This is a genomic window from Butyrivibrio sp. MC2021 (genome assembly GCF_000621605.1).
Classification (GTDB): Bacteria; Bacillota; Clostridia; order Lachnospirales; family Lachnospiraceae; genus Butyrivibrio.
Window position 1 is genome coordinate 115,343 of record NZ_JHXX01000003.1, and the last position, 115,343, is coordinate 230,685.

Annotated in this window: 82 protein-coding genes (2 of these 82 running past the window's edge); 13 read left to right on the forward strand and 69 right to left on the reverse strand. The window is 42.7% G+C overall.

From position 1 onward, the window contains the following. The 21 genes from T359_RS0108580 to T359_RS0108725 all read right to left on the reverse strand — a co-directional run. Positions 1-4,775: the 5' portion of a putative Ig domain-containing protein gene (locus T359_RS0108580; RefSeq protein WP_081795510.1), read on the reverse strand. 5,002 nt of this gene lie to the left of the window's left edge; only the first 4,775 of its 9,777 coding nucleotides appear in the window; it begins with the start codon at positions 4,773-4,775; its stop codon lies beyond the left edge, outside the window. 763 nt (positions 4,776-5,538) lie between these two features. Beyond that, the gene (locus T359_RS21505) at positions 5,539-6,147 is read right to left on the reverse strand and encodes a hypothetical protein (protein ID WP_051545163.1); all 609 of its coding nucleotides are present in this window, start codon (positions 6,145-6,147) and stop codon (positions 5,539-5,541) included. 206 nt (positions 6,148-6,353) lie between these two features. Further along, positions 6,354-6,713, reverse strand: a complete 360-nt coding sequence (locus T359_RS0108590; protein ID WP_026517118.1) for a hypothetical protein — start codon at positions 6,711-6,713, stop codon at positions 6,354-6,356. 182 nt (positions 6,714-6,895) lie between these two features. Further along, a complete protein-coding gene (locus tag T359_RS23185) occupies positions 6,896-7,027 on the reverse strand; it encodes a hypothetical protein (RefSeq protein ID WP_256374481.1) in 132 nt (43 codons plus the stop codon). 514 nt (positions 7,028-7,541) lie between these two features. Continuing rightward, on the reverse strand, positions 7,542-7,784 hold the full coding sequence (locus T359_RS0108600) for an antitoxin (protein WP_197027076.1): 243 nt from the start codon (positions 7,782-7,784) through the stop codon (positions 7,542-7,544). Then, entirely contained in the window at positions 7,781-8,122 is a 342-nt protein-coding gene (locus T359_RS0108605; protein WP_242839069.1) for a BrnT family toxin, read from the reverse strand. The genes T359_RS0108600 and T359_RS0108605 overlap by 4 nt, the downstream gene beginning before the upstream one ends. 351 nt (positions 8,123-8,473) lie before the next feature. Next, positions 8,474-8,749 (reverse strand): helix-turn-helix domain-containing protein, encoded by a 276-nt coding sequence (locus T359_RS0108610; protein WP_026517121.1) that lies wholly within the window; start codon positions 8,747-8,749, stop codon positions 8,474-8,476. Between the two features lie 1,547 nt (positions 8,750-10,296). Beyond that, a complete protein-coding gene (locus T359_RS0108620) occupies positions 10,297-20,310 on the reverse strand; it encodes a putative Ig domain-containing protein (protein ID WP_026517123.1) in 10,014 nt (3,337 codons plus the stop codon). A 1,177-nt stretch (positions 20,311-21,487) separates the two neighbouring features. Then, entirely contained in the window at positions 21,488-22,294 is an 807-nt protein-coding gene (locus tag T359_RS19835; RefSeq protein WP_051545165.1) for an Rpn family recombination-promoting nuclease/putative transposase, read from the reverse strand. Between the two features lie 1,111 nt (positions 22,295-23,405). After that, positions 23,406-24,299, reverse strand: a complete 894-nt coding sequence (locus tag T359_RS0108635; protein WP_026517125.1) for an Rpn family recombination-promoting nuclease/putative transposase — start codon at positions 24,297-24,299, stop codon at positions 23,406-23,408. A gap of 2,686 nt (positions 24,300-26,985) precedes the next feature. Then, entirely contained in the window at positions 26,986-28,185 is a 1,200-nt protein-coding gene (locus T359_RS0108670; protein ID WP_155840057.1) for a hypothetical protein, read from the reverse strand. A 224-nt stretch (positions 28,186-28,409) separates the two neighbouring features. After that, entirely contained in the window at positions 28,410-28,787 is a 378-nt protein-coding gene (locus T359_RS0108675) for a leucine-rich repeat protein (protein WP_197027077.1), read from the reverse strand. Between the two features lie 209 nt (positions 28,788-28,996). Next, the gene (locus tag T359_RS23440) at positions 28,997-29,431 is read right to left on the reverse strand and encodes a leucine-rich repeat domain-containing protein (protein ID WP_081795511.1); all 435 of its coding nucleotides are present in this window, start codon (positions 29,429-29,431) and stop codon (positions 28,997-28,999) included. Between the two features lie 515 nt (positions 29,432-29,946). Further along, positions 29,947-30,228: a helix-turn-helix domain-containing protein gene (locus T359_RS0108690; protein WP_026517130.1), complete on the reverse strand. Its 282-nt coding sequence runs from the start codon at positions 30,226-30,228 to the stop codon at positions 29,947-29,949. Positions 30,229-30,233: 5 nt separating this feature from the next. Next, positions 30,234-30,614 (reverse strand): type II toxin-antitoxin system RelE/ParE family toxin, encoded by a 381-nt coding sequence (locus T359_RS0108695; protein ID WP_035784077.1) that lies wholly within the window; start codon positions 30,612-30,614, stop codon positions 30,234-30,236. A 376-nt stretch (positions 30,615-30,990) separates the two neighbouring features. Further along, positions 30,991-31,215 (reverse strand): hypothetical protein, encoded by a 225-nt coding sequence (locus tag T359_RS0108700; RefSeq protein ID WP_035784079.1) that lies wholly within the window; start codon positions 31,213-31,215, stop codon positions 30,991-30,993. 592 nt (positions 31,216-31,807) lie between these two features. After that, entirely contained in the window at positions 31,808-32,959 is a 1,152-nt protein-coding gene (locus T359_RS19845; RefSeq protein ID WP_051545167.1) for an AAA family ATPase, read from the reverse strand. After that, positions 32,941-33,975: a glycosyltransferase family 2 protein gene (locus T359_RS19850; protein WP_081795512.1), complete on the reverse strand. Its 1,035-nt coding sequence runs from the start codon at positions 33,973-33,975 to the stop codon at positions 32,941-32,943. Before T359_RS19850 ends, T359_RS19845 begins: the two co-directional genes overlap by 19 nt. A 21-nt stretch (positions 33,976-33,996) precedes the next feature. Next, the gene (locus tag T359_RS0108715; RefSeq protein ID WP_155840059.1) at positions 33,997-35,193 is read right to left on the reverse strand and encodes a glycosyltransferase family protein; all 1,197 of its coding nucleotides are present in this window, start codon (positions 35,191-35,193) and stop codon (positions 33,997-33,999) included. A 436-nt stretch (positions 35,194-35,629) separates the two neighbouring features. Next, positions 35,630-36,652: a GT-D fold domain-containing glycosyltransferase gene (locus T359_RS19855; RefSeq protein ID WP_026517134.1), complete on the reverse strand. Its 1,023-nt coding sequence runs from the start codon at positions 36,650-36,652 to the stop codon at positions 35,630-35,632. An 11-nt stretch (positions 36,653-36,663) separates the two neighbouring features. Beyond that, on the reverse strand, positions 36,664-37,644 hold the full coding sequence (locus T359_RS0108725) for a DUF6492 family protein (RefSeq protein ID WP_026517135.1): 981 nt from the start codon (positions 37,642-37,644) through the stop codon (positions 36,664-36,666). A 165-nt stretch (positions 37,645-37,809) separates the two neighbouring features. Between T359_RS0108725 and T359_RS19860 the strand changes: the two genes are divergently transcribed. Both T359_RS19860 and T359_RS0108735 read left to right on the forward strand, forming a co-directional pair. Then, on the forward strand, positions 37,810-39,195 hold the full coding sequence (locus T359_RS19860) for a polysaccharide pyruvyl transferase family protein (RefSeq protein ID WP_051545174.1): 1,386 nt from the start codon (positions 37,810-37,812) through the stop codon (positions 39,193-39,195). Next, the gene (locus T359_RS0108735; RefSeq protein WP_026517136.1) at positions 39,192-40,265 is read left to right on the forward strand and encodes a glycosyltransferase domain-containing protein; all 1,074 of its coding nucleotides are present in this window, start codon (positions 39,192-39,194) and stop codon (positions 40,263-40,265) included. Before T359_RS19860 ends, T359_RS0108735 begins: the two co-directional genes overlap by 4 nt. Here T359_RS0108735 and T359_RS0108740 read toward each other — a convergent pair. From T359_RS0108740 to T359_RS0108800, 13 genes are read right to left on the reverse strand one after another with little or no spacing between them, the layout of a single operon-like run. Then, positions 40,262-41,326 (reverse strand): glycosyltransferase, encoded by a 1,065-nt coding sequence (locus T359_RS0108740; protein WP_026517137.1) that lies wholly within the window; start codon positions 41,324-41,326, stop codon positions 40,262-40,264. The genes T359_RS0108735 and T359_RS0108740 overlap by 4 nt on opposite strands. Before the next feature lie 37 nt (positions 41,327-41,363). After that, entirely contained in the window at positions 41,364-42,815 is a 1,452-nt protein-coding gene (locus T359_RS0108745) for a hypothetical protein (protein ID WP_026517138.1), read from the reverse strand. 17 nt (positions 42,816-42,832) lie between these two features. Continuing rightward, complete coding sequence (locus tag T359_RS0108750) at positions 42,833-43,987, reverse strand: CgeB family protein (protein WP_155840062.1); 1,155 nt, start codon at positions 43,985-43,987, stop codon at positions 42,833-42,835. A 4-nt stretch (positions 43,988-43,991) separates the two neighbouring features. Continuing rightward, entirely contained in the window at positions 43,992-45,176 is a 1,185-nt protein-coding gene (locus tag T359_RS0108755) for an N-acylneuraminate cytidylyltransferase (RefSeq protein ID WP_026517140.1), read from the reverse strand. Next, complete coding sequence (locus T359_RS0108760; protein WP_026517141.1) at positions 45,176-46,060, reverse strand: N-acetylneuraminate synthase family protein; 885 nt, start codon at positions 46,058-46,060, stop codon at positions 45,176-45,178. Before T359_RS0108760 ends, T359_RS0108755 begins: the two co-directional genes overlap by 1 nt. A 21-nt stretch (positions 46,061-46,081) precedes the next feature. Beyond that, the gene (locus T359_RS0108765; RefSeq protein WP_026517142.1) at positions 46,082-47,728 is read right to left on the reverse strand and encodes a motility associated factor glycosyltransferase family protein; all 1,647 of its coding nucleotides are present in this window, start codon (positions 47,726-47,728) and stop codon (positions 46,082-46,084) included. Continuing rightward, positions 47,725-48,951 (reverse strand): DUF362 domain-containing protein, encoded by a 1,227-nt coding sequence (locus T359_RS0108770; RefSeq protein ID WP_026517143.1) that lies wholly within the window; start codon positions 48,949-48,951, stop codon positions 47,725-47,727. Before T359_RS0108770 ends, T359_RS0108765 begins: the two co-directional genes overlap by 4 nt. Positions 48,952-48,966: 15 nt before the next feature. Further along, entirely contained in the window at positions 48,967-50,148 is a 1,182-nt protein-coding gene (locus T359_RS0108775; RefSeq protein WP_026517144.1) for a radical SAM protein, read from the reverse strand. A 14-nt stretch (positions 50,149-50,162) separates the two neighbouring features. Next, positions 50,163-51,197: an asparagine synthase-related protein gene (locus T359_RS0108780; RefSeq protein WP_026517145.1), complete on the reverse strand. Its 1,035-nt coding sequence runs from the start codon at positions 51,195-51,197 to the stop codon at positions 50,163-50,165. Then, positions 51,194-51,661, reverse strand: a complete 468-nt coding sequence (locus T359_RS0108785) for an adenylyltransferase/cytidyltransferase family protein (RefSeq protein WP_026517146.1) — start codon at positions 51,659-51,661, stop codon at positions 51,194-51,196. The genes T359_RS0108780 and T359_RS0108785 overlap by 4 nt, the downstream gene beginning before the upstream one ends. A 17-nt stretch (positions 51,662-51,678) precedes the next feature. Then, positions 51,679-53,127 carry a CDP-glycerol glycerophosphotransferase family protein gene (locus T359_RS0108790; protein ID WP_026517147.1) on the reverse strand — a complete coding sequence of 483 codons (1,449 nt, stop codon included), beginning with the start codon at positions 53,125-53,127 and terminating at the stop codon, positions 51,679-51,681. Between the two features lie 28 nt (positions 53,128-53,155). Beyond that, the gene (locus T359_RS0108795) at positions 53,156-54,364 is read right to left on the reverse strand and encodes a CgeB family protein (protein ID WP_026517148.1); all 1,209 of its coding nucleotides are present in this window, start codon (positions 54,362-54,364) and stop codon (positions 53,156-53,158) included. Positions 54,365-54,376: 12 nt separating this feature from the next. After that, the gene (locus T359_RS0108800) at positions 54,377-55,558 is read right to left on the reverse strand and encodes a CgeB family protein (RefSeq protein ID WP_026517149.1); all 1,182 of its coding nucleotides are present in this window, start codon (positions 55,556-55,558) and stop codon (positions 54,377-54,379) included. A gap of 127 nt (positions 55,559-55,685) precedes the next feature. Between T359_RS0108800 and T359_RS0108805 the strand changes: the two genes are divergently transcribed. Genes T359_RS0108805 through T359_RS0108815 form a run of 3 tightly spaced genes read left to right on the forward strand, consistent with a single transcriptional unit; the run spans position 55,686 to position 58,901 of the window. After that, a complete protein-coding gene (locus T359_RS0108805) occupies positions 55,686-56,864 on the forward strand; it encodes a CgeB family protein (protein ID WP_026517150.1) in 1,179 nt (392 codons plus the stop codon). A gap of 4 nt (positions 56,865-56,868) precedes the next feature. After that, on the forward strand, positions 56,869-57,903 hold the full coding sequence (locus tag T359_RS0108810; RefSeq protein WP_026517151.1) for a glycosyltransferase family 2 protein: 1,035 nt from the start codon (positions 56,869-56,871) through the stop codon (positions 57,901-57,903). Between the two features lie 14 nt (positions 57,904-57,917). After that, complete coding sequence (locus T359_RS0108815) at positions 57,918-58,901, forward strand: hypothetical protein (RefSeq protein WP_026517152.1); 984 nt, start codon at positions 57,918-57,920, stop codon at positions 58,899-58,901. A 21-nt stretch (positions 58,902-58,922) separates the two neighbouring features. Here the strand turns inward: T359_RS0108815 and T359_RS0108820 are convergent, their stop codons facing one another. From T359_RS0108820 to T359_RS0108835, 4 genes are all read right to left on the reverse strand, one after another. Further along, on the reverse strand, positions 58,923-60,746 hold the full coding sequence (locus tag T359_RS0108820) for a glycosyltransferase (protein ID WP_026517153.1): 1,824 nt from the start codon (positions 60,744-60,746) through the stop codon (positions 58,923-58,925). A gap of 155 nt (positions 60,747-60,901) precedes the next feature. Then, the gene (gene ltrA, locus T359_RS0108825; protein WP_026517154.1) at positions 60,902-62,296 is read right to left on the reverse strand and encodes a group II intron reverse transcriptase/maturase; all 1,395 of its coding nucleotides are present in this window, start codon (positions 62,294-62,296) and stop codon (positions 60,902-60,904) included. 561 nt (positions 62,297-62,857) lie between these two features. Next, positions 62,858-63,682, reverse strand: coding sequence for a flagellin N-terminal helical domain-containing protein (locus T359_RS0108830; protein WP_026517155.1), 825 nt, complete (start codon positions 63,680-63,682; stop codon positions 62,858-62,860). A 231-nt stretch (positions 63,683-63,913) separates the two neighbouring features. Further along, a complete protein-coding gene (locus T359_RS0108835; protein WP_026517156.1) occupies positions 63,914-64,789 on the reverse strand; it encodes a flagellin N-terminal helical domain-containing protein in 876 nt (291 codons plus the stop codon). Between the two features lie 344 nt (positions 64,790-65,133). Between T359_RS0108835 and T359_RS0108840 the strand changes: the two genes are divergently transcribed. Both T359_RS0108840 and T359_RS0108845 read left to right on the forward strand, forming a co-directional pair. Continuing rightward, positions 65,134-66,288: a radical SAM protein gene (locus T359_RS0108840; RefSeq protein ID WP_026517157.1), complete on the forward strand. Its 1,155-nt coding sequence runs from the start codon at positions 65,134-65,136 to the stop codon at positions 66,286-66,288. Positions 66,289-66,408: 120 nt separating this feature from the next. Continuing rightward, positions 66,409-67,512, forward strand: a complete 1,104-nt coding sequence (locus tag T359_RS0108845) for a glycosyltransferase family protein (protein WP_197027078.1) — start codon at positions 66,409-66,411, stop codon at positions 67,510-67,512. Between the two features lie 10 nt (positions 67,513-67,522). Here T359_RS0108845 and T359_RS0108850 read toward each other — a convergent pair whose 3' ends face one another. The 22 genes from T359_RS0108850 to asnB all read right to left on the reverse strand — a co-directional run bounded on the left by T359_RS0108850 (position 67,523) and on the right by asnB (position 101,166). Then, the gene (locus T359_RS0108850) at positions 67,523-68,410 is read right to left on the reverse strand and encodes a LicD family protein (protein ID WP_026517159.1); all 888 of its coding nucleotides are present in this window, start codon (positions 68,408-68,410) and stop codon (positions 67,523-67,525) included. Between the two features lie 20 nt (positions 68,411-68,430). Continuing rightward, positions 68,431-72,267 (reverse strand): HAD-IIIC family phosphatase, encoded by a 3,837-nt coding sequence (locus T359_RS21510; protein WP_197027079.1) that lies wholly within the window; start codon positions 72,265-72,267, stop codon positions 68,431-68,433. 147 nt (positions 72,268-72,414) lie between these two features. Beyond that, on the reverse strand, positions 72,415-72,894 hold the full coding sequence (locus tag T359_RS0108860) for a hypothetical protein (RefSeq protein ID WP_026517160.1): 480 nt from the start codon (positions 72,892-72,894) through the stop codon (positions 72,415-72,417). 12 nt (positions 72,895-72,906) lie between these two features. Next, entirely contained in the window at positions 72,907-73,308 is a 402-nt protein-coding gene (gene fliS, locus T359_RS0108865) for a flagellar export chaperone FliS (protein WP_026517161.1), read from the reverse strand. 49 nt (positions 73,309-73,357) lie between these two features. After that, positions 73,358-74,848: a flagellar filament capping protein FliD gene (gene fliD, locus T359_RS0108870; protein ID WP_026517162.1), complete on the reverse strand. Its 1,491-nt coding sequence runs from the start codon at positions 74,846-74,848 to the stop codon at positions 73,358-73,360. A 68-nt stretch (positions 74,849-74,916) separates the two neighbouring features. Then, positions 74,917-75,393, reverse strand: a complete 477-nt coding sequence (locus tag T359_RS22155) for a flagellar protein FlaG (protein WP_026517163.1) — start codon at positions 75,391-75,393, stop codon at positions 74,917-74,919. A 145-nt stretch (positions 75,394-75,538) separates the two neighbouring features. Further along, positions 75,539-76,723: a CgeB family protein gene (locus tag T359_RS0108880; protein WP_026517164.1), complete on the reverse strand. Its 1,185-nt coding sequence runs from the start codon at positions 76,721-76,723 to the stop codon at positions 75,539-75,541. Positions 76,724-76,798: 75 nt separating this feature from the next. Next, positions 76,799-77,014, reverse strand: a complete 216-nt coding sequence (gene csrA / locus T359_RS0108885; protein WP_026517165.1) for a carbon storage regulator CsrA — start codon at positions 77,012-77,014, stop codon at positions 76,799-76,801. A gap of 43 nt (positions 77,015-77,057) precedes the next feature. After that, positions 77,058-77,513, reverse strand: a complete 456-nt coding sequence (gene fliW, locus T359_RS0108890) for a flagellar assembly protein FliW (protein ID WP_026517166.1) — start codon at positions 77,511-77,513, stop codon at positions 77,058-77,060. A 274-nt stretch (positions 77,514-77,787) separates the two neighbouring features. Next, a complete protein-coding gene (locus T359_RS21520) occupies positions 77,788-79,896 on the reverse strand; it encodes a flagellin N-terminal helical domain-containing protein (RefSeq protein WP_051545178.1) in 2,109 nt (702 codons plus the stop codon). A gap of 205 nt (positions 79,897-80,101) precedes the next feature. Continuing rightward, positions 80,102-83,389 (reverse strand): leucine-rich repeat domain-containing protein, encoded by a 3,288-nt coding sequence (locus T359_RS0108900; protein ID WP_026517167.1) that lies wholly within the window; start codon positions 83,387-83,389, stop codon positions 80,102-80,104. Positions 83,390-83,513: 124 nt separating this feature from the next. Next, positions 83,514-85,361 carry a flagellar hook-associated protein FlgK gene (gene flgK, locus T359_RS0108905; RefSeq protein ID WP_026517168.1) on the reverse strand — a complete coding sequence of 616 codons (1,848 nt, stop codon included), beginning with the start codon at positions 85,359-85,361 and terminating at the stop codon, positions 83,514-83,516. A gap of 12 nt (positions 85,362-85,373) precedes the next feature. Then, the gene (gene flgK, locus T359_RS0108910; RefSeq protein WP_026517169.1) at positions 85,374-87,047 is read right to left on the reverse strand and encodes a flagellar hook-associated protein FlgK; all 1,674 of its coding nucleotides are present in this window, start codon (positions 87,045-87,047) and stop codon (positions 85,374-85,376) included. A gap of 294 nt (positions 87,048-87,341) precedes the next feature. Then, a complete protein-coding gene (locus T359_RS0108915) occupies positions 87,342-87,860 on the reverse strand; it encodes a flagellar protein FlgN (protein ID WP_242839070.1) in 519 nt (172 codons plus the stop codon). A gap of 46 nt (positions 87,861-87,906) precedes the next feature. Then, the gene (flgM, locus tag T359_RS0108920; protein ID WP_026517171.1) at positions 87,907-88,182 is read right to left on the reverse strand and encodes a flagellar biosynthesis anti-sigma factor FlgM; all 276 of its coding nucleotides are present in this window, start codon (positions 88,180-88,182) and stop codon (positions 87,907-87,909) included. Positions 88,183-88,458: 276 nt separating this feature from the next. Continuing rightward, complete coding sequence (locus tag T359_RS0108925) at positions 88,459-88,677, reverse strand: hypothetical protein (protein WP_026517172.1); 219 nt, start codon at positions 88,675-88,677, stop codon at positions 88,459-88,461. Beyond that, positions 88,656-89,078 carry a hypothetical protein gene (locus tag T359_RS0108930; protein ID WP_026517173.1) on the reverse strand — a complete coding sequence of 141 codons (423 nt, stop codon included), beginning with the start codon at positions 89,076-89,078 and terminating at the stop codon, positions 88,656-88,658. The genes T359_RS0108925 and T359_RS0108930 overlap by 22 nt, the downstream gene beginning before the upstream one ends. Before the next feature lie 322 nt (positions 89,079-89,400). Then, positions 89,401-91,179: an ammonium transporter gene (locus T359_RS0108935; RefSeq protein ID WP_026517174.1), complete on the reverse strand. Its 1,779-nt coding sequence runs from the start codon at positions 91,177-91,179 to the stop codon at positions 89,401-89,403. 85 nt (positions 91,180-91,264) lie between these two features. Continuing rightward, on the reverse strand, positions 91,265-92,731 hold the full coding sequence (locus tag T359_RS0108940; RefSeq protein WP_026517175.1) for a glutamate synthase subunit beta: 1,467 nt from the start codon (positions 92,729-92,731) through the stop codon (positions 91,265-91,267). A 2-nt stretch (positions 92,732-92,733) separates the two neighbouring features. Next, positions 92,734-97,251, reverse strand: coding sequence for a glutamate synthase large subunit (gene gltB, locus T359_RS0108945; protein WP_026517176.1), 4,518 nt, complete (start codon positions 97,249-97,251; stop codon positions 92,734-92,736). 24 nt (positions 97,252-97,275) lie between these two features. Then, entirely contained in the window at positions 97,276-99,366 is a 2,091-nt protein-coding gene (locus T359_RS0108950; protein WP_026517177.1) for a glutamine synthetase III family protein, read from the reverse strand. A 93-nt stretch (positions 99,367-99,459) separates the two neighbouring features. After that, the gene (gene asnB / locus T359_RS19875) at positions 99,460-101,166 is read right to left on the reverse strand and encodes an asparagine synthase B (RefSeq protein WP_051545180.1); all 1,707 of its coding nucleotides are present in this window, start codon (positions 101,164-101,166) and stop codon (positions 99,460-99,462) included. A gap of 373 nt (positions 101,167-101,539) precedes the next feature. Here asnB and T359_RS0108960 point away from each other — a divergent pair, with 373 nt between their 5' ends. The 4 genes from T359_RS0108960 (at position 101,540) to T359_RS0108975 (ending at position 106,354) form a co-directional block, all read left to right on the forward strand. Continuing rightward, positions 101,540-102,865 (forward strand): MFS transporter, encoded by a 1,326-nt coding sequence (locus T359_RS0108960; RefSeq protein ID WP_026517178.1) that lies wholly within the window; start codon positions 101,540-101,542, stop codon positions 102,863-102,865. A 961-nt stretch (positions 102,866-103,826) separates the two neighbouring features. Continuing rightward, positions 103,827-104,300 carry a DUF2798 domain-containing protein gene (locus T359_RS0108965; protein WP_026517179.1) on the forward strand — a complete coding sequence of 158 codons (474 nt, stop codon included), beginning with the start codon at positions 103,827-103,829 and terminating at the stop codon, positions 104,298-104,300. Between the two features lie 167 nt (positions 104,301-104,467). After that, positions 104,468-105,775, forward strand: coding sequence for a type I glutamate--ammonia ligase (gene glnA / locus T359_RS0108970; protein ID WP_026517180.1), 1,308 nt, complete (start codon positions 104,468-104,470; stop codon positions 105,773-105,775). Positions 105,776-105,808: 33 nt separating this feature from the next. Further along, positions 105,809-106,354: an ANTAR domain-containing response regulator gene (locus T359_RS0108975; RefSeq protein ID WP_026517181.1), complete on the forward strand. Its 546-nt coding sequence runs from the start codon at positions 105,809-105,811 to the stop codon at positions 106,352-106,354. Between the two features lie 83 nt (positions 106,355-106,437). Here T359_RS0108975 and T359_RS21525 read toward each other — a convergent pair whose 3' ends face one another. The 5 genes from T359_RS21525 to T359_RS0109005 all read right to left on the reverse strand — a co-directional run bounded on the left by T359_RS21525 (position 106,438) and on the right by T359_RS0109005 (position 110,166). Further along, positions 106,438-107,508 (reverse strand): hypothetical protein, encoded by a 1,071-nt coding sequence (locus tag T359_RS21525; RefSeq protein ID WP_155840064.1) that lies wholly within the window; start codon positions 107,506-107,508, stop codon positions 106,438-106,440. A 272-nt stretch (positions 107,509-107,780) separates the two neighbouring features. After that, positions 107,781-108,392 carry a thymidine kinase gene (locus tag T359_RS0108990; RefSeq protein WP_026517183.1) on the reverse strand — a complete coding sequence of 204 codons (612 nt, stop codon included), beginning with the start codon at positions 108,390-108,392 and terminating at the stop codon, positions 107,781-107,783. A 38-nt stretch (positions 108,393-108,430) separates the two neighbouring features. Further along, entirely contained in the window at positions 108,431-109,228 is a 798-nt protein-coding gene (locus T359_RS0108995; protein WP_026517184.1) for a mechanosensitive ion channel family protein, read from the reverse strand. A gap of 6 nt (positions 109,229-109,234) precedes the next feature. Further along, on the reverse strand, positions 109,235-109,450 hold the full coding sequence (locus tag T359_RS19885; RefSeq protein ID WP_035784090.1) for a hypothetical protein: 216 nt from the start codon (positions 109,448-109,450) through the stop codon (positions 109,235-109,237). A gap of 254 nt (positions 109,451-109,704) precedes the next feature. Continuing rightward, positions 109,705-110,166, reverse strand: coding sequence for an Hsp20/alpha crystallin family protein (locus T359_RS0109005; protein ID WP_026517185.1), 462 nt, complete (start codon positions 110,164-110,166; stop codon positions 109,705-109,707). Between the two features lie 314 nt (positions 110,167-110,480). Here T359_RS0109005 and T359_RS0109010 point away from each other — a divergent pair, with 314 nt between their 5' ends. Next, positions 110,481-110,738: a hypothetical protein gene (locus T359_RS0109010; RefSeq protein WP_026517186.1), complete on the forward strand. Its 258-nt coding sequence runs from the start codon at positions 110,481-110,483 to the stop codon at positions 110,736-110,738. 219 nt (positions 110,739-110,957) lie between these two features. Here T359_RS0109010 and T359_RS0109015 read toward each other — a convergent pair whose 3' ends face one another. Next, positions 110,958-111,995, reverse strand: a complete 1,038-nt coding sequence (locus T359_RS0109015; protein ID WP_026517187.1) for a M42 family metallopeptidase — start codon at positions 111,993-111,995, stop codon at positions 110,958-110,960. A 109-nt stretch (positions 111,996-112,104) separates the two neighbouring features. Between T359_RS0109015 and T359_RS22455 the strand changes: the two genes are divergently transcribed. Next, entirely contained in the window at positions 112,105-112,269 is a 165-nt protein-coding gene (locus T359_RS22455) for a hypothetical protein (protein WP_155840066.1), read from the forward strand. Positions 112,270-112,340: 71 nt separating this feature from the next. Here the strand turns inward: T359_RS22455 and T359_RS19890 are convergent, their stop codons facing one another. The 3 genes from T359_RS19890 to T359_RS0109035 all read right to left on the reverse strand — a co-directional run. Beyond that, positions 112,341-114,560 carry an AAA family ATPase gene (locus tag T359_RS19890; RefSeq protein WP_035784092.1) on the reverse strand — a complete coding sequence of 740 codons (2,220 nt, stop codon included), beginning with the start codon at positions 114,558-114,560 and terminating at the stop codon, positions 112,341-112,343. A 1-nt stretch (position 114,561) separates the two neighbouring features. Then, on the reverse strand, positions 114,562-114,861 hold the full coding sequence (locus T359_RS0109030) for an ATP-dependent Clp protease adaptor ClpS (RefSeq protein WP_026517188.1): 300 nt from the start codon (positions 114,859-114,861) through the stop codon (positions 114,562-114,564). Between the two features lie 160 nt (positions 114,862-115,021). After that, on the reverse strand, positions 115,022-115,343 hold the final stretch of the coding sequence (locus T359_RS0109035; protein ID WP_026517189.1) for a sugar ABC transporter substrate-binding protein. 1,463 nt of this gene lie beyond the right edge of the window; 322 of the gene's 1,785 nt are visible here — the last part of the coding sequence; its start codon lies off the right edge, out of view; it ends in the stop codon at positions 115,022-115,024.

Sequence of the window (115,343 nt, forward strand, 5' to 3'; positions counted from 1 at the left end):
GTCTTTGCTGAAACGATGTCGAATGTTACTGTGTCAGCAGTCTGTTCAGGAACCATCTTTGTAGCAGCTGCAGCTTCAATTGTCCAGCTATTTGCTGTACTAAGATCAATTACTTTCTTAATAGGATCTGAACTTAAAGCATCGCCATAAGCTATTGCCTCAACCTTAGCTGAAAGATTAACAGTATATGTACCTGCAGCCTTGATCTGACCAAAGATCTCGTTCTTCAGTCCACCGGTATTGGAATCTGAAGGAGTTGCACCTATTACATCGCCTTCAACTGCAAGTCCAAGTCCGGTATCATCACTCAAGTATGCCATACCGTCATTTGCTTCGCCCTTTGTTCCCTTAGTTACATAGAACTTGGTCTTCTCTGTAGTTCCTTCTGTAACCTTGGTTCCTACTTCACTCCACTTAATCTTCTGATCAGCGGCGCCACCGGTTGCAGAAATAATGATATTCTTACTTGTCTTGGAAGTATCTTTATATGTTGTTTGAGGATCAGCAACAGTGTAATACTTCTTTCCAATGTTGGTATTTACATCGTCAGGCTGAGTAATAACAAGCTTGTCAGTTACCACCATAATTGCATAGAATGCAATTTCATTAGCATTGTCTGCTGAAACAATGATTTTAACCTTATAAATACCTGCTGTAGGCTGTCCCTTTGATACGATACGGAACTTCTGGATTGTGCCCTTCTCAAGCTTTGTCCAGGATTCTGTATCAACACCAATATAATTTGAGCTGCCTGCATAAGGATTTGCAGGGCTCTTTCTGATTGCTGCTGCATCAGTTCTGTTGTCTTCTGCATCAGTAACAGTAATTGTTACGTTCTCTGCATCTTTCTTTCCAGCACCTGTTGCTGCTGCAATTGTAAACACCTGTTTCTCGCCTACTGTATCACCAACTACCATACCAGGAAGAAGGATGTTTATCTTATCTGTAGCCTCAATCTGTGTTTCTGCATCACTTGCTCCAACCTTAAGGTTAGTATTAACAACAAGTTCTGCAGCACCGTCTACAATAATATCATGTGTAAGTACACCGGTTACCTTAGCATCATTGCTCTTAGTTGCAGTAACTGTAACAGTATACTTACCTGCTTTTTCAGGGGTACCAGTAATTGTTCCATCTTCTGCAAGCTCAAGTCCTGGTACTTCTCCTGCTGTCCAAGCATAAGTAAATGCAGAACCCGCATAAGTTGTTCCTGTTTCTATAGTATATTTCTTATCATCAGCAGACTTAACCTGCTTACCTGAAACAAATCCATCTACTTTTGCAGGATCAATTACAGGCGCATCCTTAACATCAAATACTACCTTGAATGTTCCGGCTTTTGTATAGGTTGCTGCTGCTGACTCAGAAGCAGAAGCATTAGCAGCATTCCTATGCCATGCCTGAACAGTAACATAGTGATCATCAGCTACAGTAAATGCAGCGTCTTTTGTAGTTTTGAGAGTAAATGTCTGGCTTTCAGATGCCTGGAGATCAAATCCATTTCCAAGAAGATCACTGTTAAGAGCCTCATTCTCAGCATCCAAAACAATTGCGAACATCGCAATATCAGATTCATCCGTTCCACCATCAACATTCAAAATCTCAAGTTTTACATTTCCATAATGGTTAGTTGTATCTGTAGGATCAGATATCATGTCAAGTTCAAGAGTATTAGTAACATTTACATCAACCGCAAATGTATCAAGTCTGTCAGCCTTAATCTCACCATAGTCGAGTGCCTTTTTATCGTCATCAATATCTTTTCCACCAGATGTGAACTTAAATCCATCTTCTGCTAATACAGTTGAAATAGCAATCTTTCTGTACTGAGGTGCTCCAGCTGTTCCATTCTTCTTATATGTTGCTTTAACACGGAAATTCAAAGTACCAACTTTCTTAGGAACACCTGAAATCTTTCCATCTTTCGATAATGTAAGTCCAAATGCCTTTAAATCATCTGCATCATCAGTGTAACTTTCAGGATCCGGATCTGCAGTAGTAGCATCGATAGACCACTCAACAGAATCTACACCGGTAACTTTTGTGAGTTCAAGCTGATACTCTACTGATTTACCAACTTCCCACTCAGAGCCTGCAGGAGTGATTGTTCCATCTGCAGCTGGCTTTGTTATGTTAGCATCACCGCCCTTTACTTCAAATGTAAGAGCAATTACCTCTGAATAAGAGTTTCCGTCAGCAATAGTAAGATTAGCTTTATATACTCCAGCGGTAAGTGATGCCTTTGGAGTAATAGTTACTTTGCTCTCTCCACCACCTGCTGCTACAGTGATAGTCTTTGTGGCCTCTGTGTATTCCTCAGAGTCAATGGCAAAATTAGTGTGCGCATTAGCAACACCGTCTCCCGCATTGGCCTTTGTAACAGTAAGAGATAACATTGTATTACTATTGTTCTTTATAACGATTTCTTTCTTTGCAGTATTTTCTGTATAGTCGCTAGGTACAAACCAGTCATAAGCACCATTTGGATCCTCAGAATCAATAGTAATAGCAGCATCGTACTCTTCTACAGTATAGAAGAATATAGCTTCGCCTGTAGTATCACCAGAAGTAGTATCGCCATCTGCACCTTCAAGAATAAAACTGTGAGTTCCGAGTTTTACAGTTCCCTTAGCCATTCCATGTACATTATAGAATGCTAATGAAGATGCTTCATTCGGTGTTCCTTTGATTCCAGTATTCTCAAATCCTTCACCAGTCTGCGTAAACAGTATTGCATAGTTACCACCTGTTACATAGACATAAATATCGTCGAAGTTTTCACCCTTCTTTATTGTTCCAAGGTTATAACCACCAATATAGTATTGTGAACTTCCATTTGCAGTTCCAGTTGCAGGGTTTTCGCACGCAGAATCAGTATAATAAATGCCATCAAGCGTTGTGCCCTGCGCAGGAGTAACCTGTGCTATAGTTTCTTTTACTTCTTTTCCACCGTGAGCAATAACCTTTGAGAACTTGATATTGTTTTCAACAGTAAAGCTTATCGCATATTCAGCGGGTTCATAAAGAGCATCAGTCTTGATACTAAGAACTGCTTCATATGTTCCGTCTTCATCATAGGAATCAATACTTGTAAGGTCGCTTATAGGTACAACCTTAAATTTCACATTATTATTTGTGAAAAGATCTCCTGCCATTGCACCTTCACCAACAAGGCCAACGTCAAACATGTCGGCATCGTCACCTGAAAGTTCAAAATCAATGTCAGAAATGCTATAGCTTGGAAGGATATCTGCTACGCTAAGAGTAAACTCTTTAGCCTTAACATATGTTCCAGCTGTTTTTCCTTCAACATTAGCATCTGCATCAAGTACTTCATAACCCATCTTTGCAGCAGGGAATGAATCGATTGTGAATGTATTTAAAGCAGTGTTATCAATTTTAATAGCCGCTTCATCTACCTTAACGGTAATTGGTAATAATTTTGCTTTTCTTGTAGATGATGACTTATCAGCAACCTTCAATACGTAGTTTGCTCCAGGGAATGCTGAAGTATCATTGATTTCACTTGCATTAAGAGCTTTCTTTGCGTATTTTCCGGAAACAACACCGATTTCAAATGTTCCATTTGTTTTTGCCTGAGCATATAAACCATAGCTTGCAAAATCAGAGGAAGCATCTTCAAGATTATCATCAGCTAAAAGAGCTGCATCAGACAACTGGGCATCATTATTGTCTTTAATAGCCTTGAATTTCCAGATAGACCATGTAACATCACTATCCACATCACCAGTGCCATTGTTATCATCAAAATCCCTAGCTGTGAATACGTATTTGCTATTAGTATTACCCTCAGAACCACTCTGGCCCTTTGTATATACTGTGCCATATACGAATTCAGCAGTATCAGCATCTTTAGCAGAGCCATCACCACCTGCAGAAGTGCCATCGGTTCCTGTATAGTATCCGTCTGGTTGAATCACATAAGTAGGATTTGCACCGATAGCAGGAGCTACGTTTTTATTATATTTAGCATATACTGGTGTAATTTGAGTTCCATCAATTATTTCTGCTAAAAAGGCAGCATTAGCCACTCCACTCAATACCGATGTCTCAGGATTTAATGTTGTGTACCAACCATCAAATGTATATCCTGAAACAGTAGGAACTGAGCTACTGATTCCAAAACTAGATGAATAAGTTACAGTTTCCGGGAATGTTTCAGCTGCAAATGTTGGTTGAGCGGGAACATCCTGTGTAACAAGGGCATTTCCATCATAGAATTTTGCTGTATATCCTAATTTATATGTATTAGGTGAAAATTTAGCATAAACATCTGAATTTTGAGTAAATGTGGTACCACTTTCACCACTAGAAACTTCCACTTCACTCTCACCGTCAGAATAAAACCACTTATCAGCATACAACAGATGATATCCTGGGAATTCCTGATTCGGTATCTCAGTCATGCTTGCAAGTTTTCCATCAGTATCTGTTGTCCAGGTCATATTTTCCGGTGGATCAGCATCAGTTTGGTATGGTACCAAGGCACTATCACCTAATTTATAATTTAATGTAATAGTAAATGGACCATCGCCTAAGAACTCTGCCTCATCCTCAATAGCGAGTTCTTCCTCCTCAAATTCCGGAGCATCAAAATCAGACCCAACATCTTCTTCATCAAGAAGCTGGATCTCGTCGTCGTCTTCGAGCAGGTCTCCCCCACCGTCATAGGCCAGGGCCGGGACGCCCGAAGTCAGCGCTACTGTGGCTGAAAGAGCAACGCTCATTAGCCGCCCAAATAGCTTATTTCTCATATTCTATTCTCCTTTCACAACACATTATCCTCGGACACAGATATCCAAGGACCCATCAAACCCGCCACGGAGAAATCAAATTAGCTTTATTACGAACCGTCCCACCTGGAAATCACACATTTCCAAGAATCCGCAACGCCTGCTTCGTCCCTGGGCTTGCCTCACACAGACAAACCACAAGCCGGCGACTAAATGATTTGGGTCCGCTAGCGGACACACTATAATTATCGCCAACTTTTAAACGAAATTCCATAAACCATATGGGAATTAATTCTAAAGAAAAAATGAACAGATGAGGGGAGGCGGGGAAAACGGGGCTTTTAGGGGCACTGCGGCGGGGATGTAAATTATTGGCATCGCCAGGGCCGGGATCACATGAAGAAGGTCCGACGCACCATGAAATAATGCAAATATACTCGCATCATCCCCAACGGTGATTTAGGGCACTTCATCTGTCCAGACAGCCTCATTTCACGTAGTTCAGAACACTCGGCCGTCTGACCATCTGAAGCGCTCCTAAATCATCCGCTGTGCCTGAATGTCTCGCAATTTACATTTTTCCATGGCACGCCAAACCTTCTTCATGTAATCCCTCATCCAATGGCGATATAACAATTTATATTCCCACATGTCTCGCCAAATCCCCGGTAGATAAGCCCTCACTGTCAGGGTTGCTTTCCTTCTGTTGCACAGACAAAAAGCAGGATAAAACTGCAACAAACATGCAATCTTATCCTGCTTCTATATTCATCAGCTTCTCTTATTAGTTTACTTTTCCCAGCCCTTCCTGAACTTTCAGCACCATCTCCAGCGGATAGCCGCAGAAATCCACTATCTCTTCAGGAGTTTTTCCTCTGGATAGCATCATGGAAATGCTTTGCTCTATTCCTTGTGCTATCCCTTCTTTCCTGCCATCTTCTTTAAACAGTTCCATTACTTCTGCTTCTTTGTATTCGGTATCCAGCATTCCTTCCACCTCCTGCCTATGCTTGACAAGAAAATCCTTTATAACAAAATCACTGGGCAGCATGATTCTTCCGGTGCCATATTTGTTCAGCTTGTTCTTAGCAATATAGCCTGAATATAAATCTCCCACATATTGGAGCATTCTAAGGGGCATATTCAAATTCAATGACGATTGATGTTCATACACACTCATTATATCAAATACAAGAAATGATGTGTCGTTTTTCATTCCCATAAAAAGCACATCACTAAGTGTGTTAAACTCTATCAGATCAGGATCGGTATAGTTAGATCCATTAACCGCATTATAGAGGCTTAAAGTCCACTCCCTATTTTCTTCTCTTCCAAAAATATAATTAAATAGTCTGTCCTTATACTTTCTGTTAATTGATTCTGAATTTCCCATTTACTTTATCCTTTCTTCTTGAACGTTAAGACAATCCACACAAATACGCAGCGCTACAGACGCTCACAGGGAAAAAGACATTCCCATTTGCGCAGAAAAATGCATAGAGAATAAAGCAAAGGCGTTGTCTTTGCATTAAAGTAGGTGGCATAAGGATGCTCCTGCGTATTCATGTGGTTGAAAGATATCCCGGATGCCCGATCGTTTCACAGCGAATTAGACACGCTGCCTGCATCCGTGATCACTCCGATAGGAGTAGAAATGTTATTTCCTGCTTTCAATGCAGCAAGGGTATCATTACAAGGAGGTCTTGTAAATAGTTTTGCCTCAATCTTAAGAATTTCTGCCGAAAATCTTAAGAAAGTCATAAGAATTTGACGTTTTTTCAGCACTTCACAAACGCATTTCAAGAAATCAATCACAGTCTGCCTGTTGAGAGCGCTTAATATTCCTCCCAACTCCCGCAAGGCCAAGTGGAACTTTATGCTCTTTTCCTTCGCAGGGCCAAGTGGGACAGTAGGGACGGTTCTCGATGTACCTATGAATCGAAGATCAACGCTTGACATAGCCTAAAGCTTCATGGGACATCAAGAACCGTCACTATCTGTACCTACTTGGTCCTTCATAACCTTCCGTGAAGCCAAGAAAGAGCCAAGAAAGAGGAATATGAATAATTGAAATGGGGGATTGGGTGTGATAATATAATTATTGAAAGGTGCTACCCGTATAGCAACGGTTAGCCAGTTGGTTAAGTCAAAATGACCGATCCTTGGCAGGGGGCGGTCATTTTTTTATTTTCGTGATCTTTGCTGTACTGGATTCCTGCAAAAAAGCAGGTTGCGCTCCAGGCTAAAATAGCAAGAAATACAGTCACGTCCATAAGCATGCCCTCCTTTCGATTGGATTTGTAACCTCCTTTCGCTAGGATAAGGCTAACCGCCACCGTTTAGATAGCACCCAAAGATATTATGCCAAACAAATGTTCTTGAAGTCAATAATTCTTATTTTGTCTATCTTTGATCGGATTTCCCGTTTTTTTCTAATTTATAAATTTGCGGCTTAAGGGACTCTTGCCGAGGAGGGCTTACCTGCCGAGGGTGATGTGCCATGGGAGGATGGAAATTATGAGACATTCGGGAGGTGAAGATGATTTTGGAGCACTTCAGATTCCCAGACGGTCGATTGTTCTGAGCAACGTGAAATGAGACCGGCTGGGGAGATGAAGTGCCCAAAATCACGAGCCGGACGATGCGAATAATTTGCATCCTTCCATGGCGCGATGAAGCCCCGCCGGGTATCCCGGACTAATGCGATGCGAGTAATTTATATTTCTCCATGGTGCAACGCCCTCGGCAGGTAAGCCCGGACTGAACTCATTTTTGATGATGCCGATCTCAATCATTAGCTTTCCAAGAAATTTCCAATTTCTTTTCTGACTTAGCACAATCTACAAGATACAAATTCATCAATGTCTGATATGGAATTCCCGACATAGATGACTGCTTCTTAAAATAATCTATAGCATCTACATCAACATTTATAGTGATCTTCTTATGAAGCCTTTTGGCATAAGGATTTCTCACTGCTTTACTAAAATCAAATTCTTTTTCCAAGAATTCATCATCATTCTTTTTCATAATCCACAGCTCCTTTCATAGCCTCTCTTCTCATTTGATGTTGCTTTTCTCGAAGAAATAATACGTATTAATGACTCCGATCTTATGCAATGGACAACAAGTAAAATGTTCCCGTTATTACTACGCCCTAAAATTCTAAATCTATCCTCTGCACCAGAATGTAAATCATCAAATTCAAGCAATGCATTTTCATCATAAAAAACCGTTCTGGCTTCTTCAAATGATACTCCATGCTTTTCTTTATTGATTAGATTTTTATTTTCATCCCATTCAAAGTACAAACCTTCTATACACATATTATACATACCCCATACATATATTTCAAATGATACCTCCATTAATTATCTTGCTGTTTTTTGCCTGAAAATATCGCGAATATAGAGATACAGCGGCTAAATTGCTGCTTTCGCGATTGCTCCGATCGGAGCCACGTTGGAAGGTGATATTTTTGATGCTGCTAGGGTAGCACCCTGAAAAAAGCTTGTAAATAGATTTGGGCAAATCTTAAGAAATTCTGCCGAAAATCTTAAGAAAGTCATAAGAATTTGACGTTTTTGCGGTATTTTGTGGATGTATTTCAGGGAGTTTAGTCCGGGATATCCGGCGGGGCTTCATCGTGCCATGGGAGGATGAAAATAATGCGGATGTCTGAGTCAGGGACTCTTGCCGAGGAGGGCTTACCTGCCCCCTCATTTTTTCATTGGCACAATAGCAATCGTCTTCCCCAACGGTGCCAAAAGTTTCAAAATCGTATCAATTTTAGGAATTGCCTGTCCACTCTCTATCCTTGCTATAACAGGCTGCTTCACTCCTGAAAGCTTCTCCAGCTCCCTTTGGCTAATTCCTTTCTCTTTTCGAGCAGCTACTATTTCTCCTATCAATGCCACGCGCAGATCACTTTCCGCTATTTCTTCAGGTGAAAATAACTCACTTCTTACCTCATTCCAAGTTTTAAACTCTTCCATCTTCGCTACTCCTTTCAAGAAAATCAGCCAATTCGTACATCCTTTCCCTCTCTTCTTTATATTTTTATGATAACTCACAAGTTATCACATAGCAAGTATGATGCAATATTCAAAAATATGCCACATGTCTGTCATTTGGGATCAGTTCGGCGAATGCCTGTGAATCCTGGAATTGTACAGATATGATAGTCCCTAGAATCGGAACTGCAAGGAGAAGTATAGCATTTAGTTTTGAAATAATCAAACGAACAAAGTGTGACGTTTCCTGCCTTTCAGTATGCTTCCTGAAAGTCCATCTGATTGGCAAAGAGTGTTGGTTCCTGACGTGAAACCAAAAAAGAGGAATATGAATAATTGAAATGGGGGATTGGGTGTGATAATATAATTATTGAAAGGTGCTACCCGTATAGCAACGGTTAGCCAGTTGGTTAAGTCAAAATGACCGATTCCTTGGCACATGAACCGACCCCCAAAAGTTAGACCTTAAAAGTCTCGCTTTTGGGGGTCGGTTCAACAGGCGGTCATTTTTTATTTTCGTGATCTTTGCTGTACTGGATTCCTGCAAAAAAGCGCTTACTATCTTTGATCGGATTTCCCGTTTTTTTCCAATTTATAAATTTGATTATGGGCTTCCCGGTAGTTTATTGACGGGGCAAGTAGGTACAGATAGTGACGGTTCTTGCTGTCCCATGAAGCCCTAGTCTACATCCGGCGTTAGCTTACGATTCATAGGTACATCGAGAACCGTCACTACTGTCCCACCTGCCCCGGCGAAGACATTAAGCCGCGGGAAGGAAAACGGGGGATGCCTTTCCCATCTGTTGCCACAGACAGAATGTCCCCGGAGGGAGGATGGATGGGAAAAATATAAATTGCGCTCCTCCTCTTGCCGAGGAGGGCTTACCTGCCGAGAGTGATGTGCCATGGGAGGATGGATATTCTCTCCTCTTTCCGGTGAGGGATACCCGGCGGGGGTTCGGCGTACCATGTGGAAATGTAAATTGCTCCCTCTCACCGATTAGGGATACCCGGCGGGACTTTAGCGTGCCATGGGAGGATGGAAATTATGAGACATTCGGGAGGCGAAGATGATTTTGGAGCACTTCAGATTCCCAGACGGTCGATTGTTCTGAGCAACGTGAAATGAGACCGGCTGGGGAGATGAAGTGCCCAAAATCACGAGCCGGACGATGCGAATAATTTGCATTCTTCCATGGCGCGATGAAGCCCCGCCGGGTATCCCGGACTCCCATGATGCGAGTATATTTGCATTTTCACATGGTGCGACGAACCCCTGCCAGGTATCCCGGACTAGGACGATGCGAGTATATTTGCATTTTCCCATGGCACAGCGCCCTCGGCAGGTAAGCCCGGCCCCCGTTGGGAATGATGCGAGCAATTTATATTTTTCCATTCTCCCCCGGGGACATTCGTCCGGGTGGCCACAACATAGGAAAAGGCACCCCCGAAGGGGTGCCTTCCCTTAACCTATTTGATTGATGGTGTGATGTGTCTCTCAAATAGGGGTGGAACCATTTCTAAAGCAATCACTTAGTAAGCTTCTTACCAGTAATCTTGAACGTAAACTTCTTAGATCCGCTGACAACACCGTTTTCGGTCTCCTCACCTGCACCAACGATGTATGCAGTAGCGGTACCCTTCTTAACGTTGTTGCTGTATCCGCTGATATAGAAGTCTTCGCCAGCCTTAAGGGTCTTGCCGGAAGCAGATGTTACTGTGAAGTACTGGTTGAACTCTTCCTCAGTAATATAAATCTCAAATCCGGTAAATTCCTTTGTAAGCTTAGTCTTGCTGGTAGCTTTTACCTTAGCCTTTGCAAGGTTTGTACCAATAACAAAGTTGGCCTCTACAGCGTTTGCAAGAACTCCATCCTTAGCTGCTACCTTGATATTGATCTCCTGACCTGCTGCAAGCTTTGTCTTCTTATCAATAGCATTGCCTTCACTATCAGATACAGTTACTGTGTACTTAGCTGCAGGAATTACGTTCTGGTTGTAGTCAACAAGTGTTACCTTAACAGCACTAACCTTTACACCTTCAGCTGCGGTAGTTGCACTGATAATTCCGTTCTCTTCAAGATCGAAAGGAATTACTTCGAATGTAGCAACGTTCTTAACAGTCTTCTTGAAGTTGTTCTTACCTGCGATAGTGATTGATGCTATGCCGGTCTTCTTGTTGTTCTTGAAGGTAAGCTTGTAATCCTGGCCCGGATTCATCCAGTATTCGAACTCTCCGTCGCCATCGCCGTCGAACCAAACCTGTACGTCAGGTGTTGCGCCCTTAGCTGCCCAAGCCTGCTTAGCATCTTTCTCTTCACCATTTACAAGAACCTTGATGTTAGAAGCTGTAAGAGTAGCACTACCGATACTGAACTTCTTAGCCTTTACTGCGGTCTTTCCGGTTGAAGCATCTGTTGCACCGATAAGAGCAAATGTTGCTGAACCCTTATTGATGTTGTTCTCACATGTCCAAGGTGCAGGAAGTTCCTTGCCGTCTGTTGTTGTGTAGTTGCCGTCTTCATACTGATATTCAACTCCGTCAACAAATACGGATGCAGGATACTGCTTCTGTCCGTTAAATACATATTTTGCCTTAGGAAGTTCAAGTTTAAGTGCACTTACGTCTACAGGTGTCTCATCCTTATCATAAGGACTTACGATCTTAAATGTTGCTCTTGTTTCCTGCTTATCATAGTTGCCTTTACCTTTAACTATGATTGTAGCAGTACCAACCTTAACGTTGTCTACATACTTAACTGTGTAATCAACTTTATTTGCAAGAGTTATATCACGCTCTGCATCATATACTTCGAATGCAGGCTTGATAGCTGAACCTGTTACTACGAACTCATCGTCAGCGGAGATACCTACAATGTAGATACCCTTGCCATTTGAGATATCCTCGTTAGGAATTTCCTCGCCGGCATCATCTCTGAGCTCATAAACTGAATCACTGTAGAATTCACCGTCAAAATCGAAGGATGCAGCCCATGTCCACTTCATTCCGCTCTTAGTAGCTAAAACAGTGTCAGTGAATACCTTAGTATGAGGTTTCTTGCCTTCGTTACATGTAAGTGTAAGAGTTACTTCCTTCTTATCAGTGCTGCCTTCAACTGCTTTCCACTCCCATTCAGCTTTCCAAACGTGTGCATGAGGCTGTACTTCGTTACCATTTGCATCAAGGTAAACTGCATCACTGAGATCCTCAACTGTTGTGCCGAAGCTCTTGAAGGATGCATATGCCTGGTATGCTGTGATAGCGTCTTCGCCTTCACCTTCAGTCTGGATTGACATGTACTGAGAAGCTGTTGTATCTGTCTCAGATGCACTTACTGTAAACTCTCTTGTCTTATTATCCTTAGATGTAAATACTACAGTTGCTGAAACATAGGTCTTGCCATCATCTGACTTCTTCCATGTCCACTCAGCCTTAGCCTTCTCGAATGGAACAGGCTTATCAACTTCGTTACCCTCTGCATCGAGGTACTTAACTGCTGTTGCACTGATTGTTTCACCCTTACTTACGAATGTAGCTGTTGCTTCATAAGTTGTGATGCCTTCCTCAGTTGCTACTGCCATAGCAGAAACAGGAACTTCTACAGTCTTCTCTCTGCCATCGGTTGCTGTAAACTTAGCAGCTGCCTTTGTGAATGTTAAGCCATCATCTGACTTAGTCCATGTCCACTCAGCATCGCCTGCTACTACAAAGAGTGAATCCTCATAGTTAACAGTTACTTTCTGCTCGTTTGCAAGAACTGCTTCATATGTGTAGATGCCGCCTTCTGTTGCTGTGAAGGTTACTTCCTGAGGACCAAATACGATATGGTCTTCGCAGTCACAGTTCTCATTCTTACACTTCAGTGTAAGTGTTGCTGTAAGTGTCTCTGCGTTGAAGTTCTCAACGATTGCATTCTCTACATCTACGTCATGTCCTGTAGCAGGAACTACGAACTTCTCATCATAGTCAACAGTAACTTCTTCTTTGTCTGCGCCCTTCTCATCAATATCCATGTAAGTGATGGAAATGATGTCATATCCGGACTTAATACATGTAGGAGCAACTGACTTTTCAGCGTTGCGCTCTACTTTGAGGATCTTAAGCTCTGTTACGTGAGACTCATCTCTTGTGCACTTTCTTGTAACCTTGATCTCATCTGCTGTGATCTTCTTGTCAGCATTTGCATCTGTCCAAACAAGCTTAGCAGGATTTGTAAGGTCATACTTATGTCCAAGAGGCTCGCCTGACTCTTCTTCTACATACTTGCCAACGAAAATTCTGTCATTACCAGGTGAAGATAAACCAAATATGGTTCCCTTTACAGTTGCTTCAACAGGATATGTATATCCGGCAGCCTTTTCACAAGTTGCATCAGTACCTGTTCTATCCTTATAAGAAAGTGTTCCGTTTGCAGCTGTCTTATCTGTTCCGTCAATTACAACCTCACTGCCTTCGTAATCAGGACATCCATCCTCTACGCAGAACAGGTGAAGTGAAGCTGAAAGGTTACCCTTCTCATCCTTTGTCCATACCCACTTTACATACTTCTCATCAGTTACATTGCTGAGAGCATACTCATGTGTATGGAATCCTGCAACGAGTACATAATTCTTTGTAATAACCTTGTTAGCTGTAATTGCATTACCGGAAACACTACCTGCTCTCCACTCAGCCATTACCTGGCCATTCTTAATTGCTGTAGGAAGCTTGCTGTCTGCAAATACAGAACCAAGAGTTTCGCCATAAGGAATATATGCTGTAATTATTCCATGTGCATTAAGCTTATAATCACCAGTTACGCCATATGCTTCTGCTTTTACATAATCGCTTGCAAGATCTGCTGCTTTCTCAGCATACATTGTATCAGCATCACCGAAGGTTACCTTCTCAAAGAAGTTAAATGTTACGATTGAGAAATACTTCGCATCAGCAGTACTTGTAGCCTTGCCAACACCGTCCTTCTTAGCCTTGCTAATCTCAGCATCTGTAAGTGTGATGGACTTGGTTGCGCTTGATATAGAATTGGTGCTAAGTGTCTCAATAGAAGCCTCTGTAGGAGCTGTTGTGCTATCGAATGTAACCTTAACATCCTTGCTGCCATTCTTATCAAGATCAAGTTCAACTGCATTTGAAGATTCTGTATACTTTCCACTCTTAACAAGGGAATTAAAGAGACCTGTAGCAAACTTGCTATCAGTTACATCATCCCATGTTTCAGAGTCTGAAAGTGTATTTACATTAAATGTAAGTGAAGGCTCTACTACAAATTTAACCTTTCTTGTAATAGCAGTCTTAAGGTTGCTTGCGTTAATAGTAACTGTTGTCTGATATGTTCCCTCTGATAATCCGGCCTTAGGAGCTAATGTGTAAACAACGCTCTTTCCTGCCTCAAGTTCATCAGTTGCTGTTGCAGGTGTCAATTCAACATCAGAACCGGTCTTGGAAACTGTAAGGTTTGCAATAACATCTGTTGCTGCTGTTCCACTATTCTCGATAGTGAACTCAATAGCATTAGCTGCTGCAGAATAGCCTTCTGTAAGTGTTATCTCAGTTTCTGTCTCAGGAGAAACTGTAAGAACTTCAAGAGCCTTACCATATACTGTATAGGTTACAGGAATGATAATATTATGCTCTTCTCCATCAACGCCATCAGCATAGTGGATATTTACGAATGTATCGTACTTACCTGCTTCTGACTTCTTAGCTGTAAGCTTCAGCTTAGGAGTTGCAGCTGTATTAGCATTAATTGAGGATGAAATAGTTCCAACAGTGAGCATTGCATCCTGTGAACCTGTAGGATACTTGCTTCCATCAGACTTAACTTCATATGCACTTACCTTGCTAATTGTAGAGTTACCTGTATTCCTTACAGTCACCTCAGCGAACTTCGCTGTTGTACCTGCAACAAAGTTATTGATCTCAATAGCATTTTCAGTAAGTGTATTATCTGCTACGAAAGTTACTCTCTTTTCTTTATCTGAATTTCCATCATCAACTGTTACAAGATACTTGTTATCTTCAACAGTAAATGTAAGTGCAAACTCGATAGTTTCAAAATCGTCGCCGGAAATCTTAAGGGTATCTGTATAAGTATCCTTTTCAAGATTTGCCTTAGGCATTACAACAAAGTTGCTCTGGCTGTTAGCAGCTATATTAGCAGTACTGCTTCCGCTGATAACAAAATTGCTGTTCTCACTAAGTGTTGCTTTTGCAGTAACACCTGTAATAGTCAACGGATTCTTCACTGTAATAGTAGTCTGAAGACCAGTGTTTGAATATGCCTTTGTAACAGGATTATATGTGTAACCTGTTCTTGTAGCATAGTTATCACCACTCTTAAGTCCTTCTACTGTACCACGAGTTGCGTTAGCATCAGCTGCAGTATCAGAAACCTGACTAATAAATACCTTACTTGTCTTGCCGGATGTAATTACGAAGGATACAGCCTCAGCTTCCTGTGCAGGATAAACCTTAGATAAAAGTGTTCCAACGTACTTACCCGAATCAAGGTTAAGAAGCTTATCATTAGCATCTGTTGTTCCAGGTCCGGCTTCATCAACAGTTGCTTTAAGATTAACGGTATAAGAACCTGCGGCCTTTACTGTTCCATAGATATCAGTCTTAAGACCAACGCCGTCCTTCGCACCAATACTATCAGCTTCCTTAGTAATACCAAGACCTGTAACTGCACTGTATGTCTTTGGTGTAAACGGAGCAGTTGCCTCGTTGGTAACATCAGCACTACCAGCATTTGAAATATAGTACTTAGTAGTTGTTGACGATCCGCTTGTTACCTTTGTACCAACTTCCTTCCAATCAATTGTCTGATTAGGAGCACCACCGGTTGCGCTAACTTCAATCTTCTTTCCGGTCTCACCCTTATAAACATCACCGATGCTGGTATTGATATTTTCAGGCTGAGTTACAGCGAGCTTGTTAACTACTACCAATGTTGTATAGAATACAACCTCAGCAGAGTTATCAGCCTTAACTGTGATCTTAACCTTATAAACACCGGCTGAAGGTGAACCCTTGGTTACGATATTGAAGCTCTGAGTAGCACCGCTTGAGATTGTTCCCCAAGATTCTTTGCTTACTCCGATATATGCAGTACTTCCTACATAAGGATTTTCAGGATTCTTCTTAATATCAGCTGTATCTGTTCTGTTATCTTCTGCATCCTCAACAGTAACAGTTACATTCTTTGCAGCTTCTCCACTGCCCTTAATGTTGATAATGGCCTTATCTGATTCCTCATCACCAACGATCATTGCAGGAAGCAGATAGTTCTTGTTAGCTATTGTTTCACTAACAGGTGATGAAAGTGTAAGAACAGCATTACCGTTTACTACGATATCATGCTTAAGGGTTCTCTTAATGCTTGTATCCTTAGTATAAGTAGCTACAACTGTTACACTGTACTTACCGGCCTTTGCAGGTGTTCCGGTAATCTTTCCATCTTCTGAAAGTGAAAGGCCTTCAATTTCTCCATCTGTCCAAACAAATGTAAAGTCAGATGTCTTTACTGTTCCTACAGGATATTCTACAGCATATGCAACTGTTGAAGGAGCTGCCACGCCTGCTGTAAGTCCTGTAATCTTATTTGTCTTAATAACAGGAGATGCAATAACCTCAATCTTTGCCTCAAATGCCTTGGATGCTAATGATGGAGTATAAGATGATGTACTTGTTGCATCAATTGCAGTAACAATAACACTGTACTTACCTGCTGAGGTCAGTGTCTCAGTATCTACTGCAAGTACAAATTCTTTGCTCTCACCGGCCTTAAGATCAAAGCCTTTGCTAAGAATTTCTTCATTGATAACCTTGTTATCGTCGAATGTAAGAGTAAACTTAGATGCTGCACTATCAGAAGCTACAACCTTAAGTCCCTTCATATCGAGCTTAGTATTATTCTTAACTACTATCGCTTTCTTAACGCTGCCAAGATCCTCAACGGTTACCTTGCCGAGATCGATCTTATTCTTATCGTCATCAACTGTTACACCATTTGATGTAAGTGAAATAGCATCCTTTGCTGCAGCAATTTCAAGCTCAATTCCGCTATAGGATTTTACTACATCCGAAGCCTCTCCAGCCATCTTTGCCGTAGCCTTAATTGTGAATGTAAGTTTACCGGGCTTTGTAGGAATTCCTGACAATGTACCGGTATCCTTATCAAGTGCTAATCCGATGTCTGCAAGAGATGTTCCTGTTGCTGTGGTAGCTCCAACTACCTGGAACTTAACATTTTCTGCAGTCCATTCAATACTTTCAACGTCACTATTCTTTGTAGCCTTTGCCTGATATTCGTAGTCATATCCAACTTCTGCAGCTTCTAATTCTTCATCAGCAGCACCGGGATTAATGATCTCAATAGGATCACCGGATACTGTGAAGGCAAGCTGTATTGCAGTTGTCTTATATGTATAACCATCTGTTGCGAATCTGAGATACTCAGTATGTGTGGCTGCATCCAATGCTGTCTTAGGTGTTACAACTATTTCTGCTGTATCACCGGCTGCAATTGTAAATGCTGTTGTCTCAGATAATGCAAATTTAGAATTAGTTATAGCACTTCCGCCTGTTGCAGCTGTCCACAGAGATGGTGTGAGCTTAATGGAGTCCTCACTATTGTTCTTAATAGTGATAGTTCTCTTTACATCATCTGCTCCATAGCCTGAAACACCCTTCCATGCATAAACGTTATCATCTGCATAGAATTTCTTCTCATTTCCGTCTACAGTTAGATCAACTTTCCAAGGCTTTACTGCATAAGTAAATGCGATAGGCTCTAACTCATTACCGATATTATCATATGCAATAAGTACAAACATATGATTACCGATAGCAGCTGCTTCAGCCTTACCAAATAATACGTACTCAGTTCCCTGTCCAACATACAGAGGACTTCCTTCTATGCCTTTACCAAGTACCTTAATATCTGTGATATCTTGAAGCTTATCATCGTCATCAATCATGTAGTCATCAACGTCAATACTTCCTGAGCCGCCTATAAAGGAAATTGCAACATCATCGAATGACTCACCTGCATAAATATCTCCAAGATCATAGACATCGATAGTTTTAGATGTAGGTTCATCTCCTGGGATAGTGATGTTTTTAGTGCTAGCTTTTTCAGTAATTTCTTTGCCTTCACGGGTAACCACACTCTTTAATGCCAAGCTGTTAGTTACAGTAAAGGTACATCTTACTACTTTTGGTGTAACCCATGCTGATGATTTAATCTTAAGATCAGCTGTGTATGCTCCACCTGCTACGCCTGTATTAGTCAAGCGCTCTTTAGGACTAATTGTAAGAATTCCATCATGGTTGTTGTATAAGCTTGCACCGTCATAAGAATAGTCAAAGAACTTGTCCTGATTTTCTGCCCATTCAAACTCAAGATCTTCGATAGCAAATGATTTTGCAAGTCCGGATGCCTTTATAACAACCTCTTTTGCCTGAATATAGGAATTTTCTTTCTTTCCTGTTGTATCATCATCTACACCAAGGACCTCATATCCCATAGGTCTAGCTGCAAAACCTACAGCATTTGTTGATGTAGTTCCATCTGCAGCGGTTGATGTAATTACAGGAGTAAAATCAGCAATAACAAAGTTGCAATTATAGTATGCCGCTTTACTACTCTCTTTATCCTTTGCTTTAATTACAAAATGCTCCTTAGTGGCTTTAGTTACGCCTCCGCCAATTTCAAGCGTAATTGTTCCACCGGCTACCGTTGCGTTAAGACCATAAGCTGTAAAGTAAGTAGTAGGATCTATTACTTCATATTTTGATGTATTGGTCAGTTTAGCCTCAAGAGCTGCAAGGTCATCCGGATTGGCAACATTAATTAACCCATTGGTACCTTCGGAAGCATTATTTAAGTCTTTGTATATTGTCCACTCAACATTATCAAATACTGTTGTTGTTTCTCCATATGTATCCTTTGCAGTAAATGCAAAACTACCTGCAGCAGAACTTCCATAAATGAATGAACTTATGTCAGTATCAGTCTCTGTAATACTTAAATCTGTAGCAGCCTGCTTTCTTACCCACTTAGCTGTCAGTTCAAGAACACCATTTGCAAATAATGAAGAAGGAAGAGTTGTTATATCTGCCTGATCATCTGCTACAACGGTTGTTCCATCAACTGTCCAACCTGCAAAACTATAACCAGCTTTACTATAAGTAATTGCAGGGAGCTTTCCATTAGTAGCATTTACAACACCATCAAAATCGCTATCTACGATAGGAGCCATTGCTTCTCCTGTAGCGCCATCGCCAGGAGCAAATGTAATAGCTTTCTGAAGCTCAAGTTCAGAAAGGTCATACTCATATACAACATCAGATGTATCATAGGCTCTCCATTCTGGATTTGTTGTATAATCTGATGGGTGTTTCAATATCTTAATAGGCTTAGATGTATCGCCAACCCACTGTACAACAATCTGATCAGTTGGATCTGTATTTTTGTACTCATCCAGAATGTAGCTGTATGACTTAATGGTCAAATCTTTGCCATCAACATAAGTTATGGTTGTTCCATCTGTATCAGCCACATATTTAGTATCGGAATTGATGTGGTAAGCAATATAGTAACCACTATCATAGCCTTCTCCGAATGCATCACTATAACTGTCAACATAGTAAAGCTGTCCGGTTACTTTTCCCTTAATACCAAATCCCTTATAAGGGTCAGACTCAGAGTCCTCAGGCTCGATATCAACAAAATGAATATCATTCTGAAGACTAGTTGAAGGAATCCACCATGTAGGTTTATTAAGGTTACTATCTAAATCAACGACATCTAACGGTCCAGTAGCATAGTTAAAAGGACCAATATTATACTTCTTTGTTACTGTTCCATTATCATTCTTTGCAGTAACAACAAGAACCTTACCATCAAAAAGTTCTGCACGGTCAAACTCATAAACATTATCTGTTTTGTCCTCGCTATATGTCCACTGACGAGGTCTTGCATCACCCATGATGGAGAAAACAGAACCATCACTATTCTGGATAGATACCTGCAGACTGTCTGTTCCACTAACCGCAGTTGTGGTAAGTTTGAATCCAAAGTAATAACCTGATGTATACTTCGGATGATAACTATATAACTCATTATGATCGTATGGATATTGACCTGTAAGGAAGTTCAATGTTCCAGAAATCTGTCCGGGAGTACTTCCAACTGGTTCTGTAACTTCAATTGTTCCAATTGGCTGACGATTCGCTGATACTGTCTCGTTAAGCCAATTAACTGTAATTGTAGGCATATCAGAAGCCTCAAACTCAGCCTCGTCCTCTTCTTCGAATTCAGGAGCTTCTGCTTCTTCTTCCAGAGGCTCTTCATCTTCGAGGACATCAAAATCAGACCCTGCGTCCTCAAAGTCTTCTTCTTCGAGTTCCAGGATCTCTTCCTCGTCTTCGAGTAACTCTCCTCCGCCATCATAGGCAAGAGATGGTATACCCGAAGTCAGTGCCACTGTGGCTGATAAGGTAAAGCTTAACAGCCGACTCAATAGCTTTTTACTCATATAGTTTCTCCTTTCACACCATCTTTGCTCATATACATGAGCAGTCACACTTTTTCATGTCGCCCCACACAGCTGCGCTGACCGCAATTGTCACCTTTTTTCCCAGCAATACCATGGTCGCAATTGGTTAGCAGATTCGAGTTATGCGTTCGTCCCATAACGATAGCTCTGATAATGTGTCATGCAGGACTTAGTGAATTAGTTTCAGCGTTTAAAGATAAACGTTATCACGAATATACTTTATACGCCACTGTATATTCATGATATCATAATAGCGTCAACAAATTTATTAATATCTTATAAACAAACCGTTAGAAATGTGTAAAATATGCGGCGTTTATGAGATATCGTCCCATAAGTGTTGACGATATTACAAATATCTTCTCTAAACAATTCGATATTTTTTCACCCAAAACCGGGGAAATCTATTTTTTTATATTTAGTTAATTTTCTGTTTATTTTTTCGTACCCGCCCCCTCCGGTGAGCTCCCCGGAACTCTTTGGATGCATTGCAGGTCCGGGCTTACCTGCCGGGGGCGCTGCGCCATGGGGAAATATAAATTACTCGCATCATGGGAGTCCGGGATACCCGGCGGGGGTTCGTCGCACCATGTGAAAATGCAAATATACTCGCATCGCTCCCAGCGGTGAGTTAGGGCACTTCATCTGTCCGGAGGGCCTCATTTCACGTAGTTCAGAACAATCGACCCTCCGGCCATCTGAAGTGTTCCTAACTCATCCGCTATGCTCGAATGTCTCGCAATTTACATTTCCACATGGTACGCCGAACCCCCGCCGGGTATCCCTCACTGGAGAGCGGAAGCAATTTACATTTCCCCATGGCACATCATCCATCGCCAGGTAAGCCCTCATCGGCACACGTCACTCCCCAGACATCCCATATTCCTCCCCGGATGGAGCCGGCTAATGAAATAAATAAACAGAAAAGGTCGCAGAGTCCCTGGGTGCGGCCGGAAGGTTTTTGGGTGAAAGCAGGATGACAGAGTCCCTGTGAGGGAGAGGGATGGTTGGTGAGAGGGGGATTTTTTGCCAAGCCCGGCGAAGAAAGCCTAAATCAATATTTCTTCCCTTCTGTTGCACAGACAAAAGCAGGATAAAACTGCAACAAACATGCAATCTTATCCTGCTTCTAAATTCATTAACATCTATTATTGTGTTATTTTTCCAACCCTTCCTGAACTTTCAGCACCATCTCCAGCGGATAGCCGCAGAAATCCACTATCTCTTCAGGTGTTTTTCCTCTGGATAGCATCATGGAAATGCTTTGCTCTTTTTCTAGCTCTTTTCCTTGCTCTTTCCCTTGCTCTACGCCCTTTTCAAATTCATCTTGCATCATTTCTTTTAGCATCATGTACTCTTTCCTCCAGAATCTCTGCTCGATTGCTTCCCTGACCTTCTTGTCGATACGCTTTGCAAGATCGCTGTCTGAAGCATTACCTGCCAGATAGTCGATAAACTTCTTCATATCTTCCGAAACATTATCCTGACTGCCTCCGGGACATATGAATATTCGATTAGTCTTATCCTCTAATTCCAGGCTCTCTACTTCTTTACACCTTGGAACAAATGAATACTTATGATATCCCAGTTTAAACAGGTCAAAGGTGCACAGGAAAATGATATAACTGTCCGGCAGTTCCTTATAATCTTTTCCTTTTGTAAGATAATCAAGATCGATCATTCCCTGATAATATCTGCTCCGAAGCGGAAGCTCCCTGGTATCTGACGTCTGCATTTCGATGTCATAAACCGTCTTCTCATCATCTTCGAAGTACACATCAAACCTAACTCCGTGCCCATCAGCAGTTATCTGAATGGCTTTCTGGGTCTCCGGCTTGACTATATTTCCGATCTTTCTGTTTAAAATCAGCTCCGTAAGCTCCTTGCAAAGATCCTCATTTTCCTGCAGGATCTTACAGAACATAAAATCATCCGCAAAGGTTAATTCTTCATACTCTTTCATGCATATTTCTCCCTTAATTATAAATTTTCCGAATATCCCTTTCAAGGCGATATTATCGGGGTATTTACCACAAAGACTCGTGAGACAATCCACACAAATACGCAGCGCTACAGACGCTCAACGGAAAAAGACATTCCCAATTGGCGCAGAAAAATGCATAGAGAATAAAGCAAAGGCGTTGTCTTTGCATTAAAGTAGGTGCATATAGATGCTCCTGCGTATTCATGTGGTTGAAAGATATCCCGGATGCCCGATCGTTTCACAGCGAATTAGACACGCTGCCTGCATCCGTGATCACTCCGGTAGGAGTAGAAATGTTGTTTCCTGCTTTCAATGCAGCAAGATTAACACTGGATTTGTGTGTTGTAAATAGTTTTGGGCAAATCTTAAGAAATTCTGCCGAAAATCTTAAGAAAGTCATAAGAATTTGACGTTTTCGCGGCATTTCGAAAACGCATTTCAAGAAAGCAAGTCCGATTTTACCAACTGAGGGCGCTTAATATTCCCTCCAGCTTCCGCCGGGGCAAGTGGGACTGGAGGGACGGTCACTATCTGTACCTACTTGCCCCGTCAATAAACTACCGGGAAGCCAAAAAACATTTTTAAAATGAGAAAAGAACGGGAAATCCGATCAAAGATAGACATTATCCTAGCGAAAGGAGGTTACAAATCCAATCGAAAGGAGGGCATGCTTATGGACGTGACTGTATTTCTTGCTATTTTAGCCTGGAGCGCAACCTGCTTTTTTGCAGGAATCCAGTACAGCAAAGATCACGAAAATAAAAAATGACCGCCCTGTGCCAAGGAATCGGTCATTTTGACTAAACAATCTGGCTAACCGTTGCAATACGGATAGCACCTTTTTATATAATCATATTATCACACCCCATCTTCCATTTCAATTATTCATATTCATCTTTCTTGGCTTCGAGGAAGGTTGTGAAGGACCAAGTAGGTACAGTAACTCCCGGGTGGGGATCTACCATGGGGGAATGGAAATTCTCTCCGCCATTCGGTGAGGGATACCCGGCCTCCCGTGAAACCAAAAACAGGATAAAACTGCAACAAACATGCAATCTTATCCTGCTTCTATATTCATCAGCTTCTCTTATTAGTTTACTTTTTCCAGCTCTTCCTGAACTTTCAGCACCATCTCCAGCGGATAGCCGCAGAAATCCACAATCTCTTCAGGAGTTTTTCCTCTGGATAGCATCATGGAAATGCTTTGCTCTTTTTCCAGCTCTATTCCTTGTGCTATCCCTTCTTTCCTGCCATCTTCTTTAAACAGTTCCATTACTTCTGCTTCTTTGTATTCGGTATCCAGCATTCCTTCCACCTCCTGCCTATGCTTGACAAGAAAATCTTTTATAACAAAATCACTGGGCATCTGATCCAATGCTTTAGCTACAGAAACGTCCAATCCATGCTCCGTCTTATTCCTGCGGATTGTATCCACAAACCATGAATACTCAGCCAACGGCTTGCAGCTTTTCATAAGTTCTTTATTGCTGCTATAGTTTACATTTATCATTCTGACTTTTACTTCAATATCCGCTTTATACTTATGCTCAGGTGCAAATGAATCACTTAGTTTTAGTACCATTTCATCCTCAGCATCCTGCTCTCCGTTGTAAAAAGTCACAAGCTTAGGGATGGGCAGCATGATCCTTCCGGTGCCATATTTGTTCAGCTTGTTCTTAGCAATATAGCCTGAATATAGATCTCCCACATACTGGAGCATTCTAAGGGGCATATTCAAGTTCAAAGACGATTGATGTTCATACACACTCATTATATCAGATACAAGAAATGATGTGTCGTTTTTCATTCCCATAAAGAGAACATCGCTAAGTGTGTTAAACTCTATCAGATCAGGATCGGTATAATTTGAGCCATTAACCGCATTATAGAGGCTTAAAGTCCACTCCCTGTTTTCTTCTCTTCCAAAAATATAATTAAATAGTCTGTCCTTATACTTTCTGTTTATAGATTCTGAATTTCCCATTTACTTTATCCTTTCTTCTTGAACGTTAAGACAATCCACACAAATACGCAGTGCTACAGACGCTCACAGGGAAAAAGACATTCCCATTTGGCGCAGAAAGATGCATAGAGAATAAAGCAAAGGCGTTGTCTTTGCATTAAAGTAGGTGGCATAAGGATGCTCCTGCGTATTCATGTGGTTGAAAGATATCCCGGATGCCCGATCGTTTCACAGCGAATTAGACACGCTGCCTGCATCCGTGATCACTCCGGTAGGAGTAGAAATGTTATTTTCTGCTTTCAATGCAGCAAGATTAGCACTGAATTTTGGTGCTGTAAATAGTTTTGGGCAAATCTTAAGAAAGTCTGCCGAAAATCTTAAGAAAGTCATAAGAATTTGACGTTTTCTCGGCATTTCGAAAACGCATTTCAAGAAAGCAAGTCCGATTTTACCAACTGAGGGCGATTAATATTCCCTCCAGCTTCCGCCGGGAAACCAAAAAACATTTTTAAAATGAGAAAAGAACGGGAAATCCGATCAAAGATAGACAAAATAAGAATCATTGACTTTCAGAACATTTGTTCGGCATAATATCTTTGGGTGCCACGTATTACGATTTACGGATAGGCGGTTGGCTCTTTTTGCCGGAGTAGTTTTCCGAGAGCTCCTTGCACTTAGGAGGGATGCGAATGGGAAATCTTATAGGAGAGGGCCTTGATGTTAGAAATGATCATCACATGGGTGAGTATCGTTGTAACACTGGTAAGCATCGGTGTAACAATATACAGCATCTATGTGACATTAAAGAAATAATACCATACATCAAAAGAGACCGCCCCAACTCTCGCAAAGTTAGCGATCTCTTTTGATCTGTAACTATTAACGGAGCCAACCGTCTATCAGTGGCACCTTTTTCTATAATCATATTATCACACCAAATCTTCCATTTCAATTATTCATATTCATCTTTCTTGGCTTCACGGAAGGTTATGAAGGACCAAGTAGGTACAGATAGTGACGGTTCTTGATGTCCCACTTGGCCCTGGGGAAAGTCTGAACCCAAGGGACTCTGTTTAAGGCTTACCTCCCGGGTGGGGATCTACCATGGGGGGGAATGGAAATTATCTCGGCTCTCCAGTGAGGGCTTATCTGGCGGGGGTCGGCGTACCATGGGAGGATGCAAATAATGCGGATGTCTGAGTCAGTGACTCTTGTCGAGGAGGGCTTACCTGCCGAGGGTGATGTGCCATGGGGAAATGTAAATTGCGAGACATTCAGGCACAGCGGATGATTCATGAGCGCTCCAGATGGACGGAGGGCCGATTGCTCTGAACTACGTGAAATGAGGCCCTCCGGACAGATGGAGTGCCATGAATCACCGGTGGGAATGATGCGAGTATATTTGCATTTTCACATGGTGCAGCGCCCTCGGCAGGTAAGCCCGGACCTCCTCTAAATCACTGAGCCGGACGATGCGAATAATTTGCATCCTTTCATGGTGCGACAAAGCCACGGCAGATAAGCCCGGCCTGAACTCCTGCGAGAAATTAACATTCCCCCATGGTGCTGCCCCCCGGGAGGTATCCCCCTAAGTTCTTGGACTGTGTGCGACGTATTTTAGTCTTGGTTACATGTTTGGCAAGCATTTTTCCAAGACACAAAAATAACCGCTCGGCCTGCAAACTAAGCGGTTATTCTATCAACATATAACCCAGGGCTAACCATCTATCGGTAGCACCTTTTCTATAATCATATTATCACACCCCATCTCCCATTTCAATTATTCATATTCATCTTTCTTGGCTTCGAGGAAGGTTGTGAAGGACCAAGTAGGTACAGATAGGGACGGTTCTCGATGTACCTATGAATCGCAACGAAGCGCCGGCCAAAGCCTGAAGCTTCATGGGGCATCAAGAACCGTCCCTATCTGTACCTACTTGCCCCATCAATGCATTACCGGGAAACCCAAAATCAAATTTATAAATTAGAAAAAAACGGGAAATCCGATCAAAGATAGACAAAATAAGAATCATTGCAGAAACGTACATATGTTTGATAGAATATCTATGGTGCTACCATCTTTGTTAGATGTGCGGTTAGTCCTTCAATCGGAGGACTGTGACCTCCGTTTTTCATAGATATCTCTTCTGAGAAATCTTTGCTGGAGGTACTTGAATATGCTTACAATCGGTGACTTAATTGCAGTTCTTGGACTGTGTGCGACGTATTTTAGTCTTGGTTACATGTTTGGCAAGCATTTTTCCAAGACACAAAAATAACCGCTCGGCCTCAGAAACTTAGCGGTTATTTTGTAACAACTATTTAATTCAGGGCTAACCATCTATCGGTAGCACCTTTCAATAATCATATTATCACACCCCATCTTCCATTTCAATTATTCATATTCATCTTTCTTGGCTTCGAGGAAGGTTGTGAAGGGCCAAGTGGGACAGTGAAGAAAGCCTAAATCAGGGTTGCTTTCCTCCTGTTGTGCAGACAATAGCAGGATAAAACTGCAACAAACATGCAATCTTATCCTGCTTCTAAATTCATTAACATCTATTATTGTGTTATTTTTCCAACCCTTCCTGAACTTTCAGCACCATCTCCAGCGGATAGCCGCAGAAATCCACAATCTCTTCAGGAGTTTTTCCTCTGGATAGCATCATGGAAATGCTTCGCTGGATTTTCCTGTGTTTTATTTGACTCATTCTATTCCGTAATTATATGACAGTTTTCCGGAAAAATTACCCTTGAAAGTAATCTTCACTGTTCCGGTGCCGGTTTTGGTGGCATTGGAGTAGGAAAGTGTGTAGTCCGTAGTATTTTTTAACAGGACTCTCCTGCCGGTGGAGGTTATGAAATATACCTTCGGGGCGGGCCCAGCTGAGCCGTTTGTAAGGGTGTAGGACTCGTCCAGCCTTACAATGATTCTCGCGTCGGAAGGAACTGTGCCTTCGGATACTCTCGCTGCGCGGTTGTCCTTGTCCACCTTAAAGGGTGTGATCTTGTAGGTGATTGTCTTATCACCGTAGAAATATTGGTGGCCATGATATACAAGCTTGGCGGTTCCTACGTTCTGAACATTATAATAATCATAGGACACATGGTAGTTGCTGTAAATGTTGGGCCTTATTTCTGAACGGTCATACAGGAGCTTTATCTTGTCCTGATAGATAGCCTCTCCGGTGTATTCAAAGGAGTCCGTTTTTCCTACGACTCCGGCCTTCTTCATGGGAACTCCCAGGATCTTGAAGGTCTTTTTCACCGTACCTTCATAGCCGTTTTTGCCGATGAAGATGATGGTGCCCTTTCCAGGCTTCTTGTTATCCGTAAACTGAATGTAATAGTCCTCAACCTCTTCAGTTTTGGTCTTATCGGTATATACCTTGATATTGGAATATACGGGTGTTGCACCGTTTTCGTTGTAGTATACTTCCTCATCCAGGCCCTCAAACACGCACTTGGAAAGAGGTTTGCCCTTAATTCTGAAGGTCGCGGTCTTGCTTCCAAAGTAGTCGCCCATTCCCCGGATAGTAACAGTGGCAGTTCCGGCATTGACGTTGCCGGAATAATATGTGTAATAGTCTACGTCTTCTGTAAGCTTCTTTTTCTGTATGTTAAAAGAAAGGTTGAACTTCCCTTCGAAATTTCCTTTTCCCACCACTGAGAAGGTGTGGCTTCCGGGGCTCATGTAGTCGTATTTTTCTTCATCATAAACAAGGGTATAATCCCTGCCTTCCTTGAAAGCAGTCTTTTTCCCGTTTCTGAGTAAAGTCACGGAAGGCTTCACTTTGTGGGCCTTTCCGTCATATACCACATAGGGTTCTGCGGTAGTCTTAAGGTTGAAGATGTTCACCCCGTCATAAGTGTATCCTGAATAGCGGCGAATATCCGTGATATTCAAAGGCATTATCTCAAAGGTCTTCTCAATACTTGCCTTGTACTTGCCTTTGCAGGTGATAACAACAGTTGCTGTGCCGGCGTTTGTATTCTTAGAATACTTCAGGGTGTAATCCTTGTTCTTTTTAAGAAGAGTCTTGTAGCTGTAAACATGAAGATTCGGGAAGGTGATGGCCTTTCCGCAGTAGTAGCTGCTCTCCGGAATGCCTGCAACCCAGATTTCATTTACTACATCAGAAGGAGCTTCGCATTCATCATGGCCTTTTCTAATCCGTGAATTTCATAATTGGTATTGTAAAAAGCCATCTCGCCCACATACTCGAGATGACATTTCTCATCAAAGACAATTCCTTCGCCTTTGGGCCTTATGTTTGAAAAGCCTTTTCTCTCGATTCTTGTCACGGTTGAAGGAACATTCATGGAAAGCTGCCTATAACCAAAGCCGTAAAAAGCCAAGGCTCCGATGTTGGTAATTCCCTCTGAAAGTCTGATATCCTTGATCTCATCTCTGTATCTCATCCAGGGAGCTGAATGGTGGAAACTGTAATCTGACATTTTGCCGGTGCCCTTGATGGTAAGCACTCCATCCGCGTACTCCCAGGTCATATTTTCGCCGCAGGAATTTCCGTTTTTATCTGTAGCAGGTAAAAACATGATGTTACAGGACTGGGTGGTGGTTAATCCCTGAATGAAATCAATGGCATAGTCCTCATTCCAGGTCTCATTGTCTTCAGGGTAAAAAACTGTAAAATCATAGCAGTAGGTGCGTTCCTTCGTGGTGATTGCAGGAGCATCGCCCTCAAAATATACTCTTTTTAAACGAGAGTTATAGCCAAAATTGTCAAGGTTGATTTCCTCAAGAGATGCAGGGAATCTGAGCTCTTCGGGCCTGTATACTCAAGAGTGTCCGGAAAAACACAGTCTCCCATATCAAGTTTGCTGCAGCCATCAAAAGCATAGGCTGAAACCGTTACCAGATTATCGGGAAGAGAGACACTTGTTATGCCTGTCCTCATGAAGGATTCGCTGGGAATCGTGGTGATAGATGAGGGAATAGTGACTTTTCCGTGAAGGCCGGAAGTGTAAAAGCTGCGGTAGCCCAGGTATTTACAATTAGTAGTAAGCTTAACATCACCAACCAATTCGTCGGACCAGGAAAAAGCGTAATCCCCGATATAAGTCAGGCATGATGGGAATGTGGAGGTGTTGATATTAAGGCAATAGATATTTTCAAAAGCGTGGGCTCCAATATAAGTGAGCTTCCACTGTCAGGGAATAATCGCTGATGGCGCCCTTTCCGCTGATGGTCAGAACTCCTTTTTCAGAATCAAATTTCCAGGTGGCATTTTCGCCGCATTTACCGCCGGTTTCGGATTCGGCAAAAGAAGCTTCTGCTGACTCGGAAGTTTCAGAGGGTCTTTTCCTAGTTGAAATGAGGACGGGGAGAGTTTGTATGGGGAGGGGGCGCGTCTTCAGAGGATGCAAATCCGCTCGCGTCGTCTGCTCCCTGAGTTAGTTGCACTTCATCTAGGCAGTCGGGCTGATCTCAGGCCAGCTTAGGATAAGAAGTTGTTTTCCACTTTGTCATGCGCTGCGCAGTACTCCCTTTTTGTGAGAGCGGAAGGGTATTGGCTAAAAATTTAAAAAAGCGCCATAGCCATAAGCTACAGCGCCGGTGTTACATCATTATTAGATTAAAAGTACTTCCTATACTGTTCAACAAAATCCTTGAGAATGTCTTCATCTATACACTCATCACCCATATTCAAATCTTAGATAAAGAAATACACAGCCTCATCCCCAGGCCTGCTGCAAGTTTCTTTAGTGTCTCCAATGTAGGATTTGCATCACCATTTTCTATTTTGCTGATGTCGGCCTGTGTGATCCCGGTCCTGTCTGCCAACTGCCTCTGAGAGATGTGCTGCTCCTGCCGGGCATCAAGCATCGCTCTTATCAGCTGATATTCTGGTTCAAGCTCATCCCATTCTTTCTTAAACTTAGGATCTTTTAATTTTTCATCCAAAAACTCTTTGTATGTTCTTCCCATATTCATCACTCCTTACCAGAACTACGCGCCAGATACTCTTCCCGATATTTCTTTGCTTTATCCAGCTCGATTAAAGGTGTTGTCTGAGTCTTTTTTACAAATCCATTGGTTATAATTGCCTTCTGCCCCACTATAAAGAAGTACAAAATTCTGGTGATATCTGTCCCAACTTGCATTCTTAATTCAAATATCCCATCCTCAAGATGCTTGGAATAAGGCATTCTCAAAGTCGGTCCATATTCCTCCAAAAGTCCAATGGTCCTAAGTATCTTAGCTGTCATTTTAATTGACTGTGAATTGATAAAATCAATCGCCGGTTCTGTTCCATTCGGTAAATCGTAAAAAATCACTTCATATTTTTGTACCATATCATTCTTTTTTGACATGTTTTAACATATCTAATTATATAAAAAAACCTCCTTTAAGTCAATTTTCAAGTTATCAAAAGCAGAAATATCCTATCTCCCAGGTGAAAAAAGCATATGCAGAATGCACAGCCTTTCCTGAATGGAATTGAAGCTGCAACAGATTGTCACAGCTTTTTTAAGGTAACACAATCAAAATGAAAAAACAATATGCATCCTTGCCAGAGTTTTGTGTGTGAGGGGGGCGCGCCCCCTTCCCATATAAACTCTCCTGTGCTCGATCTGCCTAAAGCTAATAACAGATTTTTCATTTTATCACGCGCAAAGCTGTACTCCCTTTTTTTGAGGAATTCTATTTTTTTCTTTAACAAAAAGAAGCCGCAGGGGTGCCCATATATCAATTTTCTTTCACGCTTTCATCTTTAAAGCTTGCCAGATAATCATCAATGGCATTTTGAAAATCTTCTCTCAACTCTTTTATTGTTTCACCTTCATAAGAAATTAAATCATTCGGTCGTGAAGGATTGCTTGCATGGCCAAATAAAATATCCTCAGTTGTGTCCACTTCGATACTGCCTTTAAAGCCCTTGTATTCAAGAATATTAGTTATTGCATTGCTCATATCAAACCCTCCCTCTGAAAAAACAAGATTAAGTCCTTTATGACATATCCTTTAAAGTAACTGTAACTATGAGGCTTGTGAAAAGCATACCGCGCTCCGGCAGGCGAAATCAATATACATCTTGATCCGCTTCCGTGCTGTGATATTTGACATCCCAGCTTAGATGACAATCCCTGTAATTCAATAAAAGTATAGTCAGAAGGCTTAGACAATAATCGAGCTATCATCTTATCCTTTGTTGACATAGTGATATTATACTCCTTTCAAATATCTTATGCATCTTTCATATAAAAGCAAGAAATAATCCTACTCCCAGACACATTCGCCACTAAAAATGTGAAACAGCATAAACAAGACCTGTCATACTTTTCCGGATTGGATTGAAACTGCGAAAGAACTTCACAGCCTTGATATCGTAACATGATTGTCACTATGTTTCAAGGAAAAAAGCCGGAGCTCCAGAGTTTTGTGTGTGGGGTCAGCCCCCGCATGATCGCTACTGCACCAATGATACCGGCATCTAGGCCCTGGCTTATGCCCTTTTCTATGCCCTTCTGGGTCTCAGGCTTGACTATATTTCCGATCTTTCTGTTTAAATATCAAATAGCTTTCCGCCATCTAAAAGTACATACTCATCTGTTTCAAATTCAAAACCTGAAAGACTGATAAATCCTATCTTTCCCCACTCTATCCCTTTAACATTCGCAATCTGCTTAGCCTCAAGGTCACATTCTTTCTTTTTCATAAGATGAGTGTAATATTTGCACTCATAGATGTCGTAGCTCTCTTTTCTTTTTAGCACTACATCAAACTCGCCATTAGTCCTGGTTTTAGGATCATCGTACCAATAACTTCCCACGTCATAAACAGCCTTCAATGTACCATTCTTTATAAGCCTCATGAAATACTGCAGAGCCATGTCTTCAAAACGTCTGCTTATAAACTCTGTAATTGAATCTTCTATAAACAAATTGTAGTATTGGTCCGGCCCAAGTTTAGTTATTAGACTTTTTCTGTCATATACATAGGTAAAATAAAAGCGGACCAGATTGTCGTTTATTACATAAAACTGCTTCTTTTTGTCATTGGGCTTATTGATTGGGAAAACCTTTTGAATCTCATCCATGCTGATAAGATGCTTTAACTGTTTATCTAAAAGGCCATTATTTGATTCGCCAAGACCGGTAAGTAGTTCCGAGTACTTTTTCTTACCATTTCCGATCACTTCAAATATTCGCTGATCATAGTTCTTCTGAATTTCCTTTAAAATGACGTTCTCTACGTAGCTTCTTAGCAATCCGGTTTCAGGAAGAATCAGCTTCTTTATATTTTCTTCCAAAGTTTGCTTCTTGTCATATGATTCAAGGACATAAGGTGATCCGCCTAAAACAGCGTAGCGTTCAATTTTTTCCCGCGCACCTGCATTCTCCCAAAAAAGAGAAGAATCATAATAGTCAAATGTCTGGAGATGGATTGTTTCTGTAAATCTTCCAAAAAGAGGATTCTCTTCCTCGAGTAATTCCTTCATAACTGTTACATAAGAACCACAGAGTATGACATTGAAATTGGCGGGAAGTCTATCAATGATGATCTGCATTAAAGAATCTACATGATTCTTAGGAGCCGACTGTTTAAAATATTGATACTCATCGATTACCAGAACAATGGGTTTTCCATCAGACTGTTTTGATAGGAACTGAAAAACATCAGAAAGTTCAGCAAACTCTACTCTTGGCAGCTCCAATATATCACAAACTCATCCAGTTCCTCCTGGCTTTCAAAGATCCTGTCAATACTCTCCAGTGCCTCTCTGGCGTTTTTAGGAATCATATAAATCAACGGATTGTTTCTCCAGTTGCCGCAAAAGTTCTTACATACTTCCTGCATATATCGAAAATACTCCACAGGTAACACCGCATCCTGGCTGTTTCCTGCAAAACTGATGGTTTCAAGATAAAAGCTCCATAAGAAATATATTTCAAATACATCCTTGTACTCAGTGCAGATATCTGGTCTGGAAAGAAAGTATTCCAAAAGCATCAACTGTACCTTAGGATGATCTAGCAATTTCTTCCCAAGCTCAGATGTTACCATTGAATTAGGTCTGAAATAATAAAGATACAAATCCGCATTCAGCAGATAAATTCGATTAGCATAAAAGAACAAGGGATATATGAACAGAGGCTCTTCATATTTAGCCCTGGCAGGGAATTTTGCTCCTGAAAGCTGTATAATTTCTCTTCGCATGAACTTATTAGTGCAGCCGTATGTTACAGTGCTAGCATTTAAAAAAGGTATCCTATCATCCTTGTTTTCTATGACAAAGAGCTTGTTTTCCAGTGAATTCCCGCTGGATCTACGCTGATCACCCAAAATGTACATGTGATTATACTGAATTATATCTGTATGATTCTCTTCTGCAAGCTCATATAGCATCTTTAGTGCATTGTCATCAAGCTCGTCATCTGCATCAAAAAACTGTACATACTTTCCCTCAGCATACTGAAGACCGATATTTCTTGCTTCACCCGGTCCTACATTTTCCTCAAGATCTATTATCATTACGGAATCAGGTGCTGATTGCTCTATATCATTTAGTTTTTCTATTGTTTTACCGGCATCAGTAGAGCAATCATTTACAAAAATACATTGCATGCTGCTGATTCCAATTGTTTGTCTTAGGAGAGAATTCCAGCATCTATCAAGATATTCCGACACATTATAACAAGGAATTATTATTGTTACACATTGTTCAATCACTTAATCCCCTCCTCAGCATCATCACAGAACTTTTTCTAAAATTTCTACCAACTTCTTGGCAGTTTTTCCCCAAGTCATATTCTCTCGCGCATAATGAAGCCCATTATGCGCAAGCTCATACAGCTTAGCCGTATCAGATAACATATCATCAACAATATCCGGCAAAGCCTCCGGTGCAGAAAGATTCCAGAATCTCATAATCTCATGCCCGGCCATTTCACAAACATCCCGGTAGTACTTGCTATCATCTGTAAGCACCGCAGCACCGGCAAGCATTGATGTCGGGATCCTGTCATGGGCTCCGTTCTTGAAATATGGCATTACATTAAAAACTATTTTGCTTCTTTTATAAATAGCAGCCGTTTCCAGGTATGTACATGAACCATGCAAAACCACATTTCCCAAGTCATCCAGGGTATCCCAACCGGTTCCGAACAGATGGATTGTCCCCTTTGACTGTGCCAGAAATCTCACCGCTTCCTCTCTTGTATAGGAACGAAGATAATTATTTGTTATAGGGAAAAGCGCATTGGCGAATCCAAAATACGATTTTTCATCAGAAGGATCAATTCCGAAATCCGGAAGAATCGTCGTCAAGCCTTCTTCCAGACTCAGTGTCCTGTTATCCAGCATATGGTCAAGATATGCCAGCTCGATATTTCTTACAGCTTCCGGAAGGGCCATGATCTTATTATCCAGCTCATCCCTATCCACATAACTCCCGGTAAAAACTACGTCAAACTCACGATGCTCAAAGTCCTCAAAGCTGTCATCAACCTTTTCCTCATCAGAATCGCTTCCTCCAAGAGGCAGGAAAAAAGCATCCTTTACATCCTTATAAAATCGCTTTGCATAATCCACATGATCTCTGTCAAGGCACAAGCAATAGTAGTTACTGCACTCCGAAAAAAGATAAATGGAATGCATTTGCGGATGATCCACAATGTAGTTAAAGAAGGGAATCCGATGCTTGTTCCAGATATTCTCCCCATTCACCTTATAGTTATGCTGACCAATGGAATTGAAGGTCAGGGCAAAATCATACCTCACCTCGCTAAGCCTTTTATCCAGCTCCTCATTGCTTCTGTCCAGATCCCAATAATCCACTTCTATCCCACAAGAACCAAGCGCTTTAGATAAAAGCGCCGAGAAGGAAGTCAGTGAATCATAATTGATGTTTCCACGTCGGAGGATTAGTGCACGGTTGCTGTGAAGCATAAAGGTTCCCTTTGCCAAAGTCACAGAGTTTCCAGAAACAATGAATGTATATCCTATATCGTTATATAGTGTATAATTATATTAAATTATAACACATCCATTCTGTTCTATGCATTGTATCGCAATAATTCAATGAGCCATAAACTATGTCAGATATAAACATTGTCGCAATTAAAGGATTGTTAAAAACCATAGCTTGTAAAGTAACTTCAGCCATCATGAGCATTCCACTTATCCGCATAATAAATCACAAGTTTTTTTGTTTTCAACAAATTCATTGATTATTTATGTCTCCATACGATTCCAGTGTCCCAATTTCACGTTTTTCACCTTCTATGCCATCTTTGAGACATAAAATACCCGCAGCTTTTCATGCCGCGGGCTTTTTTATCCTTTGAAAGTGCTATGTTTTAGCAGCTTTTCACCATCCACATATTCAATAAACCTTTGCCACTATCTGCTGTTCATAAGTATTGTCATCCGGATCCGGTATATCTCTTAATTCCCCAACTTCATCTTTATTACAATACTTATAAGGTATATCAACATTATATAGAAGCTTCAGATTTCTGATAAACTGCTCGTACCTGAGGTCAAGATGTCCGATATCAACAGCATGGTATCCTTCCTTAAAAAGATCATAAGAAAGTGCTGTTGCAGTAGGTCCCAATGCCAACAGAATAAGCTTGTTCTTAGGCTGTTTCAACGCCTCAGTCATAATATCATCATATTTATCGACTGCGTTTTGAGATGGAGCAAGGATTCTCTCTATGGATCTGCAGTTATCAAAAAGGTCATTGCCTACACCCATCCTGGTGTACCTTCCCTCAATAAATACTACCTCCTTATCATTCCATATCTGCTTTATTTCACTGACATCAGTCTCTGAATTTATATCGCACATCAAAGCATCGGCATATATCTTCTCTTTTTTTAGTAAGCTTGCATGAAATCTTCTGACATCCGGCACCATATATGCCCTCACTCCATTAGCTGCTGCCTCCGGAAGATCCAGAAGATTACTGTAAAACGTAGGATTTAAGCCCACAAGAAATTCCTCGTCATCAGACTCAAGAGTTTCCTTTATTTTCTCACCTAGTCTTTTGGATACGTCCTGAAAATTCCACCTTTTCTCACCTGCTATAGCCGCAAATTCTCCATCTCCAAGTCTTCCAATTGACTTTCCCTCACTGACAAGACGCCTCGTCTCAGACGCAGAATAAAACCTCGGCTTAAAAACAGGAGAAACATAGTCAGGATCTGCTAATTCGTATGGTAAGCTAAGTATCTGTGACCTGTTCACATAAACTAAACTCTTTGTCTGTTCCAGTTCTTTACTAAGATTCTCTATATAGTCCATCATCTGTGCCATAATCTTGTTTGACTGAACTTGGCAATCGTTAAGTCTCGCATTTTCACTTATTAACTCATCCAAAATTCTTTTATAAGAATTATCCATATCCCATCCTCTTACAATGGATTAAAGCCTGATCCACTCTTTATTTTGCCATCTACATATTCTCCCATTGCCCCGCTTTCCAAAATCGATTTATAGAACAACTCGGGAGTAAGCTTTTCTCTATATCTCGGATTTCTGAATAAATCAGTTAATATCTGCTCTGTTTCCTGATACTTTTCAAATGAAGCTGCATCATAGCTGATAGCCAACCATTCTATGTCTTCTTTAGTAAGATCTGCAATATCTATAAAAAAATTAGTATTCCGGAATGATTTCCAGTTTCGTAGCTTATATTTACTCACATGCTTCATCGCTACCCATGTCCCATAGGTCTCAAATTCCGAAAAGCCCAATGACAGATTATCAGGTCCTACAGCTGATAAAATCTTTTCATAAAAATGATCACCAAAAAAACTAAGTCTTTCTATTTCAGATATTAACGCTTGCATAAGTTCAGTATCAAAAAGCATATGCTCAGAAATAAAAGAGTTCTCAATAACTTTGTCATATCCAAAAAGTCTTTCAAGAGTTAAAAAATAGCTATTTCGAAACTCAGGCTTCACATCCAGATATGGTTTATCATCGCTGCTAAACATATCAATTTTGCGAAGAGGAAGGGTATCAGAATCCCAACAAAGATAGTACTCCGACTCACAAATCTTACTGTATGCCATCTTAAGAAACTGTTGATAATACCAATTTACGGATGATGGTCTGATACTCTTATTTTCACTATCTAACTCATCATATATTTTTTTTACTGGAGAAAAGGGAACCAAGGAGACTTCGTCCAAGAAAAAAGTATTTGAGGCATCTAATATCCCATCAGCAATATCTTTATCAAGTTGTTCCTTTAAATTGGCCGGCCCAATAAAAGTAATGCTGCTAATAGGCAAATACTTAAAAAAATATGGTATAAATACTCTGGATCGAAGATAATCCGTAACAATTGTTGGAATAATGCATGGAAATCTTAAATCATTATTTGACATTATGCCTCCTAGTATTCGCACTCAAACAGACTGAAATAATGTAATAATATTGAATATATATCGTTATTGCGACTATAATAATTATAAAGTATAAGTTCATTCGTTACCATATATAAAGATATGTAAACCATAGAAATCATCAGAGAACACATTATGAGGATCTGCATGAACTACCAACAATACGAAAAATTATATCAAGCGAGCAAGCGTATAGATTTGCGAATTGTTCAATCTGTGCTTGAATCTGAATATACTCATATTAGAGATCTTATTGAGATTATCGAAGAAGTTCTTTCATCCAGTACAAAAGATCCGGATAAGTCATCATTAAATCCGTTCCAAAACATAATATCAATTGCTCTTGCCATGCCCAATGCTTGTGAGACCATAGATTCCGGTGTTGATTTTCTTTCATTAAAATCAAATCAATTTGATGATGAAATCTTCAAACTGGGAACAAGTATTAAAAATGCTATCGTCCATGTTTCAACGGAAACTTATGCAAATGCAGGAGATTATTTATTAGTAAAAAGCTTAAGACGGCTTATTGAAAAAAACTCCGGAAAGAAAAGTTGGATTAGGCTTAATCTTCAAAAAGAAGTAAATCCGGGAATAATAGAATCAATAAACCAAAGTAAGGCTCTTGTTATAGGTGGTGGAGGCCTTTTTCTAAAGGACACCAACAAAAATGAAATATCAGGATGGCAGTGGCCTATCTCACAAGAACTGATTCAGCAGATTAAGGTTCCTATATACGTATTAGGCGTAGGCTATAACAAATTCAGAAATCAGGAAGATTTTGAACCCTATTTCTATGAAAATATCACTGCTTTAGTTGAAAAATCCACCTTCTTCGGATTACGTAACCATGGTTCTGTTAACGCAGTGAAGGCTTTTCTTCCCAATCACCTTAAAGATAAAGTGCAATACTTCCCTTGCGCAACAACTGTAATGTCCAAGCTATTTGATATAGAGTTCAAAGAACCAGACAAGCCTATCATTGCAATAAACTGCGCCTTTGACAGGCAAATTCTTCGCTTTGGCAATCGAAAGGACTACATACTAAGTTCTATTGCCAAAACCGCCAAGGTTCTTTCGTCTGACTATGATATCCTGTGCTATCTTCACTGCGAACCAGATTCCGAAATGTGTTCTTATATGGATAATTATGAGGTTCCTTATGGAATAGTAAAATTATATGAATCCAGAGATGAAAAAGAAATGATAGAAGCATACAGCCTCCCCAGGCTGGTAATAGGCATGCGCGGCCATTCTCAGATGGTTGCCTTTGGCTGCGGAACTCCCACCCTGAGCATTATCAGTCACGATAAGATACAATGGTTCCTCGATGATATTGGCCATCCGGAGTGGGGAATTGATGTAAATGACAATCAGTTTGATGAGAAAATATTAGCCTGCGCCCAAAATATGCTTTCACATTCAACAGAGATGCGACAAGAAATATCACAGGCTCAAGACCAGCTTTGGAATATACTACAAACAGCACTTACTGAACATATCCATATCTCTGTAGATAAGGAGAACTCATGAACACTCAGCTTATAAATCAAATAAGTTCTATCTTGACTTATCTTCATCAAAGTGCCTCAATCATGTCTGAAGATGATTTAAGAAGTAGTGCCTCAAATGTCTATCATACTATTTCAAACTTATTCATGAATGATTCTGCACAAATAGACATAAATAGCCTAAGCGATCTTCTTTCCCGAGAAGATTTTGATATAAGTTCATTCTGTAGCACTGCCCAGGCTCTATTATTAGAATACTGTTGTCACACCTATACGGAAGACATGTCTTCATTAAGTCAAAACTATACTTTACTGCAAAGCAAATATAAAACTTTTGAGGCTCAATTGAATAATCTGACTGAGATCACTTTATGTCTAAGATACGTTCGTTCTGCGTATCATAAGAAATATGAAGTTGATTCCCCAATGTTTAAGGGAAGGGGCGTGGTATACACAGTAATCACCGGCGGATATGATAATATACTAGAACCTCTTTCAACAGAAGATTGCCTCGACTATGTCCTTATAACAGATGTTGCCCCCAGTAATTATCATGGAAAATGGCAGGTAAGAGTGATTGATAATCCTCAAAATCTTAGCTCACCACTTCTCTATCGCTGGGCAAAAACGCACCCCTTTGAACTATTTCCCGATTATGATTATTCCATATTTCTGGATGGGAAGTTACAACTTGCCGAAGAAAAGCTGACTGACTTTATCAGGCAGTATCGAAAAACCAGCAGCATGATATGCATGCATCACAACTGTTCAAATAACATCGAGTCTGAAGCCAATGCCATTGTAAGAAATAAAAAAGCCACCAGATCAGAACTTGACATGCAAATTGCCAGGTATAGGTCTGAAGGCTTTGTCGACGATATTTTAGTTGATGCAGCATTTTTATTAAGAGACCATCATGACCCCCTTCTAAAAAAAGTAATGGAAGATTGGTGGACTGAAATATGTACATACAATCACCACAGAGATCAGATGAGTTTTGGATATGTATGTTGGAAAAACAATTATAATTTTGATATCAACGACTTAATAGTGGTGCTAAATCCTTGGTGTGTTGCCAAGGTAGTACATTAATTTAATGCTCCAAGAAGGATTTTTTTCACATTTGCAAAATATCCTTCCTTCGAGTACTTACTAACCGAGTGTATACAGGTTTCCGGAGTCGCTATTTCCCTTTTCTTGGAATAAAGATCATCCAAAATTGATGCCAATCCCTGGGCATCTTCAAAATCAAAAAAATAACCATTTACAGAATCAGTCAAATAGTCTTTAACTCCCTGTGTTGGCGTGCTTATCAGCATTTTTCCTACCGAGAGTGCTTCCACTCCGGATATCATAAAGCCTTCATATTCTGATGCAGCTACTACAGCTATTGAATCCCTGATATATGGCAACGGATTATCTTTCCAACCAAGAAGCTTTACCTGTTTATCAAGCTTTAAGAGCTTTATCCAGCCCTCAACTTCATTTTTAATTTCACCATCACCAATAATGTTAAGATTCCACTTTGATCTGGCGCGATACATGGCTTCAAGAATAATATCTAATCTTTTTTCTTCTGCAAGACGACCAACATAAGAGATGGTATTCCCTTTAGGGATTTCATACGAAGGAATATCCTCATGGACAATAGGATTTCCAATATTATGTACCTTTGCATTTTGGTCAGCATCTAAAATTTCCTGAGCCATTGTGCTATTGATCACAAAGTGCTCATCAGCATGCAATATTTCTCTGACCCCGCCATGACCATAGTCTCTATACTTTTCAATTTCGCTGTGCACCCATGAAAAAACAGGCATGCTTAATCCATTGTGTTTTCTTACAGCATCACACACACTTGACATCATCGGTGAAACAGTAGCTATACATATATCAGGAGCACCAAGCTGATTTATCAGAAGAGAATATCCACTGGCACAGTAACTGGGATTCATATAGTCACCCTCTTCTTTTAAAAAATATGCCTTTTCATACCCATCCAGATAGCCTACTCCGGGAGTCATATGCATGACACGCAGATCAAAAGTATCATCATTTATATTTTGAGTCCAGGTGCGTATTACATCTTCAATGCCGCCCTCTCTGCCTCCTGTAGGACATACAATATCCACAACAATTTTCTCTTTGCTCATTATCAATAACCCTTCGTCACTATCCGGTGTCTATATCCTATACTCTCATAAGTTCAAAGAGCTCTTTACATATATACTCAGAGGCTTTTATCTTATTCATCGATAAATAATCATACTCCTCTTTAAATACTTCTTCTCTTGCATGCTTCATAGGGTCATTTCCTCTAAGGACCACATCATTTAAGAAACTTTCTATTCCCATATAGTCCTCGCCCGGTGTCCTATAATACGCATTAACCACCTTATCGCCTATAGGCAGAAAGGCCTGCTCGGGCCTTGTCAGATATAGAAGCGGCTTCTGAGTATATAAATACTCACCCAAAAAAGAACCGCTATCCATAATCATTGCATCCGATGTAGCAAATATGTCCAGATATCCTGCATCCTGTACCACTCTACAATTTGGCAGATCATTCCAATTTTGAAGGTAATCATCATATTCCCTATATGATTTAAAAAGTCCGTATGCAACAGAGGCAAATCTCAGATTTGGGTGAGGCTTCAGTATAAAACTCACACTATCCTTATATTTCTCAGCAAGAAACAGAAGGAACCAACAATTCTTTTGGAAAGTAGAAAAAAGAACATGCCCTGTATTTCCCACGCTAAAATGAGGAGCGATTATTACTCTTTTAACGCCAGAACTTTTTTTCCCTTTCGGAATCTTCCATAATGTGTTTATTTCTTCTTCACTCCATTCCTTTGGTGTATAGAAATAATCCATCTTGGAATAACCTGAAAATCTAACATTCTTACCCTTTATATATTGGTACTTTTGGTATCCCTCCAGGTTCTTGGCACAGTCACAATATACTCGCCACATCAGGCTAAATAATTCTTTATCATATACTGCATACTTAGCATAGCTGCCCTCTACGCCATTTGCCAAATACAGACCATATGGTATATATGCTACAAGACACTTTAATGGCAGATCTGTAAATCTCTGTCCTTGCGGTAATGAGTCATACCAAGAAGACGTTATGTATAGAACATCCGGAACATCTTGTAAATCTTGCCATTGAATATAACTATTGTTATCTTCCTTAAGCCCTTCAATAATTTTATATTGTCTGTCGATAAACCATTTTTTTACCTGAGAATAGGTATTAAGCCTGCTTTCTTCATCTCTGTCAACCATAGGAGAAACAATCACACCAACATTTATTCTTTGATCGTTCAAAATTGCATTATAAACATCTGCTGCCGGCCATTGTGCAGCAGAATAGCTCTGAAACAAGACATTTATCTTTTTACCGTTTATAGCTTTCTTTTTAAGTCTTCTTTCTGCAGATGATATGACCATGTCATAAATCTTCTCATACATCTCCTGTCCGCCATTCATCGTATGGGACAATTGAAACAAGGCCTCCATATGTTCCCAGCGATACTTATCGGGAATCTCGTCTCTCTGTAAATCTCCATTATCAATGCCGTTACACAGTTCATCAACAAGTTTAGAGCAATAGGTTAAATAATCCTCTGCCATTATTGGCCCCCTTATTGTTAGTATGTCTTTAATAGATTTAGTATTCGATCTTCGTAACAAAAATCACCAGCTATTTTTTCATATCCCTTTCCGGCAATTCTTTTTCGTAATTCATCATTGTTCAGATAAAACTCCGCCTTCTCCACAGCATCCTCCAACGAGGTATACATCACGCATTCCTCGCCATCTATGAAATACTCGTAAAGCTCAGACTGGTAGCTTGACAGAAGGAATCCCCCGCAGCCCATAACATCCAATGCCCTCAGGGGTATGCCGGATCTGTTGGCCTTTAGGACAGGACAAAGATTTATCTTACTTGCCGCAAAAACCTGTGGCATTTCTGTAAGGTAATTCACTGAGCCGCAGAAATCTACGTCAGGAAGCATGCTCTTTTCATCTTCAGTAAGCTTAAATGTATAAAGTTTAAGTTGATGCTTTTTTGACAAGATGCTAAGAAGCGTCATTCTCTCGAGATGTGTCACATAAGAAGCCACGGCCCAGCTGATTTCTTTTTTGGTCAGCTGCACAGCCGTTTCGGACAGGCTAAGATATCTGTCTCTGACACTCTGGGCAAATTCTTCCGTCACCACATCATCTACGATGTATCCGCCATAAAGCTGCAGCTGCACCTTCACCACGCCGTCAAGATATCCCCGCTGATACTCAGTCATATGGCTCATGAATGCCGGAAGCATGGACTCATAGAGCTTTCCCACAAAGGAAATCTCTGCGCCGTACTTGGCATAATCTGTCTTAACACTGCGGAGTCTCTCAGTGTTTACCGCAAGAGGCAGATAGTGAACGTTATCCAGCCCCATTTTCTTATAGGTCTCATAATCAGCCCTTGCAAAAAAGAAAATCGTATTACAGGAATACTCCATACATTCCGCAGTTGGAAGATTGGGCGGACTGTCAAAAAACCATGAAACGTACTTAAGATTATGCTTCTTACAAACCTTAGCAACTATTGGCCAGAAATTGGTAGTAAGGACAAGATCATAAGAGCCTTCCTTAAGATCCTTTTCCATCCTCTCAAAAAAAGCATCATCATTATACTTATCAACTTCCTTGTGATAGTTCACGTTATTGCACTTGTGCCCCATTTTCTGAAGAAAGTAAATAAGATCATGCTGTATATATGAATTAAGAAAATCATAAAGAAGAATATTCATATTTTCAGATCCCAATCAGGTGCTCAATAATATCCCTTACCGCGCCATCTCCGCCTCTCACATTAGAGATGTAATCGGCGATCGCGACAACCTGCGGCATCGCATTTTGTGGGCAGGCGCAGATTCCTGCTGCCTTCATTGCCTCGATGTCATTGATATCATCACCGATATATAAAACGTTCTTTGGATCAACACCGAACCTATCGCAAACAGCCTGCAAGCTCGCCACTTTGTCCTTTATTCCCATCTCGATAAAGTCCATGTGAAGCTTGTTCGCACGGCGTTTGTTGAGTTCCCTATTCTCTCCGGTTATTATTCCGGTGATTATTCCTTTATCATGGATTCTCGACAGCGCCATGCCATCCTTGGTATTGAATTTCTTCAGTTCATCCCCGTTCTCTGAATAGTACATTCCGCCGTCGGTAAGGCATCCGTCGCAGTCGGTGATCACCATCTTTATTTCCGGCATTGTATCTGCATTTTTTTGCTTTTCTCTTTTTCTCAAAAGAGCTTCTATAATAATAAAATCGTTTGGCTCATCTATCTCGAGAGCAGAGTCTTCGCCCATCTCATAGGCTCGTATTTTCCCTGAAAGCCTATTCTTCGAAGCCATCAGGCTCACTTTTGAGGTGATATAAAATGCGCCATTTTCCATAAGATATCCGTCAAATTCCTGGCGCCTTGGTCTATTCTTAAAGTCATAGTTTGATGCAGTTGCATAGCCCTTTTCATCCGCATCCCACAGAAATCTCTTTTGACGAACTACAGAAAGGACGCTGTCTGTTTCAGGCTTTTCAAAAAGCTCGAAGCCACCGTCAATATCGCAGCTCTCCAGCATGGGAGATGTGGCCTGCACCAGTACTATGTTCTCAAAATCATATTTTTCCGCAAATTCAAGCATGACTGATTCTGTAGATGCTGTATCAGAGGCATTTTCCGGGCTTCTGTCGATTACCACCGCTTTGCTGAAATCCTGATTTCCATTCTCAATTCCTTTCCGGGAAAACCGTTCAACGGCAGCTCGGATCTCAGCGCTGTCGGTAGCTATGTAGACTTTATCAATACATTTCGCCCCGCAGGCAGCAGCAACCGTCCAGTAAACCAGAGGCTGTCCGCAAATTTCTTTTATGTTTTTCAGAGGTATTGATTTACTCCCGCCTCGTACAGGGATAAATGCAACTGTTTCCATTATTTTTCCTCAACTCGTAGTTTTTTTCTAACCTGCAGTTCGTCCTCTTCCAGCTTCTTTTCGCCATCCCCAAGCATCAGCTTGATGTCACGGCAACGGCGATACAAAAGATACATGGCGTTGATCTCCAGGCTGGCCTTCTGATCCGTGCCCCACATGTCATGGGATAATGTGACATGCCTCTCGACAATGTCAGCTCCCAAAGTAACCGCTGCAACAGTGGGTTCCAGGTTCTGCTCGTGGCCGCTGTACCCCACCACGCATCCGTATCTCTTTTTCAGGGTCTGGATATATTTAAGATTCAGCTCATCTATGGGCGCCGGATATACAGAGTTAGTATGCAAAAGGGCAAAGTTTCCATTGCTGAACCTGTCGAGGAGGTCAACAGCTTTATCTAGCTCCTCCTGAGTGGACATGCCTGTGGACATGATAATAGGCTTTCCTGATGCGCAGGCCTTTTTTATCAGCTCTGTGCTTCCGTTGGTGGCGGATGCCAGCTTGATAAAGGGGATATCATAGTTCAACAAGAACTCAAGGCTCGGAATATCCCAGGGTGAAGCGGTCCAGGCAAGGGGCTTTTCTCTGCAGTATTTATCTATGTAGTCGTATTCCTCTTTGCCGAACTCGATGCGTTTTTTGTATTCCAGATAGGTCATTTCGCCCCAAGGCGTCGAGCGCATAACATTCTTCTGGCTCTCCGGAACAGCAATATCCGGTGTCCTCTTCTGGAATTTGACACAGTCCCAGCCAATGGCAAAAGAGGCATCGATAAGCCTTTTTGCCACACCAAGATCTCCGTTATGATTGATTCCTATCTCGGCGATGAAGTAAGGATCACAGCCATCGCCTACAAGTCTTCCGCCTAAATTGATCTGTTTTACCATAAGCCTAAGCCTCTGTACTTTTTACATCATTTTAAGAGCTTCACTTACTGTTATATTTTTCATGCCTTTGATATATGAACCGTCGGAAATATTCACTAATTCCGGGAGATTATCCGTACTTGCGATATACTTCTCAATCCAGTCATGGTAAGACGCGAGGGTACTTGCCGTCCTTACTTCGCCTCCGCTCGTGCTTTTCAGGATAATCTTTCCCTGCTCTGCTTCGACATCATTATTATCTGATATTCCGGACGCATGAAATTGGTTATAGGTATACGCAAGGTCCAGTCCTAAGCAGGTCACTTTCTTTGCCCCGAGCTTTACAGCCAGATCCAGTGCCAGAGTGGAAACAGAACCGCCGGTTTTATAAAGCGGGAGCTTCCTCTCCAATGCCGCTTTTTCTGATAATTCAAAGCCTTCCTGATATGTGATATATCTTTTCCCGTCAAAGAGCATTACGGTTTCATGACATGCAGTGGCAAGATATATCAGTCGTGTTTCATCATAATCAAAGGTGTGCATAAGCTGCTTTTTTGTAACAGGCAAACCATCTATAAGCACTATGAACTCAGGTTTTATCCCATTGTCCATAAGTTTTCCTGCTGAAGTCCCTACACAAAGAATAATGCTGTCTTCTGAGCAGTTCTGGAGAATTGGTATACAAGGTGAAAGAGACGGCCCTCCCGCAATCAGGAAGATTTCTTTTCCCTTAATCTCATTTGAAATGTCATTAACGTATGAATCTCCAAGTGCATTGTTTTGGGAAAAATTGTATGTCAGGAGCTGGAAATTCTCCTTAATCGGAAGCTGCAAAGACCTGTAAATGATGACTGATTCTTTATTATGGTCATCCATAGTTGACAATGTATCAGCCTTAGCCAGCAGACTTCCCTTGGATATGCTCTTTTCCAGGGATGGTTCTATTTTTATGGATAACCGCCCCGAAGCTAAATACTCAGATAAATCAATGTATGTAAGTACTGTTCTTACGAATGAAACATCAGCCTCATATATGGTAACAGTAATCCCATAGTTAACTTTTAGAAGGGCAATTGCTTCATAGATCATGCCCATTCCGGCAATGTCATATTTAAGCTTATCGTTTTGGCTGTAATACAAAGCATATTGAAGCGCATCAAGATAAGGGTGCAACAATCCCGTAAGATAGTGAATGTCTTCATTAGCATGTTCCTTGGTCCCAAAAGAAATATCGCCGGTATCTGCTAAAACAGGCACTACTTCATATGATCCTTTTTCATTACTTTTTTTACCGATTGCTTCAATTACATTTTTTTGCTCTGACTGCCTTAACGAATCAATATTCTTTTGCAGATAATTTATATCATCCCAGTCACATGCTTCCATCATTTTGAGAAGGCTCGTGCTCAACATAAAACTCATGTCGCCTTCAATAACATCTGCCAGCTGTGACATTTGGTTTTTCTGCTGATATGAAATAATGCGTTGCAGTATCGGTGCAATATTTTGCATCAGATCTTCAGGAACAGTACTTTCACCGCATAGCATCATGGTATTGATCAGGTCTGTCAGTCCGGCTGTTATCCGCTTGATACCGTCATAGGCAGCCACCATCCGCTCAATCCTGATACACAGTGCGCAATATGTACATTCATGCTGTAATTTGAGTATTTTATCTCTTTCTATCATTTTCCCTTTTCAGCCATATACTTTATCTCAGCCCATTTATCCACAACATAAAAGTCCAAATATCCTGTATTTGCCGAGAAAAAATTATCGACATTTTTTCCGGAATCAACCACGCTGATTCCGTCTAATGTGATGTCTTCATATTTTTCTTCCAAAAAATGATTAAGATATTTGATTTTTGCAGGATTAAATCCCATATATCTCACTGCCACCAAATCTGCCGCATACAGATCATCTGCAGCAATGAGAGTGTTTGCGTTCTTGCTTGTAGGACAAAACGGACCCTGACCCTCACCTGCAATAATGCCATCTATAACTGTAAAATAGCGTCTTTCCTTCTTTTTCATTCCCTGATAGAGATCCCCTACCATGCGCCAGATAGTATCATTTCCCGGCCAGGCGCCTCTGTGGGTGACAGTAGCTTTTTGTGCTTCATCATATGATTTTTTATCGGGATACTCATCTCCGTGTATCTCCGGATAGCCTACCTGCCAGTGAACCAGCTGGTTCTTGTTACAAATGCTGCCAACTAGTCCCTTAAGGTTCAGTGTAGCTCCAACCTTCTGGTGAGTCTTAAGTTTGGGAATAGAAATATACACATCTGCATCATATAGACTCTTTGCAAAGGTATATAGCTGTGTCTCTCCGGTATGAGAAGCAACAGTCTCTTCTCTTTCATCGAATACTCCCCTGAACCTCTGGGGATCTATGCCATACAACAGCGAATCCTTGCCCAGATTGACTTCTACTGTTCCTTCAGGATCACCATCATGTTTAACCATAAGATCTTTTTTGCCATAATTCTTCAGATCATCACAGACAAGGGGCCTTAAATCCACAATTCTTACAGGAACATCATACTTATCCTTTACTCTTTCTATTCTTGTGAATTCCATCAATTCCTGAAAATCCGCATCAATAGAAGGATTATCGCCAATTATGATTTCGCCTTTTCCCTGCAGCGCATCTGCAACGAAATCAGCCACAGCCTCAATAACTGCAGGATGCGTAATAACGCAATAAAGTGTATCTACATGAGGACAAGACTTGCGCCATCTGGATGCTACCCAGTTAGGTTTGATGAAGACTTTATCTCCCGGCTTCACCACCGCACTAAAAGGATTATCAGCAGGATACCCCAGATCAGCAAAACACTGCTTTAATGATGCCTTAACACTTTCAAGCCTGTAATTATCGCAGTGCTCAATTGCAACTTTTTTCATGATTATTCCGTCCTCCTATACTTGCTCCGCAGGTATGCATGTTTTTCCGCTATTAGTGCCGTAGCAATACCTACACGCTTCCATATATTTCATTTCATTTAGATAACTCAACAAATCTTCTTTAAGATTAACATTGCCCCTTACATAAACGACGTCCTTCGGCTTTGGAATGAATCCCTGAACCCTTGAAGCATTTATTGCTCTACTGCAATGCGCAATCTTGCCGTCCTCCAAAGTAGTACACATTTGAAATCTGCATTCTCTAAATCGCCTATCTACTATCAAATCATCATTTTCAGGCGTTACTTCTTTTCCTCCCATATAGCTCCAATTGTCTTGCCCTCCCGCAAAATGATACTCATAATATTCTATGTTTTTTTCTTTTAATATTTTTCTGAGAGAATCAGTTTCATGGCCAAATATAGCATAATTACTTATCCTTATAGTAATATTAAATCTTGCGATGAGATCAAGTACTGTCTCGGAAGGCACATGTAATCCGTTTGAAGCTATCATTATACTTCCTATATCTGAATTGTTTCCCAAAAAAGATAGCAACTTATCCAAATCTGTATATATAAGTGGTTCTCCACCTTGAATATTGAGTTCTCCGATTTTAAAGTGCTTTAAAATATTGGCTAAATCTGAAACAATGTAATTAACATCATATCTTAGATACTCTTTTTCGCTAAATGGAGCAAAATTACCACAATTCTTACATTTCAAATTACATGCCTGACCAACGCATAATACCATAAAAGGAATTACAGGCTTTTCCTTTTCCGGTGCAATGCTATTCCTACGAAAAATCATCAGATTACTGTTTTCATTTGATTGCCATATTGTCAGCCCATCGTCCATATCCAAAGCTTTACAACCATTTCCCAGCTCTCGAAATAAATTATTTCTCCAATCATCCGGTTGAACAATACAATAATAATCAGTTTCAATTACATTACTGATCATGATTGTTGCCCTTTCCTTACCTATTTTCCGTTCACCCGGAATAAAAGCTATTTTTTGCGGATATTTTCTCGAATAATCTTCCAATAATCTTTGTGTTCCGTCTACAGAGCAGTCATCATAAATAATAAGATAATCAGCAACATATTCTGATTCTCTTACCAATTCCTCAATGATGTTAGAGAGTATTCCAAAATCATTTTGTGTGATCATCACAATCGATAAAGCACTCATAGAACAATCCTTCCTTAAATCAGGTTCAAATATCTCTCAAGGCACCAGACCATCCACTTCTGGTCACCCTTCATATCTCTTGTGCAATGTGGAATGAATTCTTCCCTTTTAGGCCCTTCCCAATCCTTGAACCATTCATTAACCGGTCTTGGCATTGGGATTTTATCTGGCAGGGATTCTCCGGGATATAATTCCTTAAATAGTTCTCTTATCACATATTTTGTATCTCCGCTTCTGATTCGCGCATAGTCAATCGGGGTATCAAGATATGTTCTGGAATAGGGCCCAACAAACTCAATTCCCGCTGTATTGCAGGCATTGGTATATGTTCCCAGGGCTTCCTGCCTAAAATATGTATTGATAAAATCATGCCCGTCTATATGTCCATCAACTTCAAATTTCCTGTAAGGATCCAGAGGCATGATAAAGTCTCTCAAGACTTTATAGGGCATGACATAGGTATATCGATCTACAAATTCAGCATATAACCAATCCTTTTCAAGAAGTCCGTTCATGCCGCCATAGATAATATCTGCATTTTCACCCAGGATAAACTTGGTATAGCCCTGCTCCTTTGCCCTTTGGGCTGCCAAATATATCTGTGCTTCAATAGAATGAATAGGAGCATTCTTATGCTTCATACATTCATCTGCTGCGGGGACAATATCTTCCCAGTAGATATCGATAACCTCATGCTCAAGTCCATTCATTTCAGCCCATTTTTTCGCCATGGGACTTTCATCAATAACCTGAATCCCCGGTACTACACATCTGAATGTGTATGCCTTAGAGCCTTTGGGCATAAGTCTTGCAAGGATAGCTGAGTCAATACCGCCACTGAGGGCCAGAACTGCCTTCCCATCCTTACACGCTTCATCTACTCTTACCTTTAGTTCATTGTATAGATCACGGCTATTCTTTACCGGACTTCTCTCGAAACTGATATCCACCAGCTCGCATTTCTTATTATCGCTAAAGGAATATTTATCATCATAGACATATCTATACATCAAATATGAACTCATGCAGAATACTTTATCTGTAATCATTGTTCTTCCTCATAATTCAGATGTTTCTTTGTCTGAAATTCATCTATAGTCCAGCCTCTGACAGCCTTAAGCGCTTCTGAGATCTTGGTTGAAGATATGCCCTTGGTATATGGAAAGTACACTATTTTTATACCGGCCTCGGCAAATTCCTCATCATATTTTTTCCACTTTTCTGTGCCATACCAGTCGTCGCCGACAAACATGATTGAAGCACCAAGTTCTTTACAAACCTTTAGCTTGTCCATGTCGTATTGAGGCACAGCAGCATCCACATATTTACAGGATCTGACTATCTCAATGCGATCCTCAAAGGGAATCATGGCACGTTTTCCCTTATACATTACGAGTTCATCAACAGTAACTCCTACTACAAGCTTGTCGCAGAAGCCTTTTGCGTTTTTCAGAAGATTGAGATGGCCGATATGAAAAAGATCATATACTCCGGCAGTATAACCAATTATCATAGCGCTCCTTTCACGCATCACGCGTTTATAAGTTCATACACGTCATTGCAAATATACTCAGATGCTCCAATTCCATTGATTGATTTATAGTCATATTCCTCTTTAAATACTTTTTCTCTTTTCTCCTTCATGTAATCATTGCCTGAAATAACCACATTCTGAAGGAACTCCTCTATTTCAAGGTAATTTTCGCCCGGTGTCTTATAATAGACATCAACTACTTTTTCGCCGATAGGTAAAAAGGCCTGCTCCGGTCTTGTCAAATAAAGCAAGGGTTTTCCGGTATAAAGATATTCTCCAAGAAATGAACCGCTGTCCATTATCATTGCATCGGAGGTGTCAAACAGATCCAGATAACTTGCATCTTGAATTACTCTCGCATTTGACATACCTTCCCATTTCTCAATGTATTCATCGTATTCTTCATAGCTATTGAACAGCCCCGCTTTAACTGATGCTGTACGAAGAAGTGGATGTGGTTTAAAAACAAAACTGACCTCGTCCTTATATTTTTGTGCCAAATATAAGAAAAACCACAGATTTCTTCTGAAGGTTGAAAACAAAATCACGCCCTTGTCTATAACACTGTAGTGAGGTGCCACTATCACTTTTTTCACCGATTTAACAGCTATATTATCCGGAATCTTCCATATTTTTCTTATTTGGTCATCATTCCAGTTTCTCTTTTCATAGAAATAATCCATTTTGGCAAATCCGGAAAATCTTACGTTTTTTCCAGATAAATACTGGTATTTCTTGTATCCCTCAAGATTTTTGCTGCAGTCACAATAAACCCTCCACATAAGATTTATTGTATCTTTGTTGTATACCTTATTATCCGCATATTCGCCGTCCATACTGTTTGCCAGATAAAGCCCGTAAGGAATATATACCACAAGTGAATTAAGCGGAAGTGAAATAAACTGTTGATAATAAGGTAATTCTGTGTACCAGGAAGATGTTATGAAAACAATATCAGGGACCCCTCCGAAGTCTTCAAATCCGGGAAAACTACCGTCATTGTTAACGCCCTCATATATCCTGTAATCATTTTCTTTAAACCACTTCAAGGTCTGACTATAGGTATCTTCCCAGTGACCATCCCCCCTGCCCAAAACCGGAGAAACCAATAATCCTGTTTCTATCCTTTCATTTTCAGCAAATTCGTTATATACATCTACGGCTGGCCATTGGGCTGCAGAGTAACTTTGGAACATCATTTTGATTTTTTTATCCTGCTCTGCTTTTTTCCGAATACGTTTTTCAGAAGAAGCTATCACCATGTTATAGATAGCCGTGTACATTTTTTTACCTTCTTCTGAAACTTTGGAAAGGTAAAAAAGTGCAACTAAATGTTCCCATTTAAAACTGTCAGGAATATAATCTCCGGAAAAGCCTCCGGTTTCCGCCCCTTTTACCAGTTCACTCACAAGCTTTGAATAGTACGTGATTTTATCATCATCCATCGCTCACCTCTTGTGTTACCTTTGCCTTTTAGATATCCTTAGCCTTCACCAAATCAATAATCTGTTTAACCCTCACATCGAAGGTATGCTCTTTTTGTACTTTGTCGTGACCATTTTTCGCTATGGCCTTTCTTTCGTCCTCGTGGCTTAAATAATATTCAATCTTATTCAGGATATCTTTCCTGTTTTCATAGAAAACATAGTCCTCCCCAGGGACGAAGTGCCTGGCCAGATCCACCTGATAGTTGGACAAAAGAAATCCTCCCGCTCCGAGAATGTCATAACACCTGAGAGGGATAGCGTTCTGTATACTTCTAAGGGTAATGTTCAGATTAATCCTGCTTAGCTTAAATACATAGGGCATTTCAACAAAATAATCAGCCGCACCTTTATTTGTTATTCCCTTTGGACTGAATTCATTGTTTTCCGCGTAGGTATACAGGTTAAGTGGATATTTCTCACCTATCATAGTGAGAATCTCCCGGCGCTCTAAAATGGTTGCCTGACGATTAATTATATAGTTTGCGTAGAGATACTCTCTGGTCTCAGCACTGTCTTCATGAGGAAAAATATTACTTGCCTTCTGAATCTCGTCTACAATTTCAGGCCTTAGAGCTTCCTCGATTATATTTACTCCATCCACTTGGAGCTGTCCTCTTATCATTCCATCGATATATCCAAGGGTATATGGGGATATTTTCCCGGCAATCTCGTCGTAGTACCTTTTTCGCTCTGTGTAGAGCGATCCCACAAAAGCTATATCCGCACTGTACTTTGAAATAGTTTCGTCATCCGGGATCATAGCATCAAGCCTTCTGGTGGATGCCGCCAAAGGCAAATATTCTACTGTTTTTATTCCACCTTTCCAGAATATTTCAAACTGCTTGGAATCAAACATCAGGACGATGTTGCACTTATTTATCACATGATAGGAATAAAGTAATATCTCGGGATTGTCATAAATCCAGGATACGTATTTTATACCTGCTTCATTGCATACTTTTGAAACTACCGGAAGAAAATTGAAAGAAAATACAAAATCAGGAGAATGTTCCTTTAATATTCCCGGAAACTCTTCCTCAAATTCCGGAAAACTTCTTGCGGATTCCTCAGTATAGTCAAATAAATACCTGAGTATATGCAGGTGTTCCCCATCCTCATCCACATACTCCTGAAAAGCTTCCAACATATCTCTGTTAGCAAAAAATATAGGTATGTCCAGATACAATAGTTTCATATGCTTTTTCCTTTAGTTCCCAACTATATCCAGAATTTCTTCAAGCCTTAATCTATATGTATGATTTGCCTTTATCTTCTCATAACCGGATTTTGCGATTCTGTTTCGTTCCTCTTCATGGGTCAGGTAGTACTCGATCTTATCCATCAAATCCTTCCTGCTCTCGAAATATACATAATCCTCAAAGGGTTCAAAGAAATGAAGGAAATCCTCCTGATAATTGGTGAGGAGGAAACCTCCACAGCCCATAATGTCCATGCATCTGAGCGGGATTCCTCTTTGAATGCTCCTTAAAGTAATATTCAAATTTATATCTGTATTCTTGAAGATGTAAGGCATCTCCTTGTAATAATCCACTTTCCCACGGTTATTTATGCCTTTAGGCTTAAAGTTTTTATCCCCTGTAAACAGATTTACAGAATACTTTTCACCTATCATAGTCAGCATTTCCGTTCTCTCAAGGGCTGTTATCTTCCTGTCTATAACATAATTTGAATAGATATAATCATAGGTCTCAACACCGTCATAGTTGGGCTTGGCGTCTAATGCATCCACCATCTCCTTCATGACATTTTCCGGGATTGAGCCCTCCACAATACTGGCCCCGTTTATCTCCATCTGTGCCCGCATTAGGCCATTTATATATCCTTTACTATAGTCAGAGAGTTTATCCTCTATCTGATCATAGTAGTTATGGCCTTCAGTGTAGAGATTTCCAACAAATGCCAGCTCACCACCCCATTTTTTTCTGAAAACATCAGACTTTTCAAACCTGTCATACCGCTCTACAGCTGCTGCCATCGGGAGGTAATAGACGGTTTTTATCCCCTGATTCGCAAAAACTTCATACATCTGGGAATCAAATAGAAATACATAATTGCATGGATTTATAAGAGTAAATGAATACAGATTTATAGCGGGATTGTCATATACCCAGGAAACATATTTAATTCCTACTTCATTGCATACCCCAGAAACAATCGGAAAGAAGTTAAAGGACATGACAAAATCCGGACTTTTCTTTTGAAGGTCCGTTTTGAATTTCTCTGCGAACTGTTTATCATCGCGCTCTATATGATTGTCATAAGGATACAGCTCTATATGAATATCCCTGCCGGAAGCCTTTAGTTCTTCAATAGCTGACAGGATGTCCAGATTCCCATAGCTGTTCCAATCCAGAAAAAGAATTTTCATAGTATCCAAATCCGCCTGATTTTATAGTAATCCTATAATAATTGTATCACATAAACGTTATGTCATGTTCGTTTTATAGTGTATAATGTTATTAATTAAGAATATTATCAAAGTATGAGGACGAGCCTTGAACGCAAAGAGATGCCTTTTAGTAAAATGCAAAGATCTGGTAATGGAAGACATTTATTGGGGCGCCACCGAAATGGGGCACACCTGTAATAGTCTTAATATAGAATGTGATACATTGACTTTTGACGAAAAAGAAGTTTCACGAATCATCAAACACATTCACCAAACGCCTTACGATATTGTGCTAACCATGAACTTCGCCCCTACTGTCTCAGCAGCATGTAAAAAACTGGAAATTCCCTATGCAGCATGGGTTTATGATTGTCCGTTGCAGTCTCTTTATACCCAAGAGGCTTATAACTCAACCAATCATCTATTTATATTTGATAAATACCTGGTTGAGGATTGCCGAAACCGAGGATTACCCAATCTCAATTACCTTCCTCTGGCTGCAAACATCTCAAGAATGGGGCAACTCAAAATTAGCCCCGCTGACGAAGCTGCTTACAGTTGCGATATTTCATTTGTCGGAATGCAATATATAGACAGCAGATATGCTTTCTATAGATCTCGCCTTGACGAACCCATGCAAGATAAGCTTAATGAAGTTGCCTTTAATATGATGGGTAAGTGGGATGGTCGGGACAGAATACACAATACGATGCCTGATGAATTAATTGATGCCATGCTAGCGCTGTCAGACACAGATCCTTACAGCAAATTGAACGTCCCAAACAGAGTTTATTTTGAAGAAAATGTCATTGCCCGTGCAGTGGCATACACAGAACGTCGTCTTATGATGGAGCAGATAGCCGAGCTTCATCCCAGATGGTATGGTGCTCAAGCGGAGCCTAAAGATCAAATTGCAGGAGTAAATTATCAACCATTCTTAACTTACAACGACAATCTCCCAAAAGCATATAATCTATCCAAAATAAACCTTTCAACATCACTCCACAGCATTTTTTCCGGTCTGCCCCTTCGAACTTTCGATATTATCGGAGCCGGAGGCTTTATTCTTACAAATTACCAACCGGAAACAGGAGAATTATTTGAAATAGGGAAAGAAATTGTTGTTTATCACAATTTTGAAGAAATGGCAGAACTTGCAAAATTCTTTTTGGCCCATGAAGATGCCCGTATGGCTATACTTCTGGCAGGTTATGAAAGAGTTTGCCGTGATTATACCTATCCAGTAGCAGTACAAAAGATATTAGATTCAGTATTTGTCGGGTGAATGCATGAAAAAAATAAGTGTGATTCTTCCCTGTTACAATGTGAAAGCATATATAGACAGAGCGTTAACTTCTATCGAAGAGCAGACAATCGGTTTCTCTTCATTGGAAGTAATATGTGTAAATGACTGCTCTACAGATGCTACACTTTCACATCTGCAACAGTGGGAATCCAAATACCCTGAAAACATCATGATAATTGACCTTCCGGTCAACTCCCGCCAGGGAACCGCCCGTAACCTTGGTTTGGAATATTCTACCTGTGAATATATTGCCTTTGTAGACTCTGATGACTGGCTTGAAAAAGACTACCTGGAAAAGCTATACAATATCGCCCTTTCCGATGATTATGATATTGTTCAGTGCAGGTATATCAGGGATTTTTCAAAAACACTGATATATAAAGAAACTGATGATTCACAAAATAATCCCGATGAAGTACTTGTCGTTTCCACACCGGAAGATCGAAAAAAATTTTTAGTCAAAAAAACAATTAATAATCTTCCACATTGTAAATTGATCAAGAAATCACTGCTTTTAAATAACAAAATAGTCTTCTCCGAAGGGCTGGCCTATGAGGATTCCTATTGGGGCGTTCTTCTTAACATGTACTACACCAAGGCCTATATACTGAATGAGCAGCTATATCACTACTATGTAAATGATGTATCTACTTCTCTATCCACCAATGAGTTCTATCATGTCGACCTTCTTACAAATCAGATTATGCTATGGAATGAGTTGGAAAAAAGAGGCTTCATGGATGAATATAAAGAAGAGTTAGAGATAGAGTTTGTCTATTCCTGCGCACTAATTTTCTGGAAAATGATAGCTTTGAGATATGATACTCCTCCATATTCTCTTTACAGACTCCTATGCATTATCATCCAGGAACACATTCCGTATATCATGAAAAACACTCACATATTAAAAGGTGAACTTTCGGAAATGCACCTTCTTTTACTAAAAAGCTGCTTTAATGTTATGAACAAAAGTGACTTCCTTACTTTTGCGGAAATGGTCAAAAAAATAGGTTTATAAGGAGCTCGATTGTAGTGAGATATTACGACAATGAATATTTTAATAAATGGTCAGACCTAGCACTTCAGTATCTAAGTAACAATTACGACCTGTGTTATCTAAGAGCCATGCATGAAAAAAACAGGACTGAAGGAGCTGATACGATCATCGTAGGTTCCTCTCATGCAATGAATGGAATCAATGAACTGGATCTGAAGGCTGCAGGAAAAACTATTCAGTTTAGCATTTCATCACAGGATCTCTTTTTTGATTTTATGCACATAAAAAAAGCCTTTACAGAAGGTAAATATATGCCTAAGAGATGTCTTATCAATCTGGGCTACTACATGATGTACCAGGATCTCTCAAAAGCCGAGCAGGTGAAAAAACTGATCCCACGAGTATATCTAAATCTATTCGGGGAAAATGGAAGACATAACTATTTTGATGCTACAATAGTTGATCCGCTTTCCGTAATCAAATATGACGAAGATATGTTCCCTCCCCCAATGGTAAAGTATTGGTGTGAATTTTGGAGCAGTAGGGCAATTTGGGAAAATGGCACCTATTATAGCAACATAATTACCAGAAAAAACAATAATATATTCGGTATAAAAAAAATAGATTGGAACAATCTATCGGTGACGGAAAAAACTTCAATAGCAATCGATAGAACAGAAAATGGCCACAACAAGCACGTAAAACATGAAGAAACGCATAAAGAAAATATAGCGATTGTCAGGGACATGGTAGAATTTCTTCATGACCATGGAGTCATTCCTTTATTTTTTATTACACCATATACCCGCTATTATAACGAGTACATATACAAAGGTTATAAAGAAGATATTTTCAAAACCCTCGACAGTCTTGATCTTCCGGTGGAATTATTTGACATGAATGACTACCAGGATGTTTTTTTTGATGAAGATTTCCTTGATTCAGATCATCTCAATGACGCAGGAGCCCAAAAAGCCACAGAGATGCTCAATTCATATCTTGAGCTATTGAATCAATGATTGCAGATTCTGCATACTATGTCACAAAGGCAGCCCGGCTTTATTCATCATCACAACAAATTCCTTATTAAAGTTATGCTTTTCGACCACTGCCCTATATCCGTTTAGCGCTATTTTTTCCCTAAGATTGTCATTATTAAGATAAAAACTAACTTTTTCTTCCATCTCGTCAAAGTCTTTATAAACCTCAATTTCCTTGCCGATTACAAAAAGCTCCGGTATTTCAGGCTGAAAATTGGTAAGAAGAAAACCTCCGGCCCCCATAATATCAAATACCCTAAGTGGTATTCCTGATGTAATGGTATGTAGTGTTGTTCCTATATTTATTTTACTCAGATGATATGCCTTGGGCAATTCTGTCGAATAATCCAGCCTTGGGCTGACTGTTACTCCATCTATTTGGACATTCTTACTTCCTGTATAAAACTTTAGACCATACTTCGCCAAACGTTTTAGCATCTCTATTCGCTCACAGTTGGCCAAGGCTCTTGCCAGAATTCTCCCCTCATAATAATCTCCAATGTCCATTTTAAGATTATTTACGACATCGGGAGAATCCATAGCTGCCATTTCTTCAATTGTCTCTCTTTTTAACGCAGCCTTCAGCCTGTCGGTTCCATCCCATTTTCCAAAAGCTTCATGAAATACTCTCTCATAGTCCGACAAGGCATTTTCACTTAATCTATCCTGTATCTTCTGATAAACTTCATCTTCATATAAATTTCCTACAAATGACACACTACACGAGAATCTTTTTCTGTCATTTCCATCCACCTTTGGAACAGACATTCTATTTTCATTATAGGCCAGAGGATGGTGAAAGACATGCATACCCCCGTTCTCTTTTGTGGTCTCAACCTGTTTTTTATCAAAGCAGAAAATGTAATTACAATCATTCTTAACCAGGTTGTCATATAATGCCTGTTGCGGACAGTCAAACACCCATGACACATACTTGATTCCACAAGCTTCACAGGCTCTTGAAACTAATGGAGAGAAATTGAAGGAAACAAACACATCAAGATGCTGCTCTTTTATAAATTTTATTATTCTCTCAAAATCCTCATCAGAGTCACTGTAAATGGATATTCCCAGCTCAGCAACGGAAAAGTCGGCCTTTTTATATATAAGAGGCCAGATAAAATCCACTCCTGATATTTCTGTAAAACTCATTATTCCATAGCGCTTGGCATCTCTAGGGATATTGAACAAGGCCGAGTACCGGGTTAAGGCATACTGTCGACACTTTTCTGTCTTTTCATCAAGATAGTCATAATCATCGGAAAGTACAGGCTTTATCCATGCACCGCTCTTTTGCCCCGGCACAACTACTTTATACCCTTTTTGCCTCATCAAGGCACATTGAGACAGTGCATAAAAATACCAGTCATCTATATTATTTTCATCCCAAGGCATATCCACCTGCGTTGCTATAAAGTTTCCAGCAACCGCAAGAACTTCCTTATATTCATTATCAACAAGAATAGTTTTTTCACTGTCAGGCCCATACAAAATACCATGTTCGGTAATCATATCCACAGGCATTCTGTCTACGCCTAGCGTGCCCACCATTCCAATTTTCGAAGAAGAATTAAAAATTCTAAGCAAATCATAGAGTAAAAAAATATTACAAAACTCAATATTCTGCTTCATATAAATCTTATATTTAGCATTGCTAATAGATGCGGCCTCGTTATAGCCCGCACACATTGACGAAACATCGCTCACACCAAAATACTCAACATTATACCCTTCAGGAACTTGTAGTTTACAAATCTCATCAGCAATACGATCATTTCCCTCAGGATTAACACAGGATATAAAGCAGAATTTTCTATCGTCCATTAAGCCCCTACTTTCAGTATTTCTTTTGTTTCTATTCGGAATAGCTATCAATTTAATTATACAGATAACATTTATTTACTGTAAATAGAGTAGGAGGCGGTGACTAACCGCCGTCCTCTCACAGCACCGTACGTACCGTTCGGTATACGGCGCTTTCAATAGTTGATGTGCACAGACTGATAAGCCGTGGCTAAATCAAAGAAGCCACTGTTTATCAGTCTTTCTTTTGACATTGCTCTTTTTACGGTTGTTAGATTTGCATTAAACCAATGTCCTCTGCGACTATTAGCCGCCATGTGCGCATAGTATTCTGGAATTCCCATTTTGATAAGATTCCTCATCTTGGTTTTGGGTCTCTTCCATTGTTTCCATATACACATACGAATTCTGCGATAGAGCCATCCATTGATGTCGTCGATGTTATTCTTCATGCTTGCTATTCCGTAATAGTTAAGCCACCCTCTCGCATATACCTTGATTTCCTCAAGACTTGGCTTGATGGACTGCACAGACTTACGGGAAGATAAATCTTTCAGCTTTGACTTGAACTTCTTCCATGACTTTGGATGAACCCTGACATAAATACCACTTGCGTTCCTTCCCAATGCAAAGCCAAGGAATTTAAAATTTCGGATAGCAAACACATTGACAGTACGACTTTTCTCCCGATTAACCGTTAGCTTCAGTTTCTCTTCGAGATATTTAGTACTACTTTCCAAGAGTCTCTCTGATGCTCTTTTGCTTTTCGCAAGAAGAACGATGTCATCTGCATATCTTATACAGGGCACACCTCTTTTCAGAAACTCTTGGTCGAACTCATTGAGGTAGATATTCGCAAGAAGTGGAGATAAATTCCCCCCTTGCGGTGAACCTTCTTCTGTATCAATGTCCACTCCGTTTTCCATTACCCCACTTTTCAGATAGCGCTTTATTAGTTGAACTACACGTTCATCCTTCACATTCCTTCTGAGGAGATTGATAAGGATTTCATGATTCAAGGTATCGAAATACTTTGATAAGTCCAAGACTACCGCAAAAGTGTAACCTTGTTCTGCATATTCCTTCACCTTCTGTATAGCATCCTTTGCGCTTCTGTTTGGACGATAGCCGTAGCTTCCGTCCGCAAACAATGGTTCATAGATGGGCACTAACTGTTGAGTTATTGCCTGTTGGAGTGTGCGGTCTATCACAGTGGGTATGCCAAGCTTGCGCACACCACCATCTGGTTTTGGAATCTCAACTCGCCTGACTGGCGATGGGGTATACTTGCCGCGGTATATGCGGTCAGTTAACTCCTGTTGATGTTCCTTAAGGTACGGAAGTGCCTCTTCAATGGTCATACCATCAATACCTGGCGCTCCCTTGTTTGCCTTAACTCTTTTGTACGCTCTGTTAAAATTGTCCTTATACAGTATCGCTTCCAAGAGCTTCGGCTGTGCACTGTCTCTTTCTTTCCATATCCGATTGAATGACCTAAGCGCTTTCGCATACCCTTCGTGTTCCGCACTATCTCTTTGCGAACAGCCATTATTATCTATGTTTTCTGCCATTAGCGGTCATTCCTCCTTTCTCGGTCATACTTAAGACTCCTACTGATTCGGTCCTTTGGTTAGCATGTCCATGTTTCCATGTCCATATCCCTACTATGACCTCTGCTGACTTCTGCATGTTCAGCACCGTCTCGTTTCCTTGTACGGTGGTTACTCCTTTCAGAGCATTTCACACAGACCTCCCTAGGTACCACACGTTTCTTCCTCTCCATCCATCTGTCTCATTTATTACGCATGATTCCGTGTAGTTATTGGGCTTCGACTTGTGATGCAGCCTTACCCTCATGCATAACCTCGTATGAGATTTCTGTACGTCAGACCAGAGATTTGCCCGTGGGTTAGTATGTTCCCCACATCCAGCTTCCTTCAGATTCCGCCTCGCGGCGGACACCCTTGCTTTCGACTATATCCTTCCCACTACCGGGCGGATTCGGGACTTTAACCCGCTAGAAACGTGCGCCGCTAGGCGCACACCGAAAAAAGAGCCCCGGTAAACCGGAGCTCTTTTTGGGTAGTTGCAATGTTTTCAACAGACGTTTTATAAACAAAGCTTTACAAATATTATCCGAGAAGTGAAAGAACACCCTGATTGGACTGATTAGCCTGTGCCAGCATGGACTGACCAGCCTGTGCAAGGATGTTGTTATTTGAAAACTTAACCATCTCGGTAGCCATATCTGTATCACGAATAAGTGACTCAGCTGCCTGTGTATTCTCTGTTACGTTATCAAGGTTCTTGATGGTATGCTCAAGTCTGTTCTGAATAGCACCAAGATCAGATCTCTGAGATGAAACACTCTCAAGAGCCTTCTTAATGTTACTCATAGCTTCTTTAGCCTTACCATGATCAGAAACTTTGATATTATCTGTACCAACACCGATTGAGGATGCAGCCATCTTACTGATGCTTACAGTAATCTGGTTCTCGTCATCAGTCTCAGAACCAACCTGAAGTTTCTTGTCATTGAAGGTACCATCAAGGAGCTTCTGATTATTGAACTCAGTTGCAGCCTTTGTACGATCGATTTCAGTTGAAAGAGCATTCATTTCAGACTGAATATAGTTACGATCTGTTGTCTGCAATGTGTCGTTAGCTGCCTTAGTAGCCAGCTCATTCATTCTCTGAAGCATCTCATGAACTTCGTTCAGAGCACCTTCAGCTGTCTGTACTGCAGAAATACCATCCTGAGCGTTAGCAGAAGCCTGTGTAAGACCTCTTACCTGACGTCTCATCTTTTCAGAAATTGCAAGACCTGCTGCATCATCTGCTGCTCTGTTGATCTTGTAACCGGATGACAGTTTCTCGCTTGACTTTGCCTGGATACCAGTTGTGATACCAAGCTGTCTGTTTGAATTCATCGCTGTAATGTTGTGTTGTACTACCATAATTTTATCCTCCTTGATTTGTACGGCTGCGTCCTTGCAGCTCGTTTTGTTTAATTTTTGAAATGATTACCAGTGCTGGTCTAATAACCATTCCTTGTTCTTTACACCTTTATTATCGTCCATAATTCTAAAAACTTTACCCCTATTTTTAAAAATATATTATAAATTTTCCCTAAACAAATTGAAGGGCCTGACCAAATTGGCCAAGCCCTGTAAACCATCTTATCTGTATTACTGAAGAAGTGAAAGAACACCCTGATTTGTCTGATTGGCCTGAGCCAGCATCGACTGGCCGGCCTGCATGAGGATGTTGTTATTGGAATATCTGACCATCTCCTCTGCCATATCCGTATCACGAATCTGTGATTCAGCGGACTGTGTATTCTCTACTACGTTATCCAGATTCTTAATTGTATGTTCCAGTCTGTTCTGGATGGCACCGAGATCTGATCGCTGTTTTGATATTGATATAAGCGCATTCTTTATACTCTCAATAGAATTCTTAGCATTGTCATGGCTCATTACATTTATCTGATTACCATTATTAGCGCTTGGATCTACAGGATCATCTTTTGTCGCGGTATGTGTTGCTGCTACACCGATACTGTCAGCGCTAAGCTCCACAATATCAATTACTATCTGATTCTCACCGGCTGTTTCTGATCCAACCTGTAGATATTTACCTGTAAATGTACCGTTAAGAAGATGCTGGTTATTAAATTCAGTTGACTCGGCAGTTCTGGTAATCTCACTTGCAAGAGCTGCAACTTCAGCCTGGATGTACTGTCTGTCTGTTGTCTGAAGAGTATCATTCGCTGCCTTAACTGCCAGTTCGTTCATTCTCTGAAGCATATCATGAACTTCATTAAGAGCTCCCTCAGCTGTCTGTACTACTGAGATACCGTCTTGAGCGTTGGCTGAAGCCTGTGTTAGACCTCTTACCTGACGTCTCATTTTTTCGGAAATCGCAAGACCTGCTGCATCATCTGCTGCTCTGTTGATCTTGTAACCGGATGAAAGCTTCTCACTGGCCTTAGCCTGAGTATTCGTAGTAATACCAAGCTGTCTGTTAGAGTTCATTGCGGTGATATTGTGTTGAACTACCATATTATTATCCTCCATGAAGGGGGCCCGCTTCCCTGCTGCCTTTCCATTTTAATTTAATGTGCAGACCTAATGCGGAGTCCCTTCCATGGCTGCTTTGGTTTTCTTTTCACTAATAATATCGTCGATATTTTCGCCAACTTAACCCTTTATGAATCATTTTTTCTATTTTTTTCGAATTTTTGAAACTTTTTCTTCTTTTTTTCATTTTACTATAAAGTTTTGAAAAAAACATCCGATATATGATTTCTTTTTACCAACACTCCTGTCGCATGCCCGTTATTTATTGTTTGTTTTATAGTGTATAATATTATTGGAATATTTCTTTGCACTACGAGGTAATCAAAATGATCAATGCCATAGTTTTTGGACAAAATATCTACAGCCAGTATTTATGTAAGTTTATTGAAAACGGATACAACAAAATATCAAAAGAATTTGGAAAAGAACCCATAAATATAATAGCCTATTGGAATGTATCCCACTCAGACCCTTTACCGGAGGATGGCATTGCATCAATAGATAACAATAAAGCCAAAGAAATGATTGAAACCGGGCAAGCTGACATTCTACTGATTGCCTCTCAGAACTATGCCGGCCAGCAGGACTTTCTTTCAAAGTTTTTTTCTATTGGGATCAATCTGGAGAATACCTATATTGTTGACCTTGAAAGCGAATTTAGCACACCAAAGTCTATAGTAGATGCCCTTATTCCGTATTACTCCTGCAGGAGACTTCCATATCTGGAGTTTCATATAGCAGACCATTGTAATCTGAACTGCGCCAATTGCGAGCATTATTCAGGCTTGGTAAAAACGCCTGTCTTTCCGGATTTTGAAAAGTTTTCCCAGGATCTGAACAGGCTTAAGCTCTTCTTTGATGAAATATCAATCATCAGAATTCTTGGGGGCGAACCACTGCTCAACCCTGAAATAGAAGATTACATCAAGTTGGTAAGTTCAGTTTACCCAAATGCTATGATACATATAGTAACAAACGCTTTGTTACTTCAAAAAATGCCCGATTCATTCTTTGATACATTAAAAAATTGTCATGACGGTTCAGGCATTTGGATCTCATTATATCCTGTTATGAGCGACAAAATCGATGACCTGAAAAGCTTCCTGAATGAAAAAGGAGTTGCTTACGGAATATCCGATATAAACTCAACCTTCAGAAAGCAGCAAAAGCTTGAGAGAAGCGATGACGAATCCCTAATTAAAAAATTCAACACCTGCTTCCAAAAGGGCTGCGTAAACCTATACAACGGAAAAATAGCCGCTTGTTTCCTGCCTTTTACGACAAAATATTTCAATCAGTATTTTAACGAGTCTTTACCTGAGGATGGTGCTGTTGACCTATATGAGGAGGGACTTACTACCGAAATTATCAGGCAGCGGATCAGTAAGCCCTTTGAACGATGCAGATACTGTGCAGAACCGGTAGACGGTCCCTGGCATACAATTCACAATCCAAGTACTCTTGATGATTGGGTTCTCTAATACATTTTTTATAAAAGGACAAATAATATGAGCAAAGAGATTCGTAGAATAGTGATGTTTCACACAATTACAATATGCAATAATACCTTGAACCTTTTTTCTGACAAAGTTGCAGCTTGTTTGAGAAAAAAGGGAATAGATGTTGGATTTATCAATCTCAATGCTCAGGGCACAGAACTTGCTGATGAATATGTACGGGAAATAAATAAGGGCTTCGATGCCGCTTTAGCATTTAATTCTTCAGGCCAGCACGAAACCTCCATGCAGGAAGACAATGTATTTGAATATATGCATGTTCCTTTTTTTAACTGGATACTTGATCACCCCTGTGAACATATAGCTGATATCCAAAGCAACATGAAGAATTACCATATTATCTGCTTAGACAGAGATCATGTCTCCTATATAAAAAGATATTTTCCCAATATCGCAGGAGTTCATTTTCTCCCTTTAGGCGGTGATCTGGCTTCAGATGATATTGATTATTCGAAAGAAGCTTTCAGAAACAGAAAATATGACATTTCATTTACAGGAAGCTGCTTTTCCCTGGAGAGACTAGGCTCAATAATAGGGAATCTTCCCGAAGAGCTCCGGGTTGCCTCAGTAGATATGATCGAGGCAATGTGTGATGACAGATCTTTGAACAACGAACAAGCATTCAGATATGCATTGCAGAAGAATAATATAGCTTTTGATGATTCACTCTTTCTTAAGTATTCAAAAATTACCGCCAAAACTAACCCCTTTGTCAGATCTTACATTCGTAGCGAGGTTATTCAGTATTTGGCAGCATCAGGTGTAAAAATGCACTTATTCGGGGATGGATGGGATGACCTTGAAGACCTTGGAAATATCGTTCTTCATGGAAGTGTTCCATATCTTGAAGCGGTGCAATGTGCTTCAGATTCCAGAATATCCTTCAACATTATGCCATTGTTTAAAGATGGCCTCCACGACAGAATCCCGACAGCCATGCTAAATGGGTCCGCAGTTGTAACCGACGGAAGCAAATATATAAATGAAATCTTCATATCAGAGGGATCTGAAAAAGAGCTGTTCCTCTACGACATAGGCCATCCGGAATCTATAGCAAATGTCCTGATAAATGCTCTGGAAGACATGGATTCATTATATGATGTAGCTCAGCGAGGACGAAAAAAGGCTGAGCAGTCCCTCACCTGGGATTCCAGAATTGATGAGCTGATCAATATTCTAAGAGGATAGGGAATTATTTTCAGGAAACATAATCAGTATAGGGCCTGTCGGGATCAGTAAACTCTATATCGTGTCCGATAGTAACAACCGGAACACTATAGTTCCCGTAGTGCGCCGTCAGTACCTCTTCATATCCGACCGGGGCCGGAACCATAATAGTCTCAAAGGGCAATAAAACAGTACTTGCAAACCATTCCTTCTTCATAGGTGCATGCCGATATATATTTGAAAAAGTGTGAATCGTATCAAACTTTGGATATGCGTCCAAAAGAATTCCTTCAAACAATCTCAGTCTGTCCTCATAGGGGAGCCCTAAGATATCTATAATTGTGTCCATTCCGGCCACAGGCATTTTCCCGGCGATCATATCCTCTATTATCGTCTTTGGAGAAGCTGCTGCCATCCATAACTCCATGGCTATTTTAATAATGTCAGGAACTTCTTTTACCGGAAACTCTGCCGGAGCAGGGTCCAAGGGAAAAGCATCAATAAATACCCCCTGATGATGCTCGGGCCCGGCATTGCAGTCCTTGGGAATCATGGTGGTTCTGTCATCAATTATTCTTGTAAACATGGTTACTCTGTTATCAAAGTGATCAGTGTAATAGTTCTGGACAAAATAAGGAGACTTGAACCAGCTTGGTGCAAGCTCTATGAAGCGCATATAATCAGGTCTTGTCATGGTAACATCAATGTCGTCGTCCCAAGGAATAAAGCCTTTGTGCCTGACTGCGCCAAGAAGGGTTCCGTAGTCCGCATAATATGTGATGTTGTTTTCCTTACAAAACTCATCAAGAAGACACAGAAGATTCATTTCGACTTTCCAAAGCCTTTTTCTCTTTGAATCCACCAGAAAATCCCATCTTATCTCTTCCTCAAGGTTGAAGTTATCAAGATTACCGTTCATAATCCCTCCTGATCATCCGCTTACACCAGTTCGTTTATATACTTACAAATCTCACCTGCAATCTTATAATATATGTTCCTACTAAAATGATTGATGCTATCAGCATAGTCATCCTGAGAGTTAATAAAATCAGTGATATTTATGGTTCTCATCCTATCATGATCATCCACAAACTCCTGGATAATAGGATTCATCTCCCTATAGACTTCGGCCAGTCCTGCAAACTCTTCGTTATCACCTTGGTACTCCACTTCGCTGCCCATAAGCAGGATGATTATAGGCTTTCCTTTGACGTTGTCATAGATATAGTCTAGGTTTCTGAATAACAGATCTAGCGGCGTTGTTCCTACAAACTCCCACTCTTCCGCAAAGTCATCTATCATTTTCTGATCAAAAGCAAAACCGTGATTCTGGATCTCTCCGCTGATAAATCTGCCTGAAAGCGCCTTATCCGTCAGCGGATAGTTTCTGCTGGAAAAAGATATATAGCTTCCCGTGCGTTTATTCCTGTACAATCCGGAAGCCATGTCCTGAAGAAGGCTGTAGCAGATAACATGATACTCTTCCTCAAACAGCTTCGTCTTAAAGTCACCATCAATAATAAACGGCACATTATCTACGATTTCATCTATCTCTTCCTTACTGAGGTTCGCACTCTCCCAGATATGCATACTATGATTCTGGCCTGTAGTAACAAAGCCCATCTCATTTATATAGTTAAACTCTGAAGTAATACTTCCACCGCCAAGATACGGCTCAATGGAATCAAGGTCGCAGGGGCCCTTAAGAAGAATTCGTATCTTATTCTTCTTTGAAGTATCCTCGGTGATCTCAAGCTCCTTCTCTTCCTTGATCCAATCAACGACAGCATCCTTTTTTAATTCCATAGAAACAGGCCCTTTTACCTCAAACTCAGGGCATCCCAGTGAGTTATAAATATACTGCTCGATTCCCATTCCCAGGACTCTGCAGGAAAAGAGGAAATGCTCCATCTTCTTTTCCCTGGTATTGTAAACAAAGAATCCGATTATTCCATAGTCTCCGAACCTGTCTTTGCACCTGATATAGCCGCAGTCATTCCAATCGCTGCATATAAGCTTGGTCAGGAGTTTCTTATCATCGCGGTTCTTGGTGTAGTTAAGCTGATTGCTTCTTGCCACCAGATCAGCGATTCTGTCCAGATTATCAAGGCAGTCCCTGTTGATGGTAATTTTGATATCGCTGTCCTTAAGGAACTGCTCCTTGGAGCTACTTACGGCTTCTGCCCCTGTCTTTTTTTCCAGAAGCTTGTACTGCCCCAGTCTTGTATGGTTCTTATCCTTGGGGACAGTCCTGTAGAAATAATTGCATAGATAAGGGATAATATCCGGCCCCGCAACCATCAACTCCTTGGCATAGTACCTTGCTTCCTCCAGGTTCCTTGGATTGTCATCAATAAAAAGAACATTTTCAGCCCGAAGCCCCATGGTCTTGATCTTTGTGGCAATCTGCGGTCCTTTGTCCTCCCAGTTGATGTTGTTAAATACGAACAGATTCGCTATTCCAGCCCTTTCCAGCTCAGACATAACCGGCTCCTCATCATTCTTTGATGAGATGCTGTTTACAACGCCGTGATCGGTGATACTTGTGATAAGATCCGCATTTCCCATAGGAAGAATAACCTCTCCCTCACTGAGAATTCCCTGCCAGAAGGTGTCATCCATATCCCAGACGATCATCTTGATCTTCTCATAAGGGAAGTCCTCGTATACAGGGTTCTTTAGAATCTCGACAGCTCTTTGTGAAAAGAAGCTTGCCACAACGCCCTTTTCTTCATCATCCATGCGGTCCTGATCCTCGCTACTGATTATCAGCACATCAAAGGTGCCGGGCTCGTTAAATTCTATGAACTCATCCAGGCTGTTAAAGACATCCTCTGTCCTCTTTGCAATCTCGTAAAGCCTTGGATTTTCCTCAATTCCCATAACTGTGGCATAAGGAAAAATGCTCCTGATTGCCTTAAGCTCTGCTCCAAGGCCGCATCCGTAATGGAGCACCTTAAACTGTCCGTTTATGTCGTAAGGAATCTGCGAAACCACTGTTCCGCTGGCATGTGCGTATTTCAGGATGTCAAAACCGTATTTTTCCACAAAAAGATTGTGATTATCCTCAAGAAGCTTCTGATAATCAGTCTTAATAAAACTCTGGCTGCCGGCATGATAGATGAAGCTGTTCCTTACAACCATGAGCCTGTAGCCATGACGCAAAATCTCCATGGAAAGAGCATCATCCTCAAAATATCCCGGAACGAAGTCCTCATCAAAGCCTCCTACTTCGTCCCATACTTTTCTCCTGATAAGCATGGAGAATCCTGACAGTCTGACTTTTTCAAGACAAGGTCTTTCCATTGGCACATTGACCTTTTCACCGTACTTCAGGTATTCTTCAACGGTGTCAAACTCCACGTCAATTTGCTGCTTGTTTCCGGCGTAGTTGGACACACTGCCCACCGCACCGATATCTTCTGCGGAGTAAAGCGCTTTTTTCAAATGATAAACACTGTCAAACACAAGTCTTGTGTCATTGTTCAATAGATAAATATCTGCATTTGCAAAGTCCATACCAAGAACCGCCTTGGCCCCCTGGTTGCAGGCGGGACCAAATCCAACATTTTCCGTATTTCTTATAAGTAAAATGTCATCCTGCTGCGCCAGCCACTCTGCCACTCCGTCTGTGGAGGCATTATCCACCACAACTATTTTGTAAGTGCCCTTAAGAAGGTTACTTCTGATACTCTTTATGTTTTCCTGCATAAGGTAAAGGGCATTGTAGGACACGATAACAATGGCCACCCTGTTATCCACAGTGGCGACATTGGAATAGTCTCCGGAAGTGACATTCTTATCCTTTTTGTTCTGAATATCGTCCTCCCAGATCTCCTTGTAGCCTTCCTTATATTCCATCTGCGCTGCCTGAAGCATCTGCTTGGGCGAGAGCTTCGCCTGATACTCGGGATTATCGAATAGATTCTTATTATCCTCCCTTACTGTGTGACCTTTTTCAAAAGAAATAGAATGAAAATCCCTGGAAAGCCACTCAAAGTCCCTGTCGCAAATTGTGTTCACATCAAAGAAAGTGCCTCCCTGCCTGAAGGAATGCCACTCTCTAAGCTTGTAGACTGTGGGATATTTCAGAGCCACATAGGTTCCGTAGGTCTCAAACTCACTGAAAGCGGAAGACTGAATCTGATCTTCCGGAATAGAATTAATTATTTTCTCCCAGAAGGTTGTTCCGGGAATAGAATCGTTCTTTTCGATATCAACAAGAAGAGCCTGCATAATATCTGTTCTAAAGAGCATGTGCTCAGAAATAAAGGAGCGCTCAATCACCTTGGAAAAACCCGGCAGGAGCCTTCCCATGGTTTCGAAATACTCTTTATGATACTCGTGCTTAAGGTCAATATAGGGTTTCCCGGATTCCTCCTGGAACATCACTATGTCCTTACATGGAATAGTGTCACCATCCCAAACCATGTAGTATTCGTCAGTACACATGCGGGAATACTGCATCTTCAGGAATTGCTGATAATACCAGCCCGTAACACCTCTGGGCAGAGCCTGCCCCTTAAGGAGATTCTCCATCTTTTTGGTCATGCAGGCATGGACCTCATTAAAGGGGATGATACTGTCCTCGTTAATAAAGCCTGCGCTGTTTCCGATATTGGGATCACCGCTCACAAGGTTACCTACTCCATCTGTTCCCACAAAGCAGACCTGGCCGTATTTCATGTGACTAATCAACCTTGGGTAAAGAGATAATAATCTTTCGCAATCCTTCGGGGTGATGACTATCAAAGTGTTAAACAATTTATTATTCATATTTCTCCTTAACCGCATCGAGCAAATTATCGCAATAGCGTAAATTAATTGTAACATATATATGCATTAAATTGTTTGACTCACTGATAATATCCTCATGGACAAAAAAAGCACTGTGCTTTCACACAGTGCTTAAATCCATAAATGTCAATTCTTTTGATCAAGAAATTGCGGTGGAATATCTTTGAAATTATTCATAGTCTGATAATAATTAAATGCCACAGCTGAACTCTTCTTATTACTTTCAAGCCTCTGCCTCGTAGCACTGAAATACTGCTCGGCCAGCTTCTTATTCCTGTGCTCATGAGCCTCAATGGATGAACTTCTGTCCATAACCTCATGAATAAGATTCTGTAGTCTTGCTATCTGATCCTTATACTGCCCCTTGTTATCACCAAGCTCTTCTTTAATCCTATCGAATAAGGACTGGAAGCCTTCATCCAACATAAGCAGCTGGTCCACCAGCTCACCCTTCTTTTCAACAGTATCATCAAAGGTCTGCTCATCAACCTCATCAGAATTCTTCAAAACTTCAGTCTGCCTGTCATTTTCTTTTTCGATAAGGTCCATAACCTCAATCTTCTTAATAAGGCTGTCCTCCAGCATGTCCAAACTAGAAGCTATCATCCCAGTCTCCTCTTATGCATCCTTAACCATTACATGGTTAGCTTTCATGACTTCAACCCAATTGTCTCTTATTGCATGCATGTGCTTGTTGACCTCAGCAACGATTTCTCTGTCCTTACTGATGTTAGCTTCAACAAGTCTCCTTGCAATATAAGAATACATGTTTTCAAAGTCCTGAGCAACAGGATACTTCATGTCCAGCGTACTTCTTAAGTATTCAATAATGCGCTCTGTCTTGATAATATTCTCATGAGCCTTGAATATATCATTCTTTTCAATGGCAAAATCAGCTATATTTAGGAATTTAATAGCCCCGTCATAAAGCATAAGAGTAAGCTCCGGACCGGAGGCACTCATGATCTTATTATTTTTATACTGTGCATAAGCCTTCTGTTGAGTTGTAAGTACTGGCATATTTACTCCCTCGCATTCTATATTTATTTATAGTAATTCTCTTATGCTATCAACTGCCGCCTCCGAAGAATCCTGACAATGAACCACTTGAGCTGTTTATCTTACTAAGTGCTGTCTCCATCTTGGAGAACTTCTTATAGTATTTATCCTGTGCAGCCTCCAAAGCGCTCTGGGCATCGGAAATCTTGGTATTGTACGCACTATACTGAGAAGCCATAAGCTTATCTTCATAGATAGTAAATGCACTGCTGTACTGAGTGCCCTTCATAAGATCCGAAAGCTTGGTATACATTGATCTGGACAATTGTGTAAACAGATCCTGTACCATAGAAGGATCATTTGAAATAGCTGCCTTCAGTAGATCTGTATTTCCACTTGTTGACTCGTCATCAGGATCTCCATCAATATGAAGAAGGTCTCTGTCATTCTCTTCAGTGGAGAAATAACTTCCGGTAGAAATTCCCAGGGATGCCAGGGAATACTTCTGTTTGGTACCATCTTTTAAGGTAACCTCAAATGAACTTGCAACGATATCCCTTAGTGCTGTTCGTATAGTTCCAATTGTATCGTCACCACTAAGAAGTCCGGATTTTATCTTATTTTCCCATTCCTCAACTTCCTTATCGCTCATGGCGTCCTTCTCATCGTCAGTGAGCATCTTATATTTTGTGGCCTTATCAGCATTATAAAGAGTTGAGAACTCTTTCATAATGTCATTGTATTCTTTTACCAGCTTCTTGATATTGTCATAAATTCCACTTGTGTCCTGCTTGGTGGTAAGTGTTATATTCTGAGCCTCCTCATTGGCTGTAATTGTAAGTCCATTTATCTGGAAGGTGTTGCTGTCGGATTCATACTTTTCGCCATTAAGAGTGATCGAAGCTTTAGATCCAGGCTGAACAGTTCCTGTTGAAAGGCCAAGGGCAGCTGCCGCTTCACTAGTATCAAAAGAAAAGTTCGCTGAAGTTCCGGTTTCCTTTCCAGCAACAAAGAATCTTCCTGTGCTCTCATCAAAGTTGAAATTGAGCTTGTCGCCGGCTTCTTCCTTAAGTCTGCTAAGTACATCAGCTATAGTATCTCCTGAAGATACAGATATTGACTTACTTTCACCTCCAACTGTAAAAGTGATTTCATCGCCATCAAATCCGTCGATATCTCCCAGTTCTGTAGAGAGTTTAGCTTTTTCTGTTCCGGCCTTCACCTCTTTGCCGCTCATATATGAAGCCTTGGCAAGACTGGTGATGCTCAGGGTCTGAACTGCATCCATCGCATTTTCGCCTGTAACAACAGACACAGCACTGGAATTAGAAGCAGTTGTGGTCTTTTTGGTATATGCTGTTGAAAATCTCATGGAGCTGAGCGCCCCATTATAGAAGGAAACGACCTTCTTGTTAAGTTCTTTCCATTTATCCTGTTTCCAGGTTAGTTTTTTCTGATCGCCCTTGAAATTATCAAGCTTCGTCTGCTTGGAACTGGTCAAAGCAGTTATGATGCTTTCAGTATCAAGGCCGGAATTCATTCCAGTTATTCTGATAGGCATAATATCTCTCCTTTCTCAATCCTTGAGCTTACCGAATGGAAATCCTTTTCCATAGAGGTTACCTACAGTTATCTCTTTTCGTCCACCAAAATGCCCGCAATCTCCCAGACCTTGGCGATCATATCCAAAGTCTCGTCAGGAGGAAACTCCTTGATGACCTTCTTGGTGTCCTTGTCCACCATCTTGATGGTCACTCTGTTGGTCTTGTCATGAATTCCAAATACAGCCTCTGCATTGGAACTCATCTTCTTGGCCATCTGTGAAATAGCCTTTCTGACCTTCTCATTGTCTGCCTGGATCTGTTCCTCAGTCTCTGCGATATGGTTCTGGGATTGTGTAAAGGCCTGGGCTCCGCTTTGGCTATCATTATTAGAGCCGGCTGAATTATCAGCAGCTTCCACTTTGAGCTCCATGCCCTGAGCAGCTTTGGCTTCCATATTTACAATCTCAGACTGAGACTGACTCTGTTCCTGGACTTTCGTCTTTACCTGGGGCTGAGCCTGCTGCAAAAGTGGGCTAAACCCGTTAATCGCTTCCATTCCCATAATCCTATACCTCCATGTCAGAATCAGGAAAAATCCTTAAAAAAGGACAGTTCTATTTATCCTTTATATCGGACATGAATTATAAATCTTTATATTATATCTGTTGGTATAGGTGAGAATTAATAGAAATTTTAGAATTTACATTTTAAATGGTAAGTACTTCTTTTAATAATTTCTCATAGGAAAAATCTCTTAAAACCTTTTCCTGGCCTCGTCTTGCTATTTCCTTTCGTTCATCCTCATGTTCAAGATAATATCCGGTCTTTTCAATCATATCTTCCGGAGAATAGGCCATAACCAGCTCTTCTCCATCAATGAAGTACTCTGCTATTTCAGCCTGATAGTTAGTGATAAGAAATCCTCCGGCAGCAAGAATATCAATTACTCTAAGCGGAATACCGGACAATATAGATCTTAAGGTAATGTTCAGGTTAACCTTACTTTTATGAAATACCCTTGGCATTTTTGTCATATAATTTGCAGTTCCAAGATTACAAACATTTTCAATGGGCTTAGCTCCGGGCATAGTATATAGAACAGTATCAAAGCGTTCCCCCATCTCTTGAAGAATATTGTGACGTTCATTTACCGTAACTTTTTTCCTAAGAATATCCAGCATAACATTGTCATAATCAATCTCATATTTACCTGTGTCCTCAAACTTTATATACTCCCGAAGTTCTCTAATCTTTTCATATGGAAAAATTGCTGGCTCAGTAAATAGATCAGCCCCAAAGATACTCTCCTGTGCCTTAATAACGGCATCTGTATACCCCTTTAATGCAGGCGGAAGATATTTCACTCTGTCATAGTAATTGTGTTCATTGTCGTATAGGTTGCCTAAAAAACACACATCATGCTCGTATACTATATTCCCACCGGTTTCAGCATCCATATCATCACATAGCTTTTGGAGGCGCTGTGAATTAACCGCCAAAGTACTATATCTTATTGTGCTATATCCTTTTTGACAAAGCCTTTCATATAAAACCTTGTCAAAAACATAAACTCTATTAACTGAATTCCCAATTGTATGGGAATCCAATGTATAATGTGGGCAGTCAAACACCCATGAAATATATGGAATATCATATTTCTGACACGCTTCTGACAACGCAGGAATATAGTCAAAGCTGAATACACAATCATAGTTTTTTTTGCCATCCAGCTTATTTATCGCTTTTTCCTCAAAGACTCTTAAAGTCTCGGAATTCAATTCGTAATTGCCTGTATTAAACTTAATCAAATCTATGTGATGCCCTAGTTTTCTCATAGCATCACGACAATCCTCTCCATTAAATTCATCCCAGCTGTAGTAAAGAATATTCATGACAGTTTTCCTCAAAATATAGAAACAGCGGCTGTCATCTGTCGATAACAGCCGCCGGGACTCTTTTCTAAAACATCATAACAGCTTCTTGAGTTCATCAAGGCTGGAAACATCTGTTGCCTGCTTATTCTCCTGCTGAATCTGAAGGTATACTTCCTTACGATAGATCGGAATCTCCTTAGGAGCTGCGATTCCAAGCTTTACCTGATCCCCTCTGATATCCAATACAGTAATCTCGATGTTGTTGTTAATCATTATTGCTTCGTTCTTTTTTCTGGATAATGCTAACATTCTTTTTCTCCCTCCATGGTTGTGTAATTAGTGTTAGTGTCTCTCAGGCATTCTCTTTGTTTTTCTGCAGAATATCATAGATAGGGAACTTTACAGGATAGTCGTCGTTATCAATAATAGTCTGGCTTGCCTTCATCTCTTTTACATTGATGATGAAAGGGCCTTTTAAGTTAACTGTCATCTGCTTGAGGTCGTGAGGTACGGTAACTGTTACCAGAACCAGCATCTCTGTGTCGTCAAGTTCCCCAATGTCAGTTATACTTAGGCGGTCAACCTGAGGATTGTAATCAGGACAAACAATAAGTGGATCCATTACAGGCATAGCAAAACCGGGTTCTTCAATGGATTGAAGCCACTTGATAGTATCTGATCCCTTCTCTGAATCGTACATAAGAGTGAAACGCTTGAGATCAGGGAATCCGATAATGCCGTTTGGAAAAGAGATTATCTTGCTATCTTCGATTTCAACTTCGCCAAAAATCCTAGTTGTTAATTTCATGTCGTAACCTCCATAGTCCTTTCTAGACACTACTACATAATTATTGTATACGATTTTTCGATATATTTCTATAAAAAATTTATAATGATGCCCACTACAGACTGATGATATACGGATTGCTCCGCAAAATGCGCTCTCGCAATCCTACAAGGATTCGGAAATCGGCGCACTCACTTAGGCTCGTGCTCCTTTTTTCCTCATCCTTGTTCGGGTCCTTCATTCATGCACCTTTGCATATAAATATGCACGGTGCCTGACCTCGTCCCCTATATCATCAGATATAGTTCATCAAACTCGTCTGGCTAATTTTGCCGGTGGCCATCAGGGATGCCTCGTAGGTGACCTGGGCGGAGGTGAGGCGGGTGGCGGCCTCAGCGATGTCCACGTCTTCGTTCTCAGACTGGAGGGTCTGGAAAGTGGTGGTCTGGGTCATAAGGCGGGAATTGATAAGGTCCAGGCGCTTGGAGCGGGTTCCGTTGTCAGTTACCGCGATGTTGGCAACGTCAAGGCACTGCTGCATGGATGTGATCTTGTGCTCGAACTCCTTCTGGATCTGCTGACGAAGGTGGTCGTAGACCTTGGTAGCGGAAGCGATATCCACATCCAGCTTGGCGCGGTAGTCCGCATCGGTGGAGCCATCCCTCTTTTCCCGGAGGGTCTTGATGGTTCCGTTTATCTGCTGGAGCTCATTGAGGATAGTTCTGAGGTCCTCCACATTTCTCTTTACATCTGTGGTGAAAACCGCATCAGCGGTGGTATTAACTATTACCGACTGGGCAAATCCCACGTCGTAGGCGATGTTATGGGCTGCATTTCCTTTGTTGTAGCGGATCAGATTGCCGTGGGTGTCTGTGTAATCACAGGCAAAAAGGTTCTCGGGTCTGATATCTCCGCTTTCCCATTCCTTTTTATCGTAAATAACATCAATACATCTGGTATTGATAAGATCCGGCATAGTTACCAGCTTGTCCTCCAGCTCTTTGTTAAGGAGGATCTCCCCGGTGGCGGCATTGAGGTATGCTCTGGCCCCGGTGGGATGCTCGTAGAGATCCATATATGCGTCATCGATCTCCTCCTGGCCGGTGGTGGAGTAAATAATGTTCTGATAGCCGATGTCGAGGGTGGACTCCTTGTAGGAACTGCTGACACTACCGTTGCCCGTCACCTGAATTATGTTATTGGAGGTGGTTCCATCGGCGTTCTCGGTATATCTTTCATCAATAATCGTGTAGGTTCCGTCACTGTTAACGGTGGCCTTGAAGCCCTCTTCGTTGAGCTGGATCTGGTAGGTCTGGCCGATGGCAGGTAAAAGAGGAAGATTCACACTGTAGTTCTTTCCATCCGCATTGTAATTAATTGCGGATACGCTTCTGGAATCGATGCTGGTCTGAGCAGCTGCTATGCCGGCTCCCAGATGGTCGCTGTCCACGATTCCGTTGGGGTCTACAATGATAGCCGGCGCGGACTTGTCACCGTTAATATATACGTTGTAGTTACCGGTGTTGGTCACTGCCACTTCGTAGCTGTTTCCGCCCTCGTCGATAACCTTGTAATTCTTCTCTCCGTCGGGATCCACAGGAATCGAAACATATCTGGTCTCGTTGTTTTCTGTGGTATAGGTGATGTTGACCACCTGCGTTGTCTGGGTTACGGTACTGGTGGCGGGCTGGGTCAGCATCTCACGCCACTTGAGAGTAGCCTTGGTGTTGCCCTGGGCGATGGGATCATCCAAGGGATCCTTGTAGTTCAGGTTGTTATAGGAAAGTCTGATCCTGCCAACAGTGGTCTCTATGATCTCACTCTGCTTAACAGCTGCAGCGCTTTCACTTACCAGATCCTTGGCGTCCAGAAGGTGCTTTCCGATCATTCTCTTTGACTCGGAAATATCCACAGCGTCGAACTCGTCGTTGATGTTGGTATAATCAGCAGAGGTGGTTTTATCGAAAGTAAGCGGTGTATCTGTTCTGTATCCGGTAAAAATGTATCTTCCTGCGTAGTCCACATTTCCTGTGGCGTAGTACTCTTTTGCCAGGGAGTCCAGCTGGGAAATGATGATATCCAGGTCATCCACGGTGAGATCCATGTTGGCGCCCTTGGTGGCCTGTTTTACGCAGTCAGTAAGAACCGAGGTGACGGTGGAAAGTGCATCTCCTGTGACATCCAGCCAGCTCTCGGCGTCCTTACAGTTTTTCTCATAATATTGTGAAAGTTGGGTAACGTTGCTTCTAAGGCGAAGTGCCCTGATAGCTATGACAGGATCATCCGAAGGACGGGTTATTTTCTTGCCGGTGGCCATCATGGTGTTCCACTGGTCCTCGGTGATCTTATTATTATTGATATTGTAGAGCGAATTGTTCTGCATTATTTTATTTGTGATGCGCATAGTATTGCCTCCAAAGACAATCCTTGTCTGTAAAAAAAGCGCATCCATGCATAACATCTTCATTTTCACTATGTTTATCGGCATGGGGCTCTCAAAACTTAAGAGCATATGTAAAGAGCCCGGGGCCTAGACGATCCATGTGAAAATGTAAATTTGCATTTCCACATGAATCGTCCAGATCCCCGGGCAGCTTAGTGTCTCGAAATTATTTAATTGTGTACTTCAACTTTATCTTTCCCTTGAAATTACCCTTACCGGTAATAGTCAGAGTTGCATCGCCCTTCTTCTTGAAGTTCTTATAAGAAACTGTGTAGTCCTTGCCTTCAACAAGAGTTTTCTTCTTTCCCTTCACATTGACAAATTCTACTGTAGGAGAGGGTTTTACGCCGTCCTTGGAGTAGGTGAAGCTGGTTTGGGAGAGCTTGGCGGTAACTTTTGAGTCGGATTTACTTATGTCCAGGGGATTGATCTGGAAGGTGACAAAGGTTTCACCAAAGAACCTCTCTCCTCTTCCGTAGATTCCCATGCAGGCCTTTCCCGCATCAGAGTCTATGCAGAGAACGAAGTAGTCTCGTTCCTTAACAAGCTCTTCGCCCTTGTAAGTAACCTTCACATCAGGCTCGATCCAATGGCCGTTGTACACCTGGGCCTTTACTTTTCCCACCTTTGCCTTGCTTATCAGCGTCTTGTTATCGATGACTACCCGGATATAATTAAAAACATTGGTATAGCCTTCCGCGGATCTTATGTAAATACGGCTCTCGCCTACATTTGTAAAATCGCCAAATTCATCGGTGGTATCATAGTCGAAGATAAAGTGCTTGCCTTCCTTGAGCACTATGGTCTTTCCATTCAGCTCTGCTGTAATGGTAGGCTTTGGCTTATGAACCTTTCCGTCATACTCATAATAGTATACTTGCTTTGAAATCTGAACATTGTGCAGTATCACTTCGTTGATGTAAAAATCGTAATACTGCTCCTTTACATCAGCATATTTTCCCTTGAAGGTTATAGTGATGGTGGCCTTGCCTGGCTTAACGTTATTGGCATAGCTGAGCTTATAGTGCTTGCCGGAGGTAAGCTTCTTGTTTCCGTCGAAAACAAGGAAAGTGTCAGGCTTCTGGGCCTTTCCGGTGTAATAAAACCACTTATTGTTGTACTTGTTACTTCCTATAAACCAGATTCCATCGGGGATATCCTCAGGCGAAGTAAACTTCATGTACTTGCGGACAGCCACCGGGACATCTCCCCATTTTTTCGCTTCGGGGTTGCTTCCCCCCTCAACGGTTCCGATGATTGTGATGTCCTCTATGACAATGGTCTTGTCAAAATCGAACTCCATCGCCTTCTTGGCTGAGCCGTCACTGGTGTAATAATAGCTGAAAGAAATGCTCTGCTTCTCTCCCAGCTTAAGGGCCGTAAGATCTGGCTTTGTGGCCTTCTCACCGCACTTAACCTTCTGGGTCGGAATATCCAGCTTTTTCTTTCCGTTTTTTATCTGAACAAATTTAACAGTGCACTCCCTGTCAGGATAAACAGGGTGGAAAACAGGCTCCAGATCCTTCATGCCGATGTCTTCTGCCTTCACATCCTTCCAGGATCTGTCCCCGGCATTGTAATAAACCTCAATTCCCTTGGGGCAGCCATCAAATACCTGGATTCTGACATCATCATCCACCTGAGGCTTTCTTCCTAAAAATGTGACTTTTTTAAGCTTGCTGCAATCGTTAAAGGCACCTTCCGCAACCCTTAATACCTGTTCTCCGAAGGTAACGCTGCTGATTCCCGTATTATAAAACATCTGGATTCTTATATGGTCAATGCCCTTGGGGATCACAACGTCCCCCGTTAGATTGGAGCAGTTCTTAAATGCATAGAATCCCAGCTCCTGCAGATTCTCCGGAAGATCCAGTGTTCCCTTGACCTCAGCCCCCATCAGAGCGCATCTTCCGATATGGGTCAGAGTCTTGGGAAAAGTCATCTTTCCCCTGATAGGAGTGTCATATTTCGGATCCTCCATCACAAAGGCAGAAGAGCCCAAATATGTGAGTTTGGTAAAGCCATTAAGCCTGATCTCCTTGCCGCAATTAAATCCATAAAAAGCATAATCACCGATGTACTGGACATTTTTAGGAATTTCTACCACATCCGCATCAGTATCCATCACACTGAAGGCTCCATAGCCTATGTAGGTGGTATTCTCCGGGATTACCAATCCGGGAATAGTTCCTATGTCAAAAAAGCAATGGGAACCGAATTCAGTCAGGGACTTGGGGAATGGATCAAATTTCACCTCGTTTGGCCAGCGTCTTTCAGCCAGTTTGTAAAAAGAGTAGGCTCCTACCCTTGTGATTCCCTCCCCGAAGGTTACGCTCTTTATATCCTCTTCATGCCAGGGAACCACATTTTCCTCAGAGTAGTCCCACATGGGGCCGGTTCCCTCCACCACGAAATGTCCGTTTTCATCTATGGACCAGGTGGCCTTATCACCGCACTTATCGGAGATCTTTTCCCCAAGATAGTGCCAGCCCACGCCCTGGAAGCTCTTGGCAACGGCCTCTTTCTTTGCCTCTGTCCAGGTCTTGTTGCTTTTGAGATAATACACCGATGCCCTTATCTCTCCAAAGGCATTTTCTCCCACTTCAGGAGCATCACCGTTAAACTCAACTCTTCTGACTTTCGCCTTGCAAAAGGCCTCTTTTCCTATCTTTTTAACACTCTTGGGAAAAGAGAATTTGGACATATTTTTGCATCCATAAAATGCTCTGTCGCCTATTTCAACCAGATGGTCTGAAAAAAAGATCTCATTGGCATAGACTTCATAGAAGGCACCACCGGTGATGGTTTTCATATTTGCGTTGATCTTCAGGTTTCCGGAATAGATCTTGGCACTGTAAAAAGCGTATTCCTCAATGCTAGTCACGTTTTCCGGAATCACCACATCCTTATAGAATGAAACTCCCTGAAAAGCTCTTTTTCCGATGGATTTAACCGTTGAAGGAATATTGAAAACATTGTCGTTTTTAAATTCCAGTGAAACATCAATGAAATTGCCCGCACCGATCCTGGTGATTCCTTCGCCGATAACAATTCTCTTGATAGAATCCTTCCAGTAGTACCAGGGAGTATCCCACTTGGTCTCGTAGTCCTTGATGGCGCCCTTACCTGTAATAGTCAGGGTCCTGGTGGACGTATCATACTTCCAGTTAACATCGTCGCTGGCAGTACTGCCGCAGCTTCCGGATGTGGCGCCCTCGCTCTGGAAGTCCATATCCTCCGGCTCTTCTTCCTGAGCGCCTTCATCAATAAGAATCTCTTCCTCAGATTCCTCCGATTCCTCGATCAGAGCCTCCTCTTCCAAGGCCTCCTCCGTCAAAAGTTCCTCATCCAGCAAAAATTCCTCGTCCATACAAAAGCCATGAACCGAGGAATTGGCAATCATTGCCCCACAGAGTACTCCCCCCAGAAATACCCTTAACACATTCTTTTTCATACACACTCTCTCCATAGTCTTAAGATTATACAAGCATCTTACATAAATCACTGGAAGATTTCCATACTGTTCACACTTTCTACAAAAAAAATATGAGCCTATCTCAAGAACTTAGTTCCGCTCATCAAACTCCCGTCTCAAGGATCAGACGGTCGTAGATCTCCGTCAGCGTCTGGATCATCTTGGAGGATAAAGTATACGCGTTTTGGTATTTGACCAGGTTCGCTGCCTCTTCATCTTCATCAACGCCTGAATCAGACAGCCTCTGATTTGTAATAGTCTTCTCCAGCGAATTATAAGTATCCTCCAGCGTCTTGGAATTACTTCTGTTCAGCGCCACATCCGCCAACACCTTAGTCAGAAACTCCCCTGAAGTAGCGCCGCGAAAGATCTTCTGGGTGTCAAACATTGTTTTTAACTTCGTAAGATTCACAAATTCCGACTCACCTTCAGTGATATCAGCCTTGGTGGAAAGCCTGTCTGAGTTATCCTGAAGCACTTCGTTTACAGTGAAGTTGCCGCCCCGAAGCTTGTAATAGCCCTTGTTCTCAGAAAGGGTTGTGAGCTGTGCATAGCTGTACTGGGCTGCGGAATTCATATCCATTGATCCCGTGAGAAGGTTTACACCCTCCAGGGAATCTGAGGTATATCCGTTTACCATGATCTGGTTAACAGCATCGGAAAACTGCCTTATCCACTCGTTCATCTGCGACATATAGTAGGGAATTCCCTGATAATCATTGCCGTAGCCGATGGATACGTTGGCGTTGTTATCCGGGATACTGGTCAAAGTGTTTTTATCAATATAGAAGGTATAGGTGCTGTCCCCGTCAAAATCGAAGCTGTCATAGCGGTAATCCTTGGCTCCGATATGGATGCTGCCATCCTCGGGGATGCTGCACTTTGTCATATCTTTTAAGTATTCGGCGGTCACCTTAACCTCAACGGCGTAGGTATCGCCGGACTTATAGACGTCAGTTCCTTTTCCGTGGAAATACTGATTGTTGTTGCCGTCTCTGATGGCAAGAAGTCCCTGGAGCTCGCCGCCAATCAGCTTGGAATCCAGCTCGAAGTATGACAACTCGCTGATGTCGTCGCCATCCTTATAGTTGCCGTAACCCCACTTGATATCGAAAAGACCGCTGACATCATTCTGATTGGTGGAACCGTCATCTTCCCTGGATACACAGATCATTTTTCTGTATTCATAGGTGTCAACCAGCTCGTAGCCCCCTGCAACCCAGATCTGATATCTTGTGGCGCCGGTCACACGGCTGGGATTGTTCTCGTCAACTACCGGAGTTTCCTTGGTCTCAACGGAGATCATCTTGGAGAGCTCGTCGATAAGAGTATCTCTTTTGTCCCTGAGCTCGTTGGCTGTGGTGCCTGTCATCTCAATGATGTTGATCTGCTTGTTTATAGAAGCAACCTCCTGGGCGATGGAGCTGATGCGGTCTGCGCAGAGCTTGATCTCCGCGTTACAGTCCGCCTGCTCGTTCTGGAGGCTGGAATATATGTTGTTAAAATACTCAGTGAGGGCCTTCATATTGGAAACGAAGGTGGCCTTGGTCTCTGTGGTGCCTGCTGCCGTCATCACAGACTCAAGGGATGCTTCCATTTTGGAAAAAAGTGATGAGAAACCGGTGGTTCCGTCATCGTCCATGTACTCCTCGATGAGGCTGTTGTAGTAGTTCTTCTGAGTGGCGGTTCCCCTCAGCTGTTCGTTGTTTCTGTACTTGGCATCATAAAAACTGTCTCTGACTCTCTCTATGGCAATGGTATCAACACCGGCTCCGGCGCAGCCGTAGGTGGCAAAAACTCTCAGGGCGTCACTGGCCTCCTGTTTTACCTTCTGCCTGCTGTAGCCGTCGGTGTTGGCATTGGAAATATTATTCGCTGTGGTGTTCAGGGCTGCGTTGGCTGCGCGAAGTCCCGATGCTGCGATATTTAATCCGAAAAATTGAGAAGTCATAGGATTCCTCCATTATGAGCCTAAGGTTGAAACCAGATGCTCCAGCATTTCGCTTACTACATTTATATATCTTGAAGATGCGTTGTAGGCGTTCTGATACATGATCATGAACTCCAGCTCTTCGTCGCTGGATACGCCTACGATCTGCTCTCTTGCTGACTCTACTGCTGATACGGTCTTTTCCTGGGCCTCCTTGATGGAATTGTAGACATCCGCTGAGTTGGCCACCTGGGAAACAAGGCTGTTGTAATAGGTGATAAAACTGTTTCTTGTGGAAACGTTTGGATTAAGTACGTAATCCTCTTTTGTGAAAGCTTCCTTCAGCTCTGTCATGGTAGCGGTATCTTCGTTGCCGTCGATGGTCCTGAAGGTAAAAAGTGTAGGATCCTGGATGAGCTTGGGATTTACCTGGGTGTTCTTGATGGTAAGGCCCGTGAGCACTGTTCCGGGAGGATTGTCCTCACCCACTCTGTAAACCAGCTTGTCCTCTTCGTTTGCCACGGAGAAAAGAGTGAATTCTGAGGGCATTCCCGCTGTATCATCCAGAACTCCGGGGTTACTTTCCGCATTTTCCATGATCTCGTTTATCTTGGCCATGATGTTGTGGATCATCTGGTCGAACTCGGCTTCCACGTTCATTATCACGGACTGGGCTATCTTTTCGTTGTAATAATCCTTGTCTTCAACGATATCGTGGTAGTTGGCGTTACGATCGCCCCTTGCCAGTAGCACTGACTTGAGCTTGCCGATATCTGTATTTATTGAGGTGGAAATAGGTGTTTCCAGGTCAAAAACGTGTGCTCCGTCAATGGAGATCACTGTTCTTGAGCCGTCGTAGTTAAGTTCGGTGGTTGCTGCGTATTCCCAGTAAGGAGTGTTATATCCCGCAGGGCTTCCGCCCTTTTCCTCCGAAAGGGAATGGTCACAGGCTATATGATTTACATGGTCTGTGGTGATAAAGCTGGATCCTTCAAAAAGAACTATGCAGTTTCCGAAGATGTCTTCGTGATAGTCGATCTTGCCGTAGGTCCCAAGCCTGTCCAAAAGAAGGTTTCTTTCGTCGCGAAGGTCATTGGCCCTCTCAATCTTATTTGATTCAATGCTTACTATATCTTCATTGAGCTCTCTGATGCGGTCTCCGATGTAGTTGATGTCCTCCACCATGTCCACCACGATGGAATCCATGTTTGCCTGATAGTTTTCAAGGCCTTCATAGACGCTTTTTGCTCTTGTCAAAAATTCGTTTGCTCTGGTGACCAGTGCGCTCTGGTTAACCGCAGAGCAGGGGTCCTTGGCCAGCTCCTGAACTGCTACCCAGAGGTTATTGAGGGATTCTGCGAACTCAGTTCCCTGCATTTCCTGGAGCTGATCCTCCACCTCCTCAAGGGCCTTTACGGAAACATCATAAAAAGCGGATCTTCCGGTCTCTACCCTGTAGGAGATATCCAGAAATTCGCTTCTCACCTGTTTGCAGTTGCTGTAGTTTACGCCGGTTCCGATCTGTTTGGGGGCAATGCAGTCAAATCTGTTCTCTAAAGTCTGATATGCTCTCGTTCCCTGGGATACCTGCTGCCTGGTGTAGCCGTCGGTATCCATGTTTGACATGTTGTGGGCCACGGTATTAAGGGCATTTTGCGTTGCCTGCAGGCCGGAAGAGCCTACGTATAAATTTGCCATGAGTGACATATCGCTACCTCTACTTATTGATTCCCTCTACATATGCCCAAAATACGAATCACTCCGTAAAAAGCACTCTCGTGATTCTCCAGGCATTCGGAATCCGCACATTTAAAAAGCAAAATGGCTACTTCCTCATGCCTTTTTGGGTCTTCAGAATGCCAAATCATATGCATGCAAGCATGCATGATTTGTCTTCTGATCCCCTAATTTTGGGCAAAATAAAGACACTACCGCGTTTCCCCGGTTACCCTAGCGAGTTATCTACATGCATCCGCAGTACTTTCTTCATAAAGTACTGCTTTACTGCTTTGCATCAAACCCGCCCGATGTGTAACCTAAACAATCGCCTGTAGTGTCTAACGCTCTGGAATAATTTGCTGTTTGCGGAGCACTCTTAGACGCCTGGATGATGTTCATCTCGAATTGCACCATCTCCAATGAACTTAGAAGAAGTTCCTGGTTCTGGCCGTTTACACGTCTGACATTATCGGTGACACCTCTTAGTCTGTCCCGCTGTACTGCCAGATTCTTCTGATCTTCAGGTCTTTTTTCAAGGACTACGATCAGATCGGTCAGTTTCAATGAATCAACATCCCTGTTGAGTACGTTTGCAATATCCTTCATGGCCGTTTCACGCTTCTTTTCCAGGCCCTGGATACCGCCTATCACGCACTGCTCCTCATCCGTGATCTTCGCAAGTTCCTCAAGATCGCCCTTTATGATAATGACGGTCTTTCGGGTCGATAACTCCAGTAATTTCTCGTACATTGTGCATTCCTTGTCAAGTATTTCCACAAGGTTTTCCATAAGACTTGCCACTGGAATCATCCTCCTATATTCGATTTAGTTGTAAGCGGCTCTATAATCAGAGGCCTTCAAATTTTGCCAGTAACTTGTCAGCAAAAGCCTCACCACTAACATCATAAGTACCATTTTTAATAGCAGCTTTGAGTGGAGCTACGACATCTTCCCTGATATTCGGCACTTCACTTACAGCCTGTTTGGCAACCTGGATATCTTTTCCAATAGAAGAGAATGATACTGTATCCCTTACATCATTAGTCTTCTTGAGCTGCTGGGTCTTATTTACTTTGTTGTTTGTGTAGATCTGCTGGACCTGACTGTATGCTTCTATTCGCATAATCTTTTCCTCCTTCCCTGGAGTATTTTTGTTTTTCTACTTCATTTATCGGAAGAATCCTTTTTTACTTTAGCCTTTTCCAAAAACTTTTCCCCCAAAGTTTTTGGATGAAGTAGACGAATACTCCGGGCAATACTTTAAACTGTTGATGTTTACTAGCTTTTCCCTGCTATGGGGAATCCTTGCTACGATAGATATATCGGATGAATTTTAAAATACTTTATAGTTATTTTACAATTTTTTGAATTTTTTTAAAAATTATTGTCATCCTTTGACTTAGATCATGCTGTTGAAATAATCTTCTGTAACTTGTAACTGTTTCTTGAGTATTTCCTGCCACATATGAGGCCTTATCTCACCACTTCCTCTGGATACCTTCGTTCTTTTAATACTGCCATCCGGCATTACTTTTCTGTAGTAATAATGATTGGTATCCTTATATAATTCCCATCCGTCCCTTTCACAAAAACGCTTCAGTTCTTTCCATTTTGGCATACAATATCCTCCAAAATGGAATCGGTATCTAACGTCAGTGCCTTAAAGACATAGGGAATATGTCCCTTTCTGTTCGGAGCCTTAGACCAAACATTGTATTCAGAATAGAATTCCTCTGCATATTCCTTAATATATTCAGCGAGTCTTCTCTTAGTAGCTTCCAGATCAGCATCATTAACTACAATGTCAAGTTCTCTTAGGCTCAGAGTCACACTGCCATCGTCTTCATCATACTTATCCGCAGTATACTTATATCCCGCCAAAAGTTCATTAAGAGTGGAAACATCCATAAGCGCGATATTATCATGAGTCCTTTTAATATATGCAGGCTTATCATGCACAATGGCATCAAGGGTTACTGACCAGTTTTTTCTAACATCCGTCGCATTCAAAACATTCATATATAATCCTCCATATGTTCATATTATAGCAAAGTGTACACAATGTCAACAATGTACACTTTTAGTCAAACAACGAGGTCGGTTCCTACTGAGGCATTTTTGCCGAGGCACCGTCCCGGGATTGCGGAAAATACCGATTTCTAGCGAAAAACAGCCCTGTTGGTGATAGGCTTCAATATATATTGATATATATTGGGGGCCTGTCTCCAACAGGGCGTTAGTTATTCTATATTACTCGGTATTTCCGCCATAACCTTCCCGGATCAAGTATTTCTCCCAATCGGAAGAAATACTAATCACCTCAAACTGCGGGAGGCTTACTTTACTCTACATCCTGAAGTGCGGCTACGCCTTCTTCGCCGGTACGTACCTTAACTACGCGGCTTACGTTGTAAACGAAGATCTTACCGTCTCCGATATGTCCGGTGTAAAGAGCCTTCTTGGCGGCATCAATAACCTTCTGAACAGGAATCTTGGAAACGATGACTTCAACTTTTACCTTAGGAAGCAGTGTTGAGTCAACGGTTGCACCACGATACTTCTCTGTGGAACCCTTCTGAACGCCGCAGCCCATAACCTGTGTCATGGTCATACCGGTTACGCCCAGCTCGTTGAGGGTCTTCTTAAGGGTGTCGAACTTAGCCAGCTTGCAGATGATGGAAACCTTGTGCATTCCGGTGTCGAACTCAGGTGCAAGAGGTGCTTCAACAGCTACAGGAACTGCAGCATTCTTCTTTGCCTCAGATGCAAACTCGTAGGAATCCTCACCAAGATCTGTGTTCTCGTTAACATCAACTGTAAGAGTGTTTGAAATATCCATGATGGAGAATCCTGCATAAGCAGATGTAAGGCCATGCTCTGTGGAATCAAGACCAAGGATCTCTTCTTCCTCTGTAACTCTAAGGCCGATAGTAGCCTTGATGATAAGGAATGCGACTGTGATTGTGACTGCTGTCCATGCTGCTACTGTTGCAAAGCCAAGGAGCTGAATTCCAAGGGTATGGAAGCCGCCGCCGTAGAAAAGACCAACTACGCCTGTCTCCTCGTTGCCGGGAGCTGTAGGTGTTGCGAAAAGACCAACTGCGATTGTTCCCCAGATACCGTTCATCATGTGAACCGCAACGGCACCAACGGGATCGTCAACTCTGAGAACATAATCAAGGAACCAAACACCGAAGCAAACAAGAAGTCCGGCTACTGCACCGATAACGATGGCACCAAAGCAGTCTGTTACATCGCAGGGAGCTGTGATAGCTACAAGACCTGCAAGAGATGCGTTGAGGGACATTGAAACATCGGGCTTACCATACTTAACCCATGTAAATACCATTGTTACACATGTTGCTACTGCGGGAGCTACTGTTGTTGTAAGGAAAATTGAAGCAAGCTGCTCCTTAGATGTTGCTGCTGCGCCGTTGAAACCATACCAGCCAAACCAGAGGATGAAGCATCCGAGAGCGCCGATTGCAAGGTTTGAACCCGGGAATGCGTTAACTTCTTTGATCTTGCCGTCCTTGTCCTTGCTGAACTTACCGATACGGGGACCAAGTAAAGCTGCGCCGATAAGAGCTGAGATACCACCTACCATGTGAATTGCGCAGGAACCTGCGAAATCATGGAAGCCAAGCTGCGCAAGCCAGCCGCCGCCCCAGATCCAGTGTGCCTCGATGGGGTAGATGAGACCTGAGATAACTCCTGAGTAGATGCAGTAGGATAAGAACTTGGTTCTCTCTGCCATGGCTCCTGATACGATGGTTGCTGTTGTAGCACAGAATACCAGGTTGAAAACGAAATTAGAGAAATCAAAATTTGCATAGGATGTGAAGATATCAAAGCCGGGCTTTCCGATAAAGCCTGCAAGATCTTCACCAAGTAAAAGTGAAAAACCGATGAGAATGAACATTACTGTTCCGATACAAAAATCCATGAGGTTTTTCATAAGGATGTTTCCTGTGTTCTTGGCTCTTGTAAAGCCTGCCTCCACCATGGCAAATCCTGCCTGCATCCAGAACACCAGGGCGGCTCCGATAAGGAACCATACGGCAAATACGGTACTGGTGGATGATTCCGATACCAAACTCATAATAGCTTCTTCTGTCATAATATTTCTCCTCCTAATTATTTTTTTATAAAAAAGAGAGCTGTCGGACTCCCATAAAAAAAGTCCAACAGCTCCCTTGCTGTCTTTACAGATTACTGTATCCCATTAAGTATTCATCAATATCTCTCGCGCAGTTCCTGCCTTCCACGATGGCCCAGACAACCAGTGACTGTCCGCGGTGCATATCCCCTGCGGTGAAGACCTTGTCAGCACTTGTCTTGTACTCACCCTCAGCTGTCTCCACAACGCCTCTTCCTGTCAGCTTTACCTTGAAGGCCTCGGCGGTGTACTCCTGACAGCCGATAAAGCCTGCGGCTATAAGAAGAAGTTCGCATTTGATCTCCTTCTCGGTGCCTTCTACCTCAGTGAGCTTGCCGTTTTCGAACTTCACCTGCACTGTCTTTATGGCTGAGAGCTTGCCGCTCTTGGTGATAAGCTCTTTTACCGTGGTCTCGTAGATCCTGGGGTCATGGCCGAATCTCTCGATGGCTTCCTGCTGGCCGTAATCGGTCTTAAGAACCTTGGGCCATTCGGGCCAGGGGTTGCTTGCAAGTCTCTCTGTGGGCGGTGCCGGCATCATCTCCAGCTGGGTTATGGATCTGCAGCCGTGCCGGATACAGGTTCCGACACAGTCATTACCGGTATCTCCGCCGCCTACAACCACAACGTGCTTGTCCTTGGCGCTGATGAAGGTGCCCTCTTTAAGTCCGCTCTCCAGAAGGCTCTTGGTGGTGGATTTAAGGAAATCCACGGCGTAGTGAACACCTTTTACCTCGGTGGAGTCCTTAACCCCAAGGGGTCTTGGCTTCTTGGCGCCGCAGCAGAGCGCTATGGCGTCGTACTTCTTGTTAAGCTCCTCCGCAGTGATGTCTACCCCAACATTCACACCGGTCTTAAATACAACTCCCTCTTCCTCCATGAGCTTTCTTCTGCGGTCAATGACTTCCTTCTGAAGCTTCATGTTGGGAATGCCGTACATCAAAAGTCCTCCGATGCGGTCCTCTCTCTCATAGACCGTTACGCTGTGGCCTCTGTGGTTCAGCTGGTCTGCCACCGCAAGGCCCGAAGGTCCGCTTCCTATTACAGCAACCTTTTTCCCGCTCCTTACCTTGGGAATCCTGGGCTTCATATACCCTTCCCTAAAAGCGGTTTCGATGATATACAGCTCATTGTTGTGAACCGTTACCGGATCGTCATTTACTCCGCATATGCATGCCTTCTCGCAAAGCGCCGGGCATACACGGCCTGTGAACTCCGGAAAATTACTGGTTTTAAGAAGTCTTGATAAAGCGTGGGGAATGTGCTCGTGATAGATCTCATCATTCCACTCGGGGATAAGGTTGTGAAGGGGACACCCGGTAACCATTCCCTTTAGCTTTATGGCTGACTGACACATGGGGACGCCGCAGTTCATGCAGCGGGCACCCTGGAGCTTTCTGGCATTAGCATCCAGGCAGCTGTGAAACTCCTTAAAATTCAGGATTCTCTCGGATACAGGTATTACCTTATCCTCAACTCTTTTATATTCCAAAAAACCTGTCGCCTTACCCATTTTCATGCTCCTCTGGTAATCTCGTTGAATGCTTCAAGTACTGCATTTTCATGAGAAATACCCTGTTCTTCAAACTTGCCGATAGCGCTTATAACCCTCTGATAGTCATGTGGAACTATCTTCTTGAAGTGAGGGATATGGCTTTCAAAATCTGAAAGGATCTCTTTTCCAAGCTCGGAACCGGTCTCCTTGACATAGTCCTCAAGGATGTCCTTAAGCTCCTGAATGTCGTACTTCTCGGAGAGTTCCTCTAATGAAACCATCTCCTTGTTGATCCTTCTGTAAAGATCGTGGTTAACATCCAGTACATAGGCGATTCCGCCGCTCATACCTGCTGCAAAGTTCTTGCCGGTCTGACCAAGGATAACTGCTCTTCCGCCTGTCATGTACTCAAGACCGTGATCTCCGCATCCTGTGGCTACCGCTGTGGCTCCTGAATTTCTTACGCAGAATCTCTCGCCGGCCACACCGTCGATATAGGCCTTTCCTGAGGTTGCACCGTAGAGGGCAACGTTACCGATGATGATATTCTCTGAAGGCTTAAATGCTGCATCCTTGGGAGGAACAACTATGATCTTGCCTCCGGAAAGTCCCTTGCCCAGGCCGTCGTTGGCATCTCCGGTGAGCTTCATGGTCATGCCCTTTGGAATAAAGGCTCCGAAGGACTGTCCAGCACCGCCTGTAAGGTTCACCACGAAGGTGTCGTCCTTTACCTCGGTGCCAAGCTTGTCGGTGATGACGCTGCCCATGATGGTTCCGACGGCTCTGTTGGTGCTGCTTACAAGAGCATCATCCTCGTGCTTTTTGCCGCTCTCAATGTATTTCTCGAACTTTGGTAAAAGAACTGCTTCGTCCACAGTCTCTTTTAACTTAAAGTCGTAGGAATGCTTTGGATCAAAGTGCCTTGCGGAAACTCCCGCATATTCCTTGTTAAGGATCTGAGAAAGGTTGACCATCTCAGCTCTCTTGGTTATCTGTTTTTCCTTCATCTCAAGGCAGTCGGTCCTTCCGACCATCTCATCAACGGTCCTGAATCCCAGCTTCGCCATGATCTCTCTCATCTCTTCTGCGATAAAGAGCATGAAGTTCATAACATATTCGGGCTTACCCACGAAGCGCTTACGAAGAACCTCGTTCTGGGTTGCAATACCGAAGGGACATGTATCCTGGCTGCAGACCCTCATCATCATGCATCCCATGGTTACCAGCGGAGCTGTGGCAAAACCAAACTCCTCGGCCCCCAGAAGGCAGGCAATAGCTACATCTCTGCCGCTCATGAGCTTACCGTCAGTCTCAAGGATGACGTGATTACGAAGGCCGCTCTCTATCAGTGCTCTGTGGGCCTCGGCTACGCCAAGCTCCCAGGGAAGACCTGCGTTGTGGATGGAGCTAAGGGGTGCTGCTCCTGTTCCTCCGTCATAGCCCGATACCAGGATTACCTGGGCTCCCGCCTTGGCAACACCTGAAGCTATGGTTCCGACTCCTGCCTCAGAAACAAGCTTTACGGAAATCCTTGCCTTTCTGTTGGCATTCTTAAGGTCGTATATAAGCTGCGCCAGATCCTCGATGGAATAAATATCGTGATGTGGCGGCGGTGATATCAGTGATACACCGGGGGTTGAAAATCTTGTCTTTGCAACCCATGGATAAACCTTTTTTCCGGGAAGATGTCCGCCCTCACCGGGCTTAGCGCCCTGGGCCATCTTGATCTGGATCTCCTGAGCACTTAAAAGATATCTGCTGGATACTCCGAATCTTCCGGATGCCACCTGCTTGATGGCTGAATTCCTGATGGTGCCGAATCTCTCAGGATTCTCGCCGCCCTCACCGGTGTTGGATTTTGCTCCTAAGGTGTTCATGGCGATGGCCATGGTCTCATGGGCTTCCTGGGAGATGGAGCCATAACTCATGGCTCCGGTGTTAAATCTTTTTACAATCTCTGCTGCAGGTTCTACCTGATCCAGAGGAATTGCCTTTTTCTTAGGTACAAACTCAAGGAGTCCTCTAAGGGTGTGAGGTCTGTCGTCATCCACCATGGCGGTGTACTCCTTGAAGCGCTCGTAGCTGCCGCTCTGGCAGGCCTGCTGCAGTGCGATGATGGTCTGAGGATTGTAGAGATGATCCTCCTTGTCGTCGCCGCTTCTTAGCTTGTGGAAGCCTGTGCTGTCAAGGGTTGTATCGGTTCCAAGACCAAGGGGATCAAAGGCATGGTCGTGAAGGAACTTGATACCTTCCTCGATCTCCTCTATACCGATACCACCGATACGGCTTACTGTGCCGGTGAAGTAGTTGTCGATGACTTCCTTGGAAAGGCCGATGGCCTCGAAAATCCTTGCCGACTGGTAGGACTGCAGTGTGGAGATACCCATTTTTGCCGCGGTCTTAACAATTCCGTGAAGGATTGCAAAATCGTAATCGGCGATGGCTGTGTGGTAGTCCTTATCCAGGATCCCTATATCTATCAGCTCTGAGATGCACTCATGAGCCAGATAGGGGTTGATGGCTCTTGCGCCAAAGCCCAGGATAGTTGCCATCTGGTGAACATCCCTTGGTTCGCCGCTCTCAAGGATGATGGAAACGGCGGTTCTTTTCTTGGTCCTAACCAGGTGCTGCTCCACTGATGAAACTGCCAGAAGTGAAGGAATTGCCACGTGGTTCTCATCGATTCCTCTGTCTGAGAGGATGATGATGTTGCTTCCCTTGGCGTAGGCCCTGTCAACGGTGATGGAGAGCTGCTCAAGAGCTTTTTTAAGGGAAGTGTTCTTATAATAAAGAAGTGAAACAACCTCGCTCTTAAAGCCGGGCTGATTAAGGCTCTTTATCTTCATAAGGTCTACCCCGGTAAGGATGGGGTTGTTGACCTCCAGAACTCTGCAGTTTTCGCCTTTTTCCTGAAGAAGGTTACCGTCGGATCCGATGAATACTGTGGTGTCGGTGACGATCTCTTCACGGAGGGAATCAATGGGAGGATTGGTTACCTGGGCGAAAAGCTGTTTGAAGTAGTAAAAAAGCGGCTGATGCTTCTCGGACAGCACTGCCAGAGGAACATCATGTCCCATGGAGGCTGTGGCTTCCACGCCGTTCATGGCCATGGGAAGGATTCCTGTCTTCACATCCTCGTAGGTGTAGCCGAAGACCTTATAGAGCTTGTCTCGCATCTCCTGGGTGTGGGTCGGAATCTTTTTGTTAGGTATTGTAAGCTCCGAAAGATGAAGGAGGTTTCCGTCCAGCCACTCACCGTAGGGCTGACGGGCTGCGTAGTAGTTCTTGCACTCCTCATCGGAGATAATTCTCTTCTGCTGTGTGTCCACAAGAAGGATTTTTCCGGGCTGGAGCCTTGACTTTTTCACGATATGAGAAGCTTCTATATCAAGTACGCCAACCTCGGAAGAAAGTATGAGCCTGTTGTCATCTGTGATGTAGTATCTTGAAGGACGAAGGCCGTTACGGTCCAGTGTGGCTCCAAGGATATCTCCATCTGAGAAAATGATAGCTGCCGGTCCGTCCCAGGGCTCCATCATGGTGGCGTAATAATGGTAAAAGTCTTTTTTGCTCTCCTCCATGAAATGGTTGTGCTTCCAGGGCTCCGGTATGGTCATCATGACTGCCAGTGGCATATCGATGCCGTTCATGTACATGAATTCCAGTGTATTATCAAGCATGGCTGAGTCTGAGCCGCTCTTATTTACCACAGGGAAAATCTTGTCTGTATCTTCCTCGCTCATGATAGGAGAAACGATAGTCTCCTCTCTGGCCAGCATTCTGTCGATGTTACCTCTGATGGTATTGATCTCGCCGTTGTGGGCGATCATCCTGTAGGGATGAGCTCTTTCCCAGCTGGGTGTTGTATTTGTTGAAAATCTAGAGTGAACCATAGCGATGGAGGTCTTGTAATCAGGGCTCTGGAGATCCTCATAAAAGGCTCTGAGCTGCTTTACAAGGAACATTCCCTTATAAACAATGGTCCTTGAGGATAAAGAGGTGATATAGGTATCTTCGCTGCTCTGCTCGAACTCTCTTCTGCAGACGTAGAGTTTTCTGTCAAAGGCAAGGCCTCTCTCACATTCCTCGGGTCTTTCGATGAAGCACTGGCAGATGTAGGGCATGCAATCCCTTGCCAGATCTCCGAGGATCTCGGGTCTTGTGGGAACCTCTCTCCATCCAAGGAATGTAAGGCCGTTCTTTTCACAGATGACTTCAAACATTCTTTTTGCGAAGGTTCTTTTAAGCTCATCCTGTGGAAAAAAGAACATACCTATTCCATAGTCACGGCTTCCCTTAAGGGAAATACCGCAACGTCTTGCTGCTTTTGAGAAAAAAGCGTGTGAGATCTGCAGGAGAATACCTACGCCGTCTCCGACTTTTCCGCTGGCGTCCTTTCCTGCGCGGTGCTCCAGCTTTTCTACTATTGAAAGGGCATCATCAAGGACCTTGTAATCGGCGTGGCCGTCGATGTTGACCACCGCGCCGATTCCACAGGCATCATGCTCTATGTTGTCGTTGTATAAAGTAGAACCCATTTTTTCAACTCCTCACTAGTTACATTACTCTGAGAAAAGAAGATCAGAGTAAACAGGGAATGGCCAATACTGCTCGTCTACCAAAAGCTCCAGAGCATCAGCTGATTTTCTTGCTGCATCCATGTCTGCGATGATGGTCTTGTGATAGTAGCTAAGGGCCTTCCAGGGATCTGCAGGAACCTTGTCCATATCCTTTGCAAGCTTCTGGCACTGCTTCATAAGAGCATCTGTGAGAACAGCAACCTCTTTTGATGTGTCTGTCTCGTAAGCTGTTACGCAGCCTGCTGCCTTAAGGGTAGCCATACGGTCGCAGAGGTCTGCGGCGTAGGATGAAACTGCAGGAAGGATCTGTCTGCGGATCATATCAAGCATTGTGTTAGCTTCGATGGCGATCTTTGCGTTGTAGGTCTCAGCATGGATCAGTGCTCTTGCCTCAACCTCGCCCTTGGTGTAAACGCCGTTACCTACATAGAGGTCAACAGCCTTCTTGTCGTTGTAGTGTGGAAGCGCATCTGCTGTGGAAATGAGGTTTGAAAGACCACGCTTTTTAGCCTCTGTTACCCATGAAGCATCATATCCGTTTCCGTTGAAGATGATTCTTCTGTGATCTGTGAAGGTCTTCTTGATGAGCTTCTGAAGATCATCGTTGAAGTTCTTGGACTTCTCAAGCTTATCTGCGAACTGCTTGAGCTCCTCAGCCATAATTGTGTTCAGGGCGATGTTAGGACCTGAGATTGACTGGGATGAACCAAGCATACGGAACTCAAACTTGTTACCTGTGAAGGCCATAGGTGATGTTCTGTTTCTGTCTGTGTTGTCCTGAGGAATTGAAGGAAGTACGTCAATTCCGATCTGGATCTTTTTCTTTCCGCCATCCTTGTAGGGCTTGCCTTCGATGATTGATTCAACAACCGCTTCAAGCTCATCACCAAGGAAGATAGAAATGATTGCCGGAGGTGCCTCCTGGGCGCCCAGGCGGTGATCGTTTCCTGCAGATGCTACTGTACATCTGAGGGTATCCTGATATTCATCTACGCCCTTAACAAATGCTGCCAGAAAAAGAAGGAACTGTGCGTTCTGGCTTGGTGTGCTGCCGGGCTTAAGAAGGTTCTTGCCTGTGTCTGTTCCGATGGACCAGTTGTCGTGCTTACCGGAACCGTTAACCCCTGCGAAGGGCTTCTCATGAAGGAGGCATACGAAGTTGTGTCTGTCAGCAACCTTTTTCATGATGTCCATGGCGATCTGGTTGGAATCGGAAGCTGTGTTGGCATCTGAGTAAACAGGAGCCATCTCATGCTGTGCGGGAGCAACCTCGTTGTGCTTTGTCTTGGAAAGAACGCCCAGTTTCCAAAGCTCGTTATCAAGGTCCTCCATGTAAGCTGCTACACGGGGCTTGATCGCTCCGAAGTAGTGATCTTCAAGTTCCTGTCCCTTAGGAGGCTTGTTTCCGAAAAGTGTTCTTCCTGTCATAATCAGGTCTTCACGCTGCTTGTAAAGAGCCTTGTCCACAAGGAAGTACTCCTGCTCGGGACCGCACTGTGCTGTAACGCGCTTGGTCTCTGTATCTCCGAAGAGTCTCAGGATTCTGATTGACTGCTTGCTTACCGCATCCATTGAGCGGAGCAGAGGAGTCTTTTTATCAAGAGCCTCTCCTGAATAGGAAAGGAAAATTGTCGGGATGTAAAGAGAATTATCTTTTACGAAAGCAAAAGCTGTGGGATCCCAGGCTGTATAGCCTCTTGCCTCGAAGGTAGCTCGAAGTCCTCCTGAAGGGAAGCTTGATGCATCGGGCTCACCTCTTACCAGCTCTTTGCCGGAAAAGTCCATCATGATCTTTCCGCCGCCAACAGGATCGATGAAGCTGTCGTGCTTTTCTGCAGTTACTCCTGTCATGGGCTGGAACCAGTGTGTATAGTGTGTTGCACCCTTTTCGATAGCCCACTGCTTCATGGATTCAGCGATCTCATTGGCGGTGGTGAGCTCTAATGGAGTTCCGTCTGTGATGCACTGCTTCCATGCTTTGAAGGATGCTGATGAAAGACGCTCCTTCATGGTCTCCTCGTTAAAAACGTAGCTTCCGAACAGTTCAGGTAAATGTGTTGCTTCTGTTTTCATACATATTCTCCTCTCTTAGGCAAAAAATAAGACGACACACGGCAGGCTGCCCGGCAGCCACCGCGAATCGTCCCCATTGACGTATCATTATTATTAAACTGCTTCCTGTATTGATCCGCTGCTTTCGCTTCCCAGCTGTGCGCCGGAATCGCCGTAGTTTGAAAGAACTCTTGCTGACGGATCGTTTACATTACAACCTTCCCACTCTTTGTTAGGCATCCAGAAGTCCTTGATCATGGGCGCCTGTCCCGGGTAGTACTCCTCGAAGATCTCTCTGTAGAGAAGACTTTCCTTGGTGAATGGTGTGCAGTAATCGTATTTCTTTCTTCTTATCTCGTACTCCTCATCGGTGTACTTGGCTTCCGCAAAGGCCTTAAGGTCGTCTACCATGCTGTGTCCCACCGCATCCGAGAAGGCAGCTTTCTGTCTCCAGAGGATGTTCTCCGGAAGGAGGTTATCCTTTTCAAAGGCGTGCCTTAAAAGGTATTTGCCCATGTCGTACTTGTTCATCTTGATCTCCGGATCGATGCTCATTACATATTTGACAAAAGCCACATCTCCGAAGGGAACTCTTGCTTCTAAGCTGTTGGCGCTTATGCACCTGTCAGCACGAAGGACGTCGTACATATAGAGCTCATCCACTCTCTTTTTTGCCTCCTGCTGAAAGGCCTCGGCGTCGGGAGCAAAGTCCGTATACTTGTAACCAAAGAGCTCATCTGAGATCTCACCGGTCATGAGAACTCTCACATCTGTGGTCTCGTGGATGGCCTTGCAGCAAAGGTACATTCCCATGCTGGCTCTGATGGTTGTGATGTCCCAGGTTCCAAGAAGCTTTATTACATTAGGAAGTTCTCTGATAACTTCGTCCGGTGTCATGAAGACTTCGGTGTGATCGCTTCCTATGAAATCAGCAACTTCTTTTGCATACTTAAGATCTATGGCATCCTTCTCCATTCCGATGGCGAAGGTTCTGATTCTCTTGGCTTTCTTACCTGTCTTCCTGGCTTCCTGATCAAGGAGTCTCTGGCTGATGGCACATACAAGGCTTGAATCAAGACCGCCTGATAAAAGAAATCCCAGGGGAGCGTCGGCGTCCATTCTGTCCTTTACGGACTTCATGAATCTCTCTCTGATGCCTCTGCAGGCTGTTTCCACATCTGAGGTGGAGTACAGTGACTCTTTATCCTTGGAATCGAAGTTTACATTCTTCCAGTAGAGTGTTGACTTAAGCTCTGTCAGCTCCTCGAACCTGTGGAAGTGGCCCCTTAAGTAGTAATGTCCCGGAGGGAAGGGCTTAATTTCTTTGCAAAGGCCCTCAAGGTTGCAGGCCTCGGAAGCAAACATTATGGCTCCGCTCTTATCATATCCGTAAAAAAGAGGTCTTATTCCCATGGGATCGCGGCCCGCCAGCAGTGTCTCTTTTTCGCTGTCGTAAATGAGAACCGCAAACTCTGAACCGAGCTTCTGGAATACCTTGGTTCCATATTCCTTATAAAGAGGAAGGATCACTTCGCAATCGGAATCGCTTTCGAAGCTGTAGCCCTTTTCCTGCAGTGCTTTTTTCATTTTTCTGAAGCCGTAGATCTCGCCGTTACATACTGCGATGTTTCCATCCAGCTCAAAGGGCTGCATTCCTTCGGGGTGAAGTCCCATGATGGCCAGTCTGTGGAAGCCCAGGTAACCTATGGGTGTTTCCACCAGCCTTGACATGTCCGGTCCTCTGGGGATCGTTCTGTCGAAGTAGGGCTTAAGCTCTTCTTTTGAAATTGTTTTGGAAGTGGTTCCTAATATTGAACACATACTGACCTCCTAATAAGCCAAAAATGACTACGAATGGAATTTCGCTTGCGAAATTCTTGCGCCGAGCGCGGTTGCATTTATGCAACATCTTCCTCTCGCGCGAGTGTGCATCCTCGCGGAGCGTTTTTATTTCATTTATGAAATAAAAACGGCGCCGACAGAATGCTCAAACTGAGCCTTCCGCCAACGCCATTGTTGACAAAATTTGTTTCAAAGAATACCTGTATACAATTTATGTTTTACATATTATGCCTCTTAGTTATACTTGTCAACATAGTAAAATTAATATTTTTTATTTTTTTGGATTAAATCAACGGAAAACGATATTATGTTAATATAAATATATGTACTTCTATCGGGGGAGGAAACGCGCATGGAATCTAAGACAAACAAATTCGGCTTCTGGTCACTGATATGGCTGCTTGGTCTTGCGGGACAGCTTTGCTGGAACATGGAAAATCAGTGGTTTAACACCTTCGTATATGCCAAGATAGCCAAGGATCCTACCATCATCTCCTGGATGCTGGCTATATCTGCCGCTGCCACCACGATCTCAACCTTCCTTTTTGGCTGCATTTCCGATAGAAGAGGCAACAGAAAAAGTCTTGTATCCATCGGATATATCCTGTGGGGCGTCTTTACCATTCTCTTTGGAACAACCCAGTATATTCATCATAGAAACGGCGATACCACAGCTATTATAGGCATTGCTTTTGCGGTTATCGCAGCGGATGCCATTATGAGCTTCTTCGGTTCCATGGGAAATGATATAGGTTTCAACGCCTGGATCAACGACCATATGAACGAGCAGAATTCAGGTTCTATCGGCGCTGCTCTTGCTGTACAGCCTGTAATCGGAACCATCGCCGGAACAGTCCTGGGCGGATTTTTGGTCGGCGCCGATGATAATTATATGAGACTCTTTGTAGTTATCGGATCTCTGGTGATCCTTCTTGGATTCGTATCCCTCTTTGGGATGAAGGATTCCGTAAGTCTTAGGCCCTCCAAGAAAGGCTCTTTTTCCAAACAGTTCTTTTCCATATTCAATATAAGAGAATATCTGAAGCATCGGGAGCTGGTATTTGTTAACCTGATGCTGGCAATGTATTTTGTTTCCTTCAATGTATACTTTTCACACCTTGGTAATTTCATGATCTATTATCTTGGTTTTACAGCAGATATGATGGGACTTATCGAGGGCGTGGGCCTGCTTCTGGCCATGTTTGCCACTATTCCAGCGATCAGACTTATCCGTAAGGACAGATCGGCTCTGCTTATCCTAGTGGCAATCATATTTAACGCAGTGGGCCTCTTTATCATCGGTCTGACCGTTTCACCTACGAATGTTAATCCCGGCACTATCTGGAATCCTCATCTGTTGGCAGGTGTCTTGTTTGTGGGAATCGGTTATATTCTTTTCCTGCAGACCATCACAGTCTGGTCCAAGCGCTTATATCCTGAGGATGCCAGAGGTCAGTTCGAAGGAATCCGCATCATCTTCTATGTGCTGATTCCCATGGTTGTTGCGCCTATGATCTCCAATCCCATCATCAAGACCAGCGGTGAATTCGTAGACGAATACGGCTTTACGGAGTATCTCCCCACCAACACACTGTTTCTGGCCGGAGTGTTTATCCTGCTGATGACCCTGATTCCCCTGGTACTGGCCAATAGAGAGCACATTAATGCGGCAGAATGATTGAAGGTAGGCAAAAGCATGAAACACTGTTGTAAGAATCCATATTTATGCCCTTTGTAATATGCATCTGTACTGCAAAATACCACTTGCCAGCTCGCTTTTGTTCCTGAAAGGCATATTAAGAGGAGACTTTACAGGTGTTTCATATGATTATCAAAATATTGATACCATAAAGGACCTAGAAAACACGCAGATTGTAGGTGAATGGCGATAGGCGTGTATGAATTAGCAAAATAAAGACCATAGGAGCACTGGCGGAAAGGTATATTGCTTCTAGAAGTGTCTGTTTATCACAATCCCGTCAATTTTGATCTGAAACAAACACGCATAAAGAAAGTCATCTTAATTCTGCGTGCTGGCTCATAATTTCCCCTACACGTATAATCAAATCATATGCTGTCCTACGTGTTGTCATAGTGCACGATATTATTTTTTCTTCTTTATCTAGTGTAATAGTCCTCGGCATAGCGACAGCCGCAAAATATCAGTCTCTATATTGATAATTTCCATGCGATATATAACGTATAGCAATAAGATAATGATCATTCATGAAAAGTTGTCATATATACAGTCACAAAACAACGCATCATCGTCAATTCGCTAATCTGGCGCCATTATCCTAAGAACATCAGTCATCAAATCCACCAGATTGTTCCTAGATTCTGAGCCAGAGGTAAAGAAAACAGCCACCGCGTAAGCGGCTTGCTATCAACATATGCACTGCCAATTCGCACCAGAGCTATTATCAAGAAATAATAAACGTTGATATAACAACTAAATATTCCCTATAAAAAAGGGGATTACACAAAAAGTTTTTTCTGATATAATGACAACTCGTCGAATGAAAAAATGATAGAAGATTTAGAGCCGGTAACATTGGAAACGCAACACCTCCAAGGTGCAAACGAACAACACGCCCGAGGTCTTCCCCTGATCAATAATGAAAGGAGAACCCCTAGGTATGTTACCACAAAGCAAATTTCAGGATGTTATTTTCACTATTTTCATGGCGTTTGTCATGGTCTATGCAATGATCTGCTACAATATTTCCCTTAACGTAGGCGGTATGCAGAACTTCGTATTCCTTGCAGCATTCAAGGAAATGCTCATCATGTGGCCTATAGCTGTCGCAGTTGAGTTATTATTTGTCGGAAAGCTTGCACAGAAGCTGGCTTTCAGATTCGTTACACCGGGAAAAGATCCCATGATCATGATGATCCTTGGAATCTCCGCCATGAGCGTTTGCCTCATGTGCCCCATCATGAGCCTTGTGGCTACAACCCTTTTCAAGGATGCAGGAAAAGAGTTTGTGGCAGTATGGCTTCAGACAACAGCAATGAATTTCCCCATGGCACTTTGCTGGCAGATCTTCTTTGCAGGTCCCTTGGTCCGCAATGTGTTTGGATTCTTTGTGAGGAAGTTTTCTAAGAAGTGATTTAGCGGGAGAATGTCATCCCCATTGACACCGACCGTCAAAATGTATAGTATGGAAACAGATATGAGCAAAGGCAAGGGCGCCGGAACAGAACTATCAGGTTCTTGTTTCTGCGCTCTTTTTTAATAATCAATGATCTACGATCAAATTTTCCCACGGAGGTAAAAATGAGTAAGTATACAAAAGAAGATATCTACCGCATCGTCGAGGAGGAGGACGTGGCTTTTATCAGGCTGCAGTTCTGCGATATTTTCGGTGTTCCCAAGAATATCGCCATAGCCGCAAGCCAGCTTGAGAGCGCCCTGAATAACGAGTGCATGTTTGACGGTGTTTTCGTAGAGGGCTTTTCAAGAAGCGAAGAAAGCGACATGTACCTTCATCCCGATCTTGACAGCTTCGACATATACCCCTGGCGCCCCCAGTCCGGCAAGGTTGCCAGAATGTTCTGTAACGTCTACACCTCAGACGGCAAGCCCTTCCTGGGAGATTCCAGAAACGTTCTGAGAAATGTTGTAGCCAAGGCCAAGGACATGGGCATCAACTTCAAGGTTAATCCCGAGCCGGAGTTTTTCCTTTTTGACTATGACGACGACGGACAGCCCACCACCAAGACCCATGAGAAGGCTTCATATTTTGACGTTGCTCCCGCAGATCAGGGCGAGAACGTAAGAAGAGATATCATCCTGAACCTTGAGGAGATGGATTTTGACATCTCATCCTCCCATCATGAGATCGCTCCTGCCCAGCACGAGATCGACTTCAAGGAAGCAGATGCTGAGCGCAGCGCAGATATGGTCATGACTTTCCGCATGGCTGTTAAGACCATTGCCAAAAAGCACGGCCTCTACGCCACATTTATGCCCAAGCCCGTTGAAGGCATCAGCGGTTCAGGCATGCACATCAACATCCTTGCAGAGGATAACGGCGGAAAGAATATCTTTGTAAACGACGCCGACCAGGAGCTTTCCGATACAGCAAAGCACTTTATCGCTGGCGTTCTGAGCCATGTAAAGGGCATGACTCTTGTGACCAACCCCATCGTCAATTCCTACAAGCGCCTTGTTCCGGGATATGATGCACCGGTGAATGTGACCTGGTCATCAGCCTCCGCCAACAGAGGAGCTCTTATCAGAATTCCCGCCAAGAGAGGTGGAAATACCAAGATTGAGATCAGAAACCCCGATGCCATCTGCAATCCTTACCTTGCCCTGGCACTGATCCTGGCCGCAGGTATGGAGGGCATTGAGAAAAAGATGACTCCTCCCCCGGAGCTGTCAGACCAGAAGGGCGAGGCCGATACTCTTCCTCTTACCCTTGGAGAAGCCATCCACGCATACAAGGATGATCCCTTTGTAAAAGAGGTTCTTGGTGAGCCTATCTACAGCAAATTCCTGGAGGCCAAAAAGGCTGAATGGAAGGATTTCCGCACCTGCGTAACTCAGTGGGAAATAGGCAGATACCTCAATATCTTTTAAAGATTTCAATTTTAATCAGGTGGGATTTAGTCTGTGAACATAATCGTTGCTTTTGCCAAGCAGGCCGACGTAATAAATTTCAAAAGCATACTGAGCCGTGGCGGATATGACCAGGTAAAAGCCTGTACTTCAGGAGTGCAGGCTCTTTCCGCCATGGAAGACCTTGGAAGCGGTGTCATTATCTGTGGCTACCGCTTAAGTGACATGCTCTACTCTGAGCTGGCCCAGGACCTTCCGGGGTATTTTCAGATGCTTCTTATTGCCTCCCCTGACAAAGCACCGGATCTCACGGGGGATTCTGTGGTTTATCTTCCCACCCCTGTGAAGAAGTCAGATCTTTTTTCAACCCTGGAGCTGATGCTGGAGGGTGTTAACCGCCGCAAGAAAAAAGCCAAGGAGAAGCGCCTTTTAAGAAGCGATGAGGACAAGAAGACCATCGCCGCTGCCAAGGAAATTCTCATGGACAGGCACCATATGACAGAGCCTGAGGCACATAAGTATCTGCAAAAATGCGCCATGGACTCCGGTACAAATATGCTGGAGACCGCGGAGATGATCATCTCCTTGAGGAATATTTAAATGCAGGATGGCCAAGTAGGTACAGTAGTGACGGTTCTTGCCGTCCCTCCAGTCCCACTTGGCCTGTGTACTCTTAGCCTGTTTTATAAAATACTTTGCTGCACTGCTGCAAGGTCAATCTGCTGCACTGTGCCGACGCCGCCGCTTTCTCTAAGGAATAGCCCGCTGGCTCTTGTCATGGCAGAAATAGCAAAGTCCATTCCGCGATGGGTAAACTCCGTTGAGGCATTTCCAAGATAGATGGCTCCCACATCCGCTTCTTTTAATGAAAGAAGAGAATCTGTGCCATCTTCATTTCTTAGCCAGATCTGCAATTTCTCGTAGATCTCATCATTTTCATCTATCCAGTTGTTGCCATCTTTGTCGAAGGCTGAAAGGTCCTTGAAACCGTTCCCACTCTTGGTTCCAAAAAGTTCAGAGCCGTCATTGATCACTCCGTCACCGTTTTTATCATAGGAAAGAAATCCCGAACCTGCGCCAAGGCTGGCGATATTGTCCTTGGTTCCGTCGCAGTCCAGGTCAAAGTAAAAATGCTGGTCACTGATATTTGTGATATCGCTGCCCACGTTGATGACAAGAGGGTCGATAAAGCCCACAGCAGAAGAAATATCCATTGAGGCATATTGTGTAAACCTTGATGAAAGCGAGAAGCTAACACCAAAGTCGATCACTCTTCCATCCTCTGTAAGAGCGGTCCCCTGGCCGCAGAAGGTTGTAGCCTCCTCTTCATAATGTGTTGCTGTTATCTGGGTTACTTTTACGAAGTTATTAGATGTAAGCATTTGTGAGGTCTGATCAATAAGCCCTTTATAATGGCTGTTCTGATCCTCTCCTCCAAGAAGCCTAAGAAGCCTCAGTATCCTGTCCAGAAGTGTTGAACGAAGCTCCGATATCTGCTGCTGCAAACTTTGCTCCGCCGGAGTCAGATACTCTGCTTTCTTAGGTTTTAAGCCGGTGTAGTTCTCGCTGCTGACAGCTTCACCGCTAATTTCAGAATTACTCAGTTCTACCGAATCATACTTTTTCTTTTCCTGATCCTGCAGTGAATCAAGAAAAGAGTCTCTGGTCAGCACTCCCGTCTGCACCGAAACGAGGTTCTCCTCGTAGTACTTGTGGGATGAAACCATGTTCACGTTACTTTGTGCAATTCTCATTAAGCCTCCTTATAAAAGGGGACGCGAAGAGCTATGGGATGAGACATACACTAACGCATCCTTAAAAAGAGCTCACCTTTTTGCTTTGGGCAACAAAAAAGTGAATCCCCACACTGAAGGTATATCCTCCATGAAGATCCACGCTTTCCATAGCTTGTATAATCTATATCGGCTGAGAGATTATAAGTCCTTAGAGAAACGGTAAAAGACTAAATTTTCTGGAAATTCAATTCTTATCATTCCCCCGTCCTATACCCCCCAGCCAATGCAAATCAGATATCCAAATCCCTCTCTCTGCTTCCTGTAACTTCCCCGGAGAGGAAATGTCTTCTGCAGACAGAAACATAAGATTCATTGCCTCCCATCATGATCTGCTCGCCGCTGCGGACGATCTTGCCGTTACTTACGCGGGCATTGAAGTGGGCACGGCGGCCGCACCAGCACACTGTGGGCACTTCTTCGATATAGTTGGCGATCTCCATAAGACGCTTGGAGCCTGTAAATAAGTGACTTGTAAAGTCGGTCCTGAGACCGTAGCAGATAACCGGAAGATCATACTTATCCACTACCTCAGCAAGAAGATCAACCTGCTCCTCGGTCAGGAACTGGGCCTCGTCAACGATGACGCAGTCCAGGTTCTTCCAGCCGTCAGACTCCTTGGTGAACCACTTGGTTGTGACCTCCTCTAAAAAGTCCTCCACAAAGATGCACTCGGCGCCAAGGCCTATTCTGGACTTAACAACCTTCTCTCCGTCCCTGTCCTCAGTCTTGGGCTTAAGGAGGATGGCATTTTGCCCCTTCTCAAGATAGTTGTAGCGAACCATCAGCGCATTGGCTGTCTTGGAACTCCCCATAGCTCCGTATCTGAAATATAGCTTTCCCATTTTACACTTCCCCCAATTTATTTTTTATTCAGGAAAAATCATTCGTTTCCCTTGTATACCACCAGCTTGTTGTATGGAATCTCGATTCCTGCCTCGGCAAATCTCTTCATAACCTCAACTCTGCAGTCTGAGCAGGTCACAGGATTGTCCTTGTAATCCCTGGTGGTAACCAGCGCCCTTAAGGTAACGCCGCTGTCATCGCAGCTCCTGCATAGAACAGTGGGTCTTGGTCCAAAGTGCATCGGATGTGAGTCAATGGCCTCAGCCATGATCCCCATGGCCTTCTCCATATCTGTTCCGTAGGCCACAGACACCTCGATAGGATAGGAAAAGGATCTCTCCTGGGTGTAGTTCACAATAACCGAGCTTCCCACTGTGGAGTTGGGAATATAAAGGATCTCATTCTGATAGGTCTTGACCACCGTATGTCTCAAAGTGATATTTTCCACATATCCGGGATCAAAAGAATCAATCTTAACCCTGTCGCCGATATCGAAGGGCCTTGATCTTGATGCCGATAAGGCAATTCCGGAAAAGACATTAGCCAAAGTGGACTGGGCCGCAAGACCGAGAACCACAGCTGCGATTCCGGAAGAAGCGATGGCTGTCTCCCAGGTCTTGGAGAATGCAGGAATACCGCTGAGGGCGGTAAGTGCTGCGATCACCCAGAACATGGCCATGATAATGCCCTTTAAGAAAATAAGGTGAAGCTTACCCCGAAGCCTTTCCTTACTTACGAACTTACTCATCAGAATATTAAGAACGTACGCCACAAGAAAAGGCAGTACATACTTTAAAAATGCCTGTATAACATCCCCAATAACTTTTTTATCCAAAACCTGTTACTCCTCTTCGTCATCCTCATCATCGCCCATTTCTTCAAAAGCGATCATGGAATCAATGATATCCTCGAAGTCCTCCCTAAGCTCCTCAAGAGTCTCCCCTTCGTAGGTGTAAGTGCGACCGTCGATCACCACTTCCCCTGTATAGTAGTCACACTTCTTATCATAATTAACGGTACCAACGTACCCCTCATATTCAAGCTTATTCTCTGCCACTGTATAAATCTCCTTATTATAAAAAAGCATGTTGCTTGCAACATGCTCGCGCCGAGCGCGGTTGCATTTATGCAACAAATACCATACGCGCGAGTGCGCATCCATAGCGGAGCGTTTTTGTTTAATAGGAAATTCGGAGGAATTTCCTATTAAACAAAAAAGTTCCCTGCTGTCAGCCATATCAGTATAGCATAACAGCAGGGAATTTTGTTCACCTAATCATCTATTTAATTATCTGAATTTTATGAAAGGTTTCAGTCTTTAACCTCAATGCGGATGGGCTCGTCCTTCTTCTGCTCCAGCTGCTTCTTGGGAAGGTCTACCGTAAGAACACCGTTCCTGTACTGGGCGATGATATCCTCGGGCTTCAGGCCCTCTACTCTGAAGGATCTCTGGTAAGAAGAGCTTCTTCTCTCTCTGCGGATGTACTTGCCGTTCTCGTCCTTCTCATCCTTGTTATCTGTATGAGCAGCACTTATTGTAAGAACGTCGTCCTTAAGATCGATCTTGATATCTTCCTTATTGAATCCCGGAAGCTCTGCCTGGAGCTCATATCCGTTCTCCTTCTCGATGACATCAGTCTTCATAAGGCTGGTCATATTCTCGAACTGTCTGTTGCAGTTCCTGTAGGGACTTTCCTCACCGAACATTCCGTTGAAGAAATTGTCCATCTCATCAAATACATCTCCGTTACTCCATAACATAGGCATCAACATAAGTCCTCACTCCTTTTCTATAATATATTTTTGAAAGTTATTAGCACTCGAACATCGCGGCTGCTAATTTCTCTTTACAAGTATGTTATAGAACACATAGAACAAAATGTCAACTCCCAACTTTCTAAAATAATTATAAACTTCATTTTTTAGAAAGTTATGGAGTTCCATTGATCCTTAAGAGAGCCCCTATTTGTGGGTTGCAATGCATATAGTCATGTGCTATATTATATGTAGTAATCAAAACTACATGTGACAACATTAAAAACTATCATTATTCGGATGATTAATTATCATATATTTGGGAGGCGCCTATGAACACCAAAGAACTTAAGGAATATTTCAAAGAGCATCTTGTACCGTCCAAGCTCTATAAGATCGGCGGTCATCATAAGAACAGGATCTGTCTTGATAAGACTGAGAACGGCTGGCAGGTATTCTTCCAGGATAAAAAGGAAAAGATCGGCGTTATGAATTTTGTGGATGAGGCTTCAGCCTGCAACTCCATGAAGGATGAGCTGAGAAAGCTCATGGAGCAGCTCTACGGAATCACCTGGGTTCCCGCCAAATAATTGAATTGAATATCGAAATTACGGGTCGGTAAAAAATGCCGGCCCATTTTTTTATATTTTTTTTCATACTTTAAGGTTCGATTAAGGTTCGCGTTGTATTATAAGTTCATCAAAAGGAACACCCACACCTCCTTTTGATCCCACACAAATACTTTTTCATAGCAATGAAAAGCGCAGTCCCCCACAGACTGCGCTTTTGCTTTATATTGGATCATTGATTTATTTTGCTACATACTGGGCAAGAACCTTGTAGGTGTTCTTAAGGCCGTCGATATGTGTTCTCTCATAGCCATGGCTTGCTCTGGTGCCGGGGCCGATGGCGCCGTGGCGGATATCAAAGCCTGCAACCAGGGCAGGATCTGCATCTGTTCCGTAGTGTGGTGTGAAGCTGTCGGGAACATAGTCTGCGCCGGCCTTTCTTGCGGCCTCCTCCAGCTCGTTTCTCATATCGATGTTGTAAGGGAATCTGCTGTCCTGGCAGAATACTGAGCACTTGCGCTCTGAGCTGGTCTGCTCAGGTCCGATGCAGGCGATATCAAGAGCCAGGAAGTCTTTTACATCCTCAGGGATCAATGATCCGCCATGGCCTATCTCCTCGTAGAAGGAAACATAGAGATATACCTTTCTTCCAAGGACAACCTTGCCATCCTTAACATCATGAAGAAGCTCCATGGTAAGGGCCAGCAATGCCTTATCGTCGATAAAGTGTGACTTGATATAGCCGTTTGCCACAGTAAATCTGGGTTCAAGGGCAACGTAGTCACCAATATCGATTCCAAGGGTTCTTACGTCCTCTGCGCTCTTTACATCCTCATCCAGGACCACAAAAGAGTTGGTGTCAAAGTCAGGAACTTCTTTGCGAAGCTCATCCTCTGTAACGTGTACAGAGGCGTTCTTTCTCTGAACGCAGCCTGTGATGACCTTGCCGGAACGGGTGTGGATGCGGACATTCTCACGCTCTGTGTGGAAAGCGTAAAGGCCGCCCACCTTAAATACCTTGATGGTTCCGTCGCTGTTGATGTGGCGAACCATAAGACCAATGGTGTCACCGTGGGCTGTGATAAGAAGAGGATTGCCCTCTCCGCCTATCTCCACCATAAGGCCGCCCTTGTTAAGGGTCCAGGTCTTAAAGCCCAGAGCCTTTATTTCCTTATCCAGATAGTCCTGAAGCTGGTGATACTGGCCTGTAACTGAATCGATGGCCAGCTCAGCCTCCAGCTCCTTCAAAAATCTCTCTTCATTAAGTTCATAGCTCATTTCAGTAACCTTCTTTCATATATTTAATAATTTTTTAATTTTTTATTTCAGTCAGTCTGTGTTAGTATAAACGAGTGATGTTTGTGATTTCTTTTGAGGGAGGGAAATTATGAAACATAAAAATCTTGTGATTCTTGCGATGGTGATCTCAATGATCGCATTCGCGGCGTTGGGGGGAAGAAGTGGAGAAAGTTCTTTCTCCGAAAACGAGGCTGCTTCTACTGTTTCAACTGTTGAAACTCAGGTGCCCCTCGTTGCAGCAGTTAACGAGTGACCTGCTGCAAAACCGGTAAGAAGAGTAGAAAGGTTGTGAGCTTTCATTACTCTTCTTTTTTTTGTGCTTTTTTACCCCTTGATGCCAAAGGCTCCGTCCTTCACTGTCAGTGCGATCTTGCCGCCGTTCTTAAGCCCTCCGAAGAGCATCTCATCCACAAACAAGGGCTTGATCTCATTTCTTATGACGCGGTCTATCTCTCTTGCGCCAAATTCCTGGCTTACACCCTTTTTGCGGACAAGGTCCTTAGCTTTTTTATCAGCGGTAAAAGAGATCTTTTTGGCCGCCAGCTGATTCTTTAATTCCCCAAGTTTCTTGCCAACGATAAGATCTGCCATCTCGTCATTCATGCTGTTAAAGGCCACGATCTTGCTGAGACGGTTCCTGAACTCAGGCTGGAAGGTGTTCTTCACGGCGTCCATAAGGGTGGCGCTGTCCTGGCTCTCGCTAAAGAAGCCTATGCCGCTCTTACCAAGGCGATTGGCTCCCGCATTGGAGGTCATGATGATAATGACGTTCCTGAAATCCGCCTTCCTGCCCTGATTGTCTGTGAGGGTGGCGTAGTCCATAACCTGCAAAAGAACGTTGTAGATATCAGCGTGGGCCTTTTCTATCTCGTCCAGAAGAAGCACCGCTGAAGGAGTCTTCCTGATGGCCTCTGTGAGAATACCGCCCTCCTCGTAGCCCACATAGCCCGCAGGGGAGCCTATGAGCTTGGCCACGGAGTGCTTCTCTCCATATTCACTCATATCAAATCTGATCAGCTTAACACCAAGCTCCTGGGCCAGGGTCTTGGCGATCTCAGTCTTGCCCACTCCGGTGGGACCTACAAATAAAAGGCTCGCCAGGGGCTTATTTTCCTCGATAAGTCCCGCCTTGGAGAACTTCACCGCATTGGTGACCTGGGCTATGGCCTCATCCTGTCCGAAGACCTTGGACTTAAGCCTGTCCTCAAGGGTTGCCAGTCCGGCAACATCATCGGTCTCCACGGTCTCTATGGGAACCCGGCAGATCTTGGTGAGGATCTCGTTGACCACGTCCTTATCCACGGTCTGGACCTTTTTATTTTTCAGAGGATGTAGCTTACGGAAGGAGCCTGCCTCGTCGATGATGTCGATGGCTTTGTCAGGAAGGAATCTCTCATTGATATACTTGGCGCTCATGGAAACGGCATATTCCATCAGGCCCTTGGCGTATTTCACGCCGTGGTACTTCTCGTACTTATCCTTAAGGCCCTCCAATATCTTCACGGTCTCTTCCTCAGTGGGTTCCTTGATCTCCACGTTCTGGAAGCGCCTTGTCAGGGACTTGTTCTTTTCAAAATATTTCTTGTACTCCTCGAAGGTGGTGGCTCCGATGAACCTGATCCGACCGTCGGACAGGTAGGGCTTTAGCATGTTTGATGCATCAAAAGAGCCCTCTCCCACAGCTCCCGCTCCGGAGAGATTGTGTATCTCATCTATGTAAATGATCGGCTTTTCTTCTTTTCCTATCTCCGCCAGAACCTTTTTGAAGCGCTTCTCAAAGTCGCCTCTGTACTGGGTTCCTGCCAGCATTCCTCCAAGATCCAGGGCAAAAACCTTAGCCCCCTTTATGGCATCGGGAACCTTGTCCTCATTAAGAAGCTGTACAAGGCCGTAGGTAATGGCTGTCTTGCCAACGCCGGTTTCTCCTATGTGAAGAGGGTTATTCTTATCCTTCCTGCAAAGGATCTGAATGGTCCTCTCAAGCTCGGTCTCACGGCCTATCAGGGGATTCACGTCCTCTAAGGTGTCGTTAAGGCATGGCGCATAGAGCTTCCAGCGATTGGCATAATCGTCCTTTTCATTGGCGGCTTCCTCGGATTCATCCTTGCCGTAGGCCTCCCTATAGTCATCTGCCCTGGTGAGCTGGTCCAAAAGGGCCGGCTCCGTGATCTCCTGAAGCTCCATATAATAAGCGGCATAGCTGTCCTCAAGGTTCCACATAGCGTGGATAAGATGCCTTATGCAGACCTCCTTGTTGCCGCTGCTGTAGGCGCTGTTGGTGGCAAAATTCAGCATCTTGGAACAGCCCACAGATAGCTGCGGGGTAGCGGTCTCAGATTTTTCCACATACTTTTCAAGATACTCAAGAAGGTTCTCCTTAAGCACCTGTGTGTCTCCGCCGCACTCCTCGAAGGACACCCTAAACTCCTCATTATCCAGGATAAAAAGAAGTATTGTCTCCGGTGTCACAAACTCATAGCCCTTGTCATGGGCGTAGCCTATGGCTTTTTCAAATAATATTTTTACTTCTTCGGAAAGGTCCATATCATGCCTCTTCTACTGTCATTCTAAAGGGAAATCCCTGGTTTTTAGCTCTCTCCAGCGCAAGGCTTACCTTGCTGACTGCTATATCGTAAGGATACTTGCCCACTGCCGCATGTCCCTTCTTGTGGACGTTCAGCATAATGGCCTGGGCACTGACTTCGTCCTTGTGAAAAATATCCACCAGGATCTCCACCACAAAATCCATGGTGGTGAAGTCGTCGTTGTGCATTATCACATTATATTGTTTGGGTTCCTTGATCCTGCTTGAGGTGCGGGATCTGGTAGAACTTTTTGTTGCCACTTCTTTTCACCTCTTTGATTCATATAGCATATGAAATACGAATTGCTCCATGACTTATGCCCCTATATCATATGATTTTAAAGTAAAAAAGAAACACCCGCAACTACCAGAAGTTGCGGGCATTCCTTTATATGTTGAGTGGTTTTAAGAGGAAAAACTCTTACTGAGCTGCTTTTCTTGCATCAAGCATAGGCTGATACTTCTCTGTATCGAAGGCTGTAAGATCTGCCCATCCAAGACCCTCGAGCTGGCTGGTCATGTCATCCCACTGAGCTTCGAAGTCAGCGTCGTCCTTAGCAAATACCATTCTCCAGGAAGCATCCTTGATGATATCGCCGCACTGCTTACGGATAAGGCTGATGTCTGTTGTATCGATAGCAAGAGCCATGTTGATACTAGGAACTACTGTCATCATGTTGTTCTTTGTAAGGTACTCAACGTCATCAGCTGCGCCAAACTTCTCTGTCCACTCCTTGGTGGTT

Bases quoted from the DNA above. Each gene is read 5' to 3' on its own strand.
- T359_RS21505 (WP_051545163.1), bottom strand. From the start codon at position 6,147: ATGGGAAATTCAGAATCAATTAACAGAAAGTATAAGGACAGACTATTT.
- T359_RS0108590 (WP_026517118.1), bottom strand. From the start codon at position 6,713: ATGTCAAGCGTTGATCTTCGATTCATAGGTACATCGAGAACCGTCCCT.
- T359_RS23185 (WP_256374481.1), bottom strand. From the start codon at position 7,027: ATGGACGTGACTGTATTTCTTGCTATTTTAGCCTGGAGCGCAACCTGC.
- T359_RS0108600 (WP_197027076.1), bottom strand. From the start codon at position 7,784: ATGAAAAAGAATGATGATGAATTCTTGGAAAAAGAATTTGATTTTAGT.
- T359_RS0108605 (WP_242839069.1), bottom strand. From the start codon at position 8,122: ATGGAGGTATCATTTGAAATATATGTATGGGGTATGTATAATATGTGT.
- T359_RS0108610 (WP_026517121.1), bottom strand. From the start codon at position 8,749: ATGGAAGAGTTTAAAACTTGGAATGAGGTAAGAAGTGAGTTATTTTCA.
- T359_RS0108620 (WP_026517123.1), bottom strand. From the start codon at position 20,310: ATGAGTAAAAAGCTATTGAGTCGGCTGTTAAGCTTTACCTTATCAGCC.
- T359_RS19835 (WP_051545165.1), bottom strand. From the start codon at position 22,294: ATGAAAGAGTATGAAGAATTAACCTTTGCGGATGATTTTATGTTCTGT.
- T359_RS0108635 (WP_026517125.1), bottom strand. From the start codon at position 24,299: ATGGGAAATTCAGAATCTATAAACAGAAAGTATAAGGACAGACTATTT.
- T359_RS0108675 (WP_197027077.1), bottom strand. From the start codon at position 28,787: ATGACCTGGGAGTACGCGGATGGAGTGCTTACCATCAAGGGCACCGGC.
- T359_RS0108690 (WP_026517130.1), bottom strand. From the start codon at position 30,228: ATGGGAAGAACATACAAAGAGTTTTTGGATGAAAAATTAAAAGATCCT.
- T359_RS0108695 (WP_035784077.1), bottom strand. From the start codon at position 30,614: ATGTCAAAAAAGAATGATATGGTACAAAAATATGAAGTGATTTTTTAC.
- T359_RS0108700 (WP_035784079.1), bottom strand. From the start codon at position 31,215: ATGAGCAATGCAATAACTAATATTCTTGAATACAAGGGCTTTAAAGGC.
- T359_RS0108715 (WP_155840059.1), bottom strand. From the start codon at position 35,193: ATGCTTCACAGCAACCGTGCACTAATCCTCCGACGTGGAAACATCAAT.
- T359_RS19855 (WP_026517134.1), bottom strand. From the start codon at position 36,652: ATGGATAATTCTTATAAAAGAATTTTGGATGAGTTAATAAGTGAAAAT.
- T359_RS0108725 (WP_026517135.1), bottom strand. From the start codon at position 37,644: ATGTCAAATAATGATTTAAGATTTCCATGCATTATTCCAACAATTGTT.
- T359_RS19860 (WP_051545174.1), top strand. From the start codon at position 37,810: ATGAACTACCAACAATACGAAAAATTATATCAAGCGAGCAAGCGTATA.
- T359_RS0108735 (WP_026517136.1), top strand. From the start codon at position 39,192: ATGAACACTCAGCTTATAAATCAAATAAGTTCTATCTTGACTTATCTT.
- T359_RS0108740 (WP_026517137.1), bottom strand. From the start codon at position 41,326: ATGAGCAAAGAGAAAATTGTTGTGGATATTGTATGTCCTACAGGAGGC.
- T359_RS0108745 (WP_026517138.1), bottom strand. From the start codon at position 42,815: ATGGCAGAGGATTATTTAACCTATTGCTCTAAACTTGTTGATGAACTG.
- T359_RS0108750 (WP_155840062.1), bottom strand. From the start codon at position 43,987: ATGAATATTCTTCTTTATGATTTTCTTAATTCATATATACAGCATGAT.
- T359_RS0108755 (WP_026517140.1), bottom strand. From the start codon at position 45,176: ATGGAAACAGTTGCATTTATCCCTGTACGAGGCGGGAGTAAATCAATA.
- T359_RS0108760 (WP_026517141.1), bottom strand. From the start codon at position 46,060: ATGGTAAAACAGATCAATTTAGGCGGAAGACTTGTAGGCGATGGCTGT.
- T359_RS0108765 (WP_026517142.1), bottom strand. From the start codon at position 47,728: ATGATAGAAAGAGATAAAATACTCAAATTACAGCATGAATGTACATAT.
- T359_RS0108770 (WP_026517143.1), bottom strand. From the start codon at position 48,951: ATGAAAAAAGTTGCAATTGAGCACTGCGATAATTACAGGCTTGAAAGT.
- T359_RS0108775 (WP_026517144.1), bottom strand. From the start codon at position 50,148: ATGAGTGCTTTATCGATTGTGATGATCACACAAAATGATTTTGGAATA.
- T359_RS0108780 (WP_026517145.1), bottom strand. From the start codon at position 51,197: ATGATTACAGATAAAGTATTCTGCATGAGTTCATATTTGATGTATAGA.
- T359_RS0108785 (WP_026517146.1), bottom strand. From the start codon at position 51,661: ATGATAATTGGTTATACTGCCGGAGTATATGATCTTTTTCATATCGGC.
- T359_RS0108790 (WP_026517147.1), bottom strand. From the start codon at position 53,127: ATGGATGATGATAAAATCACGTACTATTCAAAGCTTGTGAGTGAACTG.
- T359_RS0108795 (WP_026517148.1), bottom strand. From the start codon at position 54,364: ATGAAACTATTGTATCTGGACATACCTATATTTTTTGCTAACAGAGAT.
- T359_RS0108800 (WP_026517149.1), bottom strand. From the start codon at position 55,558: ATGAAAATTCTTTTTCTGGATTGGAACAGCTATGGGAATCTGGACATC.
- T359_RS0108810 (WP_026517151.1), top strand. From the start codon at position 56,869: ATGAAAAAAATAAGTGTGATTCTTCCCTGTTACAATGTGAAAGCATAT.
- T359_RS0108820 (WP_026517153.1), bottom strand. From the start codon at position 60,746: ATGGACGATAGAAAATTCTGCTTTATATCCTGTGTTAATCCTGAGGGA.
- ltrA (WP_026517154.1), bottom strand. From the start codon at position 62,296: ATGGCAGAAAACATAGATAATAATGGCTGTTCGCAAAGAGATAGTGCG.
- T359_RS0108830 (WP_026517155.1), bottom strand. From the start codon at position 63,682: ATGGTAGTACAACACAACATTACAGCGATGAATTCAAACAGACAGCTT.
- T359_RS0108835 (WP_026517156.1), bottom strand. From the start codon at position 64,789: ATGGTAGTTCAACACAATATCACCGCAATGAACTCTAACAGACAGCTT.
- T359_RS0108840 (WP_026517157.1), top strand. From the start codon at position 65,134: ATGATCAATGCCATAGTTTTTGGACAAAATATCTACAGCCAGTATTTA.
- T359_RS0108850 (WP_026517159.1), bottom strand. From the start codon at position 68,410: ATGAACGGTAATCTTGATAACTTCAACCTTGAGGAAGAGATAAGATGG.
- T359_RS21510 (WP_197027079.1), bottom strand. From the start codon at position 72,267: ATGAATAATAAATTGTTTAACACTTTGATAGTCATCACCCCGAAGGAT.
- T359_RS0108860 (WP_026517160.1), bottom strand. From the start codon at position 72,894: ATGATAGCTTCTAGTTTGGACATGCTGGAGGACAGCCTTATTAAGAAG.
- fliS (WP_026517161.1), bottom strand. From the start codon at position 73,308: ATGCCAGTACTTACAACTCAACAGAAGGCTTATGCACAGTATAAAAAT.
- fliD (WP_026517162.1), bottom strand. From the start codon at position 74,848: ATGCCTATCAGAATAACTGGAATGAATTCCGGCCTTGATACTGAAAGC.
- T359_RS22155 (WP_026517163.1), bottom strand. From the start codon at position 75,393: ATGGGAATGGAAGCGATTAACGGGTTTAGCCCACTTTTGCAGCAGGCT.
- T359_RS0108880 (WP_026517164.1), bottom strand. From the start codon at position 76,723: ATGAATATTCTTTACTACAGCTGGGATGAATTTAATGGAGAGGATTGT.
- csrA (WP_026517165.1), bottom strand. From the start codon at position 77,014: ATGTTAGCATTATCCAGAAAAAAGAACGAAGCAATAATGATTAACAAC.
- fliW (WP_026517166.1), bottom strand. From the start codon at position 77,513: ATGAAATTAACAACTAGGATTTTTGGCGAAGTTGAAATCGAAGATAGC.
- T359_RS21520 (WP_051545178.1), bottom strand. From the start codon at position 79,896: ATGCGCATCACAAATAAAATAATGCAGAACAATTCGCTCTACAATATC.
- T359_RS0108900 (WP_026517167.1), bottom strand. From the start codon at position 83,389: ATGAAAAAGAATGTGTTAAGGGTATTTCTGGGGGGAGTACTCTGTGGG.
- flgK (WP_026517168.1), bottom strand. From the start codon at position 85,361: ATGACTTCTCAATTTTTCGGATTAAATATCGCAGCATCGGGACTTCGC.
- flgK (WP_026517169.1), bottom strand. From the start codon at position 87,047: ATGTCACTCATGGCAAATTTATACGTAGGCTCTTCCGGCCTGCAGGCA.
- flgM (WP_026517171.1), bottom strand. From the start codon at position 88,182: ATGCGAATAGAAGCATACAGTCAGGTCCAGCAGATCTACACAAACAAC.
- T359_RS0108925 (WP_026517172.1), bottom strand. From the start codon at position 88,677: ATGCCAAAATGGAAAGAACTGAAGCGTTTTTGTGAAAGGGACGGATGG.
- T359_RS0108930 (WP_026517173.1), bottom strand. From the start codon at position 89,078: ATGAATGTTTTGAATGCGACGGATGTTAGAAAAAACTGGTCAGTAACC.
- T359_RS0108935 (WP_026517174.1), bottom strand. From the start codon at position 91,179: ATGACAGAAGAAGCTATTATGAGTTTGGTATCGGAATCATCCACCAGT.
- T359_RS0108940 (WP_026517175.1), bottom strand. From the start codon at position 92,731: ATGGGTAAGGCGACAGGTTTTTTGGAATATAAAAGAGTTGAGGATAAG.
- gltB (WP_026517176.1), bottom strand. From the start codon at position 97,251: ATGGGTTCTACTTTATACAACGACAACATAGAGCATGATGCCTGTGGA.
- T359_RS0108950 (WP_026517177.1), bottom strand. From the start codon at position 99,366: ATGAAAACAGAAGCAACACATTTACCTGAACTGTTCGGAAGCTACGTT.
- asnB (WP_051545180.1), bottom strand. From the start codon at position 101,166: ATGTGTTCAATATTAGGAACCACTTCCAAAACAATTTCAAAAGAAGAG.
- T359_RS0108960 (WP_026517178.1), top strand. From the start codon at position 101,540: ATGGAATCTAAGACAAACAAATTCGGCTTCTGGTCACTGATATGGCTG.
- T359_RS0108965 (WP_026517179.1), top strand. From the start codon at position 103,827: ATGTTACCACAAAGCAAATTTCAGGATGTTATTTTCACTATTTTCATG.
- glnA (WP_026517180.1), top strand. From the start codon at position 104,468: ATGAGTAAGTATACAAAAGAAGATATCTACCGCATCGTCGAGGAGGAG.
- T359_RS21525 (WP_155840064.1), bottom strand. From the start codon at position 107,508: ATGAGAATTGCACAAAGTAACGTGAACATGGTTTCATCCCACAAGTAC.
- T359_RS0108990 (WP_026517183.1), bottom strand. From the start codon at position 108,392: ATGGGAAAGCTATATTTCAGATACGGAGCTATGGGGAGTTCCAAGACA.
- T359_RS0109005 (WP_026517185.1), bottom strand. From the start codon at position 110,166: ATGTTGATGCCTATGTTATGGAGTAACGGAGATGTATTTGATGAGATG.
- T359_RS0109010 (WP_026517186.1), top strand. From the start codon at position 110,481: ATGAACACCAAAGAACTTAAGGAATATTTCAAAGAGCATCTTGTACCG.
- T359_RS0109015 (WP_026517187.1), bottom strand. From the start codon at position 111,995: ATGAGCTATGAACTTAATGAAGAGAGATTTTTGAAGGAGCTGGAGGCT.
- T359_RS22455 (WP_155840066.1), top strand. From the start codon at position 112,105: ATGAAACATAAAAATCTTGTGATTCTTGCGATGGTGATCTCAATGATC.
- T359_RS19890 (WP_035784092.1), bottom strand. From the start codon at position 114,560: ATGGACCTTTCCGAAGAAGTAAAAATATTATTTGAAAAAGCCATAGGC.